This window comes from Alloyangia pacifica (genome assembly GCF_900116195.1).
Classification (GTDB): Bacteria; Pseudomonadota; Alphaproteobacteria; order Rhodobacterales; family Rhodobacteraceae; genus Salipiger; species Salipiger pacificus.
The window spans coordinates 53661-165695 of the sequence record NZ_FOZW01000008.1 but is presented as its reverse complement, the minus strand read 5'-3'; the positions used below and the strand labels follow the sequence as shown (position 1 = coordinate 165695).

At 67.1% G+C, this 112035-nt stretch carries 106 protein-coding genes (1 of these 106 cut by a window edge); 53 read left to right on the top strand and 53 right to left on the bottom strand.

All coding sequences use genetic code 11. The features are described 5' to 3' along the window. The first annotated feature begins 20 nt into the window (after positions 1-20). Together BM397_RS17550 and BM397_RS17545 are read left to right on the top strand one after the other, a co-directional pair. Positions 21-368: an SH3 domain-containing protein gene (locus BM397_RS17550; protein ID WP_092427263.1), complete on the top strand. Its 348-nt coding sequence runs from the start codon at positions 21-23 to the stop codon at positions 366-368. 108 nt (positions 369-476) lie between these two features. Continuing rightward, positions 477-1256: a FadR/GntR family transcriptional regulator gene (locus tag BM397_RS17545; protein WP_092427260.1), complete on the top strand. Its 780-nt coding sequence runs from the start codon at positions 477-479 to the stop codon at positions 1254-1256. Between the two features lie 153 nt (positions 1257-1409). On the opposite strand, the gene BM397_RS17540 is transcribed toward BM397_RS17545, so the two are convergent. The 5 genes from BM397_RS17540 to arfA all read right to left on the bottom strand — a co-directional run bounded on the left by BM397_RS17540 (position 1410) and on the right by arfA (position 7141). Further along, positions 1410-2240 (bottom strand): carbohydrate ABC transporter permease, encoded by an 831-nt coding sequence (locus tag BM397_RS17540; protein WP_092427257.1) that lies wholly within the window; start codon positions 2238-2240, stop codon positions 1410-1412. Then, a complete protein-coding gene (locus BM397_RS17535) occupies positions 2237-3124 on the bottom strand; it encodes a carbohydrate ABC transporter permease (protein ID WP_176806737.1) in 888 nt (295 codons plus the stop codon). Before BM397_RS17535 ends, BM397_RS17540 begins: the two co-directional genes overlap by 4 nt. 79 nt (positions 3125-3203) lie before the next feature. Next, positions 3204-4490, bottom strand: coding sequence for an extracellular solute-binding protein (locus tag BM397_RS17530; RefSeq protein WP_092427254.1), 1287 nt, complete (start codon positions 4488-4490; stop codon positions 3204-3206). Between the two features lie 68 nt (positions 4491-4558). Continuing rightward, positions 4559-5632 carry an ABC transporter ATP-binding protein gene (locus BM397_RS17525; RefSeq protein ID WP_092427251.1) on the bottom strand — a complete coding sequence of 358 codons (1074 nt, stop codon included), beginning with the start codon at positions 5630-5632 and terminating at the stop codon, positions 4559-4561. A gap of 3 nt (positions 5633-5635) precedes the next feature. Then, a complete protein-coding gene (gene arfA, locus BM397_RS17520) occupies positions 5636-7141 on the bottom strand; it encodes an arabinosylfuranosidase ArfA (RefSeq protein ID WP_092427248.1) in 1506 nt (501 codons plus the stop codon). Positions 7142-7397: 256 nt separating this feature from the next. On the opposite strand from arfA, the gene BM397_RS17515 reads away from it, so the two are divergent. Together BM397_RS17515 and BM397_RS17510 are read left to right on the top strand one after the other, a co-directional pair. Next, positions 7398-8915, top strand: a complete 1518-nt coding sequence (locus BM397_RS17515; protein WP_092427245.1) for a peptide MFS transporter — start codon at positions 7398-7400, stop codon at positions 8913-8915. Between the two features lie 373 nt (positions 8916-9288). After that, positions 9289-10950: an alpha/beta hydrolase fold domain-containing protein gene (locus tag BM397_RS17510; protein ID WP_092427242.1), complete on the top strand. Its 1662-nt coding sequence runs from the start codon at positions 9289-9291 to the stop codon at positions 10948-10950. Between the two features lie 32 nt (positions 10951-10982). Here BM397_RS17510 and BM397_RS17505 read toward each other — a convergent pair whose 3' ends face one another. From BM397_RS17505 to BM397_RS17485, 5 genes are all read right to left on the bottom strand, one after another. Then, a complete protein-coding gene (locus tag BM397_RS17505) occupies positions 10983-12272 on the bottom strand; it encodes a surface lipoprotein assembly modifier (RefSeq protein WP_092427238.1) in 1290 nt (429 codons plus the stop codon). 2 nt (positions 12273-12274) lie between these two features. Next, entirely contained in the window at positions 12275-13174 is a 900-nt protein-coding gene (locus BM397_RS17500) for a transferrin-binding protein-like solute binding protein (RefSeq protein ID WP_092427235.1), read from the bottom strand. A 190-nt stretch (positions 13175-13364) separates the two neighbouring features. After that, positions 13365-13847, bottom strand: coding sequence for a CYTH domain-containing protein (locus tag BM397_RS17495; RefSeq protein WP_092427232.1), 483 nt, complete (start codon positions 13845-13847; stop codon positions 13365-13367). Positions 13848-14041: 194 nt separating this feature from the next. Next, positions 14042-14461, bottom strand: coding sequence for a peptidoglycan-binding protein LysM (gene lysM / locus BM397_RS17490; protein WP_092427229.1), 420 nt, complete (start codon positions 14459-14461; stop codon positions 14042-14044). Positions 14462-14612: 151 nt separating this feature from the next. Next, positions 14613-15527 (bottom strand): flagellin N-terminal helical domain-containing protein, encoded by a 915-nt coding sequence (locus tag BM397_RS17485; protein ID WP_092427225.1) that lies wholly within the window; start codon positions 15525-15527, stop codon positions 14613-14615. A 541-nt stretch (positions 15528-16068) separates the two neighbouring features. Between BM397_RS17485 and BM397_RS29365 the strand changes: the two genes are divergently transcribed. Then, on the top strand, positions 16069-16239 hold the full coding sequence (locus BM397_RS29365) for a hypothetical protein (protein WP_176806735.1): 171 nt from the start codon (positions 16069-16071) through the stop codon (positions 16237-16239). Positions 16240-16767: 528 nt separating this feature from the next. On the opposite strand, the gene BM397_RS17475 is transcribed toward BM397_RS29365, so the two are convergent. Then, positions 16768-17106 (bottom strand): ArsR/SmtB family transcription factor, encoded by a 339-nt coding sequence (locus BM397_RS17475; RefSeq protein WP_092427219.1) that lies wholly within the window; start codon positions 17104-17106, stop codon positions 16768-16770. 119 nt (positions 17107-17225) lie between these two features. Between BM397_RS17475 and arsB the strand changes: the two genes are divergently transcribed. The 3 genes from arsB to BM397_RS17460 are packed head-to-tail and all read left to right on the top strand — an operon-like array spanning position 17226 to position 20351. Next, positions 17226-18275, top strand: a complete 1050-nt coding sequence (gene arsB / locus BM397_RS17470; RefSeq protein ID WP_281241963.1) for an ACR3 family arsenite efflux transporter — start codon at positions 17226-17228, stop codon at positions 18273-18275. A 20-nt stretch (positions 18276-18295) separates the two neighbouring features. Further along, a complete protein-coding gene (gene arsH, locus BM397_RS17465; RefSeq protein ID WP_092427215.1) occupies positions 18296-19018 on the top strand; it encodes an arsenical resistance protein ArsH in 723 nt (240 codons plus the stop codon). 28 nt (positions 19019-19046) lie between these two features. Then, positions 19047-20351 carry an MFS transporter gene (locus tag BM397_RS17460; RefSeq protein ID WP_092427212.1) on the top strand — a complete coding sequence of 435 codons (1305 nt, stop codon included), beginning with the start codon at positions 19047-19049 and terminating at the stop codon, positions 20349-20351. Positions 20352-20360: 9 nt separating this feature from the next. Here the strand turns inward: BM397_RS17460 and BM397_RS17455 are convergent, their stop codons facing one another. Further along, positions 20361-21440 (bottom strand): endonuclease/exonuclease/phosphatase family protein, encoded by a 1080-nt coding sequence (locus BM397_RS17455; protein ID WP_092427210.1) that lies wholly within the window; start codon positions 21438-21440, stop codon positions 20361-20363. A gap of 510 nt (positions 21441-21950) precedes the next feature. Here BM397_RS17455 and BM397_RS17450 point away from each other — a divergent pair. Beyond that, entirely contained in the window at positions 21951-22274 is a 324-nt protein-coding gene (locus BM397_RS17450) for an H-NS histone family protein (RefSeq protein WP_092427207.1), read from the top strand. Positions 22275-23757: 1483 nt separating this feature from the next. Here the strand turns inward: BM397_RS17450 and BM397_RS17445 are convergent. Next, positions 23758-25152 carry a tannase/feruloyl esterase family alpha/beta hydrolase gene (locus tag BM397_RS17445; RefSeq protein WP_092427204.1) on the bottom strand — a complete coding sequence of 465 codons (1395 nt, stop codon included), beginning with the start codon at positions 25150-25152 and terminating at the stop codon, positions 23758-23760. A gap of 157 nt (positions 25153-25309) precedes the next feature. On the opposite strand from BM397_RS17445, the gene BM397_RS17440 reads away from it, so the two are divergent. Beyond that, a complete protein-coding gene (locus tag BM397_RS17440) occupies positions 25310-25630 on the top strand; it encodes a cyclic nucleotide-binding domain-containing protein (RefSeq protein WP_176806733.1) in 321 nt (106 codons plus the stop codon). A gap of 56 nt (positions 25631-25686) precedes the next feature. Then, complete coding sequence (locus BM397_RS17435; RefSeq protein ID WP_143187067.1) at positions 25687-26196, top strand: hypothetical protein; 510 nt, start codon at positions 25687-25689, stop codon at positions 26194-26196. A gap of 69 nt (positions 26197-26265) precedes the next feature. Here the strand turns inward: BM397_RS17435 and BM397_RS17430 are convergent, their stop codons facing one another. Together BM397_RS17430 and BM397_RS17425 are read right to left on the bottom strand one after the other, a co-directional pair. Next, positions 26266-27273 carry an ABC transporter substrate-binding protein gene (locus BM397_RS17430; RefSeq protein WP_092427195.1) on the bottom strand — a complete coding sequence of 336 codons (1008 nt, stop codon included), beginning with the start codon at positions 27271-27273 and terminating at the stop codon, positions 26266-26268. A 67-nt stretch (positions 27274-27340) separates the two neighbouring features. Then, positions 27341-29455: a TonB-dependent siderophore receptor gene (locus BM397_RS17425; protein WP_092427192.1), complete on the bottom strand. Its 2115-nt coding sequence runs from the start codon at positions 29453-29455 to the stop codon at positions 27341-27343. A 325-nt stretch (positions 29456-29780) separates the two neighbouring features. Here BM397_RS17425 and BM397_RS17420 point away from each other — a divergent pair, with 325 nt between their 5' ends. Next, positions 29781-30737, top strand: coding sequence for an NAD(P)-dependent oxidoreductase (locus tag BM397_RS17420; protein ID WP_092427189.1), 957 nt, complete (start codon positions 29781-29783; stop codon positions 30735-30737). A 31-nt stretch (positions 30738-30768) separates the two neighbouring features. Here BM397_RS17420 and BM397_RS17415 read toward each other — a convergent pair whose 3' ends face one another. The 4 genes from BM397_RS17415 to BM397_RS17400 form a co-directional block, all read right to left on the bottom strand. Beyond that, positions 30769-31599 carry an ABC transporter permease gene (locus BM397_RS17415; RefSeq protein ID WP_092427186.1) on the bottom strand — a complete coding sequence of 277 codons (831 nt, stop codon included), beginning with the start codon at positions 31597-31599 and terminating at the stop codon, positions 30769-30771. Between the two features lie 10 nt (positions 31600-31609). Continuing rightward, positions 31610-32329, bottom strand: a complete 720-nt coding sequence (locus BM397_RS17410) for an ABC transporter permease (RefSeq protein WP_092427183.1) — start codon at positions 32327-32329, stop codon at positions 31610-31612. 71 nt (positions 32330-32400) lie between these two features. Further along, the gene (locus BM397_RS17405; protein ID WP_092427180.1) at positions 32401-33177 is read right to left on the bottom strand and encodes a transporter substrate-binding domain-containing protein; all 777 of its coding nucleotides are present in this window, start codon (positions 33175-33177) and stop codon (positions 32401-32403) included. 36 nt (positions 33178-33213) lie between these two features. Further along, positions 33214-33987 carry an ABC transporter ATP-binding protein gene (locus BM397_RS17400; protein ID WP_092427178.1) on the bottom strand — a complete coding sequence of 258 codons (774 nt, stop codon included), beginning with the start codon at positions 33985-33987 and terminating at the stop codon, positions 33214-33216. A 158-nt stretch (positions 33988-34145) separates the two neighbouring features. On the opposite strand from BM397_RS17400, the gene BM397_RS17395 reads away from it, so the two are divergent. Both BM397_RS17395 and BM397_RS17390 read left to right on the top strand, forming a co-directional pair. Further along, on the top strand, positions 34146-34808 hold the full coding sequence (locus tag BM397_RS17395; RefSeq protein ID WP_092427175.1) for a TetR family transcriptional regulator C-terminal domain-containing protein: 663 nt from the start codon (positions 34146-34148) through the stop codon (positions 34806-34808). A 1-nt stretch (position 34809) separates the two neighbouring features. After that, entirely contained in the window at positions 34810-35994 is a 1185-nt protein-coding gene (locus BM397_RS17390) for a pyridoxal phosphate-dependent aminotransferase (protein ID WP_092427172.1), read from the top strand. Positions 35995-36033: 39 nt separating this feature from the next. On the opposite strand, the gene BM397_RS17385 is transcribed toward BM397_RS17390, so the two are convergent. The 11 genes from BM397_RS17385 to BM397_RS17335 all read right to left on the bottom strand — a co-directional run bounded on the left by BM397_RS17385 (position 36034) and on the right by BM397_RS17335 (position 45541). Continuing rightward, a complete protein-coding gene (locus tag BM397_RS17385) occupies positions 36034-36306 on the bottom strand; it encodes a hypothetical protein (protein ID WP_245696135.1) in 273 nt (90 codons plus the stop codon). Between the two features lie 73 nt (positions 36307-36379). Next, positions 36380-37081 (bottom strand): NapC/NirT family cytochrome c, encoded by a 702-nt coding sequence (locus BM397_RS17380; protein WP_092427168.1) that lies wholly within the window; start codon positions 37079-37081, stop codon positions 36380-36382. A gap of 26 nt (positions 37082-37107) precedes the next feature. Further along, positions 37108-37551, bottom strand: coding sequence for a nitrate reductase cytochrome c-type subunit (locus BM397_RS17375; protein WP_092427165.1), 444 nt, complete (start codon positions 37549-37551; stop codon positions 37108-37110). Between the two features lie 43 nt (positions 37552-37594). Then, positions 37595-38503: a quinol dehydrogenase ferredoxin subunit NapH gene (gene napH / locus BM397_RS17370; protein ID WP_092427162.1), complete on the bottom strand. Its 909-nt coding sequence runs from the start codon at positions 38501-38503 to the stop codon at positions 37595-37597. Next, positions 38500-39330: a ferredoxin-type protein NapG gene (gene napG / locus BM397_RS17365; RefSeq protein ID WP_092427159.1), complete on the bottom strand. Its 831-nt coding sequence runs from the start codon at positions 39328-39330 to the stop codon at positions 38500-38502. The genes napH and napG overlap by 4 nt, the downstream gene beginning before the upstream one ends. A gap of 56 nt (positions 39331-39386) precedes the next feature. After that, positions 39387-41879: a nitrate reductase catalytic subunit NapA gene (gene napA / locus BM397_RS17360; RefSeq protein ID WP_092427156.1), complete on the bottom strand. Its 2493-nt coding sequence runs from the start codon at positions 41877-41879 to the stop codon at positions 39387-39389. Positions 41880-41882: 3 nt separating this feature from the next. Then, entirely contained in the window at positions 41883-42155 is a 273-nt protein-coding gene (locus BM397_RS17355) for a chaperone NapD (protein WP_092427153.1), read from the bottom strand. Further along, complete coding sequence (napF, locus tag BM397_RS17350; protein ID WP_092427151.1) at positions 42152-42670, bottom strand: ferredoxin-type protein NapF; 519 nt, start codon at positions 42668-42670, stop codon at positions 42152-42154. Before napF ends, BM397_RS17355 begins: the two co-directional genes overlap by 4 nt. 194 nt (positions 42671-42864) lie before the next feature. Beyond that, positions 42865-43383: a cell wall hydrolase gene (locus BM397_RS17345; protein ID WP_092427148.1), complete on the bottom strand. Its 519-nt coding sequence runs from the start codon at positions 43381-43383 to the stop codon at positions 42865-42867. 271 nt (positions 43384-43654) lie between these two features. Further along, positions 43655-44797, bottom strand: coding sequence for a Gfo/Idh/MocA family protein (locus tag BM397_RS17340; protein ID WP_092427145.1), 1143 nt, complete (start codon positions 44795-44797; stop codon positions 43655-43657). 18 nt (positions 44798-44815) lie between these two features. Further along, positions 44816-45541 carry a GntR family transcriptional regulator gene (locus BM397_RS17335; RefSeq protein WP_092427142.1) on the bottom strand — a complete coding sequence of 242 codons (726 nt, stop codon included), beginning with the start codon at positions 45539-45541 and terminating at the stop codon, positions 44816-44818. A gap of 112 nt (positions 45542-45653) precedes the next feature. Here BM397_RS17335 and BM397_RS17330 point away from each other — a divergent pair, with 112 nt between their 5' ends. The 7 genes from BM397_RS17330 (at position 45654) to BM397_RS17300 (ending at position 52376) form a co-directional block, all read left to right on the top strand. Continuing rightward, on the top strand, positions 45654-46808 hold the full coding sequence (locus tag BM397_RS17330; RefSeq protein ID WP_092427139.1) for an LLM class flavin-dependent oxidoreductase: 1155 nt from the start codon (positions 45654-45656) through the stop codon (positions 46806-46808). Next, the gene (locus BM397_RS17325; RefSeq protein WP_092427136.1) at positions 46808-47722 is read left to right on the top strand and encodes an aldo/keto reductase; all 915 of its coding nucleotides are present in this window, start codon (positions 46808-46810) and stop codon (positions 47720-47722) included. The genes BM397_RS17330 and BM397_RS17325 overlap by 1 nt, the downstream gene beginning before the upstream one ends. Then, positions 47722-48237: a flavin reductase family protein gene (locus BM397_RS17320; RefSeq protein ID WP_176806731.1), complete on the top strand. Its 516-nt coding sequence runs from the start codon at positions 47722-47724 to the stop codon at positions 48235-48237. The genes BM397_RS17325 and BM397_RS17320 overlap by 1 nt, the downstream gene beginning before the upstream one ends. Before the next feature lie 49 nt (positions 48238-48286). Further along, the gene (locus tag BM397_RS17315; RefSeq protein WP_092427133.1) at positions 48287-48874 is read left to right on the top strand and encodes a TRAP transporter small permease; all 588 of its coding nucleotides are present in this window, start codon (positions 48287-48289) and stop codon (positions 48872-48874) included. 1 nt (position 48875) lies between these two features. Further along, a complete protein-coding gene (locus BM397_RS17310; RefSeq protein WP_092427130.1) occupies positions 48876-50165 on the top strand; it encodes a TRAP transporter large permease in 1290 nt (429 codons plus the stop codon). A 29-nt stretch (positions 50166-50194) separates the two neighbouring features. Continuing rightward, positions 50195-51253, top strand: a complete 1059-nt coding sequence (locus BM397_RS17305) for a TRAP transporter substrate-binding protein (RefSeq protein ID WP_092427127.1) — start codon at positions 50195-50197, stop codon at positions 51251-51253. 97 nt (positions 51254-51350) lie between these two features. After that, positions 51351-52376, top strand: a complete 1026-nt coding sequence (locus BM397_RS17300) for a YeiH family protein (RefSeq protein ID WP_092427124.1) — start codon at positions 51351-51353, stop codon at positions 52374-52376. Positions 52377-52432: 56 nt separating this feature from the next. Here BM397_RS17300 and BM397_RS17295 read toward each other — a convergent pair whose 3' ends face one another. After that, the gene (locus BM397_RS17295; RefSeq protein WP_092427122.1) at positions 52433-53566 is read right to left on the bottom strand and encodes an ROK family transcriptional regulator; all 1134 of its coding nucleotides are present in this window, start codon (positions 53564-53566) and stop codon (positions 52433-52435) included. A gap of 155 nt (positions 53567-53721) precedes the next feature. Here BM397_RS17295 and BM397_RS17290 point away from each other — a divergent pair, with 155 nt between their 5' ends. The 6 genes from BM397_RS17290 to BM397_RS17265 all read left to right on the top strand — a co-directional run bounded on the left by BM397_RS17290 (position 53722) and on the right by BM397_RS17265 (position 60011). Further along, entirely contained in the window at positions 53722-54783 is a 1062-nt protein-coding gene (locus BM397_RS17290) for a substrate-binding domain-containing protein (RefSeq protein ID WP_176806728.1), read from the top strand. Between the two features lie 72 nt (positions 54784-54855). Beyond that, on the top strand, positions 54856-55881 hold the full coding sequence (locus BM397_RS17285) for an ABC transporter permease (RefSeq protein WP_092427119.1): 1026 nt from the start codon (positions 54856-54858) through the stop codon (positions 55879-55881). Further along, positions 55878-56678, top strand: coding sequence for an ATP-binding cassette domain-containing protein (locus tag BM397_RS17280; RefSeq protein ID WP_245696133.1), 801 nt, complete (start codon positions 55878-55880; stop codon positions 56676-56678). The genes BM397_RS17285 and BM397_RS17280 overlap by 4 nt, the downstream gene beginning before the upstream one ends. A 39-nt stretch (positions 56679-56717) precedes the next feature. Beyond that, a complete protein-coding gene (locus BM397_RS17275; protein ID WP_092427116.1) occupies positions 56718-57725 on the top strand; it encodes a beta/alpha barrel domain-containing protein in 1008 nt (335 codons plus the stop codon). A gap of 78 nt (positions 57726-57803) precedes the next feature. Continuing rightward, on the top strand, positions 57804-58841 hold the full coding sequence (locus BM397_RS17270) for a carbohydrate kinase family protein (protein ID WP_092427113.1): 1038 nt from the start codon (positions 57804-57806) through the stop codon (positions 58839-58841). Between the two features lie 168 nt (positions 58842-59009). Next, positions 59010-60011 (top strand): LacI family DNA-binding transcriptional regulator, encoded by a 1002-nt coding sequence (locus BM397_RS17265; RefSeq protein ID WP_218124893.1) that lies wholly within the window; start codon positions 59010-59012, stop codon positions 60009-60011. A 13-nt stretch (positions 60012-60024) separates the two neighbouring features. Here the strand turns inward: BM397_RS17265 and BM397_RS17260 are convergent, their stop codons facing one another. Together BM397_RS17260 and BM397_RS17255 are read right to left on the bottom strand one after the other, a co-directional pair. Then, positions 60025-60963, bottom strand: coding sequence for an alpha/beta hydrolase (locus BM397_RS17260; RefSeq protein WP_092427105.1), 939 nt, complete (start codon positions 60961-60963; stop codon positions 60025-60027). Beyond that, entirely contained in the window at positions 60960-62072 is a 1113-nt protein-coding gene (locus tag BM397_RS17255; protein WP_256218761.1) for a Gfo/Idh/MocA family protein, read from the bottom strand. Before BM397_RS17255 ends, BM397_RS17260 begins: the two co-directional genes overlap by 4 nt. A 207-nt stretch (positions 62073-62279) precedes the next feature. Between BM397_RS17255 and BM397_RS17250 the strand changes: the two genes are divergently transcribed. Genes BM397_RS17250 through BM397_RS17205 form a run of 10 tightly spaced genes read left to right on the top strand, consistent with a single transcriptional unit; the run spans position 62280 to position 71626 of the window. Further along, positions 62280-63608, top strand: coding sequence for an ABC transporter substrate-binding protein (locus BM397_RS17250; RefSeq protein ID WP_092427099.1), 1329 nt, complete (start codon positions 62280-62282; stop codon positions 63606-63608). 10 nt (positions 63609-63618) lie between these two features. After that, on the top strand, positions 63619-64548 hold the full coding sequence (locus BM397_RS17245; protein WP_092427096.1) for a carbohydrate ABC transporter permease: 930 nt from the start codon (positions 63619-63621) through the stop codon (positions 64546-64548). Beyond that, positions 64545-65420, top strand: a complete 876-nt coding sequence (locus BM397_RS17240; RefSeq protein WP_092427093.1) for a carbohydrate ABC transporter permease — start codon at positions 64545-64547, stop codon at positions 65418-65420. The genes BM397_RS17245 and BM397_RS17240 overlap by 4 nt, the downstream gene beginning before the upstream one ends. 2 nt (positions 65421-65422) lie before the next feature. Further along, entirely contained in the window at positions 65423-66253 is an 831-nt protein-coding gene (locus BM397_RS17235) for a sugar phosphate isomerase/epimerase family protein (RefSeq protein ID WP_218124892.1), read from the top strand. Further along, positions 66250-67314 carry a Gfo/Idh/MocA family protein gene (locus BM397_RS17230; RefSeq protein WP_092427087.1) on the top strand — a complete coding sequence of 355 codons (1065 nt, stop codon included), beginning with the start codon at positions 66250-66252 and terminating at the stop codon, positions 67312-67314. The genes BM397_RS17235 and BM397_RS17230 overlap by 4 nt, the downstream gene beginning before the upstream one ends. Continuing rightward, positions 67314-68135, top strand: coding sequence for a sugar phosphate isomerase/epimerase family protein (locus BM397_RS17225; protein WP_092427084.1), 822 nt, complete (start codon positions 67314-67316; stop codon positions 68133-68135). The genes BM397_RS17230 and BM397_RS17225 overlap by 1 nt, the downstream gene beginning before the upstream one ends. After that, entirely contained in the window at positions 68132-68920 is a 789-nt protein-coding gene (locus BM397_RS17220) for an alpha/beta fold hydrolase (RefSeq protein ID WP_092427081.1), read from the top strand. The genes BM397_RS17225 and BM397_RS17220 overlap by 4 nt, the downstream gene beginning before the upstream one ends. A 9-nt stretch (positions 68921-68929) precedes the next feature. Next, the gene (locus BM397_RS17215; RefSeq protein ID WP_218124891.1) at positions 68930-69631 is read left to right on the top strand and encodes a ribulose-phosphate 3-epimerase; all 702 of its coding nucleotides are present in this window, start codon (positions 68930-68932) and stop codon (positions 69629-69631) included. Further along, the gene (locus BM397_RS17210; protein ID WP_092427075.1) at positions 69628-70581 is read left to right on the top strand and encodes an ROK family protein; all 954 of its coding nucleotides are present in this window, start codon (positions 69628-69630) and stop codon (positions 70579-70581) included. Before BM397_RS17215 ends, BM397_RS17210 begins: the two co-directional genes overlap by 4 nt. Continuing rightward, positions 70574-71626 carry an ABC transporter ATP-binding protein gene (locus BM397_RS17205; RefSeq protein ID WP_092427072.1) on the top strand — a complete coding sequence of 351 codons (1053 nt, stop codon included), beginning with the start codon at positions 70574-70576 and terminating at the stop codon, positions 71624-71626. Before BM397_RS17210 ends, BM397_RS17205 begins: the two co-directional genes overlap by 8 nt. A 19-nt stretch (positions 71627-71645) precedes the next feature. Here BM397_RS17205 and BM397_RS17200 read toward each other — a convergent pair whose 3' ends face one another. From BM397_RS17200 to BM397_RS17170, 7 genes are all read right to left on the bottom strand, one after another. Continuing rightward, positions 71646-72377 (bottom strand): SDR family oxidoreductase, encoded by a 732-nt coding sequence (locus BM397_RS17200; RefSeq protein WP_092427069.1) that lies wholly within the window; start codon positions 72375-72377, stop codon positions 71646-71648. A 9-nt stretch (positions 72378-72386) separates the two neighbouring features. Beyond that, on the bottom strand, positions 72387-73112 hold the full coding sequence (locus BM397_RS17195) for an SDR family oxidoreductase (protein WP_092427066.1): 726 nt from the start codon (positions 73110-73112) through the stop codon (positions 72387-72389). A gap of 45 nt (positions 73113-73157) precedes the next feature. Beyond that, positions 73158-73922 (bottom strand): SDR family NAD(P)-dependent oxidoreductase, encoded by a 765-nt coding sequence (locus BM397_RS17190; protein WP_092427063.1) that lies wholly within the window; start codon positions 73920-73922, stop codon positions 73158-73160. A 56-nt stretch (positions 73923-73978) separates the two neighbouring features. Then, positions 73979-75259: a class II D-tagatose-bisphosphate aldolase, non-catalytic subunit gene (locus tag BM397_RS17185; protein ID WP_092427061.1), complete on the bottom strand. Its 1281-nt coding sequence runs from the start codon at positions 75257-75259 to the stop codon at positions 73979-73981. Further along, complete coding sequence (locus BM397_RS17180; protein WP_092427475.1) at positions 75256-76230, bottom strand: tagatose kinase; 975 nt, start codon at positions 76228-76230, stop codon at positions 75256-75258. The genes BM397_RS17185 and BM397_RS17180 overlap by 4 nt, the downstream gene beginning before the upstream one ends. 1 nt (position 76231) lies before the next feature. After that, the gene (locus BM397_RS17175; RefSeq protein ID WP_092427058.1) at positions 76232-77116 is read right to left on the bottom strand and encodes a sugar phosphate isomerase/epimerase family protein; all 885 of its coding nucleotides are present in this window, start codon (positions 77114-77116) and stop codon (positions 76232-76234) included. Positions 77117-77370: 254 nt separating this feature from the next. Then, a complete protein-coding gene (locus BM397_RS17170) occupies positions 77371-78327 on the bottom strand; it encodes a sugar-binding transcriptional regulator (protein ID WP_092427056.1) in 957 nt (318 codons plus the stop codon). A gap of 212 nt (positions 78328-78539) precedes the next feature. Between BM397_RS17170 and BM397_RS17165 the strand changes: the two genes are divergently transcribed. The 16 genes from BM397_RS17165 to BM397_RS17090 all read left to right on the top strand — a co-directional run bounded on the left by BM397_RS17165 (position 78540) and on the right by BM397_RS17090 (position 95752). Beyond that, complete coding sequence (locus BM397_RS17165) at positions 78540-79976, top strand: extracellular solute-binding protein (protein ID WP_092427053.1); 1437 nt, start codon at positions 78540-78542, stop codon at positions 79974-79976. A gap of 110 nt (positions 79977-80086) precedes the next feature. Beyond that, positions 80087-80962, top strand: a complete 876-nt coding sequence (locus tag BM397_RS17160) for a carbohydrate ABC transporter permease (RefSeq protein ID WP_092427050.1) — start codon at positions 80087-80089, stop codon at positions 80960-80962. 3 nt (positions 80963-80965) lie between these two features. Then, positions 80966-81802: a carbohydrate ABC transporter permease gene (locus BM397_RS17155; protein WP_092427046.1), complete on the top strand. Its 837-nt coding sequence runs from the start codon at positions 80966-80968 to the stop codon at positions 81800-81802. A 4-nt stretch (positions 81803-81806) separates the two neighbouring features. Next, positions 81807-82061 (top strand): DUF2160 family membrane protein, encoded by a 255-nt coding sequence (locus tag BM397_RS17150; RefSeq protein ID WP_218124890.1) that lies wholly within the window; start codon positions 81807-81809, stop codon positions 82059-82061. A 3-nt stretch (positions 82062-82064) separates the two neighbouring features. Further along, a complete protein-coding gene (locus BM397_RS17145; protein WP_092427043.1) occupies positions 82065-83117 on the top strand; it encodes an NAD(P)-dependent alcohol dehydrogenase in 1053 nt (350 codons plus the stop codon). A gap of 12 nt (positions 83118-83129) precedes the next feature. Then, positions 83130-84191 carry an ABC transporter ATP-binding protein gene (locus BM397_RS17140; RefSeq protein ID WP_092427040.1) on the top strand — a complete coding sequence of 354 codons (1062 nt, stop codon included), beginning with the start codon at positions 83130-83132 and terminating at the stop codon, positions 84189-84191. A 47-nt stretch (positions 84192-84238) separates the two neighbouring features. Then, complete coding sequence (locus tag BM397_RS17135) at positions 84239-84937, top strand: HAD family hydrolase (RefSeq protein ID WP_092427037.1); 699 nt, start codon at positions 84239-84241, stop codon at positions 84935-84937. A 24-nt stretch (positions 84938-84961) separates the two neighbouring features. Next, positions 84962-86413 (top strand): xylulokinase, encoded by a 1452-nt coding sequence (xylB, locus tag BM397_RS17130; RefSeq protein ID WP_092427034.1) that lies wholly within the window; start codon positions 84962-84964, stop codon positions 86411-86413. Positions 86414-86643: 230 nt separating this feature from the next. Continuing rightward, a complete protein-coding gene (locus BM397_RS17125; protein WP_176806727.1) occupies positions 86644-87561 on the top strand; it encodes a LysR substrate-binding domain-containing protein in 918 nt (305 codons plus the stop codon). A gap of 94 nt (positions 87562-87655) precedes the next feature. After that, on the top strand, positions 87656-88654 hold the full coding sequence (locus BM397_RS17120; protein ID WP_092427028.1) for a TRAP transporter substrate-binding protein: 999 nt from the start codon (positions 87656-87658) through the stop codon (positions 88652-88654). 57 nt (positions 88655-88711) lie between these two features. Next, positions 88712-89194 carry a TRAP transporter small permease gene (locus BM397_RS17115; protein ID WP_092427025.1) on the top strand — a complete coding sequence of 161 codons (483 nt, stop codon included), beginning with the start codon at positions 88712-88714 and terminating at the stop codon, positions 89192-89194. Beyond that, positions 89191-90489, top strand: coding sequence for a TRAP transporter large permease (locus tag BM397_RS17110; protein WP_092427022.1), 1299 nt, complete (start codon positions 89191-89193; stop codon positions 90487-90489). Before BM397_RS17115 ends, BM397_RS17110 begins: the two co-directional genes overlap by 4 nt. 5 nt (positions 90490-90494) lie before the next feature. Beyond that, complete coding sequence (locus tag BM397_RS17105; protein WP_092427019.1) at positions 90495-91430, top strand: dihydrodipicolinate synthase family protein; 936 nt, start codon at positions 90495-90497, stop codon at positions 91428-91430. A 4-nt stretch (positions 91431-91434) separates the two neighbouring features. Then, positions 91435-93723 (top strand): molybdopterin-dependent oxidoreductase, encoded by a 2289-nt coding sequence (locus BM397_RS17100; RefSeq protein ID WP_245696131.1) that lies wholly within the window; start codon positions 91435-91437, stop codon positions 93721-93723. Positions 93724-93747: 24 nt separating this feature from the next. After that, a complete protein-coding gene (locus tag BM397_RS17095; RefSeq protein WP_092427016.1) occupies positions 93748-94527 on the top strand; it encodes an SDR family oxidoreductase in 780 nt (259 codons plus the stop codon). 10 nt (positions 94528-94537) lie between these two features. Continuing rightward, positions 94538-95752: a D-amino acid dehydrogenase gene (locus tag BM397_RS17090; RefSeq protein ID WP_092427012.1), complete on the top strand. Its 1215-nt coding sequence runs from the start codon at positions 94538-94540 to the stop codon at positions 95750-95752. A gap of 75 nt (positions 95753-95827) precedes the next feature. Here BM397_RS17090 and dctP read toward each other — a convergent pair whose 3' ends face one another. From dctP to BM397_RS17025, 13 genes are all read right to left on the bottom strand, one after another. Beyond that, the gene (gene dctP, locus BM397_RS17085; RefSeq protein WP_092427009.1) at positions 95828-96799 is read right to left on the bottom strand and encodes a TRAP transporter substrate-binding protein DctP; all 972 of its coding nucleotides are present in this window, start codon (positions 96797-96799) and stop codon (positions 95828-95830) included. Between the two features lie 41 nt (positions 96800-96840). Beyond that, positions 96841-98154 (bottom strand): TRAP transporter large permease, encoded by a 1314-nt coding sequence (locus tag BM397_RS17080; RefSeq protein WP_092427006.1) that lies wholly within the window; start codon positions 98152-98154, stop codon positions 96841-96843. Continuing rightward, a complete protein-coding gene (locus BM397_RS17075; RefSeq protein WP_092427003.1) occupies positions 98151-98630 on the bottom strand; it encodes a TRAP transporter small permease in 480 nt (159 codons plus the stop codon). Before BM397_RS17075 ends, BM397_RS17080 begins: the two co-directional genes overlap by 4 nt. Positions 98631-99061: 431 nt before the next feature. After that, positions 99062-100699, bottom strand: a complete 1638-nt coding sequence (locus tag BM397_RS17070; protein WP_092427000.1) for an AMP-binding protein — start codon at positions 100697-100699, stop codon at positions 99062-99064. Positions 100700-100931: 232 nt separating this feature from the next. Beyond that, complete coding sequence (locus BM397_RS17065) at positions 100932-101786, bottom strand: ABC transporter ATP-binding protein (protein WP_092426997.1); 855 nt, start codon at positions 101784-101786, stop codon at positions 100932-100934. Further along, the gene (locus BM397_RS17060) at positions 101783-102679 is read right to left on the bottom strand and encodes an ABC transporter ATP-binding protein (RefSeq protein WP_092426994.1); all 897 of its coding nucleotides are present in this window, start codon (positions 102677-102679) and stop codon (positions 101783-101785) included. The genes BM397_RS17065 and BM397_RS17060 overlap by 4 nt, the downstream gene beginning before the upstream one ends. Then, positions 102676-103539 carry an ABC transporter permease gene (locus tag BM397_RS17055; protein WP_092426991.1) on the bottom strand — a complete coding sequence of 288 codons (864 nt, stop codon included), beginning with the start codon at positions 103537-103539 and terminating at the stop codon, positions 102676-102678. The genes BM397_RS17060 and BM397_RS17055 overlap by 4 nt, the downstream gene beginning before the upstream one ends. Next, the gene (locus BM397_RS17050) at positions 103532-104539 is read right to left on the bottom strand and encodes an ABC transporter permease (protein WP_092426989.1); all 1008 of its coding nucleotides are present in this window, start codon (positions 104537-104539) and stop codon (positions 103532-103534) included. The genes BM397_RS17055 and BM397_RS17050 overlap by 8 nt, the downstream gene beginning before the upstream one ends. Before the next feature lie 72 nt (positions 104540-104611). Continuing rightward, a complete protein-coding gene (locus BM397_RS17045) occupies positions 104612-106150 on the bottom strand; it encodes an ABC transporter substrate-binding protein (protein ID WP_092426986.1) in 1539 nt (512 codons plus the stop codon). Between the two features lie 121 nt (positions 106151-106271). Further along, complete coding sequence (locus BM397_RS17040; RefSeq protein WP_092426983.1) at positions 106272-107819, bottom strand: phytoene desaturase family protein; 1548 nt, start codon at positions 107817-107819, stop codon at positions 106272-106274. Between the two features lie 5 nt (positions 107820-107824). Continuing rightward, the gene (locus BM397_RS17035) at positions 107825-109375 is read right to left on the bottom strand and encodes an indolepyruvate oxidoreductase subunit beta family protein (RefSeq protein ID WP_092426980.1); all 1551 of its coding nucleotides are present in this window, start codon (positions 109373-109375) and stop codon (positions 107825-107827) included. A 10-nt stretch (positions 109376-109385) separates the two neighbouring features. Continuing rightward, positions 109386-111530: a thiamine pyrophosphate-dependent enzyme gene (locus tag BM397_RS17030; protein WP_092426977.1), complete on the bottom strand. Its 2145-nt coding sequence runs from the start codon at positions 111528-111530 to the stop codon at positions 109386-109388. A 63-nt stretch (positions 111531-111593) separates the two neighbouring features. Then, positions 111594-112035: the 3' portion of a MarR family winged helix-turn-helix transcriptional regulator gene (locus tag BM397_RS17025; RefSeq protein ID WP_092426975.1), read on the bottom strand. Its footprint extends 5 nt past the window's final position; 442 of the gene's 447 nt are visible here — the last part of the coding sequence; its start codon lies off the right edge, out of view — the gene reads right to left on this strand; the stop codon is at positions 111594-111596.

Here is a 112035-nt window from a genome sequence, read left to right as displayed (position 1 = left end):
CACTTCCGGAGTTTCCCGACATGCGTCTCAAACGCTCGATCGCCCTGCCGATCTTCCTTGTGGGGGCCGCGCTCGCCTCTGTCACGACGGCGCAACAGCTCGACGTACCCTTCACGACCTACTGCCCGCCCGATTCCGAGGCCGCCTGCTTCGGCTATGCGGATGTCATGGGGCTCGACCCCAATGGCGACGGGTTCCTCGCAGTGCGCAGCGGCCCGGGGTCGGAGTATCGCAAGATCGGCGAATTGCACAACGGCGACCGGGTCGGCACCTACGAGCGTCGCGGCAAATGGTACGCGATCAGCTTCGGGCCGAATGACATGCTGGGCTGGGCCCACGGCAACTGGCTGGGAAATTTCGTGCCCTGATGCGGGCACATGAGCGCGCAGAGGCATTTTGGACGCGCTGTCCCGACGCCAGCCGAAGCGCGCATCACGCGCAATTGACACCGGGGTGCCCGCGGATAGACTTGGAATATGTCCGACAAATTGAGCACGCTTGGCCTCGGCTTCGACACGCAGGCCGCGCCCGAGAAACGCAAGAACGAATCCATCGCGGACTGGCTGGGACGCCAGATCGTCAGCGGCGTCTATGCCAGCGGAGACCCGATCCCGAAGGAGATGGATTTCCTCGCCGAAACAGGCATTTCACGCGGGGCCTACCGCGAGGCGCTGCGCCGGCTGGCGGGCAAGGGCATGCTGGTCACCCGCACCCGCAGCGGCACGCGAGTGACCCCGCGCGAGCAATGGTCTCTACTGGATCCCGATGTGGTGCGCTGGAGTTTTGAGAGCGGCGCGCCGCCCGACTGGTATATCCGCGCACTCTACGAGATGCGCGCGATGATCGAGCCGCCCGCCGCCGCCTTCGCCGCCGAACGCCGCAGCGAGGCGGACATGCAGCTGTTTCGCGACGCGCTGCACGCGATGCGCTACTGCGACATGACCGAGGACAGCTGGCACAATGCCGATGCGAGCTTCCACCGGGCGATCCTGATCAGCTCGCACAACCCGGTTCTGCTGTCGCTCGAGGCGGGGATTTGCGCGGCGGTGGCCTATACCACCGCCTTCCGCTACCGCGACATGCCCAACCCGCACACTCGCAACCCGGTCGAGGAGCACGCTGCCGTCTTCGAGCGGATCGAGGCGCGCGACCCGGTGGGTGCGCGCAAGCTGATGACCGAACTGGTGGACACGGCGCTGCTCGATTCCAAGGGCACGACCGTCTTCGACCTCGGGTTGCCGACGTTGAAGGTCTGACCGGCCGGGCCTTCTTCCGGTCTTGGCAGCCCTGCGGGGGGCAGGCCACGCCTCCGCCTGTCTTGCCGAGCATGCCGACCCACAAAAGAGCCCCCACCGATCACGGCGGGGGCCAGGTCCGGGAACCGGGGTGCCCGGGAGGATACTCTGGCGTCAGCCTTTCACGCCCGACGAGATCATCACTGCCTCGGTCACCCGCTTCTGGAAGATCAGGTAGGCGATGACCACCGGGGCCGCTGCCAGCAGCGCCACCGACATGATCCGCGCGTAGGCCACGCCGAAGGCGTCGTTCACCTGGGTGATCCCGACGGGAATGGTCATCATGTCCTCGGTGGTGATCACCAGGAAGGGCCAGAGGAAGGCGTTCCAGCTCATGATGAAGGTGATGATGCCAAGCGCCGTGGTGATGCCCCAGTTGAGCGGCAGGTAGACCTTGAAGAGCAGCGTGTAGTCGCCGCCGCCATCCAGCACCACGGCCTCCTTCATCTCCTTCGGCACCGCGTCGAAGAACTGCTTGTAGACGATGATCACCACCGGCACGACCAGCTGTGGCAGGATGATCCCGCCCCAGCGGTTGATCAGGTCGAGATCGTTCATCAGCACGAACTGCGGCACCACCAGCGCCTGTGCCGGCACCATGAAGCTGGCCAGCACGATGCCGTAGAGCAGGCGGCGACCGGGAAACTGCATCTGGCTGAGGGCGTAGGCGCACATCATGCCGGTCAGCAGCACCACCGCGGTGATGATCACCGAGGTGCCGATGGAGTTGATGTACCAGTCGATCAGCGAGGTGTTGAACAGCGCGTCGACGTAGGACGAGAGGTTGAACTCGTCCGGGAAGAGACCGGCGCCCTCGGAGACCACCCGGTTTTCCGAGCGGATCGAGGTGACGAAGGCCCAGTAGAGCGGGAAGATCCAGATCAGCCCGGCGAGCAGCGTGATGGCGGTGAGCGCGAGGTTCTCGAAACGTCTCTGCCGGGTCATTTGTCTTTCCCCCCGATGCGCAGGATCTGGAATTGCAGCACCGAGATCACCACGATGATCAGGAACAGCACCAGCGAGATGGCCGCGGCATAGCCGCCGTGGTTGAGCTGGAAGGCCTCGCGGTAGACCATCAACAGCAGCACGTAGCTGGAGTTGAACGGCCCGCCCTCGGACAGCAGGTAGACCTGGTCGAAGATCTTCAGCTGCAGGATCAGTTGCAGTGTCAGCACCAGCGCGGTCACCGGCCACAGGAGCGGCCATGTCACCTTGAAGAACAGTTGTCTGCGGGTCGCGCCGTCGAGCTTGGCGGCCTCGTAGAGCTCCCCGGGGATGTTGCGCAGTCCGGCGAGAAACAGCAGCACGTTGAAGCCGTTGGTCCACCAGATCGTCACCACCGCCACGGCGGGCATGACCCAGAAGGGGTTCTTGAAGACGGGCACCGGCTTGCCGGTGAAGAACTCGATGACCGGTTGCAGGATGCCGAACTGGAAGTCGAGCATCCAGGCCCAGATCTGCGTCACCACAGAGACCGGCAGCACGTAGGGCATGAAGAAGAGCACCAGCGCCAACGCCTGCATCCGCCCCGACAGCCGGTTCACCGCGAGCGCGATGACCAGCGCGATCACCGTCGTCGGGATGACCGTCAGCAGAACGAAATAGCCGTTGTTGACCAGCGACTTGTAGAACAGCTTGTCGGAGAGCAGCCGCGCGTAGTTGTCAAAACCCACCCAGTCGCCGCCGCCGATCAGCGGCGCGTCGGTGAAGCTCATGCGGACCACCTCGATCACCGGATAGGCGAAGACCAGCGCGAAGATCGCCACGAAGGGCAGGATCAGCGAATAGGCCACCAGCCTGTGCCGTGACCGGTTCCGGATCATGGCCATGTCGTCAATTCTCCTCCCAGAGGGGTATTCAGCCCCCACGCGTGCGGTGACGCGCGGGGGCCGCGGCGCGGATCGCGCCTCAGTTCATCTTGCTTTCCAGCTCGGACTTGACCTGTTCGATCGCGTCCTCCGCCGACAGGTAGCCGTGCATTGCGGGCGAGATGATGTTCTGCGCCGCGTCATAGGCGGGCGAAGCCACGCCGGCGACTTCGCTGCGCGGATCGTAGGTCGCGCCATCGGCCAGCGACGAGTAGGTCGCGTTCGGCTCCATGGTCTTGAACTCGTCGCTCTCGGCCACCGGCTTGTAGGCCGGGATGTGGCCCGCATCGGCCCATTGGATCGCGTGCTTTTCCATCCAGCCGATCACCTGCATGACCGCCTCGCGCTTGGCGGGGTCCATCTCTTCGTCGCCCTGCACCGGGATCGCCCAGGCGTGGCTGTCGGCCCAGGTTGTCCGGGTGTCCATCAGCTTGGGGATCTCCACCGCGCCCCACTCGAAGCCGAGGTTGCCGTTCTTCTCGAGGTCTTTCATCGTCGGGACTTCCCAGACGCCATTGAGCTGGAACGCCGACTTGCCCGAGGTGAAGAGCGCGACCGAGGCCTCGTAGAGCGCCTGCTCGGGTTGCCAGCCCTGATCGTGCCAATTGGTCATGATCTCGAGCGCCTTGACCGCCTTCTCGGCGCTGTCACCGGGCAGCACTTCGCCGTCTTCCGAGATCAGCGTGCCGCCCTGCTGCGAGAGCAGCGTGTAGAACACGCGGTAGGTGCCGCCATCGTCGCCGGTGGCATAGGTCACCGGGGCCTCCGAGCCGTTGTCGGCGGCGGCCTGCAGGGCTTCCTCGAAGTCGGCGAGGCTCTCGATACCGGTCAGCTTGCCTTCATCGTCGAGGAAGCGCGTCCCCTCGAGGTAGGTCTTGTTGTAATAGAGCACGATGGAATGGATATCGAAGGGCACCGCGTAGAGCGTGCCGTCCGGCCCCTTGGCTGCGTCGAGCGAGCTGGCGAAGAAATCACCCTCGCTGAGTCCCGCGGCGTCCAGGTCGGCCGCGGTGATCGGGGTCAGCACGCCTTCGCTGAGTCCGAGCGGCATGCGCGACAGGTGGTAGGTCATGAGGTCCGGCCCGCGACCCACGGCGGCGGACGTGCGCACCTTGGTGTAGAAGGGCACGCCCCATTCAAGCGTGGTGCCCTCGATTTGCACGTCGGGGTGTTCCTCGTTGAACTGCTCGATCAGCGCCTTCATGCGCACGCCGTCGCCGCCGGCGAAGAAATCCCACCAGGTGACGGTCTGCTGCGCGAAGGCGGGCATGCCGATGCCGGCAAGCGCCGCGATTGCAGAGATCTGTGCCAATGTCTTCAGTTTCATTCGGTCCTCCTCCTTGACCGTGGGGCGAAAGGCGCCCCGACCTGTTCTGATCCGCCCTCCAGCAGACCCTAGCGAAGCCTCGCGCCCTCGGGCGTGAAGGCAAAAACCTTGTCCGGCTCTGCGCCGATACTGAGTCGCTGGCCCTCGAGCCGGTCGCGGCTGCCGCGCCGTTCGAAGACGATGTCGGCGCCCGAGGCGGAGCGGGTGTGCAGGTAGGAATTCCCGCCCAGTTCCTCTGCCACTTCCACCGTCACCGGCAGGCCGCCGGTCTCGGTCGGCACCAGATGCTCGGGACGCACGCCCAGAACCACGCGGCTGCCCTCGGCGGGCTTGGGCCCGCGCAGCGCTGCGCGCAGAATGCCCTCCTCGGCCGCAGCGGTGATCGTGCCGTCGTCGCTGCCGGTGACCACGGCGTCGACGAAGTTCATCGCCGGAGAGCCGATGAAGCCCGCGACGAAACGGTTGTCCGGATCGTCGTAGAGATGCAGCGGACGTCCGGCCTGCATGACGTGGCCGCCCTTCAGCACGAAGATGTCGTCGGCCAGGGTCATCGCCTCGACCTGGTCGTGGGTGACGTAGATCATCGTCGCGCCGATCTGCCGGTGCAGCCGGGTCAGTTCCAGACGCATCTGCACCCGCAGCTCGGCGTCGAGGTTCGACAGCGGCTCGTCGAAGAGAAACACCTCTGGCTCGCGCACGATGGCGCGGCCGATCGCAACGCGCTGGCGCTGCCCGCCCGAGAGCGCCGAGGGCTTCTTGTCGAGGTGATCGGTCAACTGCAGGATCCGCGCTGCCTCGCGCACCTTTTCCTCGCGCTCGTGGCGCGGGGCACGGGCGAGTCGCAGCGAGAAGCCCATGTTCTCGGCCACGCTCAGGTGCGGGTAGAGCGCGTAGCTCTGGAACACCATGGCGACGCCGCGCTTGGCGGGCTCGACATGGGTGACGTCCCGCCCGCCGATCTCGATGGTGCCGCCGCTGCTTTCCTCCAGCCCCGCGATCATCCGCAGCAAGGTAGACTTGCCGCAGCCCGAGGGGCCGACGAAGACCCCGAACTCCCCCTTCGGGACCTCCAGCGAGACGTCCTTGATGACATCATGCGCCCCGAAGGACTTTTTCACGTTCGTCAGCTTCACGCCCGACATGGCTTACACCTTGAGCCGGACGACGTGGTAGGACAGCGGCGCGACCGAGCCGCCCAGTGTGCCGTCCTCGACCGCGAGCCCGCTGCCCTCAGCCGGGGCGATGGCCTCCGAGTCCGGACCATTGGTGGCACGCAGGTCGTGGCCTTCCATGACCTGATGTCCGATCACCGAGGCCCCCTCGAAGCCGGTCAGCGCCAGCCGCAGGTCGGCGGCTTCGGTCAGGTGGCGGTTGACGATGAACAGCGTCACGGTGCCGCCCGCCGCGTCATGGGTCGCCGCCACGTCTAGATACTGCACGTCGTCGGCCACCGCGCAGTCGTAGGTCGGCCCGTCCACCGACACCCGCAGCGCCGTGCCGCGCCCGTAGAGCGAGGCTAGCTGGTAGGGCCAGTAGATCGACTGCCGCCAGGCCTTGCCGCCCTTGTCGGCGCGGATCGGCGCGATGACGTTCACCAGCTGCGCGATACAGGCGATCTTCACCCGGTCCGAGCGGCGGATGAATTCGTTGAGCAGGCAGGCGACGAAGAGCGCGTCCTCGAAATTGTAATCTTCTTCGAGCAGGGCAGGGGCCTCGGGCCAATCCCAGCTCTTCCAGTTCTTCGAGTCCTGCTCGCGCTTGTGGTACCAGACGTTCCATTCGTCGAAGCAGATGTAGACGTCGTTCTTCGCCCGCTTCTTGGCCTTCACGAAGTCGATCACCCCGGCGATGGCCTGGATGTAGCGGCCGGTTTCCTCGACCTTGCCGAAGAAGTTCAGCGTGTCGTTGCTGGAGTTGCCGAAATACTTGTGCAGCGAGATGTAGTCGACGTTCTCGTAGCATTCCTCCAGCACGCCGCGCTCCCAGTCGGGATAGGTGGGCATCTCGTCGTTGGACGAGCCGCAGACCACCATCTCGGCGCCCGGCGTCAGCTGGCGCAGCGCCTTGGCGGTCTCGTCGGCGAGGCGGCCGTATTCCTTGGCCTCCTTGTGGCCGATCTGCCAGGGGCCGTCCATCTCGTTGCCGAGGCACCACATCTTCACGTTGTATGGCTGCTCGACCCCGTGGCTGCGGCGCAGGTCCGACCAGTGGGTGCCCGAGGGGTGGTTGACGTATTCCATGAAGTTGCGCGCATCCGAGATGCCGCGCGAGCCGAGGTTGACCGCCAGCATCATGTCGATGCCGAGGTCCTGCGCCCAGATGGCGAACTCGTTGATGCCGACCTGGTTGCTTTCCTTGCTGCGCCAGGCGAGGTCGAGACGGACCGGGCGATCCTCCTTCGGCCCGATGCCATCCTCCCAGTTGTAGGCCGAGACGAAATTGCCTCCCGGGTAGCGGATCGCCGGGATGTTCAGGTCCCGCACCATCTGCGCCACGTCGCGGCGGAAGCCGTGCGCGTCCGCCTGAGGGTGCCCCGGCTCGTAGATGCCGGAATAGATGGCCCGGCCCATATGTTCGATGAACGCGGCATACAGCCTGTCGTCGATCTTTGCGATTTCAAACGCGCGATGGATGGCAGCAGTGACCCGCATCCGACTCTCCTCCTAATTTGTAGGACAAAAGAACGACAAGGCGGCGCGCTGTCAACCGCTCATCATTCAAAAGGGAAATGAAGCGACCCTTGGGGGTTGGAATATCCGACCGCACGCTCTGCCAACCGGAAGGTCTCAGAGCAGGTTCGGCGCGTCGGCGAGCCGCCGCCTGCGGCGGGCGATCTTTTGCCAAATGCTTCGCGCAAAGCGTGTTTTCGCGGTATTCTCGGGGGATTGAATTTCTTGCAGGCCATTGATGTCCAGATTAGCCAGATACCCCGCTGGGTTGCCGTCGCTCTTTCTCGTGGAGATGTGGGAGCGCTTCAGTTTCTACGGCATGCGGGCGATCCTCGTGCTCTATCTCGTCGATGCGGTCGAGACCGGGGGCATGGGTCTGCAGACATCCGAAGCGGTGGCGATCTACGGCATCTACTCGGCGGCGGTCTACATTCTCGCGCTGCCCGGCGGCTGGGTGGCCGACCGGTTCTGGGGCGCGCGCAAGGCGATCATTGCCGGCGGCGCGGTGATCATCCTCGGTCACATCCTGCTGGCCATCTCGGGCTCGACCGCCTGGATATTCCTGGCCGGGCTTTGCTGCATCGCGGTGGGGACGGGGCTGCTGAAGCCCAATATCTCGACCATGGTGGGCGAGCTCTACCCCAAGGATGATGTCGGCGGGCGCGATGCGGGGTTTTCCTTCTTCTACATGGGTATCAACCTCGGGGCGATCCTCGGCGGTTTCGTCGCGGGCTATCTCGGCGAGGTCTGGGGTTGGCACTGGGGCTTCGGCGCGGCGGCGGTGGCCATGGCGCTGGGATTGGTCAACTTCCTCTACGCCGGAAGCCGGTCGCTGCAAGGCAAGGGCGAGCGCCCGCCGCCCAAGGTCGTCGATCCGGCGACCCGGCGGCGCGATCATCTCGTGAGCCTTGGGATCGTCGGGGCGGTGGTCGCCATTCTGGTGCTGCTCATCGGCACCGGGCGGATCGACGTGACCAGCGCCGAGGGCGTGGCGCAGGCGACCGGCGTGCTGATCGTCACCGTGGCGATCGGTTTCTTTCTCAACATCTACATTGCCGGCGATCTCAGCGCCGCCGAGAAGAAGCGGATGATCGTGCTTGCGGTGCTCTTCGTCGGGGCCGCGGTCTTCTGGTCGCGTTTCGAGCAGGCGGGCTCGTCGCTGTCAATCTTCGCCGCAGAGCTGACGGACCGCCGCCTGTTGAGCTTCGAGGTGCCGGCCTCGTGGTTCCAGAACCTCAACCCGGCCTTCATCATCCTGCTGACCCCGCTTTTCGCCTGGTTCTGGACCCGGGCGCAGGATCGCGGGTGGGAGATCTCGGTCTTCGTCAAGTTCGGCTTGGCGTTGGTGCTGGTGGGGCTCGGCTTCTGGATCCTCGTGCCGGCGGCCAAGATCGCGATGACCGGGGCCAAGGTCTCGGCGCTGTTCCTGATCGGCACCTTCTTCATCCACACCTGCGCCGAGTTGCTGCTCAGCCCGGTCGGGCTCTCGACCTTCTCCCGGCTCGCGCCCGAACGGTTTGTCAGCCAGATGATGGGCTTCTGGTTCGTCGCCGCCTCGCTGGGAAACCTGCTGGCAGGGCTGCTGGCGGCAGGCATGGACACCGAGACACCCTCTGCCCTGCCAGGGCTGTTCAACCAGCTCTTCTTCGGCAGCGCCATTGCCGGACTGGTGCTGATTGGCCTGTCATGGCCGCTCACCCGATGGGCGCTTTCGGGCAAGGAGGAGCTTGCGGAGGACGAGCGGGCGCGGCCTTAGGCAGGTTCCACCCGCCCGCCGCCGCCCGCCCAATGCGCGAGCAATCGGTTTTTCCTGACGCTGATCGGCGCCACAAATGTACGCGAAGGGAAGTTTTGGCGGCTCGGTTCGTGACGCGGAAGGATTTTCACTATACTTTGGTAGTAGACGAGCCGTTGCGGGTCCGGTCTTCCCCCTTGGAATTTGGGAGAGGCCGGGTGCGGTCGGGGCGTCGCATTTTGAACGAACTGTTTAATTGACAACGAATTGTAGGCGAAAGCCTCGGGGTGATCAGCCCGGACAATAGGAAAAGCAAGGACTTGGCTGACGCTGAAGCGAGGCAGGACCGGGCCGTGTGCCCGGAATGGTAAATTCATTTGTGGAGAGATTTTGGATGGAGGATGCGACCGTGATCAAACGCGACCCGGAAACCGACGGCAACGGAGCGTCGCGACGTCACTGGAAACAGAATCCCGAGGCAGTGCGCGCGAATATCCTGCAGGTCGCGCGCAAGGCCTTCGTGAAGCACGGGCTGACAGGGGCCAAGATCGACGACATCGCGTCGGGGACCGAGACCTCGAAACGAATGATCTATTACTATTTCGGCGACAAGGAGGGGCTCTACCGCGCGGTGCTCGAAGATGCCTACGCCCGGGTCCGCGCGGCCGAGGACGAGCTGGAACTGGCCAGCCTGCACCCGGTCGAGGCGCTGCGGCGACTGGCGGAATTCACCTTCGACCACCATGCCGCCCACGAGGACTTCGTTCGTCTCGTTATGGTCGAGAACCTGCACCACGGGCGCCACATGAAAAAGGTCGGGGACCTGTCCGGGCAGAACATCTCGGCGATCCGGCTGCTCGACCAAATCTACCAGCGCGGCTGTACCGAGGGATTGTTCCGCCGCGGATTGACCCCGTTGGAGTTGCATTGGCACATTTCGGCGCTGGCGATCTTCAACGTCGCAAACCGCGCGACCTTTTCCAGCCTGTTCGGCGATTCCCTGTTCGAGCCCAAGGGACAGCAGCAGCTTCGCCGCCACGTCGGGGACATGCTGCTGCGCTTCGTGATGAAACCGGGGCTCTCGGTCGAGGAGGCCTCGGCCCGTCCGATCGCCGAGACCCGTGCCATTCACCCCGACATCTACCGCTTCCGCGAGACCTGGGACGCCACCTGGGCGACCCTTCCGACCGAGGGCGATGCGGCGACCCGGCGGCTGCATTTCGAATCTGTCTCGCGGTCTCTGCGCCTTCCCAGCCCGGAGGGTGTTGATACCGATGAGGAGCACTGGATCGACACCGAGAGCGGCCCGGTGCGTGTCCGGCTGTTCCGGCCGCATGGATCGGAGCCTCTTCCGGCGCTGGTCTACCTGCACGGCGGAGCGTGGCGCCAGGGCAGCCCCGAAACCCACTGGAACATCACCGCGCGGCTCGCCGCCTGGTCGGGGCACCTGGTGATTTCGGTGGATTACGCGCTGGCACCCGAGCACCCCTATCCCCACGCGCTGCGGCAGATCCCGGCGGTCATCGCCTGGGCGCGCGAGCAGGCCGAGACTCTGGGGATCGACCCTGCGCGCCTGGCGATCGGCGGTGACGGTGCCGGGGGCAACCTCGCCGCGGCGGTGACGCTTTTGAGCCGCGATGCCGGGGTGCCCTTGTCGGCGCAACTGCTGATCTATCCGGTCTGCGATTTCGACACCTCGCGGCCGTCCTGCTCGGAATACGCCGAAGGCCCGCTCTGGACCTTGGCACAGTTGCTGTCGGCACATGCGCAATACTGCCCGGACGAGGCGGCGCGCCAGAGCGACCCGCTGATTGCGCCGCTGGTCGCGACGCGGCACGACAGGCTGCCGCCGGCCTATCTCGCGCTGGCCGAGCACGACCCGCTGCGCGACGGCGGCATCGCCTATGGCGCGGCGCTGCAGGCGGCGGCGGTGCCGGTGCAGGTCGATCCGGGCAAGGGGCTGGTGCGCGACTATCTGCACGCCATCGGCTTCGGCAGCGTTGCCGAGGAGCGGCTGCGCGAGATGAGCCTCTGGCTGAAGGAGGTCGCCGGGTAGGGCGCGGGGGGAGGCCGCCTGGCGGCGGCCTCTCAGAAGGCGCTGGTCAGTCCCGCGCTGATCCGCAGATCGCGGTAGCTGTAGACATCGAAGTTGCTGTCTCGCCGAGCTGCCTCGATCTGCACGTAGGGGGTGAGCCGGCCGAACAAGAAGGTGTCGGTCTTGTCGATCCGCAGCTCGATCCCGTATTCGGTTTCATGCCGCGCCTTGCCGAGCAGCGGCGTCGCGCCGATCTGGTCGAAGGAGGCCGCGTAGACCGACGGTTCGATCAAGAATCCGCCGCCAACCTCGCTGCGCGCCCCGAGGCGCAGCTCGGCATAGTCGTAGGACAGGTCGTCCCGGTCCGCCTCCTGGTGCTGCAGGGACAGGCTCGCAGCGATCTGGGTGCGCCCGCGCAGCGGACGGATCACCGAGAGCCTGGCGCTGGCGCGCGTCACGTCGATATCCGGATGGCTGCCGAGGGTCACGTCCATCACCTCGGTCTCGACGCTGGCAGTCAGGCCGGACGCGCCGCGCCAGCTGACCCCGGCCCCGAGACCGAAGCGCTCCTCGATCATTTCCCCGCCGAAGTAGTCGGTTCCGGCAATCGCCTCGGCCCAGGCGGTGGTCTGCGGCCAGGTCAGCTGCAGGCCGGCGCTGAGCTCGGCGCCCAGCTCGTCCCAGTCGCTGTCGCCGGTCTGGTAGAGATTGCCGTCGGCCTGCACGTAGGCGCTCAGGGTTGCGCCGCCGGCGCGGGCGCGCAGCGGCCATTGCTTGCGCAGCGCCCCGGCCAGCTCGAGCCCGGTCAGCGGCGGATCCTCGCGGTTCATGGTCAGCACCAGCGGCGGATCGCCGAGGATGGTCTCGACCTCGTCGCTGTCATAACTGCGGCCCGCGCCCTCGGGCGCGCGCAGGGCAAAGGAGAAGCGCGTGCGCAGACCGCGCCGCTCGTCGATGGCGCGCATGAAACGCAGGATGTTGCCACGCACCGAGGGTGGCAGATCGGGATTGGAAAGCACGATGCGGAACTGCTCGCGCGACTGCGCGTACTCTCTGGCCTCGAACAGCGCCCGGGCCAGCTCGAGACGCACCCGGAGCAGGCTGGGATCGCTGGCGAGCAGCCTGCGCAGCAGCCGGACGGCGGCTTCCGGCTGGCGCTGCGCGAGCGCGGCCAACGCCTGCTGGAACCCGGCCTCGATCTCCGCAGGGGCTGCGGCGGCAGGCACTGGCGGGACATCGGATTCCTGTGCCCGGGCCTGCGCCCCCGGCAGCTGCAGGGCAAAGAAGACCGCGACCGCCAGCCCTCTCCAGGGGCCGGCGTGCGGGATGTTTGTGGCACGCATGGTCAGCGTGTGGTGTCGACCGCGCCGAAGGCGCCGATGTAGGTGCTGTCGGGGGTGGTTCCCGAGAAGGTGCCGCCGACCTCCTGGGCGTTGCCGCCGTAGAACTGCCCATCGACCGAGCCGGTCAGCTGACCGTAGTTGATGCCGGCGGAGAATCCGCTGCCGCTGATGGTTCCGGCGGCATAGAAGTCGAGGTCGGCGCGATCGGCGATCTTCGCCCCCGTCGTCGGGTCTGCGGTGATCGTGTCGCTGCTGTAGATCTCGATGCTGTCGAAATCCGGCGTGTCCACCGCGATATACGAGGTGGTGACCGCCACTTCGCCGTTGGTGATCACCTGGCCGAGGCTGTCGCCGTAGTAGCTGGCGCTGCCGGTGGTGGGCATCTGGCTGGCCGAGGTCCGGTTGCCGATCGAGCCCGCGCCGGCGACTCGGCTGGTGCCGTTGAGACCGGTCTGCCAGCTGCCGAAGGTTTGGTACTCGTAGCCCTGGCTGACGGGATTCGCGGCAACGAGGAGCGTGTTGCCATCCGCCGTGGTGGCGACAATGCCGCCTGCGACCGTGGTGGTGTCGAATGTATCGCCACTGGCCGCCGACAGGACGATCGTGCCGGAACTGGTCCGAACCGTAACGCCGGTCAGCGCGCCGCCCTCGTAGGTCAGGTCGGTGATGGCGGTGCTGTCGGTCACCACGGGTCCGACGGAGACGACATTGCCATCCGCATCGGTCTGGTAGCCGGTCGAAACCGTCATGCCGTCGGCGCGGTAGGTGCCGTCATCGGTGGTGCTCGTGCTGGTGAAAGCGATGGTGCTGGCGCTGGCCGAGCCGCTGCGGGCGCTGGTGCTGCCGTCGCCGCAGGCTGACAACAATGCCAGCGCGGCGGTACCGAAACAAACGTACTTCATAATTCCTCACAAAAAACGCAACTTGAATAAAGATCAGGATCTGTACGCCGGCGGTAAAATGGCCGGGTCTTCTGCAAATCCGCCAGAAATGGCGACGTGGAAGCGAAGAAAACAACTTAAAATAGGCGCGCCTCGCGGACTCGCCCCATCAGTGAACCACAGTCGTTTGCGATTTGTAAAGAACTCTGGCTCAGGCGCTATCAGCGAGGGCCGCCCTGTGGCGCCGCATCAGGGCGGATTGCCGGTAGCCCTGATCATAGGTCACTTCGCTGCCGAGCCATGCCGGTCGTGCAAAGGCGGCATCCTCCGAGGCAAGCTCGATCTCGGCGATGAGCACGCCTGCCAGCGCGCCGTGATACTCGTCGATGGTCCAGTTCTGGCCGGCGTGCACGAGGTGGTGGCGGGTCTTGCGGAGCGGCGGCCCGTCGCAATGCTTGGACAGCATCGCCAGGGCATCTTCGCAGGGAATTGCGTATTCGAACTCGTCGCGGGACATGCCCGCCCTCGGTCCCTTCACGCTGAGCGTGGCCTGCGCGTCGCCGTAGAAGCGGACGCGCACCTTGCACCCGTCCCGCAGTGCGATCACCCCGTCGCGGAGCTCGACCCGGTGAGAGACATGATCGCGCCACGCCTCGGATGCTACCAGAAACTTGCGTTCGATTTCCCGTGGCATGGGCAACCCGCGTTTGCAGTTCGGGGGAGTGTCGCCGGGGGTGGGGCGAAAGGCAAGGCGGCAAATTGCACGCTGCGCCAACGCCCTTGGAACACCGGGCCGCTGCCATGATTGTCGGCGGCAGGCCGCGTGATTGCCCGCTCAGGTGGCAGAGGGGCGGCGACTAGCGCCCCTCCCCTTGGTGCGGCGCCTGTTCAGGCGGGAATTCGCAGAACCTGGCCGGGATAGATTTTGTCCGGGTCGCTGAGCATCGGTTTGTTCGCCTCGAAAATCTCGTTGAAGCGCGCGCCGTCGCCCAGTGTTGCCTCGGCGATCTTCCAGAGGTTCTCTCCTTCCTCGACGGTATGGAAGACCGGGGCGGGCCCCTCGGCCTCGTCCTCCACCGCCGCCACACCCTCGATGTTGCCGACCGCGAGGATCATCTTCTCGCGGGTTTCCTGGTCCTTGGGCTGGCCCTTGATCGTCACCTTGGAGCTTTCGGGGTCGACCTCGATGTCAACGCCCGTCTTGTCGAGCCCCAGCGAGTCGAGCTCGCCTTCGAGCTCGGCCTTGGCCGGCGTCGGCTCTGTGCCGAGCTTCTTGCCCTTGCCCTTCAGGAAGCTGAAAAGTCCCATGGCGAAATCTCCCTTGAAATGCGGTCGCTGCAATGGGCGCAGTGTTGCGCAGCACGGCGCGTCCAGCCACCGGAAAAAATCGCGGTGGCGGGAGTTGGCCTGAACGGGAGACCTGAACCGGAGACAAGAGCGGGCCCGACCGGACGCGGGGTTACTGGAACAGCGCCAGAATGCCCTGCGGTTGCGCGTTCGCGATCGACAGCGCCTGCGTGGCCAGCTGCTGCTGGATCTGCAGGGCCTGAAGCCGCGCGGCCTCTTCCTCCATATTGGCATCCACCATCGCGCCGACCCCGGTCTTGAGGTTGTCGACCAAGGCCGAAAGGAATTCCTGCTGCTGCTCGATGCCCTTTTCGACGACACCGAGCCGGGTGTTCGCCGAGATCGCCTCGGCCTGCAGCCCGTCGGCGGCGCTCAGCACGTTCTGCAGGAAGGTCGGGCCGGTGCTGGCGGTGGCGTTGGCCTCGAAATTCAGGGCAATCGCCTCGAAGCCCATCATCAACCGGGTCAGATCGACCGACTCGAAGCTCGAGTTGGTGGTCGACAGTCCGCCACCGCGGCGGGTGATCCCAGTGACGACGGTCTGCTGCGCGCTGACCGTGGAGGAGGTGGTGAGCACCCCCAGCGCGGTCACCGCCGCCGTGCCCGAGGTCGCGCCGGCGGCGTTCACCAGGTCGGTGCCGTTGAAGGTCGCCTGCGCGATGATGTCGCGCATCTGCGAAACCAGGCCCTCGAGGTCGCCGGCAATGTCGGCCATGCCGCCCTCGGCCCCCTGGGCGAAGGCGAGCCGATCGACGAATTCCCCGGCAAGGTCCTGAAAGCTTTCTGCGCCGAGCCGGGCGGTGGAAATCCCGTTGCGCGTCAAGGTGAGCCCCTCGCTGATCGACGCGTATACTGACGCATCGCTGCTCATGCTCTCCGAGATGGCGTAGTAGGCAGCGTTGTCCTTGCCGGATTGGACCTTGAGGCCGGTGGAAATGCGATTCTGCGTTGTGTCCAGGTCCCTGCCGACCTGTCTGAGCGTCTGCAGGGCCGCCATTGATGAGGCGTTGGTGCGTACCGAGGTCATAATTACTGCTCCAAACTTCAACGAAGTCGGGCCGCCGTTCTGGCGCCTGACCCCGGGGCGCGATACTCGTGCACCCGGAGACTATATTGGGTCTTATTCTTAATTCAGGGTTAATTGCCGTATATTTTTTATAAAGTCAATTTGGCGACACTTCGCGATTTATATATGTGTCTCCTGCCTTACAGTTATTGGCGAGAGCGTCGGAAATAGAATTCGGCATATGGTTGCAGACACATCCTCTGCGCTATTGCCACCTTTTGGTGGCATGCAGCAGGGTCGGGATCGCTGCCAGATCTCTCGGTCGACCGGATCTGGCTGGAAGCGCGCTCTTGGGGGTCTTCAAGACGCAGTTTGAGCAGGTGGATCGGCGCCGCAGCCCTCCGGGAGTGTACGGCCTATCCCTTCGGCGAGGTGACTGCCCATCAGACGCGGTGTGCCATCCCTGCGCGGGCCTGGAGGCGCCAGGGGTGTCTGAGGTAGTTTCGTTTCAGGCCACGGAGATCACGGGATGTCCGGCAAGGCAGGGAAGAGGAGAAAGAACATGGTCCAAGGACTCCTGAAACTGGCTGGATACCGGGTCGAATATGTCTGCGATTGGGGCGTCTATGAGCGTCGCTACGGAGATATGGAGTACTACGTCAATCTCCCGATCAACCCAGAGATGAAGATTGCTCCGCCCTGGGCTGAAAAGAGAATCGTTCGCCACGGCTGAATTCCCCGCATTGGCCTGTGTCAATTACCCGACATATCTCGCACAATTGCCGCCCGGATCTCCCAGGATCCGGGCGGCGTTTCATTTGGAGGGCCGCTCGAGCGGCGCGGCGATCATACCGTCGCGCGCGCCTGAAAACCGGTTGCCAACAGGGCTGCACCATTCCCGTCTGAGGCCGAGGCTGAGTTTTGGCGAAGCGAGCCACCTTGAGGTGCAGACCGATGACACGTGGCCCGGGAGAAACCGCGTCATCATGCGCGCAGGGTGATGGCGACCGGGCGTGGATGACGATGCTCAGAGCGACGGGTTGATCCTGCATATCGGCAGCCTGCTGGCGATCGAGCCCTTTCTGATCCGCGTGGGCTCCGGTGTGGAAGCGCCGGCGCTGGGGCTCGCACTCGCACTCGATCTGGTGCTCGTTCGGGCGCGGGTGGTTCAGCCGGTGCAGGCTCCGTCTCTTTCGCCCTGCTCGGTGGCTCTTATCGCTGAGGCGAGAGAGGGCGTGCCCTCGCCCGACAGATTGCCGGGTCAGGGCTCCGCGCCAGCGCCGGCGATCGATGGCAGGCTGCCGCAGGCGGCGGCGTCGCCGCCGCAGCAATCCTCGAGCAGGAAGCGGACCAGCGCATCCACCGAGCCGAAGTTCGGCGCGTAGAGGATTTCCTTCTGCCGCCGCGTCGCGCTGACCAACCCCGCCCGTTTCAGCACCGCCAGATGCCCTGAGAGGGTCGAGGGCTTTGCGTCGAGCCGGCGGGCGATCTCCAGAGCCGGGACGCCGCCCGGTCCCTCGCGCACCAGAAGTCGGAACACCGCGAGGCGGGTTTCGTGTGCAAGCGCCGAAAAAGCGTCGATGGCGTCATCCTGTTTCATATTTCGTCAATGCCCGAAATGACGAAGCTTGACAAGCTGCCGCGTCCGCCGCTACGCCGGGATCAATTCGGAAGTTTCCGAAATGACTGATTGGCCCTTGCCCCGGAGACCGTCACGCGATGCACGAGACCCTTGCCCCGACCCAAGGCCCGATGGGCCGTTTCGAACGCCTTCTGACCCTCTGGGTGGCGCTGGCCATGGTGGGCGGTATCATCCTCGGGTTGCTCGCGCCGGGGTTGATGCAGGCCATCGCCGCGGCGGAGGTTGCCTCGATCAATCTCGTGGTCGCTGTGCTGATCTGGGCGATGGTCTACCCGATGATGGTGGGCGTCGACTTCGGCGCCGTCGCCGGGGTCGCGCGCCAACCCAAGGGGCTTCTGGTGACGCTGGCGGTGAACTGGCTGGTCAAACCCTTCACCATGGCACTGCTGGCGGTGCTCTTCTTCGAGCATGTGTTCGCGCCGTGGATCGCCCCTGAAGACGCCACGCAATACGTCGCGGGGCTGATCCTGCTGGGCGCGGCACCCTGCACCGCGATGGTCTTTGTCTGGTCGCAGCTCACCCGGGGCGATGCCACCTATACGCTGGTGCAGGTCTCGGTGAACGACCTGATCATGGTTTTCGCCTTTGCCCCCATCGTCGCCTTCCTGCTCGGGGTAACCGAGATTGCGGTGCCGTGGAGCACGCTTGTGCTGGCGACGGTGCTCTACGTGCTGCTGCCTCTCTTGGCGGGCCTCGCGACGCGGCGGATGCTGGGCTCGCAGGAGGCGATTGACGCCTTCACAGCGAAGATCAAGCCGCTGTCGATGGCCGGGCTCATCGCCACGGTCGCCATTCTCTTCGGGCTGCAGGGCGAGGTGATCCTCGCCAAGCCGCTGGTGATCGCTTTGATCGCCGTGCCGATCCTGATCCAGAGCTACGGCATCTTCGCGCTGGCCTATGGCGCGGCCTACCTGCTGAAGGTGCCGCATCGCATCGCCGCGCCCTGCGCGATGATCGGCACCTCGAATTTCTTCGAGCTGGCGGTGGCGGTGGCGATCAGCCTCTTCGGCCTCAACTCCGGCGCGGCGCTGGCCACGGTGGTGGGTGTTCTCGTCGAGGTGCCGGTGATGCTCTCGCTGGTGGCCTTCGCCAACCGCACCCGCGCGCGTTTCCCGAACGCGCAATGACGATGACTAAGGAACCAGACATGGCCGACACGCCCAATATTTCCGAAGAGTGCTTCCGTCCGATTGATCCGGCGGCGCTGTTCCCTGCGACGCGCAGCACGCATAAGCCGCGCATCCTCATCCTCTACGGCTCGCTGCGCGAGCGCAGCTTCTCGCGTTTCGCGGCGGAAGAGGCGGGGCGGCTTCTGGAGACATTCGGGGCCGAGGTGCGCATCTACGACCCGCACGGCCTGCCGCAGACCGACACCACCGGGCCGGATCATCCCAAGGTCGCCGAACTGCGCGACCTCGTGAGCTGGTGCGAGGGCATGGTCTGGTCCTCGCCCGAGCGGCACGGCTCGATGACTTCCATAATGAAGAGCCAGATCGACTGGATCCCGCTCTCTCTTGGCTCGGTGCGCCCGACGCAAGGCAAGACGCTGGCGGTGATGCAGGTCTGCGGCGGCTCGCAATCGTTCAACACCGTCAACCAGTTGCGCATCCTCGGGCGCTGGATGCGGCTGCTGACCATCCCGAACCAGTCTTCGGTCGCCAAGGCCTGGGACGAGTTCGACGAGGCCGGGCGGATGAAGCCATCACCCTACTACAACCGCATCGTCGATGTGATGGAGGAGCTGGTGAAGTTCACCCTGCTGACGCGCGACATCAAAGATCACCTCGTCGATCGCTACTCGGAGCGGGTGGAGAGCCACGCCGAACTGTCGAAGCGGATGAGCCAGGCCAAAGCGGCTGCTTCCGAATGACCGCCCTGACGGGGCAGGCGGGCGCGTGATGCCGCTGCTGGGCGGGCTGGCCCGCGTCGGCAGCCGCATCGACCGGGCCTGGCAGATGGTTGGCCTCGATCCGCATCGCTATGCGCAGCGGCAGCCGGAGCGGGCGGAACGGCTGGCGGTCTGGCTGCTGGGTGTCGGAGCCACCGTGGGCTACGGCGCGCTCTACTACATCTTCGCCGCCCTTCTTCTGACGTGGGAGGAGGTTCAGCCATGGGGTCCGGAGGTGGACAAGGGCTGGCTGACGCTGGCCTTCATGTGCGCGACGCTGACCGGGGCCGGTGTCTCGCCCCTCGCCGGGCGCTTGGTGGACCGGGGCCGGGGGCGCTGGCTGCTGAGCGGAGGCATGGCGTTGGGGGCGCTGTCGCTCCTGCTGCTTGCCTCGGCGCAGAGCTACTGGGTGTTTCTGATCGCCTGGCTCGGTCTCGGGATCGCCGAGGGCTGCTGCCTCTACGAGCCGTGCTTCTCTTTCGTCACCCGCACGACGCATGAGCGCGCGCGTGTCAATATCACCCGCATCACGTTGGTGGCGGGCTTTGCCTCGACGCTGGCCTATCCTGCGGGGGCGTTCCTGTCCGAAGCGCTCGGCTGGCGCGGGGCGGTGCTGTGTTTCGCCGGTGCCGTGGCCCTGATCGGGCTGCCCGCCATGTTCGCCGGCGCGACGATGCTGGAATGCTGCCCCGAGGACAGCCATACGCCCGAGCACCGCGCCGGGGACCGCGCGGCCTTTGTTGCGGCACGTGCGCGCCCCGAGTTCTGGCTGATCCTGATCGCCTTCTCGCTGATCGGCCTCGCCTACGGGCTGGTGCTGACCCATATCATGCCGATCCTGACGGACCGCGGTCTGGGTCTCGGGCAGGCGGTGCTGGCAGCTTCGATGTTCGGACCGATGCAGGTGCTGGGGCGGCTGGCGATGATGCTGGCCGGGCACCGGGCCTCGGGGATGCGCGTGGCGGTGGGCGCCTTTGCGGGGATCGCCTGCGCGATTGCCGTGTTGCTCGTCGTGGTGCCGATGGCGCCCGGGGCGGTCTTCGGCTTCGCGCTGCTCTTCGGGGCGAGTTTCGGGCTGGTCAGCATCCTTAAGCCGGTGGTCATGGCCGAGGTGCTGGGCCGCCGCTCCTTTGGCATGATCGCGGGCTTCATGGCCGTGCCGTTTCTGATCGTCGCCTCGCTCTCGCCGCAGGCGGGCGCGCTGCTGTGGCGGATCGGGGGCTACGATCTCGCCCTCTGCGTGGCGCTTGCGGCGGCCTGCCTTGCCTTCGGCGTGCTGCTGGCCCTCGCTGTCAGGCTGCGGCGTCCCGGCTGAGCGGCGGCTTCACGTCGGTTTGTCTTCTGGCCGCGGGTCCCACCAGAACACCGCGCGCACCACGCCGTGGTCCGAGCTGGCAGGGTTGCCATCCTCGAGGTGATCGTTCCAGATCCGCATCTGCTGGAAGCTCCATTTGCGGTTGTCGGAATGGTCGTAGAACTGTTCCGAAACGAGGACGTGATCGAGCACCTCGCGCTCGCCGTTGTATTCATGCGTGTGTTCGCCGGCCCCGATGAGCCGGTAGCTCTGCAGTCGGCTGGCGGCATAGAGCCCTCTGTCAGATCTGGCGCCGGAGGCGCTGGCCTCAAACAGCTTGAAGCTCGGCTGTTCGGTGATGATGGCCAGCGTATTGCTGGACGCCCCGTCGTTGAGATCGCCGAGTAGCACCACCGGCCTGTCATTGTCGCGCAGGGCGTCCCCGAGAATGTCGCGCAGCGCGGCAGCCTCGGCGGTTCGGCGGATGGTGGAGAGTGCCGCACCCAGGGCCGTCGCATTGTTCCTGATCGCAGGGACCGCCCATTCCTCGGCGTCCAGCCGTGTGGGCAATTTCGACTTGAGGTGCGAGGCAAAGACGGTGATCGCCGGGACCTTGGGCTTGTCGGCGTTGACGATGTCCAGTGCGATGACCGTGCGCGAGAATTTCTCGATCTCCACCTCGATTTCATTGTCTTCCGGGTCACGCTTGCCGCCGCGCTTCTTGAGAAGGAAGCCGGGACCGAATTGCTTGTGCAGGCTTTTCGAGGCCGCGGTCCAGGGTTTGCGCACCGCCACGGCAACGGCGATGTCGTACCAGGTGATGCCGGGCTCCTTTATGAAGTGCAGATCATAGTTGAAGACCTTACCCGAAGGTCCGGTGAGCCCTGCCACCCTTTCGAAGAGATCATGCAGTGCCTGCGGATGCCAGAGTTCCTGGAACGCGATGACATCCGCGTCGAGTTCGAGCAGCATGCGCGCAGACCATGCGATCTTGGCGTCGTATTCGGCCTGTGTGTAGGTGGCCTTTCGGAAGGGCTCGCCGGGCAATTGAAGATTATAGAGATTGAATGTCGCAAATGTGATATTGCGGGAATTTCGCGAGCTGGCCATGGCTTCCTCCTGCTTGAATGATTTGCGAGACGCCCAAACGTGCGCGTCCGTGATGGAATTTGATCGAATTTTACAATGTTGGCCTTGCAATGGTCGATGCTTTGAAGAAGTAAAAATCTGTGGAAAGATTTTAGGAACTTTTGGCGTCAGCAATCAGGATTTGTACGGGAGTCGCCTTCAGGCGTTCACTTAACCGGACCTATTTCAAAAACGGTTTAGCGGTGCTCGGGGCCCTGTATCGGAGTCGCAAAGATGAATGATCCCGGGCCAAGGTGCGGGTGCCCCGGCGAAGCTGTGCAAGCCCAAGTATAACAGAAATTTAAGCATTCGACGGGAAGTTTCTTGCGAATGACAGAGCCCCCTGCAGATCGAGACGAGCCCGGCAAAACGCAACGCATGGCCACCAATAGACCGGCCCTTTCCCGCGCATTTATTCCGAGGTCGTGCCGGGTAACTTGATTAGGTAAGAAATCAGGATTATATTCGTGACAGTGAAAGCGGAGACGAAGAATGATTGATAAAATTGACTTGTATGACATGAATGAGAAAGAGCTCACCGAGTTGAGCAAGCGTGTCTCCAAGGCATTGGCAGACTACGATGCGCGCCAGAAAACCAAGGCGCGTGCCGCGGCTGAAGCCCTCGCCAAAGAGCACGGCTACTCTCTCTCGGAATTGCTCGAGGCGACGGGAAAGAAGGGTACCAAGGGCGCGCCGAAGTACGCGCATCCGGAAAACCCCTCCCAAACCTGGACGGGCCGCGGTCGCAAACCGAAATGGGTCGAAGCCCATCTTTCGTCCGGCGGCGATCTGGACGAGCTGGCAATCGCGTCCTGAACCATGACGGCGACAGACGTCCGTGCGAGCTGCGAGCGCCGGGTTTCTCTTCGCCGAAGCGCGACCAAAAGACCATACCGCAAACCCATGACGGGCCCGGGGGCGACTTCGGGCTCGATTTGCATCCTCGGCCCCGCCGCGGAAGCTGAATTCCCGACCGCCGCCCATGCGATAGGATTGCGACAGAGGCCGCGTGCCGGCACGAGGCCTCTCCGCCGGCGCCTTTCGGACCTCTGTGCCGTGAGAGGGGGGCTCCTCGAGTTTTCAAGCATTTTCCGCGGTGTCGTTCGTGGAAGCCGGCACTTTTCCCTAAGCGCTTGGCATTTGGGCCGCCGATGGCCGAAACGTCCACGAGTCGGCCGCTCGAGATCCTCGACTGGAGTGGCGCCGGTCGGTTCGGAGACGTCCCGGATTTTGCGGCCCATGCCTACGCGTTGGCGCTGCTGACCGGCTTTCGGGGCTTGTGCTTGATACTCGTCGGACCCGCCCTGCGCCTCAAAATAAGGCTCGATGCACCGGGGGGATCAAGCTGAACTGTGCCAGCTCTCCGTGCTTGAACCTTGAGCATGGTGAAATTGCGGAGTTTTGATTGCGGCGCAGCTGGGCTGGGCCGAAATGCGCGGGGTCATCTATCCCGGGGCCGCAAAGCTGTTGGACCTGAGCAGCTCCGAGTAAAATAGGGGACCGAATGGACAGCCTGTTGTCTGTTCTCAGCGGATCGCGCCTTTATCCCTCCCATGGTAGGGGCGGCACTCCAAATGCCGATAGAGCCGGACGCTAAGTCGGAAACGCCACCACTTGATCTGTCGTTGGGCGGCGGTGTCGGATGGTTCGGGCGTTCATGTCGTGCAGGCGGAGCTTCTCCGTTTACCACTTCGCGCCGCTCTAGGTGTCGCTATCGAAGGCGTGATCATCGGCCCGGGAGTCCTTCCGAAAGGCGATCTGTGGAAGATGGCTGTAGCTACTCAAGTGCGCGGCGCGTAGCCGATGAGAATGAGGACGCTTCATTTTTCAGGAAGCCCCTGATCTTTGTCGCGCGGCGTTTGACACGACTGGCATTCCAATTCTCGCCGCTGCGGCTCTCCTGTACATTCTTCTGACGGAACCAAGGGACGCGGTGAGTTCGGTGCCGAACATTGCGGCAGGGTTGGCCTGTCTCAATGCCTTGGCCCGCTTTCCGGGATTTGTCATCGGGGAGTGGCCCCTGCCTTCGCGAAAAGTTCGCCTATGCGCGCCAAACCCGCGCCTGAATGGACCGCAGGCACAATGAATTGCTTCGGTCGCACTCGGATATCGAGCCGTTGCGGAATGAGTTCCACGAGCTTCGGCGAGGCATTCTTGTCCTGAAATACCGGCTGTATGACGCCAGTGACCGGCTGGACGACATCTCCCGCGCACGTGAAAACCTCGCCTTCAGGCCGAATTCCCGGCGAGAGCGAAAAGTCCCCGCCCGCCACGATCCCCCGCGGCGGGCGGGGCGGTGTCACTTGGCCATGATCGAGGCGGGAACAGTGCCGTCGGCCAGCCAGGCCTCGAGCGGACCCATCGGGTCAAGCGAGGACCAGTTCACCCCGTCCGGGCCCGGCAGGATGCCGCAATGGTCGAGGCCGGGGATCATGAACAGCTTGACGGTCTCGTTGAGCGCCGCCTCACCGCCGGCCGCCTCGGCCGCCTGCTCGTACCATTCGACGGTCTTGTAGGGCGTCACGATGGAATCCGCCCAGCCGTGGTAGACGATCATCTTTCCGCCCGCCGCACGGAATGCCGAGAGGTCCGGGCTGTCGCCGTTGTAGACCGAGACGGCGGTCGCCATGCGCGCCGGGTCCGCCTCGAAATCGAAGGAGAGTGGCGAGTAGTCGGTGCCAGGGTCTTCGGCAAAGGCCATGTGGCGGGTGAAACCATTCGCGAAGCCCGAGACCAGCTTGCCGGCGCCCTCGGCATTGCCGGTCAGCCAGAGCCACCAGAAGGGCTCGGAGCCCTCGGGGATGCCGCCCGGGTAGAGCTGCTCGCCCGCCGCATTGCGCGGCCCTTCGCGCCATTTCACCAGCGTGTCGAGCTGTTCGTCGGTCAGCTCGAGGCTGGAGTAGTCGACCTTGCAGGCGCGCGGGTCGGCGATCACCCCGTCTTCGGCACCATCGGTGCCGTCGCATTGTTCCAGCACCGCCGCACCGATCTTGGCGGCCTCGTCAGGCCCGAGGATCTGGCTGCCGTCTTCGGCGGTATTGGCCTGCAAAACCCAGGACATGGCGGTGCCCACGAGGCCGGTGTAATCCATCGCCGGGGCGCCCGAGATGATGCCATCGAACATCTCGGGGTAGCGCTGCGCCGCGACATGGGCCATCCGCCCGCCGGTCGAGCAGCCCTGGAAGATCGCGCCGCTCGAGGCGGTGCCGTAGAAGGCGTCGATCATCACCTGCGCCACGCGGTTGGTCTCGCCGATCGATCGCCAGCCCCAGTCGCGCTCGGCGTCGGGGTTGTCCTGTGCCCAGGTCGCTTCGGTGACCGACAGCCCGTGGTGGCCGCTGTCCGAGGTCGCCGTGGCATATCCGCGTTCGAGGCCGGGCCGCATGGCGTTGACCCAGGACTGGCCGCTGTCGGCACGCCCCAGGATGCCGCAGAAGCCACCACAGCCGGCCTGATAGAATTTGCCGTTCCAGCCAGAAAGCGGCAGGCGGACCTCGATGGAAATGGCCGGCAGCGCGGTGGCCCGCACCTCGCAATATTGCGGCAGCCCCTCGGGGCTCAGCACCCGGGCCGAGGTGACATAGCCCCCGTCGAAGACCGTGTCGCGCAGGGCGCTGCAGTCCTCCGGGGTCTGGTCTGCGTAGGCGTAGGACGCGCTCGCCAGAAGCGCCAACGTCGCGGCGGTGAACTTCATGGATTTCCTCCCATTTTCTCCCCTGAGGAGAATTGCTGTGAGGCGTGATCATCTCAAGGTTTTTGTCAGCTGACGCAGCGTCCTGCCGTTGGGGCACATGGTCTTGCCTGAAATCCGCCCGGCGGGCAGTCTTGCGGCAGACCCCGGAGGCGGCCTCATGCAAGAGCCAGATACGGAACCCCGCGCGCTGCCCGGCAGCCTGCTGCTGGCGGCGCTTTCCGAGCACGACCGGCAAGACTTCGTGCAGGGCGGTCTTCGCCGTGACTATGCGGCCGGCCAGGGCATCTTCCTGCGTGGCGATCCGGCGGACGCGCTCTTGGTGATCGAAAGCGGCCGGGTCGAGATCAGCGTTTGTTCGCGGTCCGGGCGCAAGTCGGTGATCGGCTATCTGTCCGACGGCGAGCTGCTCGGCGAGATCGCCCTTCTCGACGGCGGGCTGCGGAGTGCCGATGCGGTGCCAGTAGCGAGACCGGCCTGAGAGTGCTGCCGCGCGGACAGGTGCTCCGCTTTCTCCAGGAGCGGCCGGAGGCAATGATGGCGTTGATCGGCGAGCTGTGCCGCCGCCCGCGTGACGGGCTCAGCCTCTTCGAGCTCCGCGCCCAGCACAAGGCCGGAGTGCGGCTGGCCGCCTGTCTGCTGCGCCTTGCCGAGAAATTCGGCCGGACGGGGGAGGGCGGCGCGGCGGATACGGCGCTCGGGACGCTGACCCTGCGCGACATGGAGGATCACGGCGGGCGGGTCGAGGTGCTGCGGCTGGTCGGTGCAGACGGTTGGACCGATTGCGCCCTCGCCGCGGCCTACGATGCCGGGACCTTCGACGACACCGCGGTCGGTCTGGCCGATGACTGGATCATCGACAGCGGCGCGCGGTGGGAGCTGGACCAGCGCACAGGCGATGCGATGGCGGTCTGGGCGGACACGCTGCGGGGAGTCCCGGGTGAGCGCGGCGCCGCAGGCGGACTGACCGAGCGCCTGGCCGCGGCGGCGGAGCTGATGGGCAGCCTGCTCTCCGGGTCCGACCGGTCCGATGTACTTCCGACCTGAGCCTGGGGGGCTCTCTTGCCGGGCCCGCCCTGTCGGCGGGCAAATTTTCTTGAGCGGCATTCTGCGCGTCTAGCGGAGCAGCCCGGCGGCGCGGGCGCTCGGTACAATGCTCTCGGGATCCCCGTCCAATGCGGCAGCGAACTCCGGCTCCAGCCGGTCGAGCGCGAAGGGCATCGACAGTACGCTGCCGAAGGACATCGCCCCGGCCAGCAGCTCGTCGCAGAACACCTCGCGCCCCTCGGCACAGGCCCTGAGCGTCCGGCGCATGGCCAGCCCGGCGATGTCCGCGGCGCGCTCCTCCGAGGAGATCCAGACCAGAAGGTCCGCGTCAATGGGCGACAGGTCCTCGGGTGACAGCGAGGTGTAGAAGCCGTCGATCACCTGCATCTCGCTCAGCCGCTCCGGCGGCGTGAACCCCAGCTCGGCAAGGAAGCGTGCGCGCGTGTCGCCGCCCATGAAGGCACCGGTCTGGCCGCCGTCGTGCCAGGCGCAGACGGCGCTTTGCCCCTGCCAGCCGGGATGCGCGGTCCGGAAGGCCGCGAACCGGTTGCGGACCGCGGAGATCAGCGTCTCGGCGCGGGCCTCGGTGCCGGTGGCGCGGGCGATCCGGCGCAGTTCCACGTCCCAGGGGCTGCCGTAGGTGGACTGGGCGGGGTCCTGCATCAGCACCGGCGCGATCCGCGACAGCAGCGCGTATTCGGCCTCGGAGATGCCCGAGCCACTGGCGACGATCAGCCCCGGAGCAAGGCTGGCGACGGTCTCGATCGAGACCTCGCCGGTCATCATCGTCGGCTGCGCCGCGCCCAGAAGATGCTGCGCCCAGGGCCAGACGCCATAGGGGTGATCGCCGTACCAATAGCGGATGCCCACCGGCAGCACGCCGAGGGCAAGAAGCGCGTCCTGGGTGTTGTAGCCCAGCGAGACCACCCGCGAGGCCGGGGCGGGAAGCACGGTCTCGCCGAAGGTGTTCTCGAAGCGCAGATCACTGCCCGCTGCGGAAAGCGTCGGGGCGGCGAGCAGGCAGGCGCTGCCGGACAGGAAGCTGCGCCGGGACAGGGCGGCGTCCGAGCTGGTCATGTTGTCTCCTTCGGCGGCTTGCGCGCGATCCGGGCCACCCCGTTCCCGGGGCAGCCCCTTGCGCGCCTTACCAGCTGTACTTCAGCGTGGCGGTCACCGTCCGGCCATCGCCGTAGTAGTCGGTGCCGTAGTAGGTGGTGGTCACATAGTCCTCGTCGAAGAGGTTGCTGACGTTGAGGTTCAGGTCGAGATCGTCGGTCAGCGCGTAGCCCACCGAGGCATCGACCAGCGTGTAGGCGTCATTCTCGACGGTGTTGGCGTCGTCGCCCCAGGTGCTGCCGACGTAGCGGATCCCGGCCCCCAGATCGATATCGCCCCGCGCCCCGGCGCCCGGGATGGTGTAGTCCGCCCAGATCGAGGCGAGATGCTCGGGCGTGCGCGCCGGCCGGTTGCCCTCGTTGCCGGTGATGCCGTCCTCGCGGATCTCGGCATCCCAGTAGGAGTAGGAGGCGAGCAGGCCGAAACGCTCGCTCACGTCCAGCTTCGCCTCGAGCTCGAGTCCGCGCACGCCGATCTCGCCGATCTGCCGATAGGTGGTCGGGCTGACGGCGGTCGAGACGTTGGTCTGGGTCAGATCGAACAGCGCCGCGGTGAAGAGCGCGTTGGTGCCCGCTGGACGGTACTTCATGCCGACCTCGTACTGGGTCCCCTCGGTCGGCTCGTCGCCAAGCCCCCAGACGTCCTGCGAGAAGCTCTCGGAGTAGTTGCCGTAGACCGCCAGCTCGGGGGTGATCTTGTAGGTCAGACCGAAACGGCCCGAGACATGCGCGTAGCTTTCCTCGGTGGAGGTGCCCGCAAGGTGGTTCTCGACGTCGAAGTCGATCCAGTCCTTGCGCAGCCCGGCGGTGGCGACCCAGCGGTCCCAGGTCAGTTCTTCCTGCAGGTAGAGCGCGCTGTTGGTCTGTTCCGGGGTCCAGTCGTAATAGGGGATCAGCGAGATGGTGCAGGCGCTGTCGCAATAGTCCGGGTCATTCACGTCGATGCCATCGACGGTGCCGAAGTAGTCGTCCTCGTCGACGCTGACGCGGCTGTATTCGACGCCGAGCAGGGTGCGGCTCTGCGCGCCACCCAACATGGTGTCGAATTGCAGCGCGGTGTCCATCGCGAACTGTTCGCTGTCGCTGTAGACCGCGAAGGCCGAGCGTGCCGCGGTCGGGTCGGTCGGATCGGCACCGTAGACCTGCTCGTAATCGAGGTCGAACAGGCTGTAGCGGGCATTGGAGCGCAGGCTCAGACCGCCGCCGAAGTCATGGCTGAACTGCAGCGCGACGCTGCGCTCGACCGAGTTCATCTCGTTGAACTCAGGCTCGCCGAGGAAGGTGTCGCGGTCGATGCCGTAGCCCGATGGGATGCCGTTGCCAGGCACGCCGTCGCGCTTGTTGTACTCGGCAAGGAAGGTGAGCGTGGTGGCCTCGGTCGGGCGCCAGGTCAGCCCGCCCTGCAGGTAGGCGCGGTCGTCGTTGGAATGGTCATAGGAGTATTCGCTGTCCTGCCACTTGCCGGTGAGCCGGTAGGTCAGCGTGCTGTCCTCGGTGAGCTTGTCGCCGATGTCGAAGCCGAGCTCGGCATGATCGGCTCCGAGGGTGCTGTAGACCTCGCCGAAGCGGTTGTCCTTGGGGGTTTTCGAGACGGCATTGACCAGCCCGCCCGGCGCGCTGAGGCCGAAGAGCGAGGAGTTGGCCCCCTTCAGCACCTCGACCCGCTCCATCCCGTAGGGCTCGCGTCGGGCGAAGGTCCAGCCGGCCCCGCGCTGGGGCAGCCCGTCGCGGTAGAGCAGGCCGAGCGCCGTCAGATCGAAGCCGCGGATCCGGAAGCCATCGTAGCGGTCGTCGCCGCCCCATTCATTGACCGAGACCCCGGCAGTATAGCCAATCACCTGCTCGAGGTTCTGCGCCCCGCGTTTGGCAATCTCGGCCGAGGTGACCACCGAGACGGAGGCGGGCGTGTCGAGGATGTCGGTGCTCGTCTTGGTGCTTGCCGTGGTCTGCTGCGCGACGGTCGTGCCGGCATCGTTGTCGGCGATGCCGAGCTGGATTGGGCGTAGCTCGTAGGGGGTCTCTTGTGCTGCTGCAGCGAGAGGCAGCAGCACGGCTGTTCCGGCGAGCAGCAGAAAGCGGGTGTTCGAGCGGGGTCGTGCGCAGCGCGGGGCTGCGCCGGTGCGGGCAGTCGGGGAAGAGGTCATCCAGCGTTACCTGTTGGTTCTTTTTGTCGGGCAGGCTGGCTGAGGAGCGGTTTGTCGCGGGGCGAGGCACGCGGAACCTTGGCATGGCTATTCCTTACTATATTAATCAGATATTTATCCTAGTGAAAGCCCCTTCTTCCCCGCAGCGCGCCGATTTTCGGGCTTACTTAGCGGCAACCTCGCGCGTTCGGGGCAGAAGCGATCCGCGACCCTGCGCTTTTGGGGGTGCAACCTCACAGGCCCGGACCGAGCCAACCCACTGTGGCATGGCCATTGTTGTACAGGCGTGCAATAAGTGGGAACCAATTCAGAGGGAGCCGATACCATGCCCGCGCACGACCCGATCCTTGGCGTCTATCTCAGTGCCACGGAGGACCTTGACCGGCTCTACGGGGACGCCCTGCGGCGCTGCGCCTCCGACGTGGTGTTGCGTCACCCGCAGGAGGTCGAGCGCCCGGAGGACGTGCGCTTCGCGATCTGCTGGCAGCCGGGCGAGGATGATTTCGCGCCCTTTCCGAACCTCGGCCTTGCCATGTCGGTCGCTGCCGGGGTCGATGCGCTGCTGGCCCATCCGGGTCTGCCCGCCTCTGCGGCCGTGGCACGGGTGCGCGATCCACATCAGGCCGAACTCATGGCGGGCTACGCGGTGCACGAGGTGCTGCATCACGAGCGCGGATTCGACGAAATGGCGCGAAACGCGGCGCAGGCGCGATGGGCGCCGGTGCGGATGCGTGCACCCGCTTCGGTGCAGGTGGCCGTGCTGGGTCATGGGACCATGGGGCGCGCCGTGGTGCGGGGACTGCGGGCCATGGGCTTTTCCATCCGCGTGGCCTGTCGCAGCTTGCCCGAAGAACAACTGGCTGGTGTGACCTATCTGACCGGCCCGGGCGCAGTGGCGCGGGCAGCCGAGGGGGCGCACCACCTCGTCAACGTGCTGCCGCTGACCACCGAGACCGAAAACGTGCTGGACGCGGCGCTTTTCGCGCGGCTCGCACCGGGGGCGTCCTTGGTACAGATCGGTCGTGGTGAGCATCTGGTCGAGGCGGATATGCTGGCGGCACTGGACAGCGGGCAGCTCAAGGCGGCGACGCTCGATGTCTTCCGCGAGGAGCCGCTGCCTGACACGCACCGCTTCTGGCGCGACGCCCGGCTGCGGCTGACCCCGCATGTGGCCAGCGACTCGCTTCCCGAGGTGGTGGCCGAGCAGGTGGTGGAGACCGCGCGGGCGCTGCGCGACGGTCAGCCCATGGCCTATGCCGTGGACCGGGCGCGCGGCTACTGACCGGGCCGGACGTGGCCGGGGCGGAGCGGGCTCAGCGTCCGCTCGGCACCCGCCCTTCGAGCCAGCGCAGCGCCAGCGTGAGGGTGCCGCTCAGGCACAGGTAGATGGCGATCAGCAGCAGCAAAGGCTCGTAGGTCAGATAGGTGGCCTGCCGCACGCGGGTGATCACCGCGTAGAGGTCGGTGACGGTGATCGTCGCCACCAGCGGCGTCGCCTTCAGCTGCAGGATGATCTCGCCGGCCAGCGTCGGCAGCGCGCGGTGCACGGCCCGCGGAAACCAGACCCGACGGAAAACCATGAGCCGCGGCATGCCGAAGGCGCGGGCCGCCTCCAGCTCGCCGCGCGGCACCCCGGCAAAGGCGCCGCGCATCACCTCGCCCTGATAGGCGGCGAAGGAGAGCGTCAGCGTCAGGAAGCCGTAGGGCCAGGCCTGCCGCAGGTAGGGCCAGAGCCAGGAGGCCCGGATTTCCGGGAACTGCGCGAAGAGCGCGCCGAGCCCGTAGTAGATCAACCAGAGCTGCAGCAGCAGCGGCGTGCCGCGGATCACCGTGCAGAAGCCGTTGGCCAGCCAGCGCAGCGGCGCCGGGCCGGTGACCTGCACCGCGCCGAGCGGCAGCGCCAGCGCAAAGCCCGCGGCGACGCTGGAGACGAGCAGCGCCAGTGTCACCAGCAGACCGTGGCCGATCTTCGGCAGGTAGCCGGGCAGCCAGCTCCAATCCATCTGGGTGACGATCGCAGCAAGGGCGGTGAGCGCGAGCCCGGCCATGACCAGTCGGTGCGGCATCAGCAACGGTGCGAGGCGTGCGCGCAGCGGCAGCGCGGGAGCAGGGCGGATCGGGGTGGCGATGTCGATATCGGGCATGTGGCGCTCCTCAGGCGGCGGCCGGCAGGCCGCGGCGCGCGCGCCGCTCGAGCCAGCGCAGGCCGAGGTTCGAAATGAGGGTGAGCGCGAGGTAGAGCAGCCCGGCGGCGATGAAGAAAAGGAAGTACTCGCGGGTCGCGGCGGCGGCCTGCTTGGTCACGAGCGTCAGCTCGGAAAAGCCGATGACGGCAAGCAGCGCGGTGTCCTTGGTGGCGATCATCCAAAGGTTGGCCATGCCGGGCAGCGCGTGCGGGGTCATTGCTGGGAGGGTCACCCGGCGCAGCACCTTGAGGGGCGACATGCCAAAGGCCTGCGCGGCCTCGATCTGTCCGGGCGGCACGGCGCGTATGGCGCCGCGGATCACCTCGGTGGCGTAGCCGCCCTGCACCAGCCCGATGACGAGGATGCCGGCGCTGAGACCGTCGATGTCGATGCCCTCGCGCCCCATGGCGCCCATCAGCTTGTTCAGCAGGTCGGTGCCCACGTAGTAGAACAGCAGCATCAGCACGAGCTCGGGCACGGCGCGGATGAGCAGCGTGTAGATCTCGGCGATGTCGCGCAGCACGCGCCCGCCGTAGAGCTTGGCGGTGGCGCCGAGCAGGCCGATGACAAGTCCGAGCAGATAGCCGCCTGCCGCCAGTTCGACCGAGCGCAGGAACCCGGCGAGAAGCGCGCCGCCCCATCCCGGTGAGGAAAGTGCGAGCAGGCTGAAATCCATTGCGTCGATCATCGTGCGGCCGTGTCCCGTGTCGTTGAAGTGTGCCGGGCCGCGACGCTGGTGTCGCGGCCCGGGAAGTCGGCTCAGCTGCCGTAGATGTCGAGCCCCTCGAAGTAGGGCTCGGACAGTGCTTCATAGGTGCCATTCGCGCGGATCGCCGCGATGCCGGAGTTTACCCGATCGAGCAGCTCGCTGTCCTCCTTGCGCAGGCCCACGCCGACGCCGTGACCGAGGATCGACGGGTCGCTCTCGACCGCGCCACGGTACTCGCAGCAGGCGGCGCCGGCGTCGCTCTCGAGGAAGGGCATCAGCGCCAGCATGTCACCGACCACCGCGTCGATGCGGCCCGCCGCGAGGTCCTGCAGTTCCTCGTCCACCGTCGGGTAGCTGCGGATGTCCGCGGCGGTCTCGGCGAAATGCGCGCGGGCATAGGTTTCGTGAATGGTGCCCACCGAGACGCCGAGATAGGCGCCATCGACGCCTTCGGGGGTGGGCTGAACCTTGCTGTCCTTCAGGGCGATCACGCCGGTCGGCGTGTCGTAGTACTTGTCGGAAAAGGCGATCTGCTTGGCGCGCTCCTCGGTGATGCTCATCGAGGCGACGATCATGTCGATCTTGCCGGTGTTGAGCGCCGGGATGATGCCATCCCAGGCCACCGGGGTGATCACGCAGTCGGCTTCGATCTCGGCGCAGAGCGCATCGGCGAAGTCGATCTCCCAGCCGCTCCAGTTGCCGCTCGCGTCGGGGCTGTAGAAGGGCGGATAGGGCTCGGCGGCGATGCCGACCTTGTAGGGCTCCGCAAGGGCCGGGGCGGCGAGCGCGGCGGCGGCGGTGGCGGCGAGCGCGAGTGTCTTGAACATGGTGTCTCCTCTGTTGGTTTTCTTGGTGCGGGGCGGTCAGGCGATCGAGCGGATGAATTGCTGCAGGTGCGGCGAGCGCGGATCGCCGAAGATCTGCTCTGGCGGGCCTTGTTCCTCGATGCGGCCGTCCTTCAGGTAGACGACGTGGCTGGCCACATCGCGGGCAAAGCCCATCTCGTGCGTGACGAGGATCATCGTGCGCCTCTCGGCGGCGAGGTCGCGGATCACGGTCAGCACCTCGCCGACCAGTTCGGGATCGAGCGCCGAGGTCGGCTCGTCGAAGAGCATCGCCAGCGGCTCAACCGCCAGCACCCGCGCGATGGCGCAGCGCTGCTGCTGGCCGCCGGACATATGGGCGGGGTAGGCGTCTTCCTTCTCCGCGAGGCCGACGCGTTCGAGCACCTGCCGGGCGCGGGCCACGGCTTCGTCGCGGGGCATGCCCAGCACCTGAACCGGCACCTCGATCACGTTGCCGAGCACGGTGCGGTGCGGCCACAGGTTGAAGTTCTGGAACACCATTCCGAGCTGCGCACGGATGCGCTGCAGCTGCCTGCGGTCCGCCGGTTCCAGCCCGCCATCACGGGTGGGGCGCATGGCGTAGGCCTCGCCGTGGATGGCAATTTCGCCGGCGCTGGGGGTCTCGAGCATGTTGATGCAGCGCAGCATGGTGGACTTGCCCGATCCGGAGCCGCCGATAACCGCCACCACGTCGCCGGGGCGGGCGGTGAGCGAGATGCCCTTGAGCACCTCGAGGCGTCCGAAGTGCTTGTGCAGGTCGCGGATCTCTACCGCCGGCGTGGCGTTGTTCATGGCTGTCCCCCCCCTGCCGAATCCGGGCGCTCCCGGACGGCTGCATCCCTTGCAATTTCTCTGCTGTTGTACGAATGTAAAACAAATCTCGACGAGGAAGTCAAAGTGACCATACGGAAGGTGCTCAATATGATGGATTTGGCGGCGGGAGGCCGGGCGTGACCCGGCGTGCCTTCAGCCGCCTGTCGCAGGACCGTCGCCGCACCGACCTGCTGGAGGCGACCCTCGCCTGTGTCGCCGACCTCGGGCTCGACCGGGCCGGGGCGCGGCAGATTGCCGAGCGGGCCGGGGTCTCGGCCGGTCTGATCCGCCACTACTTCCCCTCGAAGGACGAGATGGTGCGCGCCGCCTACGCCTACCTGATGGGCCAGATGACCGCCGCCGCCGAGGATTCCGGGGCCGGGGACGCGCTGTCGCCAGAGGCGGCGCTGGCGGAAGTCATCGCGGCCAACTTCGCGCCGCCGAGCCTCTCGGGGGTGAAGGTCTCGCTCTGGGCCACTTTCGTGGGGCGGGTGCGCGTCGATCCGGCCTATGCCGACATTCACCGCGAGGGCTACCGCGAGTTCCTCGACCTGCTCGAGGCGCGCATCCACCCGGTGCTGGTGGCGCAGGGCTGCCCGGCGGACCCGGCCCGGTGCAAGCATCTCGCCATCGCGCTCAACGGGCTGATCGACGGCCTGTGGATCGAGGGCTCGCTGGGCCATGGGCTCTATGACGCGCGGCGGCTTCCGGCCATCGCGCTCGCCGCCGCCGAGGGCATCCTGCGGCTGCCCGACACCACGCTGACGCGCCACCTGGCGCTCGAAGACGAAAGGAGCTGACATGCGGTATGCCGCGATCACCGAACGCCTGCGCACCCTCGGCGGAGACAAGTGGGCCGTGCACAATGCCGCCCGCGCCCGGCGCGATGCGGGCGAGGATATCCTCGAGCTGACCATCGGCGAGCCGGACATCGCCCCGGACCCCGCGCTTATCGAACACTGCGTTTCTTCGCTGCGCGGCGGGCGTACGCAATACTCCAACGGGCGTGGCGAGCCCGGATTGGTGGCGGCGCTGGTCGAGGCCTACCGTCCGCGCCATCCGCAGATCGGGGTCGAGAACGTGTTGTGCTTTCCCGGCACGCAGACCGCGCTCTTCGCGGTCATGCTGGGGCTGGTGGGGCCGGGCGAGGGGGTGCTGATCGGCGATCCCTACTATGCCACCTACGAGGGCGTGGTGTCTGCCGCGGGCGGCCACGTGCAGCCGGTGCCGCTGCGCATGGACCGGGATTTCGTGCTGCAGCCCGCCGACCTGCGTGCCGCAATCACGCCCGAAAGCAGAGTGCTGCTGCTCAACACGCCGCACAACCCGACCGGCGCTGTGATCGACCGCGCGACGCTCGAAGAGCTGGGAACGATCTGCGCCGAGCACGATCTCTGGATCGTCTGCGACGAGGTCTATGCCGAACTGATCTTCGAGGGCAGCTTCACCTCGCCGCTGGAGATCGCCGCGCTCCGCGAGCGCGTCGTGGTGGTCTCGTCGATCTCGAAAAGCCACGCCGCCACCGGCTTCCGCAGCGGCTGGGCCATCGGTCCGGCGGAGTTCTGCGCCGCGCTGCTGCCGGTCTCCGAGACGATGCTCTTCGGCAACCAGCCGTTCATCGCCGACATGACAGAGGCGGCGCTGCGCGGCACCTTCGACACCTCGGCGCGGATGCGCGAGGCCTTCGGGCGGCGCGCGCGGATGCTCTGCGCGCGGCTGAATGCGATGCCGGGTCTCTCGGCGCAGATGCCGCGCGGCGGCATGTTCCTGATGCTCGACGTCTCGGGCACCGGGCTCGACGGCGAAGCCTTTGCCTGGCGGCTGCTCGAAGAGCAAGGCGTTGCGGTGATGCCGGGCAGCGCCTTCGGCAGCAACGGCGGCGGGCTGGTGAGGGTCGCGCTGACGGTCCCGGACGCGCAGCTTGAAGAGGCGGCGCGGCGCATCGAGGCGCTCAGCGTGGATCTCGCCGCGCGCCGGGTCGCCTGACCCCGAGCCTTCGGCAGCCGTGCCGCCGCCGGAGGCCGCTCAGACCCTCGCGCCCTTGTGGCGGATCGCGCAGCCTATCAGCCCGGCGAGGATGCCGACGATGGTCGAGACGCTGTATTCCAGCGTCGTGACCGGCACCTCGGCGGAGTGGTGGCCGCCGAGGATCAGCGGCGAGAGCACCCCGATGGCCCCGCCGAGGATCGCGGCAATGATCCAGTTGCGGGTCGTCATGCCGAGCGCGACGCCGAGGATGCCGGGCAGGCCGAGGATGCTCCCTCCGATGGTACCGAGTAGGTCAAGCAGGCTCAGCATGGTCTGATCTCCGTGTGTTGCTGGCGCGGGGCCGGGAGGTCACCGTCCCTGCGCCGCTTGGCTTGATGGGCGGTCAGTCCGCCGAGATACCGAGGAACGAGCGGATCGAGGCGACGTCGACGCGGCCCGACGCCTCGGGCATGCGGCTCTGCGCCAGGGTTTCGACGACGTGCTGATATTCCTCGAGGTAACCCGGCGCGAGATCATGCGCGATGCCCTGGTGGCAGTCGATGCAGGTCATGTTCTCGTCGACCGCGCGCTGATGGTTTTGCGCCGCCCGCGTCTCCTGGATGGTGAAATCCATGTACTCGAAGGCGTGGCAGTTGCGGCACTCGCGGCTGTCCGTCGCCTTCATCTTCTTCCACACCGCCGCGGCCATCTCGAGCCGTCGGTCCTCGTATTTCTCCGAGGTGTCTATGGTGCCCCTCAGCTCGTGGTAGACGTCCTTCACCGCCATCACCTTGGCCTTCATCTTGTACTGCCACTCGTGCGGCACGTGGCAGTCCGAGCAGATCGCCCGCACGCCGGAGTGGTTGTTGTAGTGGATGGTCTGGCGGTACTCGCCGAGGTTGGTCTCCATCGAGTGGCAGGAGGTGCAGAACTCCTCGGTATTGGTCAGCTCCAGCGACCAGTGAAAGCCGCCCCAGAAGAGGATGCCGCCCAAAAAGCCCGCGATCAGCAGGAAGCCGGTGCTGAACAGCCCGGTGGGGCTCCAGAAGGCGTCCCATATGCGGAGCAGGATGTTGCGGCGGCCGTGCTTTTTGTTGTCCGGCATGTCGTCTCTCCCCGTTCAGTCCTGCGTCAGCGCGAGACGCTGGAGGCTTCGAAGTCGTTGCCGACCAGCGCCGGCGCATCCGCCTGCGGGACGTGGCACTGGTTGCAGAACCAGCGGGTGCCGGCCACCGTGTCGAGCTGGTTTCCGCTACGGTCGAGGTAGTGGGTCATCGACAGTGTCGGCGCGCCGCGGTCGCCGGCGTTGGTCCAGTCGTGGCAACTCAGGCACTGGTTGGTGCGCAGGTCGATCTGGTATTGGCTCATGGAGTGCGGAATGGTCGGCGGCTGCTGGCGGTAGTTGCGCACCTCGCGTCCTTCCTGCTGCTGGTAGACCTCGGGCGGCTGGAGCTCCTGATCCACCGCGGCGCCGCGCAGCGACTGGATGCCTCCGGATGTCTGCGCCACGACCAGCCCCGCGATGAGCAGGGGCGTTGCGAAGGTGGCGATCTTCGCGATGACCGGCAGTTTCATGGGCGCTCTCCGTAGTTGATTGCTGTCACGCAGGGTGGGTCACTCAGGCGGCGGAGTGACGGGATCGTTCGGGCGGGGAGGACGGGGCATCGATGTGGCTGTCGAAGCGATGGGTGAAGGCGAAAACGTCGACAGAGCAGACGTCGACGCAGCGCCCGCAGTTGGTGCAGTCGGGCGAGAGGATCAGCGGCGTCTCGCCATCCTTGCCGCGCAGTGCCGGGGCAATGACTTGGTTCTCGGGGCAGACCGCAAAGCAATCCATGCAGTCGTCGCAGGCTGCGCGACCTGCGGCGCTGACCCGCAGCAGGCTGTGCGTGCCCAATAGTCCATAGAAGGCCCCAACCGGGCAGAGGTGTCCGCACCAGCCGCGGCGTGAGACCAGCAGGTCGAACAGGAAGACCAGCGCCACCAGCGCCCAGGCAAAGCCCATGCCGAAAACCAGCCCGCGTTGCAGCATGGTGATCGGGTTGATCGCCTCCCAGGCGATGCTGCCGGTCAGCGCCGAGACGGCCAGCACCGTGCCGAGCAGCCAGAGCCTTGTGTGGCGCTTGGGCTGCCAGCCCTTCTGCAGGCCAAGCCTCACGTGCAGCCAGTGCGCGGCGTCGGTCACCGGGTTGATCGGGCAAACCCAGGAGCAATAGACCCGCCCGCCGATCAGCAGGTAAGCCATGACCACGATCGCGGCGCCGATCAGCGCCGTCAGTTCGGGCCAGTGACCGGCGGCGAGGCTCTGCGCCAGCACCAGCGGATCGGTCAGCGGCAGGAGGCCGAAGGTGCGCGAGCCGGCAAGGGTGCCGGCCACCCACCAGAGGCCGAACCATGGTCCGAGCAGGAAGAGCAGCAGGAAAAACCCTTGCGACAGCCTGCGCAGCAGCAGGAAGCGGTGCGCCCGCCACCAGCCCTTGAGGCGGATCGCCTCCTCGCCGACCGGGAGGTTGGTCTTCTCTTTCATTCGCCCGCTCCCGGTACCGGGGAGGCCGGGAGGGTGAAGCTGGGCTCGAAGCCGCCGGGGGCGGCGAGGTTGTCGGTGCCGGGGCCGGGCAGGCGGTCGGGCAGGTCGATCACTCCCTCGACCAAAGGCCCGCCCTTTTCCTCCATCTCTTCCCAGCCCTTGCGGTAGTGCTCCGCGGGTGCGCCGCGGGCAAGCCGCATGGGCAGCACCTTGATCGCGGCCTCGGGCAGCACGCAGCTCTTCTCGCATTTGCCGCAGCCGGTGCAGTGCTCGGCATGGACCGTCGGCGCGAAGATCGCATGGTGGCCGGAGCGGTCATTGTGCGACAGCTCGAGGGTGATCGCTTCATCGATCACCGGGCAGACCCGGTAGCATACGTCGCAGCGCAGCCCCAGGAAGTTGAGACAGTTCTCCTGGTCGACCAGCACGGCGGTGCCCATGCGCGCCTCATCGATGTCGCGCAGGCCCGGATCCAGCGCCCCGGTCGGACAGGCCACGACGCAGGGGATGTCGTCGCACATCTCGCAGGGCACGTCGCGGGCGGTGAAGAAGGGCGTGCCGGTGGCCGGCCCGTCGGCACCCAGCTCGGCCAATGTCAGCGTGTCATAAGGGCAGTCGCGCACGCAGAGCCCGCAGCGGATGCAGGCGCCGAGAAACTCCGCCTCGGGCAGGGCGCCGGGCGGGCGCAGCGCATCGGCGGGCAGGGCGCGGGCATCGCGGGCGAGCCATGCCAGCGCGCCGCCCGCGAGTGCGCAGCCGCCCGCCATCCGCGCGGTGTCCATCAGGAACCTGCGGCGTTGCGGCGAAAGCGGCATGGCGGCGGGCATGGCGGGCCTCCTCTGGCGTCTCCTCCGGCGTGAGGCGCGCGGGCAGGTGCGCGGGATTACACCCGCTCGACCTTGCAGGCGCATTTCTTGAAGTCGGTCTCCTTGGAGAGCGGACAGGTGGCGTCGAGCGTCAGCTTGTTGATCAGCTGCCCCTCGTCGAACCACGGCACGAAAACCAGCCCCTTGGGCACCTTGTTGCGGCCGCGGGTCTCGACCCGGCTGAGCATTTCGCCGCGCCGGGTCGAGATGTTGATTTCCTGTCCGCGCCGCAGGCCGCGTTCCTCGGCGTCCTCGGGGTGCATGAAGACCACGGCGGCGGGGAAGGCGCGGTGCAGCTCGGGCACCCGGCGGGTCATCGAGCCCGAGTGCCAGTGCTCCAGCACGCGCCCGGTCGAGAGCCACAGATCGTATTCCTCGTCCGGAGATTCCGCCGGGGGCTCGTAGGGGGCGAAGATAATTTTCGCCTTGCCGTCCGGGTAGCCGTAGAAGGTCACCTCCGTGCCCTCGGGCACGTAGGGATCGTAGCCCTCGCGGAAGCGGTAGAGCGTTTCCTGCCCGTCCACCACCGGCCAGCGCAGACCGCGCGCCTGATGATACTGCTCGAAGGGCGCGAGGTCGTGGCCGTGGCCGCGTCCGAAGGAGGCGTATTCCTCGAACAGCCCCTTCTGCACATAGTAACCGAAGTGCTGAGCCTCGACATTGTCGAACCCCTCGGCGGTCTCTTCCAGCGGGAAGGCGTTCACCTGGCCGTTCTCGTAGAGCACCTCGTAGAGCGTCTTGCCGGCCAGCTCGGGCATCTTGGCCACCAGCTCGTCGCCCCAGGCCTCCTCGACGGTGAAGCGCTTGGCGAACTCCATCAGCTGCCAGAGGTCCGACTTGGCCTCTCCCGGGGCCATGACCTGCTGGCGCCAGAACTGGGTGCGGCGCTCGGCATTGCCGTAGGCGCCCTCCTTCTCGACCCACATGGCGGTGGGCAGGATGAGGTCGGCCGACATGGCGGTCACAGTCGGGTAGGGGTCCGAGACGGTGACGAAGTTCTCGGGGTTGCGGTAGCCGGGCCAGCCCTCCTCGTTGATATTGGCGCCGGCCTGCATGTTGTTGTTGCACTGCACCCAGTAGGCATTGAGCGTGCCGTCCTTCAGCGCGCGGTTCTGCGCCACGGCGTGCAGGCCGGGCTTTTCGGGGATCGTGCCCTCGGGCAGTTTCCAGATCTCCTCGGCATGGGCGCGATGCTCGGGGTTGGTCACCACCATGTCGGCGGGCAGCCGGTGCGAGAAAGTGCCGACCTCGCGCGCGGTGCCGCAGGCCGAGGGCTGGCCGGTGAGCGAGAAGGGAGAGTTGCCCGGCTCCGAGATCTTCCCGGTCAGCAGGTGGACGTTGTAGCACAGGCCGTTCGCCCAGGAGCCGCGCGTGTGCTGGTTGAAGCCCATGGTCCAGAGCGACATGACCTTGCGGCTGGGATCGGCGTATTGCTCGGCCAGCCGTTCGAGCTGATGCGCCGGCACGCCGGACATCTCGGAAACCTTCTCCAGCGTGTATTCCGAAACGGCGGCGGCATATTCGTCGAAGTCGATCGGGGTCAGATCGCCCGAATTAGGATTGGCGGCGGCCTCCTGCAGCGGGTTGCTGTCGCGCAGCCCGTAGCCGATGTCCGTGGCCGTGCGGGTGATGTTGACGTGCTTTTCAAGGAAGTCCCAGTTCACCGCATCGTTCTGGATGATGTAATTGGCGATGTAGTTGAGGATCGCCAGATCGGTCTGCGGCGTGAACACCATGCCGTTGTCCGCCAGCTCGAAGCTGCGGTGCTCGAAGGTCGACAAAACATGCACCTGCGCCCCGGGCTTGGTCAGCCGCGTGTCGGTCAGCCGCGACCAGAGGATCGGGTGCATCTCGGCCATGTTCGAGCCCCAGAGAACGAAGGTGTCGGCGTGCTCGAAGTCGTCGTAGCAGCCCATCGGCTCGTCGATGCCGAAGGCGCGCATGAAACCGACCACCGCCGAGGCCATGCAGTGCCGGGCGTTGGGGTCGATATTGTTCGATCGGAAGCCCGCCTTCATCAGCTTGGAGGCGGCGTAGCCCTCCCAGACCGTCCATTGCCCCGAGCCGAACATGCCCACCGAGGTCGGTCCCTTGGCGGCCAGAGCCGCCTTCCACTTCTCGGCCATGACATCGAATGCCTCGTTCCAGCTCACCGGCTCGAATTCGCCGTTCTTGTCGTAGACGCCGCCCGACTTGCGCAGCATCGGCGTAGTGAGCCGGTCGGCACCGTACATGATCTTCGACAGGAAGTAGCCCTTGATGCAGTTCAGGCCGCGGTTCACCGGCGCCTCGGGGTCTCCCTGCGTGGCGACCACCCGGCCCGCCTTGGTGCCCACGAGCACCGAGCAGCCGGTGCCGCAGAAGCGGCAGGGGGCCTTGTCCCAGCGGATGTCCGAATTGCCCGGGGTTTGCGCCAGCGCGCCGGGGGCGAGCGAGATGCCCGCCGCGGCGGCGGTGCTGGCGGCGGCGGTGGCCTTGAGGAAAGTCCTGCGCGAGTCCGAGATGGTCATGGGTCAGGTCTCCGGATGGGGGGCGGCGGGGGATGGGCGTTGGTCGAGGTCTTCGAAATGGTGGTAGTTGATGGTCAGCGAGATCACGCCGCGGATCTGGTGCAGCGACATGATGATGTCCGAGGCGAAGGCGGTGTCGGTGTCCTCGACCACCACAACCAGCCGCCCGTCGTCGCTCTGGGCATGCACCTCGACGCCGTCGAGCGCTTCGATCTGCGCGCGGGCAACAGGCAGCGCATCCTGCGCGACGTGAACAAGGCAGCCGCAAATGTTCATCGGACCGCCTCCGTGAGCGACTCCCGCTGCTCGAAGGACACGGCACCGGCGGGGCAGGTGATGGCACATTCGCCACAACCGGTGCATTGCGCGGGATCGAGCGTTGGTGCGGCGCGGCCGCCGGTCATCAGGCGAAAACGGATGGCACGGGGCTCGCAGGCGTCCTCGCAGGCCCGGCAGGAGATGCCGACCAGCGACAGGCAGGTGTCGGTGATGGTGGCCGTCCACGGCCAGTCGGGCACGGCCTCGGGACGCAGCGCGCCGGTCTCGCAGGCCTCGGCACATGCGCCGCAAAACGTGCAGGCGCCTTGTGAGAAGTCGACCAGTGGCAGGGCGGGTTCTGGCGCGTCGGGCTGTCGGATGAGGATCGCCTCGGGGCAGGCGCGCAGGCAGTCGCCGCAGCCGGTACAGAGCTGCGAGAAGCGGGCCTGAGCCCCCGGGGGCCTCATCAGAGGTGCCTCGGGGCGTGACAATTGCCCGCGAAGGAAGTTGCGCCTGCTGTGCTGGGTCGTCATCGACGTCCTGGCCTTCCGCTGTGCCCGCGAACAATCCTGCGGACGAGTACTATGCCGGGAAGACTGCCACAGGTTGTTCAGCCGGGAAAGCTTCGCACGTGGGGCATCCGGGAATCGTCAGGATTCCGCCTGCGGCGCGAGGCAGCGGATGGTCGTTTGGAGCTGAGGGGGTCTACGTCCGCGGGCGGGTCCGGTCAGCGGCGGCCGGTGAGGCCCTCCAGCGCGCCGGGCGGGGTCGGGCGGGTCACATACTCGGGGCGCCGCTTCTCGTAGAAGGCATTGCCGCCGGTGGTGAGCACGTAGTGCATGTTGTTGTAGGAGGCGCGGTAGGTTGCCGCGTGGAAGAACTGCGCGTTGCCGATCAGCGGGTGGCGTTCGCCCTGCAGCACCGAGAGCGCCGCCTCGCGCACCATCGGCATCGCCGAGCCTCCCATGTCGCGCCGCATGACGCCCGGGGCGAACTGGTTCTTCTGGCCCACGACACCACAGACCGAGCCGGGAAACTCGTGGGACTCCACGCGGTTCATCACCACGCTACCCACGGCGATCATGCCGTCACGGCTCGAACGGATCGACTCGAAGTACATTGCGCGCTCCATGCATTCGAGATCCCCTGCCGCATGGCGCCGCGCCGGGCCGCCGCCGCAGGCCGCAAGCGTGAGCAAGGCCACCCCTGCGAGGATACTGAAGGTCGTCTGGCGCTGCGGTTTCATGTCTCGGCTGCTCCCCGGATTGCCTTGGCCTGCCCGGTTGCGACACTAGGGCAGGCGGTGCCCGGTCTTCAATATCCCAAGTGCCGGTGCGGTCGCGCGGCGCGCGGGCGATATGCGGCTTTGGGAGTGCAGGCCGAGCGAAGGCCCGACCTGCGATCTTGGCGCACTACCCTGCACGCCGTGAAGGATCGGGGGTACCGCGACGCGGTCAGGGCCCGCAGGGCTCCTGACTCATGAGTGGGGCGCAGGCTCGCGCCCGACATGCTTTGCGTCAGGCGTCCCCTGCGAGCTCGCGCAGGTCCACCGCGCGGCCCTCGGTCATCGAGCGCTGAGCCGCGAGCCCCATGAGCACGGCCCATTTGCCATCCAGCAGCGACACCTCGGGCACTTCCCGCTCGCCGCGCACCAGCTCCAGGAAGCCGCGGTGCTGGTAGAAGGTCGAGCCGTTGTGGTCCCCGGCCTCGAGGATGGTCGGATCGACGGGGATCTCGCGCACCTCGGGCCCTTTCGGCTCGCGCGGCGAGACGATCACCTGCGGCACCGGTGCCGCACCCAGATGCGCAGGCCAGAACCGGCCCGGCCCCGGCACCAGTGCCTCGATCTTGCCCGTCGGGCCGACCGCCGAGATCTCTTCCTGGTAGCGCGAGCCTTCGGCGAACATGCAAAGCTCCAACATGGCGCGCACGCCGCTCTCGAACTCGACCATCACGTAGCCATGGTCGAAGATATCGGGGGTCTCGCCTGCGTAGGTCTCCTCGAGGTGGTTGGCCGCCTGTCCGCCCATCGCCATGACGCGGACCGGATCGGATTTCAGCGTCAGCCGCATGAGGTCGAAGAAATGGCAGCATTTCTCGACGAAGGTGCCGCCGGTGTAGCGGTTGAAGCGGTTCCAGTCGCCGACCTTTTCGAGGAAGGGGAAGCGGTGCTCGCGAATGGTCAGCATCTTCACGCCGCCGGTGGCCGCCTCGGCCTCTTCCAGCAGCTTGGCGACGGGCGGCATGTAGCGGTATTCCATCGCCACCCAGACCGGCGCGGGGTAGCTTTCGGCAAAGGCGTCGATCGCGGCAGCGTGGTCCGGATCGGTGAACAGGGGCTTTTCCACCAGCACCGGCAGGGGGCGCGTTCCTGCGATCTGCTGCAGCTGTTCGACATGGCGGAAGTTGGGGCTGGCGATCAGCAGGCAATCGATCTCGGCCACGTCCAGCAGCGCCTCGATGCTGTCCACGAACTGCGCGTTCGGGGCGAACTGCCGCGCATGGGCGCGCATCTCGGCGTCGGGCTCGAAGATCGCACCGACGGCGGTGTTGTCGAGCAGCGCGATGTTGCGCAGATGCTCCTGTCCCATCATGCCACAGCCGATGATGCCGTAGGTGATGGTCCGTGTCTCGCTGCGCGCGAGGGTCTGGGTCGTCATAGGGAAATCCTCCTCCCTTCAGATGAGGCGCTGGACGTAGAGCGCCTTTTGGGTGTCGTACCAGGTGCGTGAGAACTCGACCGCTTCGCTGCCCTGCGCCCAGGAGAGGCGCTCGATATAGGCGGTGGTGGTGCCTGGCTTGAGCGGGAATGCCTCGGGCGCCCAGTCCGGCACTTGCCCGATGCCCACGCGGTCCTCGGCGCGGGTGATCCAGAGCTGCAGGGCGCGCTTGTAGGTCAGGTAAAGCGAATCCTGCACCATCTCTCGCGGGACGCGGCCCGCGCCGCCGTCGAGCCAGATCTCCTCGACCGCGATGACGACATCGTCGAGGTAGCGCAGGCGGCGAAAGCGGGTGCCGTGGTCCGAGGTGCCATAAGCGGGCTGCTGCGGATCCTTGGGCGCGTAGTCGGCCGCAAGGATGTCTGCAGTGGGCAGCCCGCCGCCGCCCTTGGCCAGTTCGAGGCGAAACATCGAGTAGACCGATTCGACCTCACCGCCGGCGCGGACGTAGTTGCCAGAGCCCTGACGGCGCTCGAGAAGCCCCTTTTTCTCCAGCTCAAGCAAGGCCTTGCGCAGGGTGCGCACGGTCGTGCCATGGGCCTTGGCGAACTCCCGCTCGGGCGGCAGCTTCTGTCCGTCGACAAGCCGGCCGGCGGCGATATCGCGGATCACCAGCTCGCTGATCTGCATGTAGATCGGCAGTGCATCGGGCCTGTGAGCCGAATTCCTGTTTTTTTCCTGCATGTTTCCGCCTCCCCCTGCGGATGCTGCGAATGAAAAAATTGATACACCATTGATCTACATCAAAGACGCGGGTAGTGAAAGGGAAAGTTCGGAGGTTTTCAGGGAGGAAAACATGACGGTCGTACCCGTTACATCCGCCGATCTCGACGCGGTCGAGGTGGCCTGGTTCTCGGCGCTCTGCTCGGATGACTACCAGTTCCTGGGCGTGCCCGACGGTGACCTGCGCTCGTCGTGGGATCATTGCTCGGAGATCGTGAAGACCGCCGAGGCGCAGGGCTTCGGCAACATCCTGTGCCCCTCGTCCTATCAGGTCGGGCAGGACACGCTGAGCTTCGTCGCGGGCTGCGCGCCGATCACCAGCGCCATCAACCTGCTGGCCGCCGTGCGCTGCGGCGAGATGCAGCCGATCATGCTGGCGCGGACCATCGCGACGCTCGATCACATGCTGCAGGGGCGGCTGACGGTGAACATCATCTCGTCCGACTTCCCCGGCGAGAAGGCCGAAAGCCAGTACCGCTACCAGCGCTCGCGCGAGGTGGTCGAGATCCTCAAGCAGGCGTGGAACCGCGACGAGATCAACTACGAGGGCGAGGTCTACAACTTCACCGGCCTCACCACCGATCCCGCCAAGCCCTACCAGCAGGGCGGGCCGATGCTCTACTTCGGCGGCTACTCCCCCGCCGCGCTCGATCTCTGCGGCCAGCATTGCGACGTCTACCTGATGTGGCCGGAAAAGACCGAGGACATCGCCGGGCGGATGAAGGCCGCCAATGCCGCCGCCGAGCAGTATGGCCGCACGTTGGATTACGGCTTCCGCAGCCACGTGATCGTGCGCGACACAGAGGCCGAGGCCAAGGAGTATGCCCGCTACATCGCCAGCAAGCTCGACGACGAGCTCGGGCAGGCGATCCGCGAGCGGGCGCTGGATGCGAGCAGCCTCGGCGTCAGCCATCAGGCACGCAACCGCGAGCTGGCCGACCTCGAGGGCTATATCGAGCCGAACCTCTGGACCGGCATCGGCCGGGCGCGTTCGGGCTGCGGTGCGGCCATCGTCGGTTCGACCGATCAGGTGCTCAGCAAGCTCGAAGAGCTGCAGAAGATGGGCATCCGGGCCTTCGTGCTCTCGGGTTACCCGCACGTCGAGGAGGCCGAGCATTTCGGCTCGCGCGTGCTGCCGCAGCTCAAGACCTGCCAGCTCAACCAGGCCTGGGGCCGCGTTCCGCAAACCCTTCCGCAGACGCCGCTCGGCGCAGGAGACCGCCGCTGATGGATACCCTCAACGACTTCACCCGGGATCGCGTGACCATGGCCGAGGGGCTCAGCTTCTCGCGGCTGGTCTACGGCATGTGGCGCATCGGCGATGACGCCGACACCTCTGCGGGTCACGTGCGCGCCAAGATCGACGCCTGTCTCGCGCAGGGGATCACCACGCTCGATCAGGCCGACATCTATGGCGATTACACCGCCGAGGCAGTGCTGGGGCAGGCGTTCAAGGCCGACCCGTCCCTGCGCCAAAAGGTGGAACTGGTCACCAAATGCGACATCGTCGCGCCCTGCGGCAAATACGCGGATGTGGCCTGCAAGCATTACGACACCTCCAAAGCCCACATCGAGGCGTCGGTCGAGAACTCGCTGCGCGATCTCGGCACCGATTACATCGACCTGCTGCTGATCCACCGCCCCGATCCGCTGATGGACCACGAGGAGACCGGTGCCGCGCTCGACGGCCTGGTGAAGGCGGGAAAGATCCGCGCCGCCGGCGTGTCGAACTTCCGCCCCTGGGATGTTGAGCTGCTGCAGAGCGCGATGGACACGAAACTCGCCACCAACCAGATCGAGATCTCGCTGGCGCGCGTCGAGCCCTTCACCGATGGCGATCTGGCGTTCCACCAGCGCCGCAAGGATCCGGTGATGGCCTGGTCGCCGCTTGGTGGCGGCAGCCTGATGACCGGCGAGAGCGATCTGACCCGCCGCATGGATGCGCTGGCCGGTGAATTCGGCGTCGACCGCGCCGCCATTGCCGTCGCCTTCCTGCTGCGTCACCCGGCCACCATCCTGCCGGTGCTGGGCACCAACTCTCTGGAGCGGATCGCGAAGATCTCGGATGCGCGCAAGGTCGCGCTGAGCCGCGTGCAGTGGTTCCAGCTCTACGAGGCGGCGCTCGGCCGCGAGGTCGCCTGATGCAAATGGCGCAGCCCCAGAGCTTCCAGAGCTTCGTGCCCGACCCGGGCAACGGGCGGGCGCTGCGCGATGCCTTCGGGCTGTTCGCCACGGGGGTGACCATTGTTACCGCCTGCGGGCCCGAGGGCTGTGCCGCGATCACCGCCAACAGCTTCGCGTCGGTCTCGATGGACCCGCCGCTGGTGCTCTGGTCGCCGGCGCGCAGTTCCAGCCGGTTCGACCTCTTTGCCGGGGCCGAGCACTACGCGATCCACGTGCTCGCGGCGGAGCAGCAGGAGCTGGCGTGGACGGTGGCGAAGAACGGCGCGGCGCTGATCGGCGCGCCGCTGGAGCCGAATGCCGAGGGCGTGCCGGTGCTGGAGCACTGCCTTGCCCGCTTCGACTGCCGCCGACACGCGGTGCACGAGGCGGGCGATCACGCGATTGTCGTCGGCGAGGTGCTGCGCGCCACCATGCAACAGGGCGATCCGCTGGCCTTCTTCGGCGGGCGGGTCGCAAGGGTCGAGGTCAACTGACGTCACGCCGCCGCCCGGGAGGAGGGCGCGGCATGACGGGGAGGAGAACATGGTGCTACTCGACGGGCTGATCCGGCCACTGTCCCGGGTCAATGACGTGCTGCTGAAGGTCGGGCGCGGCATTGGCGTCGTCGCCATCGCAGTGATGGTTGCGGTGACGCTGGTGCAGGTGTTCTGCCGTTACGTGCTGGGCAACGCGCTTCCGTGGCCGGACGAGGCCGCGCGCTTCTGCATGCTGTGGATGACCGGGCTGATGGCACCGACCGCCTTCCGCCGCGGTGGCTTTGTCGCCATCGACATCCTGCCGTCGATGCTGCCGCGTCGCGCGGCCAGCCTGCTGAACCTCGTGCTGCTGGCGATCAGCCTGATGGTGCTGGTCTTCGCACTGCAGATCGGCTGGAAGGAGGTCACCGGGCTTGGCGGACGCTTTGCGTCGGCCTCTTTGTACATTCCCACCGCGCTCGACTTCAGCGAATGGCACCGGGTGCCGCGCAGCTGGATGATGGCCTCGATCCTCGTCGGAATGGCGCTGCTGGTGCTGGTCAACATCGAGCTGATCCTGCGCAATCTCGCCGAGCTCTGCTCGGTCCGCGACCTGCCCACGATCCCGCAGGCCAACACGCAAGGGGCCGAATGACATGCTGATCTGGTTCCTTCCGCTCTTCCTTGTCTTCCTGATGATCGGCCTGCCGGTGTTCTTCGGCCTCCTGGCCGCGCCGGGCATCCTGCTGTTCCTGAACGGGCAGGAGCGCGATCTGACGCTGCTCTACCGCAATCTCTACAACGGCATGGACAGCTTCCCGCTGATGGCGATCCCCTTCTTCATGCTGGCGGGCGAGATCATGAACCGCGGCGGTATCACCCATCGCCTCGTGGAGTTCAGCCAGGCCTTCATGGGCCACCTGCGGGGCGGGCTGGCGCATGTGAACGTGATGTCCTCGATGCTGTTCGCCGGGCTCTCGGGCTCGGCCGTCGCCGACACCTCGGCGCTCGGCTCGATGCTGATCCCGGCGATGGAGAAGCAGGGCTACACCCGCCGCTTCGCCGCCGCGATCACCGCCGCCAGCTCGGTCATCGGGCCGATCATCCCGCCCTCGGGGATCATGATCATCTACGCCTATGTCATGGGCGAGAGCGTCGCGGCGCTGTTCCTTGCAGGGCTGGTGCCGGGGGTGCTGGTGGGCGTCGGGCTGATGCTGCTGATCAAGGTCATGGCCAACCGCTACGACTTCCCCGTGGCGTCCCGCGAATACAGCTGGGGCGAGCGCGGCGAGGCCAGCCTCAAGGCCTTCTTCCCGCTGCTGACGCCGGTGATCATCCTCGGCGGCATCCTCGCCGGGGTGTTCACCCCGACAGAGGCGGCGGCGGTGGCGGTGTTCTACGCGCTCTTCATCAGCCTCTTCGTGCTGAAGACCCTGCGCTTCGCCGAACTGCCCGACGTGCTGGGCCGCGCCGGTCTGACCTCGGCGGTGGTGCTGCTGCTGGTGGGCGCGGCCATGTCGTTCAAGACCGTGGTCTCACTGTCGCACGCGCCGCAGCAGATGGCCGATTTCATCCTGTCGCTGACCGAGAACCCGCTGCTGCTGCTGTTCCTGATCAACCTTCTGCTTTTCGCGGTGGGCATGTTCCTCGACGCGGGCCCGGCGATCATCATCCTCGGTCCGATCCTCGGCCCGGTGTTCATCGGCATGGGCGTCGACTCCGTGCATTTCGCCATCATCATGTGCGTGAACCTGACGGTGGGGCTGGCGACGCCACCCATGGGGCTGGTGCTCTTTGTTGCCTCGGCCGTGTCGGGCGAGAGGGTGACGACCATCGCCCGTGCCATCCTGCCATTCCTCGCGGTCGAGATCGCGGTGATCTTCCTGATCACCTATTTCCCCGCGATTTCCATGACGATCCCGCGACTGACCGGGTTCGCGAACTAAGAAAATCCAGAGCTATCAGGGAGGATAACATGCTCAGGAAGACCAAGACGCTGGCGGCGACGCTGCTGATGACGGCGGCGCTTGCCATCCCCGCGATGGCGCAGGACTACACGATCCGCGCCGTCGCCAACTCCAACGAGAACGACGAGGATTACGACGGGCTGCAGGTCTTCAGATCCTACGTCGAGAGCGCCTCGAACGGCGCCATCGGTGTCGAGATCTACATGGGCACGCAGCTCTGCTCGAACGGCGCGGAATGCCTGCAGGGCGTGGCCGACGGCTCGATCGACGTCTACATCTCGACCTCGGGCGGCGCGGCAGGGCTGTTCCCCTACGTGCAGGTGCTGGACCTGCCCTACGTGATGCAGGACGACCGGGTGGCCGAGAAGGTGCTGTCGGGCGACTTCACCCGCACCATGCGCGCGATGGCGCTGGAGGATTCCGGCGGGCTGATCCGGTTGATGACCATCGGCAACACCGGCGGCTGGCGCAATTTCGCCAACACCAAGCAGCGGGTGCAGACGCCCGCGGACCTCAAGGGCATGAAGATCCGCACCGTTGTCGCGGACCTGCCGCAGGAACTGGTGCGCGCCCTCGATGCCGCGCCGACGCCGATCCCATGGCCCGAGCTCTTCACCTCGCTGCAGACCGGCGTGGTCGAGGGCACCAAGAACGGCATCACCGACATCATGTCGATGAAGTTCCCCGAGGCCGGCTTGCAGTATGTCACCCTCGACGGTCACGCCTACATGGGCGCGCTGTGGTGGATGTCGAACGAGAAGTTCATGGCCCTGCCGGAGGACATGCGCCGCGTGGTGGTCGACGGCTTCTATCAGCTGCAGCAGGCGACCTTCGCCTCGCCGAAGCGCAAGTCGATCCCGGCCTACCAGGAATTCGTCGACGGCGGTGGCGATCTCTACGTGCCGACCCCCGAGGAAAAGCAGGCCTTCGCCGATGCCGCGCAGCCGGTCTATGATTGGTTCACCGCCAACGTCGAGGGGGGCGAGGAGATCTTCAACGCCATGCAGAGCGCGGTGCAGACCGCGACCGAGGAGCTTGACGCCGAGCGCGCCAGCGACATCCAGTAACCGACCGCCGGCGCGCCTTCTTAGGGCGGCGCGCCGGCTCCGGCACGGGCCCTAGGGTCCGGCCCAAGAAACTCCCAGAGCCCACCGAGGACAGGACATGAGCGCATTCACCGCCACCCTTTCGGACCCCCGCCGCATCATTGCGCAGGCCAAGGTCCTCGCACCCGGCACGGCGCTGGCGATCGTGCTGGCGATGGCGGCGCAGTTCCTGTCCAACCACTACGGCGCGCCGGTGATGCTCATGGCGATCCTGCTCGGCATCCCGTTCCACTTCCTGTCAGAGCATGAGAACACCGGCCCCGGCATCACCTTTGCCGCCAAGGGGCTGCTGCGCATCGGCGTGGCGCTGCTCGGGCTGCGGGTCTCGCTCGACATGGTGCGGCAGATCGGCTGGGGCTTCGTTCTGGTCATCGCGTTCTGCATTGCCGTGACCATCCTCGGCTCGATCCTGCTGTCGCGTTTCGTCGGCAAGGACCGCGCCTTCGGCTTTCTCACTGGCGGGTCGGTGGCGATCTGCGGCGCATCGGCGGCGATGGCGATCTCGTCGATCCTGCCGCAGCGCGAGACCGCCGAGCGCGACCTGTCGTTCACTGTGATCTCGGTCACCGCCTTTTCCACGGTGGCGATGATCGTTTACCCGATCCTCGCCGAGGCGCTGGGGCTCGACCAGCACCTGACCGGCCTCTTCCTCGGTGGCACCATCCACGACGTGGCGCAGGTGGTGGGCGCGGGTTACTCGGTGTCGGACGAGACCGGAGACATCGCAACGGTGGTCAAGCTGATCCGGGTCACCATGCTCGCCCCGGTGGTGCTGATCGGGGCGCTGGCCATGCGCCGGCACGCGCCGGCGACCGACGCACGCCCGCCACTGCTGCCGGGCTTCGTCGCGGCCTTTCTCGTGCTCGCGGCGCTCAATTCTTTCCACCTCGTGCCGGAGGTCGTGATCGCCCCCGCCTCGACCCTGTCGCGCGCTCTGTTGGTGACCGCGGTGGCGGCGGTCGGCATGAAGACCTCGCTGGCCAAGCTCGCGGATGTGGGGGGCACCGCCATCGCCATGCTCGCGGTGCAGACGGCAGTGCTGGCCGGGCTGGTGCTGGTGCCTTTGCTGCTGGGGCTGGTCTGAGCGGCATCTGCGCGGCTCAGGTCGGATCTTCAGGCCGGATCTTCAGACCGGGATGCTCAGGACGGCGCGCCCATCTGCGCCCGGGCAAGGATTGCGGCCCCCTGCACGCCGAGGCGTTCACCGCCGCGCGCCGAGCCGATCTGCAGCCGTTCGGTCGCAAGCGGCAGGCAGCGCTGGTAGACCCTCTCGCGGATCCCTGCCAGCATCGCTTCGCCCGCGCCGGAGAGCGTGCCGCCGATCACCAGCGCCGCGGGGTTTAGCATCGCGACGAGGTCTGCCGCCACCGTGCCGATGATGCGGCTGCTGGCGTTGACCAGCGCGCGACACTCGGGCGCGCCCCGGACATAGAGCTGCATGACCTCGCGCGCGTCGCGACAGTCGTTACCCTGCGCCTGCAGGTCCCGCGCCAGAGCCCAGCCCGCCGCATGGGCCTCGATGCAGCCCTGCTTGCCGCAACGACACAGCCGGTGCGGCTCGGGACTGTGCTGGATGTGGCCGATGTCGCCGGAGGTGCCGAAGGCGCCGCGCAGAAGCTGACCGTCGGTGATCATCCCGCAGCCGATCCCGGTGCCTGCCTTGATGAAGACGAAGTGCCGGGTCTCGGGCCAGTGCAGCCGTTGCTCGGCGAGGCACATCAGGTTGACGTCGTTGTCCAGCGCCACGGGCATCTTGAGCCGGCTCCGCAAGAGCGCGCGCAGATCGAGTTCTTCCCAGCCGTACATCACCGAGGGCTTGGCGACGCGGCCCTGACGGTAGTCGATCGGCGCGGGCAGGGCGATGCCGAGCCCGGCGACGGGGGCGCTCGCCCGGTCGCCGGTCGCCAGCCGCTCGGCGCAGGCAGCCAGCGCCTCGAGCGTGCGGGCCGGATCGGCGCGCAGGTCGATCTCCAGCAACGCCTCGTCCAGCACATCGAGACCCAAGGAGAAAAGCGTCACCCGCGCCATCTGCTCGCCGACGTCGATGCCGATGAGGTTGCGATGATGCGGGTTGATCCGCCAGGTCCGCGCCGGACGTCCTCCTCCCGAGGCGAGGCTGTCACCCTCGGCGATCAGACCGGCCCGGGCCAGCGCCTTGATTCTCTGCCCGGCGGTGACGCGGGACAGGCCGACGTGGGTTTCGATCTCGCGCGCACTGCGTGGAGGCCCGTCGAGCAGCAGGCGGTATATCGGGTCGTGACCGGGATTTTCCATGCTTCTCCATGACCTTACGGCATCCTCGCGGATTTGCCACTTATGATAAGTTATTTACAAAAGTATAGCAATATATGAATCTTTATTGACAGAAGTTTCCCCATTCTGCCCACTGAACATGCGCAGGGAGGAGCTGCGCATTTTGGGAGGACATTATGAAAACGCTTTTTAGGCTGGGGGCCGCAAGGTCCGCCACGGCCCTGATGCTTGCCGCCCCGGCGGCCCTAATTTTAGCCGCGCCGGCGGCATGGGCTCAGGATGACGACATTCTCGTCGGGCTGATCACCAAGACCGACACCAACCCGTTCTTTGCCAAGATGCGCGAAGGCGCGGCGGCCAAGGCCGAGGAGCTGGGCGTGAAGTTCCAGGCCTTCGCCGGCAAGTACGACGGCGACAACGACACGCAGATCACCGCCATCGAGAACCTCATCGCCGCCGGCGCCGACGGCATCCTGCTTCTGGCCAGCGACACCAAGGCGATCGTGCCGACGGTGCAGAAGGCGCGCGACGCCGGGATCCTCGTCATCGCGCTCGACACCCCGCTTGAGCCGATCGACGCGGCGGATGCGACCTTTGCCACCGACAACTTCCTCGCCGGCGAGATGATCGGGCAATGGGCGCTGAAAACGCTGGGCGAGGAGGCCGCGCAATCGGCAAAGATCGCCTTTCTCGACGCCCACGAGAGCCAGCCCACCGTCGACGTGAAACGGGACCAGGGGTTCATGGAAGGCTTCGGCATCGACATCAAGAACCCCGACCGGCGCGACGACGAGGACGATCCGCGCATCGTCGGCCACGAGATGGCGGGCGGCTCCGAGGTCGGTGGCCGCGACGGCATGGAGACGCTTCTGCAGAAGGACTACGACGTCAACGTCGTCTACACGATCAACGAGCCCACCGCCGCAGGTGCCTGGGAGGCGCTGAAGGGCGCGGGCAAGGACGACGGCTCGGTGCTGATCACCTCGGTGGACGGCGGCTGTCCCGGCGTGCGCAACGTGCAGGACGGGGTGATCGGCGCGACCTCGATGCAGTTCCCGCTGCTGATGGCCTCGCTCGGGGTCGAGGCGGTGGTTGCCCACGCCAAGGACGGCACCATGCCGGAACCGTCCGAGGGGCTCGATTTCTACAACACCGGGGTGAAGCTGGTGACCGACAAGCCGGTGGAGGGGCTCGAGTCCATCACCAGCGAAGAGGCGCTCGAGCTCTGCTGGGGCTGAACATTCGCACGCGCTTCAACGGTGCCCGCCACGGCGGGCCCGTCGTGACCGACGCAATCCGGGACACCTGACATGGCCAGCAACGACCTGCCGCAGTTCGCCACCCACGACACCCGCCTGTCGCGGCGGGTGATCAACGTGCTGCACGGCAATCCGACGATCATCCCGCTCTTTGTGCTGGTGCTCGGGCTGGCGGTCTTCTCGTCGGTGGTCGGGCAGCGCTTCTTCCACCCGTTCAACCTGTCACTGGTGCTGCAGCAGGTGACCATCATCGGCACCGTGGCGCTGGCGCAGACGCTGATCATCCTGACCGCCGGGATCGACCTGTCGGTCGGCGCGATCGTGGTGCTGAGCTCGGTCGCCATGGGGCGGCTGGCGATGGACCATGACGTTCCGCCCGGTCTGGCGCTGGCGCTCGGCATCGCGGTCGGCTCGGGCTGCGGCGCGCTCAACGGGTTCTTCGTGACGATGATCCGCCTGCCGCCGTTCATTGTCACCCTGGGCACCTGGAGCGTGTTCAACGCGCTGATCCAGTTCTGGTCGGGCGGCGAGACCATCCGCCAGCAGGAGATCGAGGCCGCCGCGCCGATCCTGCAATGGACCGGGGAGTCGCTGCGCATGGGGGCGGCGCGGCTGACCATCGGCTCGCTGCTGATGCTGCTGCTGGCCGGGCTGCTGTGGTACGTGCTCAATCGCACCGCCTATGGTCGGCACATCTATGCGGTGGGCAACGATCCCAACGCCGCGCGGCTCTCGGGGATCGGCACGCGCAAGGTGCTGTTCACCGTCTATCTCACCGCCGGGGCGATCTGCGGCTTTGCCGGCTGGCTGCTGATCGGGCGCATCGGCGCGATCAGCCCGCTGGGCGGGGCGATGACCAACCTCGACAGCATCACTGCGGTGGTGATTGGCGGTACCAGCCTCTTCGGCGGACGCGGCTCGATCATCGGCACGCTGATCGGGGCGCTGATCGTCGGCTTCTTCCGCAACGGGCTGGCGCTCGCCGGGCTCGACGTTCTCTGGCAGGAGTTCACCATCGGCTTCCTGATCATCATCGCGGTCTCCTTCGACCAGTGGCTGCGGAGGATCTCCACATGATGGCGCGGGCCGTGACCAATCCCGAGCCGGTGCTGAAGGCGCGCGGGCTGGTCAAATCCTTTGGCCGGGTCGTGGCGATGGACGGCGCCGATTTCGACCTGATGCCGGGCGAGATCCTCGCGGTCATCGGCGACAACGGCGCGGGCAAGTCGACGATGATCTCGGCGCTCGCGGGGGCCGTGCGCCCCGACGCCGGCGAGATCTTCCTTGGCGGCGAGAAGGTCGCCTTCCACAGCCCGATGGACGCGCGCTCGCAGGGCATCGAAACGGTGTTCCAGGGGCTGGCGCTGGCGCCCGCGCTGACCATCGTCGACAACCTCTTCCTCGGGCGCGAGTACCGAGTGCCCGGGCTGCGGGGTGGCCTCTTCCGACTGCTCGACCGCGCGCGGATGCGCGAGGAGGCCCGGAAGCACCTTTCGGACCTCGGCCTGATGACCATCCAGAACATTGACCAGGTGGTCGAGACGCTCTCGGGCGGGCAGCGGCAGGGCGTCGCCGTGGCGCGCGCCTGCGCCTTCGGCTCGAAGGTGGTGATCCTCGACGAGCCCACCGCGGCGCTCGGCGTGAAGGAAAGCCGCAAGGTGCTCGATCTCATCAGGGACGTGCGCGACCGCGGCATCGCCATCGTGCTGATCTCGCACAACATGCCGCACGTCTTCGAGATCGCCGACCGCGTGCACATCCACCGGCTCGGCCGCCGCGTTGCGGTGGTCCGACCCTCGGAGATGACCATGTCCGACGCCGTGGCGATCATGACCGGCGCCATGGAGCCACCCGCGGGCCAGCCCGCGGACTGAACCCGAAACCCACATCCCCAAACCCGCAAGGACCAAGACATGCTGAGACTGGACGAGAAACTCGCGCGCATCCGCAGTGGCGGCTACCGCAAGGGCGATTTCATCATCGCCGACGCCAAGGACGGGGACATGGGCCCCTCGATCAAATCCTGCGGCCCGCACCGCAATGCCGACGGCAGCGCCGGGGCCTTCCGCACCCGGCCCGAATTCCTTGACAGTATCGAGGCCATCGTCACGCAGGACGTGGTGGATGTGATGCTGACCTCGGTCTCCAACCTCGAGGCGCTGCAGGAGCGCGGTGTCTACGACACCAGCCGCGTGACCCCGGCGATCCGGGCCAATGATACCACCGATGTCTGGGTGTTCCGCGGCGCCAGCTACGCCAAGCAGCCCTCGCGTCCGTTCCGCACCGCCAACCTCGGCGAGGCAAAGCGGCTCGGCTGCGATCTCGGGCTCTACTCGATCACCTTCAACAACGACCTCGACGCCGACTACATGTCGCTCGAGCATTTCGCCGCCTTCCGCGAGGATGCGGCGGCCAATGACTTCCGCTACTTCCTCGAGGTGTTCAACCCGAACGTCGACTGCGGCATCGGCGCCGAGGACATTCCCGGCTACGTCAACGACGCGATGATGCGCTGCATGGCGGGCCTGTCGAAACGGGAGCGGCCCGAGTTCCTGAAGATCGCCTACAACGGGCCGCGGGCGCTCGACGAGCTGGTCAGCTACGACCCCTCTGTGACCGTCGGCGTGCTCGGCGGCGGCGCGGGCACCACCCGCGATTGTCTCGAACTGATCGCGCAGATCGAGCGCTACGGCGCGCGGGTGGCGCTCTTCGGGCGCAAGATCAACCTCGCCGATGATCCGCAGGAAATGGTGCGCATGATGCGCGCCGTGGCGGATGGCGAGATGGGCTCGGAGGAGGCGACCCGTGCCTATCACGGCACGCTGCAGTCGCGCGGCATCACCCCGAGCCGCCCGCTTGAGGACGACGTGCAGATCACCGAGGCGGTGCTGGCGAAGGACGCGCTGAAGAGCGCCGCGTGAGCCCATGCGGGGGTATCACGCCCCCGCAGGCCACACAGATCAGCGGAACGAAGAACCAACGAGAGAGGGCATGACGCCATGGGCAGCACGCGCAGCGGCTATATCACCGGGGGAACCTGGTGCGTCGATCACAACATGGTCCTGCCGCGCTGGCCCGAGGAAGAGACGGCGACGCGCATCCTGTCGGCCTCGGCGCAGGGCGGCGGGGCGGGTTGCAACTTTGCCGTCGACATCCGCCGCCTCGCACCCGAGATCGCTGTCTCCACCGTCGGGCTCTGCGGCGAGGACCCGGATGGCCGGTTGCTGCGCGGCGTTGCATCGGACCATGGCATCGACTGCGCGCAGTTCCACGTCGACCCGCAGCTGCGCACCCATCGCACCATGGCCTTCACCTCGGCCGAGAACGGCAAGCGGACGCATATCTTCGAAGCCGACTCCAGCGACCACCTCTCGCCCGACCATTTCGACTTCTCGGGGGTCACCGCACGGATGTTGCACCTCGGCCTGCCCGGCACCCACGCGCTGCTCGACGCGCCGTGGCAGGGCGATCCCAGCGGCTGGGTCACCGTGCTGAAGAAGGCCCGCTCCGCCGGTTTGCGCACCAACATGGAGGTGATGAGCATCCCCCGCGACGACCTGCGGCGGATCATCCTGCCCTGCCTGCCGCATCTCGACTACCTCGTGGTCAACGATTACGAGATCGGCGCTTTCGCCGACATGCAGACGGTGCGGGAGGGCACGACTTCGGTGCCCGGTGTGCTCGCCGCGCTGCGCCGGGTGATGGAGCTCGGCAGCATGGAGATCGCCGTGGCGCATTTCCCCGGCGGTGCGCTGGCGCTGGAGCGGAACGGCACGGTGCATTCGCACCCCTCGACACGGGTGCCGCAGGCCGAGGTGAAGGGCACCAACGGCGCGGGCGATGCCTTCGCCGCGGGGTTCTTCTGCGGCCATCACCGAGACGTTCCGTTGCGCGATTGCCTCGCCTACGCCCATGCCGCCGCCGCCGCCTCGCTGCGCTCGGTCGACACCTACGGCGCGGTCGAAGGCATTGAGGCGTGTCTCGCGCTCGCCGCGCGCAACGGCTGGCGCGAGCCGTTGGAAGTGGGGGCCGCCTGACGCGCCGTTCCCCCGCGCGCCGCTCCCCCCGCCTATAGGGTGACGCCAAGTCGAGGCGCGCCCGGGCAAAAAACTTTACGCGCGCTGGAAATTTTTCTTTACGGTAACTTCGGGAACAGGGATCGGTACGGCAAAGGGGAGCACATGGAGGAGGAGCGGCCACGCACGATGGAAGATTTCGCGCGCGCCTGCGGTGTCTCGCGTCCGACGCTGTCGAAGTTCTTCGAGGACCCGGAAAGCGTGAAGCCCTCGACGCGGGCGCTGATCGAGGCCAAGCTCGAGGAAACCGACTACCAGCCGAACCTCTACGCGCGAAACCTCAACCGCAAGCGTACCCGCACCATCGGCATCATCGTGCCCGCGATCACCGACCCGTTCTACGCCCAGCTGGTCACCCGGCTGGAGTTGTTGCTGCGCGCGGAGGGCTACTGGCCGCTGACAATCTCGCCGCACGGCCAGCCGGAGCTGGAAGTCGAGGCGCTGCGTACGCTGCAGTCGCTGCGCGTAGGGGGGGCGCTGATCGCGCCGCTCGGCTTTGCCTCGGACACCGAGGCCATGCAGCGCTTCGTCGAGGCGACCCCCTGCATCTTCCTCGACAATGCGATCGGCGGCATGGCCTCGTTCGTCGGCAATGACAACCGCCAGAGCATCGACACGATGGTCGACTACCTCTGCCGTTCCGGTGAGCCGCCGGTCTATTTCAACACGCCTCCGGTGAACCCCGGCACGCGCGAGCGCTGCGCCGCCTATCTTACCGCCATGCGCGAACACGGCGCGACGCCACTGGTGATCGAAAGCGAGACCGATACCCCCTGGGATCTGGAACGGGTGGGCTTCGAGCGGATGAAGGCGCTGATCGCCGCAGGCCTGCCCGGACGGACACTGCTCTGCGCCAACGACCGGCTTGCCTTCGGGGTGATCTCGGCAGCGCATGAAGAGGGGCTGAAGGTCGGCCATGGCGCGGAGTTCGACCTTCGCGTCGCGGGCCATGACGACCACCCGCTCAGCCGCTACAGTGCGCCCTCGCTGACCACCATGGCGCAGGACTACGAGGGCATCGCCCGCACCGCCGGGGCGCAGCTGCTGGCACAGCTTTCCGGTGAGGCGCAGCGCGGCTCTGTCAGCTCGACCCTGCTGCCCGCCAAGCTGGTGATGCGCGCCTCGGCCTGAGCCGGTCCGCGGTTCAGACGTCCAGCCGGTCGAGGAACTGTGCGGCGGCGGCAATCGCCTCGAAGGCGGCGCGGTCATACCGGCAATGGCTGAGAAACCCGTGCAGGTGCCCGGCCCAGAGCCGCGTTTCGACCTCGGTCCCGGCCGCCGACAGCGCTTCGGCATAGGCGCGCCCCTCGTCATGCAGGATGTCGGCCCCGGCCAGCGCCACGAAGGCGGGCGGGGCACCGGTCAGCTCGGCGCGCAGCGGCGAGATGCGCCAGTCGTCAAAGTCCTCGGGCGCGGCGTATTGGTCGCGGAACCAGCGCATGGTGCGGGCGCTCAGCCCGAAGCCCTCGGCAAAGCGGGTGTAGCTCTCGTGCGTCTGCGTGGCATCGGCGTTGGGGTAGAACAGCAGCTGCGCGCGCGGGCGCGGCGCGGACCTTCCCCGCGAGGATGCCAGCGCTGCGACGGCGGCAAGGTTGCCGCCCGCGCTGTCGCCCGCGACGACGATCCGCTCGTCCGAAATTCCGAGCTGGTCTGCCAATGCGGGCAGGTCGCCAAGGCAGGCGATGGCGTCCTCGGCTGCAGCAGGGAAACGGTGCTCCGGGGCGAGCCGGTAGTCCGGGCAGACCACCACCGCCTGGCAGGCGGCGGCGAGCCTCTGGCAGATCGCCGCATGCGAGGCCGGGGTGCCGACCACCCAGCCTCCGCCGTGCAGGTAGAGGATGCAGCGTGCGCCCTGCGCGGGGGCCGTCGAGCCGCGCCAGCAGAGAGCTGCGCTTCCGCCGAGCGGCATCGGCACTGGCCCCTCGGCCAGTGCCGGATCGGGGGGCAGCTGCAGCAGCGGCCAGCCGGCATCGAAGGCGGCCCGGGCCTCGGCGGCGCTCATCTGCTCGAACGGACGGCCCGGCGCTTGCGCCTGCGCGGCGAGCGTGGCGCGGGCGCCGGGGGCAAGCGTGTCGCGGATCATCGCAGCAACCCCTCCGCCGCCACCTCGCCCAGAAGTGCCGGCTGCTCCGGGCAGGAGGCGATCTCGATCCGCGCCCGGCGCTCTCCGGCCAGCAGGATGCCCTCGAGCACCTCGAGCACGTGGTAGGCGAGCGCGCCACCGGCGCGGGGGGTGCGGCCCTCCGCCAGCGCCTCGGCCATCTCCGCAAGGCCGAGTGCCCGGTAGTTGGCCCTGTCCGGGGCGTCGAACGGGTAGTTGGTCGTGCCGAAGGGCGTGCCTTCGGAGCTGTGCTCGGCCCAGTCCGCGCCGCCCGGCGACAGCGCCACCACGTCGCCGAAATTGTCCGGGTCGGGCAACCGAAGTGAGCCCTCGGTCCCGTGCAGCTCGATCGGCATGTTCGAATGGCGGTGGACGTCCCAGGAGGCGCCGAAGGTGACGATGGGGCCGGAGTGGAATTCGAGCAGCGAGAGCGCGGTGGTCGGGGTGCCTGCCTCGAAGCTGGTGTTCTGCAGCGGCCCCTCGGCGGTGATCGTGCGGGTCTTCGCACCGAAGGAGGTGGCGGCGCTGACCGCCCGCACCGGCCCCAGCAGGTAGGTCAGCATGGTCAGGTAGTAGGGCCCCATGTCGAGCACCGGCCCGGCGCCGGGCTGGTAGTAGAAGGCGGGGTTGGGGTGCCAGTGCTCCATGCCGCGCCCGAGCATGAAGGCGGTGCCGGTGATCACCTGCCCCAGCGAGCCGCCGTCGATCAGTTGCCGGGCCCTGCGCCCCGCCGCGCCGAGGAAAGTGTCCGGGGCCGACCCCACGCAGAGCCCCGCTGCCTGTGCGGCGTCGAGCAGCTCGCGCGCCTCGGCGGCGGAGGCACAGAGGGGCTTTTCGGTGAACACGTGCTTTCCGGCCCGAATCGCGCGCATCGACACCTCGTGATGCGCGGCAGGCACCGAGAGGTTGAGGATGAGGTCGATGTCGGGGGTGTCGAAGATCTCGTCCACCGTCATCGCCCGCAAGCCGAATTCCGCTGCTCGCGTCGCCGCCGCCTCAGGCCGCAGATCGGCGCAGGCGGACATTTCGAGACGGCGGAACATACCGGCATTCTTCATGTAAATCGCGGAGATGTTGCCGCAACCTACCACGCCGATGCGCAGGTTTTCCCGCGCTGCCCCTTGTACAGAACCCTGTGCTGACTGACCCAAGTTTTCCTCCCTCGTGTCCATAAGTCTCCTGCCGCGATCACGACTCCCTTCCTCACTTGTAGTTTTTTATTTCTTGACGCGCGATAAAAAATTTAGAACCGTGAGTAAATCGATGGTTGGGAGGCCATCGTTTTGGGAGGAGATACCATGACCATCAAGACACCGCATTCCGGCGGCCGGCCCGGGCCGGCCCATGTCACGCAGCTCGACCGGCGGGCCTTTCTGTCCACCGGTGCCGCAGGGCTCGGCGCCGCCGCGCTCGGCCTTCCGACGCGGGCCCGTGCCGCGGGCCGCAAGCAGATTTCCTTCGCGACCGCGTCCTTCTTCGGCAGCGAAACCTTCGGCGACCTGGTGGACAGCTTCAACGAAAGCCAGGACCGGGTGATGGTCGACTACATCGAGCTGCCGCCGCCCAGTTCCTCGACCGAGGTCTACCAGGGCCTCGTGCAGCAGCTCGCCCGTGGCAACGGCACTCCGGACGTCTTCTCGCAGGACGTCATCTGGATCGCCGGCTTTGCCGCCGCGGGCTGGGCGCTGCCGCTCGACGAGTTCGTCGATGCCGAGATGACCTCGAAATATTTCGAAGGCACGCTTTCGGCCTGCAAATGGGATGGCAAGCTGACCGCCCTGCCGTGGTTCATGGACACCGGCATGATGTACTACCGCAAGGACCTGCTGGACCAATACGGCGAGGCTGTGCCCTCGACCTGGGCCGAGATGGCGCGCATCGGCAAGGCGGCGATGGAGGCGGGCGATACCGAGTTCGGCTTCCTCTGGCAGGGCAAGCAGGCCGAGGTGCTGGTCTGCGACGCGGTCGAGGCGATTGCCTCCAATGGCGGCGCGATCCTCGCGGACGACGGGCGCAGCGCGCGCATCGGCGAGTCCGCCGCGGTCGAGGCGATCCAGTTTCTCTACGACACGATCAACGAGATGAAGATCAGCCCCTCGGACGTGCTGAGCTGGGACGAGGAACCCTCTCGTCAGCCGTTCACCGCCGGCAAGTCGATGTTCCTGCGCAACTGGTCCTATGTCTGGCCGATCGCCCAGGACCCCTCGGTCTCGGAGATCGTCGGCAAGGTCGGTGCCGGTCCTCTGCCGCATTTCGACGGCGGCAAGAGCGCCTCGACGCTCGGCGGCTACCAGCTCGGCCTCAACGCCAACACCAAGGAGCGCGATGCGGCCTGGGAATTCATGTCGTGGATGTCCGCGCCCGAGCAGCAGAAGCGCATCGCGCTGAACTTCGGCCTCGGGCCGAGCCGCCCGGCGCTCTTCGACGACGCAGAGCTGAACGAGAAGCAGCCCTTCATGGCCACCCTGCGACCGGTCTTCACCGGCGCCACGCCGCGCCCGGTCACGCCCGAGTATGCCAAGGTCACCCTGGCGCTGCAGTCCGGCATCTCGAAGGCGCTGGTCAATGGCGAGGTCGAGAAGGAAATGACCGCGCTGTCGGGCCAGCTGGACAAGATCGTCGGCTGATCCCGTGAGCATGACACGAACCCACACGGCGCGGGCAGAGCTTTCTGCCCGCCGCCGCCCGGCGATGCCGCGCTGGGTCTGGCCATGGCTGCTGCTGCTGCCGACCTTCCTCGCCATCGGGGCGGTCGCCTTCTGGCCGATCCTCGAGGGGCTGCGGTTGTCGCTGACCAATACCTCGCTGATCACCCGGCAGTCGGATTTCGTCGGGTTGGAGAATTACACCGGCCTGCTGTCCGATGCCCGCTTCTGGAACGCATGGGGGCACACGGTCTGGTTCACCTTCGCCTCGACCCTGCTGGAGACGCTGATCGGGCTCGGCATGGCGCTGGTGCTTTACGAGCGCTTTGCCTGCCGCGGGTTGGTGCGCGCGGCGATGCTGGTGCCCTGGGCGATGCCCACCGTGGTCACCTCGAAGATGTTCGGCTGGCTCTTCGACGGGCAGAACGGGGTGGTGAACTGGCTGCTGATGAACCTCGGGATCATCGACGCCAAGATCAACTGGTACGGCAATCCCGACACCGCGCTCACCACGCTGATCATCGCCGACGTCTGGAAGACCGCCCCCTTCATGGCGCTGCTCTTGCTGACTGGCCTGCAGACCATCCCCAAGTCGCTGACCGAGGCGGCACGGATGGACGGCGCGCGGGGCTGGACGGTGTTCTGGTCGATCCGCCTGCCGCTCTTGATGCCGACGTTGCTGATCGCCGGGCTGTTCCGCGCGCTCGACGCCTTCCGGGTGTTCGACCTGGTCTACGTGCTCACCGGCGGCGGCCCCGCCGACAGCACCGAGACGCTCTCGACCCTGGCCTACAAGGAACTCTTCTCGACGCTGGAGTTCGGCTACGGCTCTACCGTTTCCACCGCGATGTTCATCACCGAGGCGATCCTAGCCGGGATCCTCTGCCTCTGGCTGGTGCGCACGATCCGGAGGGTGTCATGACCCGGACCGCCATTTCCGCCGCAACCGCCGCCAGCGCCCTGCCGGGCAGGGGTTTCCTGCGCCGCGCTCTGCTCTACGCCGGTGCGCTGATGATCCTGCTGTGGTCGGCCTCGCCCTTCGTCTGGCAGTTCGCCACGTCGTTCCAGCTCGACAAGGCGCTGACCTCGGGCACGCCCACTTTGATCCCCGACCCCTTCACCTGGGAGCACTACTACAACGTCTTCGTCGAGAAGCAGCTGCACCTTTACGTGCTGAACTCGCTGATCGTGTCGCTGGCGACGACCTTCCTGTGCCTGGCCATCGGCTCGCTGGCCGCCTTTGCCCTGTCGCGGCTCGACATCCGCGGGCGCTACGGCATCCTGATGGTGATCCTGTCGGTGTCGATGTTCCCGCAGATCACCCTTGTCGGGCCGCTCTACATCGTCGCCTCGGCGCTGCAGTTGCTCGACACCTACACCGCGCTGATCCTCGTCTACATCGCGTTGGTGCTGCCGCTGGTCACATGGGTGATGTACGGCTACTTCGAAACGCTCCCGCGCGAGATCGACGAGGCGGCCCGGATGGATGGGCTGCACGCCATCGGCATCTACTGGTTCATCATCCTGCCGATGTCGCTGCCCAGCCTCGTCACCACCGGGCTGCTGGCCTTCATCACGGCGTGGAACGAGTTTCTGTTCGCGCTCGCCTTCACCTCGAACATCGACCACCAGACGATCCCCGTCGGGATCGCCAATTTCACCAACCTCTACTTCGTGCCCTGGGGCGACATCGCGGCGGCCTCGGCCATCGTGACCGCGCCGCTCATCCTGCTGGTGCTGGTCTTCCAGCGCCACATCATCGAAGGGCTGACCCAAGGCGGTATCAAGGAATGACAATGGCTTGTGACTTCAAACTCGGCTGCCAGACCTTCACCTGGGAGATGCTGGGGCCGCGCTGGACCGGCGGGCCGGACGACCTGCTGCGGGCCATCGCGGCTGCGGGCTACACCGGCATCGAGATCACCGACAAGATGATCGGCCATTACATGGGTGACGCCGGGGCCTTCGCCGCTGCGCTCGAGCGCAACGCGCTGACGCTGGTCGCCTATGCCGTCGCCTCGCCGAGCGGCTATTGCGGGGCCGATCAGGTGGCCGCCGATGTCGCGCGCATCGCCGAGACCGCGCGCTTCGTCGCCCGTTTCCCCGGCGCGCTGATCTCCATGGGCTCGGCCACCGTCATGTCTCCGGGTGAACGCGCCGAGAAATACGACATCGCCGCGCAGGTCTACACAGAGAGCTTCGCGGTCGCCGCCGAGCAGGGGGTGCCGCTTGCCGTGCACCCCAGTTCGCACCACGACACGCTGATCTATGATGAGGCCGATTACGCCGCCATCTTCGAGCGCATGGACCCGCGCGTCGGCTGGGTGCCGGATACCGGCCACATCCTGCGCGGCGGCCAGAGCGTCGGCGACGCGATGAGCCGCTGGCGCGAGCGTATCCGCTACGTGCACCTCAAGGACGTGGATGCCGCGGGGGACTGGGCGATGCTGGGGCAGGGCGTGGTGGACGTGCCCGAAGTGGCGCGGCTCGCCGCGGCGGCCCCCGGCTTCAACGGCTGGCTGGTGCTGGAGGAGGAATCCGAGGAGGCGGGGCGCGATCCCGCCGCGGCGGTCGCGACCAACCACGCTGCGCTGCGCGATACGCTCGCGGCGGAGGCAGCGCAATGACCGAGCTCAACGTTGGCATCCTCGGCTGCGGCCCGATCGCGCAATTCGCCCATTTCGAGTCCTGCGTGAAGGCCCGCAATGCCCGGCTGCACGCCATCTGTGACGCCGCGCCGGACCTGCTGGAGAGGATGCGCGCAACCTACGAGCCCGGCGATGCCTACGCCGAGTACGACGAGATGCTCGCCGATCCGGCGCTCGACGCGGTGATCATCGCCACGTCGGACGCCTTCCACGTCCCCGCCGCGCTGCGTGCGCTGGAGGCGGGCAAACACGTGCTGTGCGAGAAACCCATCGGCGTGACCGTCGAGGAGGGGGAGGCATTGGCGGCAGCGGTCAGGGCCAGCGGCAAGGTGCTGCAGGTCGGGCACATGAAACGCTTCGATCCGGCGCTGGAGGCGGCCCGTGATTTCGTGCGGGACGAGATGGGCGAGATCATCGCGCTGAAGGCGTGGTACTGCGACAGCACCCACCGTTACACCAACACCGACGCGATCCAGCCGAAGCCGATCCTCTCGGCGCGGGCGCGCAAGCCGGCGGGCGACCCCAAAGCGGACAAGCGGCAGTATTACATGCTGGCGCATGGCTCGCACCTTGTGGACACCGCGCGCTTCCTTTGCGGCGAGATCACCGCCGTCACCGCCCGGCTGCTGGAGCGCGCGGGCATGTGGTGCTGGTTCGTCGAGACCGAGTTCGCCAATGGTGCGCTGGGGCATCTCGACCTGACCGTCGCCGTGCGCATGGACTGGCACGAGGGCTTCCAGATGTACGGCGAGAACGGCTCGATCCTCGCCAAGACCTTCAACCCCTGGTACTTCCGCTCGTCCGAGGTGCAGATCTTCCACGAGAAGGACGCCACGGCCCGGGTCCCCCTGGCCGCCGACGGGCATTTCTTCCGCCGGCAGCTCGAGGGCTTCGCAGACACCATCCTCGAGGGCGCGCCGATGCGCGGGGCGGGGGTCGCGGACGGCATCGCCTCGATCCGCGCCATGACCGCCATAGCCAGCTCGGTGCGGCAGGGCGGCGCGCGGGTGGCTCTGGCGGATGTGACGGGGGCGGTGTGATGCAGGCGGGCATTTTCGCCAAGACATTTCCCGGCAGCGACCCGCTCGCGGTGCTGAAACAGGTGCGCGATGCTGGCTTTTCCGCCGCGCAGTTCAACCTCGCCTGTGCCGGGCTCGACCCGGTGCCCGCGGCAGTGCCCGGGAGCGTCTCGTGCTCCCTGCGATCGGCGGCGGAGGCCAGCTCGGTCTCGCTCCCCGCGCTCTCGGGTACCTGCAATCTCGCCCATCCCGACGTAGATCTGCGGCATGATGGGGTCACCCGCCTGCGCGGGGTCATCAGCTGCGCCGCAGCGGCAGGCATCCCGATGGTCACCCTCTGCACCGGCAGCCGCAACGCCGCCGATCAATGGGCGCCGCATCCGGACAACAGCTCCCCCGAGGCCTGGGCCGACATGCGCGCCTGCATGGCGCAGCTGGCCGAGATGGCCGAGGGCGCGGGCGTGGTGCTGGGCATCGAGCCGGAGCAGGCCAACGTGGTGCGCGAGGTTTCCGACGCGCTGCGCCTCGCGCGCGAGCTGCAGACCGACCGGCTGCGCATCATCCTCGATCCCGCCAACCTTTTCGAGACCGGCACTCCCGCCGAGGTGCGCGAGACCGTCGCCCGTGCAGTGGCCGAAGCGGCACCGATGCTCGGGCTCGCCCATGCCAAGGACCGCAGCCCCGAGGGCGCGGTGGTGCCGCCCGGCGAGGGGGCCGTCGACTTTCCCGACTTCGTGCTGCGGCTTGCAGCGGCGGGCTACGAGGGCGCGCTGGTCACCCATGGCATCACCCTGGACGAGGTGCCGCGGACCGCGCGACGCATGGAGGCCTGGCTGGCATGAGCACGGTCGGCGAGATCACCCGGCAGGGCACGCGCCTCGCCTGCTACCGCGCCGGGTCGGGCCCAAAGGTGCTGTTCCAGCACGGGCTTGGCGGTGACGAGGCACAGGTGGCCGGGCTTTTCCCCGAGGATGCGCGCGCCACGCGTCTCACGCTGGAATGCCGCGGGCACGGCGGATCCGAACTCGGGCCCGGCGGCTGGAGTTTCGAACAGTTCGCCGCAGACCTCGGGGCATTCCTGGCGCAGGAGGCTGGCAGCGCGCTGGTGCTCGGCGGCGTGTCGATGGGCGCGGCGCTGGCGCTGAAGCTGGCGGTGGCACGGCCCGAGCGGGTGCGCGGGCTGATCCTGTTGCGCCCCGCCTGGGGCGCGGGGCCCGTGCGGGACAACATGGCGCCCGTGGCCGAGGTCGCGCGGCGCCTCGGCGCTGGCGAGACGGGGTTGGACGGCACCGCGCTGGCGCAGGACATGGCGGAGGCGCCCGACAACCTCGCCTCGCTGCGCGGCTATTTCACCCGCCCCGATGCGACAGCGTTCGCGCCGGTGCTGGCCGCCATGGCGGCGGATGATCCGGGGCTGACCGAGGCACAGATCGCCTCGCTCGACATGCCTGCGCTGGTCCTCTCCGCCCCGCGCGACCGGATCCACCCGGCGGCGCTCGCCGCCGAACTCGCGGGGCTGCTGCCAAAGGCGATACTCAAGCCGCTGCCCGACAAGGCGGCGGATCCGCAGGCGCATCGCGAGGCCGCGAGGGCGGCCATTTCCGACTTCCTTGCACAGCTCGACTGAAAGATGGCCATGACCTCGTTTCCCGACACGCTCCCCCGCAACCGCCTGCTGGCCGAGATCTCGCTCTGGTCCGCCGACCTGCTGAACCTTGCGCAGGACATGGCGCGGATCGCGCCCTATGGCGACATCCTTCACATCGACGTGGCCGACGCGCGCTTCACCCCTGGCTTTCTGTTCTTTCCCGACCTCGTGGCCCGCATCGCCGAGGCGGCGCAGGCCCCGGTGCACGTGCACCTGATGACGCAGGGCGACATCGTCGTCGCGCAGGCGCAGCAGTTCGCCGAGGCCGGCGCGGACCTGGTGACCGTGCACGCCGAGACAGGGCCGGACGGGCTAGAGGCGCTCGACATGCTTGCCGCGCGGGGCATTGCAGGGGGCGTCGCGCTGACGCTCGAGCAACCGCTGGAGGCGCTCGAGCCGTTCCTTTCGAAGGTGGCAATGGTCACGCTCATGGGCACGCGCATCGGCATCAAGGGCGCGGGTCTCGACCCCGAGGCCTGTGCGCGCATCAGCCAGCTGCGCTGCCGGCTCGATGCGCGCGGGCTGGAGAAGGTGCTGATCGCCGCCGACGGCGGCATCCGCGAGACCACCGTGCCGGATCTGCGGGCGGCCGGGGCCGACACCGTGGTGATGGGCTCCCTGGCCTTCGGCGCCGAGGACCTTCCGGCGCGCTTCGACTGGCTGCGCGGGCTCGGGGCGCAGCTGGCATGAGCGCCGCGCCCGTCCTCTGCTTCGACCTTGGCGGTACGCGCATGCGCGCCGCGCTGCTGGCGCCGGACGGCACGCGGCTGGCCGCGGTCGAGGCGCCGACCCCGGCGCGCGAGGGGGTCGGTGCCGTGCTGGACGGGCTCTGTGCCCTGGCATTGCGATGCCGGGACACCGGGGTGGCGCCGCAGGCGGCGGGGCTTTGCGCGCCGGGGCCGTTGGACGCGCCGGGCGGCCGGATGCTGGCACCGCCGACGCTGCTCGGCTGGCGCGACGTGCCGGTGAGCGCGCTTCTCGGAGAGCGGCTCGGCCTGCCGGTGCTGCTGGAGAATGACGCCAATGCCGCGGCGGTGGGCGAGCAGCTCTACGGCGCGGGGCAGGGCGCGGGATCGCTGGTCTTCGTCACCGTCTCGACCGGCATCGGCGGCGGGGTGATCGTCGACGGCCACGTGCTGCGTGGACGCGGCGGCCTGGCCGGAGAGATCGGCCACATGAAGATCGCCGAGCACAGCACCGACTGCGCCTGCGGCGCGCAGGGCTGTTTCGAGGCGCTGGCCTCGGGCACCGCGCTCGGCTGGCGCGCGGCGCGGGTGATGCGCGCGCGGAAGGATGGCACGCCGCCGCCCAGCGGGCGGGACGTGATCGAGGCCGCGCGGCGCGGCGAGCGGCTGGCGCGACGGCTCGTCGCCGAGCACGGGCGCTGGCTGGGTCGCGGCTTTGCCAACCTGCTGCATCTCTACGCGCCGGACGTGCTGGTGATGGGCGGCGGGCTGGCCAATGGCTTCGACCTGCTGGAGCCGGCGATCCGCGCCGAAATCGCGCGCTCGGCGATGCCCAGCTACCGCGAAACGCCGCTGCTGAGCGCCGCGCTCGGCGACGCGGCGGGGTTGGTCGGCATGGCACATATCGTCCGGCAGTCCCTGCCGGATCTCGGGAGGGAGAGGAAACTTGGCTGATCTGGAACTGAAGGGCCTGCGCAAGAGCTTTGGCGCGCTTGAGGTCATCAAGGGCGTGGACCTGCAGGTGCGCGACCGCGAATTCGTCGTCTTCGTTGGCCCCTCGGGCTGCGGCAAGTCCACGCTTCTGCGGATGATCGCGGGGCTGGAGCCGATCAGCTCGGGTGATCTGCTGATCGACGGGCGGCGCGAGAATGATAGCGAGCCGATGGACCGCGGCCTTGCCATGGTGTTCCAGAGCTACGCGCTCTACCCGCACATGACGGTCGAGGAGAACATGGGCTTCGCGCTGCGCGTCGCCAAGGTGCCCAAGGAGGAGCGCGCCCGCATGGTGCGCGCCGCCGCCGAGGTGCTGGAACTGGGGCACCTGCTGGACCGCCGCCCGCGCGAGCTCTCGGGCGGGCAGCGCCAGCGGGTGGCCATCGGCCGCGCCATCGTGCGCGACCCCAAGGTGTTTCTCTTCGACGAGCCGCTGTCGAACCTCGACGCGGCGCTGCGGGTGAACATGCGGCTGGAGCTGATGCGGCTGCACGAGCGGCTGCAGGCGACGATGATCTACGTCACCCACGACCAGACCGAGGCGATGACCATGGCCGACAAGATCGTGGTGCTGCGCGACGGCCGGATCGAGCAGGTCGGCGCGCCGATGGAGCTCTACAACCGGCCCGCCAACATGTTCGTCGCGGGGTTCATCGGCGCGCCGAAGATGAACTTCCTGCCGGTCAGTGATTTGCCCGCAGACCTGCGGCTGCCCGGCGCGGGTGTCACGCTGGGCATTCGTCCCGAGCATATCGTCATCGGACCGGCAGCCGACGGCGCGATCGGCTGGCAGGGCACATTGCGGATCGTCGAGCGGCTCGGCGGGCTGACCAACCTGCACGTCGAACTCGCAAACGGCACCGAGCTGGTGGTGCAGACGGATGGCGGCTTCGAGGGGCGCGCGGGGGACAGGCTGTCGCTCGGCGCCGAGCGCGCGAGACTGCACCTCTTTGATCGCGAGGAGCGCCGGGTCGCGATCCCCGCTGCCCTGCCCGAGCCCGCGTGACGCGGGCCCGGGAGCGGCCTCAGCGCATGGTGAAGCCGCCGTCGACCATCAGCGTCTCGCCGGTGACGATGGCGGCATCCTCCGAGGCGAAATAGAGCGCCGCGGCAGCGATCTCGCGCGGCTTGGCGAAGCGGCCCACGGGGATTTCGGCGCGGGCCTTCACGCCCTTTTCGCCGGACCAGCCGACCGCGGCCATCGGGGTCTCGACCACCGTGGGGGCGATGGCGTTCACCGTCACGCCGTGGCGGGCCCATTCGAAGGCCTGCACCTTGGTCAACAGGATCAGCCCGGCCTTGCTGGCGCCATAGGCGGCGTGCTCGTCGAGAGCCACCACGCCCGCCTGCGAGGAGATGTTGATCACCCGCCCGCGCCCCGAGGCCTTGAGATAGGGCAGGGCCGCCGCCGCCAGCAGCCATGGCGCGCGCAGGTTGATCCGCATGGTGCGGTCCCATGTCTCGACCTGCGGCTCTTCGGCGGGAAAGATCACGCCGTGGCCGGCGTTGTTGACCAGGATGTCGATGCCCATCGCCTCGCCGATCTCGGCGGTGCGTGCGGCGATCACCTCGGGGTCCTCGAGATCGAGCGTGAAGGCGCGGTGTTCGGGCCCAAGCTGCGCGGCAAGCTCCGAGGCGTCGCGGATGTCGACCAGCGCCAGCCGCGCTCCGGCAGCGGCAAAGCCCTCGGCCATGGCCGTGCCGATGCCGCCCGCGGCGCCGGTGATGAGGGCGGTCAGCCCCGACAGATCAGCCATGCCCGCCCCCTAGATGTCGAAGTTGGTTGGCAGCACGATCACGTCGCGGATCGTCACCGTGCGCTTGCGCGTCAGCATGAAGAGCACTGCCTCGGCCACTTCCTCGGGCTCGATTAGGCTGCCGTTCTCCTTCGCCTTGCGCAGGTTCTCCTCCGGCCAGTCGGCCAGCAGCGCCGAGATCACCGGCCCCGGCGAGACCTGCCCGACGCGGACGCCGTGCTTGAAAAGCTGCCGCCGCATGGTCTGCACGAAGCAGGTGATCGCCCATTTCGAACCCGAGTAGACCGGCTCCCAGGGGATCGCCGAATGCCCGGCGACCGAACAGGTCACCACAATGTCGCCGGTGCCGCGCCCGGTCATGTGGGGGATCACCGCGTGCACGTTCTTCATCACTGCATTGACGTTGAGGTTCAGCATCCGGTCGATGGTGGCGGGACTGGTCTCGGTCAGGTCGCCGCCGATGTAGGTGCCGGCGTTGCAATGCAGGATGTCGATCTGCCCGGCTTTCTCCAGCACCTGCGGCACCATCGCGTCGCAGCTTGCGGGATCGAGCAGGTCGGTCACCTGCGCGATCGCCCGTTCGCCGAGCCGGGCGACGATCTTTTTCAGCGCGGCTTCATCGCGGTCGACCAGCACCACGGTCGCGCCCTCGGCATGCATCGCCTCGGCCGAGGCCAGCCCGATGCCCGAGGCTCCGCCGGTGATCGCGGCGACCTTTCCTGTCAGTTTGCTCATGTCTCTCCTCCCTCCGGCGGGCGGCATGGCCCGCGTGTCCGATGATCAATGCGTGGTGTAGCCGCCGTCCGCGACGAGGATTTCCCCGGTCACGTAGCTCGACGCCGGGGACGCGAGGAACAGCGCGCAATTGGCCATCTCCTCGGGCTCGGCGAAGCGGCCCATGGGGGTGTTCTCGGTCCAGACGCGGTTCCACTCGGCGTTGGCGATGCCGCCCTTGGTCATGTCCGAGATCACGTAGCCCGGCGCGATGGCGTTCACCCGGATGCCGCGACCGGCGTATTCGAAGGCCATGGTCTTGGTCATCTGGTGGATCGCTGCCTTGGATGAATTATAGGCGACCTGCAGCTGCGGCTTGTTGGCGACATAGCCCGAGATTGAGCCGACGTTGACCACCGTGCCGCCACCCTGCGCCAGCATCTGCGCGACGGCGGCGCGGGCGATGCGGAAGGGCGCGATGAGGTTGGTGCCCATGATGTAATCAAGCTGCGTGTCGTCGAACTCGTGGAAGTTGCCGTTGGCCGCGACCCCGGCATTGTTGACCAGCACGTCGAGCGTTCCGAAGGCGTCGAGGGTGGCCTTGACCAGCCGCACGCCCGCCTCGGGATCGGTGACATCCTCCTGCACCCAGCGGTAGCGGTCCGGATGCGTCTCCAGCAGGGCGGTCAGCTCGGGTGTCTCGCTGCGGCTGGTGAGCAGGCAGCGCGCGCCCGCCTCGCCGAAGAGCCGCGCGATTGCGAGGCCGATGCCGCGGTTGCCGCCGGTGATCAGCGCGGTCTTGCCGTCGAGGCGGAACTGGTCGAGGGACATGGGATTTCCTCCGTCTTGGGTCCGGCGTCAGGCCGGTAAGATTCAGGCCGTGAAATTCAGGCCGGTGTGGGGGTGCCGTCCTGCAGGCAGGCGGCGGAATAGGGGTGCAGCGCGTCCATGACGCGGGTGATGAGCAGCGCCTCGGGGTCGAGCGGCTGATCGGCGAGGGGCAGGGCGGCGGGCAGGTGCTGACGCAGTAGCGGCATTGGCAGGCGCTGGCCGGAGAGCGCCATGAGCAGCCGGTCCACGGCCCGCTGTGCGCCGGGCGCGGGCCAGTAGTAGCGGATCCGGTCCGACAGAGAGTAATGCCGCAGCAGATGTGCGTCGGTGCCCGTGCCATAGTGGCGGAGCCAATTGTCGGGGGCGTCGAGCATCTCGCGCTCCATGGCCATCATCAGCGGGCGCTCGCCGTAGCCGGGCAGAAGGTCCGAGGCGATGAGGTCGAGCGCGTAGAGCGTCTCGCGCAGGGCAAAGGTGACCTCGGGGCCGACCTTCAGGATGGCGTAGCCGCCGCGCACCAGCGCGGCGAGCGGCGCGGCCCCCTGATAGTCGGTGGAATGCGCCTCGAAGACGAAGCGCGGTTCCTCGCGCAGCAACGCGTTGAGTGCCTCTGCCCGACCCGGATCGTAGTGGATGACATTGCGGTTGCCGAATTCCACGCCCGGCTGAACGACCAGTGCGATCGCGCGGGCGAAAGCCTCCTGCAGTCCGGCCTCGGCGAAGACCTCGCGGTGCACCTCTATGGTCCGCCGGGCGGCCCCGGGCGCGGTCGGCTCGACGGTGTCGAGCAGGTGGTCGGCGCCGCCCGGCGGCGGCACCTCGGTGCCCAGGACATAGTGCGGCGCGGGCAGGCCGCTGTCTCGCGCGGTCCGCTCGGCCACGGTCGCCAGCCGCGCGGCGCGGCGCGCCGTGGTCGCGTCGTCGAGCGCCCCCAACTCGCCGGCACAGCCCATCGAGGCGTCGAGATGAATCTTGCGAAAGCCGGCCGCGACATAGGCCGCGACCATCGCCTCGGCCTCGGAGAGCGCCTCCTCGGCGGGCCGGTCGCGCCACGGATTGGGGCCGAGGTGATCGCCGCCGAGCAGAAGCTGCGCCTCGGGCAGTCCTTCCTGCGCCGCCAGACGCCGCACCAGCGCGGCGAAATCCGCGGGCGTCATGCCGGTGTAGCCGCCTCGATGGTTGACCTGGTTGCAGGTGGCCTCGATCAGCACCGTCTCGCCGGTCTGCCGCCCGAGCCGCAGCGCGGCGCGAAGCACCAGCGGATGCGCCGAGCAGACCGAGGTCAGCCCTCGCCGCCCGCGCGCCGCCGCAAGATCGGTGAGCGCCAGCCGGGTCACTTTCGCCGCTCCGTCGCTGCGATGAAGGCGTCGAGCTCGGCGCGAGTTCCGGCGCCTTCCATCGGCCCGCGGACCGTCACATTGCGCGCCCCGGCGGCGCAGGCGTAGGTCAGCGCCTCGGCGATCTCCATGCCGAGCCGGCGGCAGGTGACATAGGCGCCGCCGAAACAGTCCCCGGCGCCGGTCGGGTCCAGCTCCTGGACGCGAAAGGCGGGGGCGTGGACCGGCTCGGACCCCGCCACGCAGACGGTCGCGCCCGCCGCGCCCTGCTTGAGGGCGATCTCGGCGACCCCGAGCTCGAAGAGCGTGGTCAGTGCCGTCTCGTCGTTGTCCGTGCCCGCCGCCATCCGCAGCTCGTCCCCGGACGGCAGCAGCAGGTCGCATTGCGCCACCATCCGCGAGAAGCGCGGCAGAATCTCGGGGTCGTGCAGCAGCTCCTTGCGCAGGTTCGGATCGAAGGAGACGCTGCCCCCGCGCGCCTTGACCAGCGGCAGGGCGCGATCGATCACCTCCCAGGCGCTGGCCATGGCGAGCGCGGTGCCCATCACGTGCAGATGCCCGGCGCGCGCGAGCAGGGCGTCGGTCGCATCATCCCAGCCGAAGCGGGCGGCGGCGGATGTGGCGAGGTTGAAGACGAAATCGCGCTGACCGTCCGGGCGGTAGCGCACGAAGGCGCTGCCGGTTGGGTAGTCCGGATCGACACGGATCGTGCCCGTGTCGACACCATCGCTGGCCAGCCGTGCGAGGTTCAGCTGGCCGAAGTCGTCCGCGCCGACGCAGCCCACCAGCGCGGCGCTGCCGCCGAGGCGGCCGCATTGCGAGATGAAGATCGCGGGTGCGCCGCTGGCGAAGGGGCCGACCAGCGGCTGCGCCTCGAGAAACCCCGCGCCCGGCGTGGTCGCGACGATCTCGACGAGGATCTCGCCGACGCAGACCGTGGGGCCGAGGCTGTCCGGGGCGGGGAAGCGCATCTCAGGCCCGGGCATTGGTGGCGCGGCGGCGGCGGGCCTCCTCCATGCCGCGCTCGATGAAGCCCTTGGCGTGCGCGGCGAGCGGGTCGCTGTCGGTCCATGTGTCGCGCCAGATGCCGCAGGCGCGCGAGAGCCCCTCATCGACCACTGCGCTGGAAAAACTCTCGAAGACGATGTCGCGTTGATAGTCGATGTCGAGCAGCGCGTCGAAGATCAGACCGAAATCGACGGTGCCATCACCGAGGTAGCCGCGGTTGCTTTCGCCGATGTGGAAATAGCCAACCTTGTCCCCGGCCAGCCGGATGGCGGCGGCGGGATTGGCCTCCTCGATGTTCATGTGGAAGGTATCGAGGTGCAGCCTTACGTGGTCCGAGCCGGTGGCCTCGATGAATTTCAGCCCCTGCGCGGTGGTGTTGAGCAGGTTCGTCTCGAACCGGTTGACCACTTCGAGCACCAGATCGACCCCAGCCTCCTGCGCGCTCTCGGCGGTCTCGGCAATCGCCTCGACGCTGTTCTTCCAACCATCCTCCGAAGGCTGCCGGTCGTATTTCATATGCGCCGAGAAGAGGATGCCGCCGAGCTTGTTGCCACCGATGTCGCGCACTGCCTGCACCGCGTCGCGCAGCATCGCCTTGCCTGCGGCGACGCGCTCGGGGTCCTCGCTGGAGACGTCCTTTGCGGCGGGCAACCCCATGGTCACGCCGATCTCGACGTCGAGCGACTGCGCCTTGCGGGCCAGCCGGTCGAGATCGAAGAGTTCGGGACGCAGGTAGGCAAACTCGATGGTGCGGTAGCCATGCTCGGCGGTTTTCTCGAGCGCCATCTCCAGATCGCCCTGCGTCTGTCCGCCCGTCCAGACGAACGAGTGAATCCCCAGCTTGCCCATGCAGCTCCTCCCTTGTGCTTTGTGCCGCGCCGGCCTCCCAACCGGACAGCGCGCCGGAAGATCATCCGGCGCGGTCGGGGGCGGCAACGGCCCCGATCTCCGCGAACGTTACAAGTGCATGGAGGAACTTACAAATGGATTTTTTACGCGCGGCAGATTTTTGATCGAGGTCTAGTGTCAGGCCGTATAGAGCGCGAAACCCCGGCGCCGTGGCGGTGCCGGGGGGTTAATAAAGTCACGCATTATCAGAATTTTCAGGCGTCCCTGAGCAGCAGCTCGGCAGTCACGTCGTCGGTAACGAGCATGCTCATCAATCCGCGTTTCGCCGCGGCGCGGATCACGTTCACCTTATGCGGACCGGCAGCGACGAGGATTTTCTCGGGGATCGCCGCCAGCGTCTCGAGCGTGATTCCGATGGTTCGGTCGTCGAGGTCATTCGACACGTTCCGGCCTTCTGCATCAAGGAATCGCCCGACCACGTCGCCGATCGCGCCAAGCTCGACCAGCTGTTCGGCATGGGCCTGCGAGGGCAGGCCGGAGGAGACGAGATAGGATCGCGCCGAGATGTCGCTGGCGGTGAGAATGGCGGCGTCGAGGGTCCCGAACTTGCCAAGGTGCTCGCGGAAGATCTCCTGCCCGAGGAAGGCCTCGCGGTCGATACCCTCCGACAGGAAGATCGGCGCTGCCAGAAGCGAGTAGCTCGCCCCCAGCCGTTCGGCGAAGCCCGAGGCGATGCCGAAGGAGTTGAAGACCGCGCCCTTGGTGGTGCCGCCGATCATCGAGATGATCTCGAGGTCCGGACACTCCTGCCGCGCCATGTGGGCGATGGCGCATTGCAGCGTCATGCCCCAGGAGACGCCGATCCGGCGCCAGCCGGCGGTTTCCAGGTGCCGCGACAGGAAGGAGGCGAGCGCCGCCCCGACCGGCGTGTGAAAGTCGTAATTGTCGCGGTTGGCCGGGGCGATCAGCACCTGTTCGAGCCCCAGCGTCTCGCGCAGCGCATTCTGCATCTCGACCCGCGGCAGGAAGGGCGACTCGATCTGCACTTTCACCATGCCGAGCGCCTTGGCCTTCTGGATCGCCTGGTTGACCCGCAGCCGGGTGACCCCCAGAGATTTGCCGATCTCGGCCTGCGTCATGCCGTTGACGTAATAATGCCAGCACACCTCGCTGACGAACGAGATCGCCTCGTCTTCTTTTTCTTTGAGCATCGGTAGTTCCCATCATCCCCGGGGATCAAGACTAGCAGCAAGCCTGCGGGGTGCGCCAGATATTACATATGTTAAGCCAAAATTACAGATGCATATTTCACTTGAATGGATCGAGATACATTTGTAAAGGTGACGCAGGGAGAGGCGCTGCGAGAGGAACCGCGATTGCTGCGGAAGGACGGCGCCGAACCGATATTTTAGGGAGGAAGATCATGAGCTTTGCATTCAGGCTGGGCGTTTCGACGCTGGCCCTGTCCATTGCCGCCGGCAGCGCATTCGCCCAGGACGACGACTTCTGGGCCAAGGCCGGCGAGAAATTCCAGGGGGTGACGCTGCGCGGGGTGACCGAGGCGACACCGCCGTCCAATTACATCAGCGACGTGCTGGCCCCTGAATTCGAGGAAAAGACCGGCATTCGGGTGGAGATCGAAACCACCTCCTGGGACCAGATGTACGACAAGGCGATCAAGGACATGGAGGCCGGCACCGGCATCTATGACATGGTCTATATCGAGCAGGACATCGTCTACGCCTATCTGGCGCGGGATTTCCTCGTCGATGTAACCCAGACGCTCGCCGACAATCCCGACCTGAAGGCGCCGGGCTTCGACGAGGCCGCCTTCACCACCTTCGCCGACTACTTCCGGGGCGAAAACGGCGATCTTTACGGCATCCCGATGGAAGCCTTCATCAAGATCTACCTCTACCGCACGGATCTATTCAACGACCCGGAGGTGCAGGCCGCCTACAAGGAGGCGACGGGCAACGAACTGAAGCCCGCCACCACCCACGAGGAGTACACCCAGATCGCCGAGTTCTTCACCAAGTGGGGCGAAGATCATGACATGGATCTCTGGGGCACGACGGCGCAGGCGCACACCGGGCATCCGGCGTCCTGGTACGAATACGTCGAGACCGTCGCGCCGACCTTCGGCGTCTATGGCTGGGGGATCGACCCTGACAACAACTATGCCGCCACGGTCGAGAACGGCGGCACGATGAATTCGGACGAGGCCAAGGCGGCGCTGAAGTGGTGGCTGCACATGCGTGACATCGCGCCGCCGGAGTCGGTGCAGTCGACCTGGACCGAGGTCGCCACGACCTTCGCTGCCGGACGCGCCGCGCAGGGCTTGGTCTACGGCGAGAATGCCGCCTGGATCGCCTCGGACGACAGCAAGTCGCGGGTGGTGGGCAATGTCGGCGTGGCGCTGCCGCCGATGGAAGACGGGGTGATGGCCGATGCGGAGTCCGGCGCGGGCTACATCGGCTACTACGACGGCGGTGCCTTCGGCCTGCCCGTCACCTCGAAGAACCAGGACGCCGCGCTGCTCTTCCTGCAGTACATCGGCCAGGAATCCGTGCAGCCGGGCTGGGCCGTCGCAGCTCCGCGCATCACCCATACCGCCACCTACGACGATGCCGGCGTGCAGGAGATGAACGACGAGCTGGGCGGCTACTACGACATGCTGCGCGAAGACGGGAAGCTCTTTGCCGGGGCGCCGCCCTATCCATTCCACGCGCAGCTGCGCGAGGCGGTCGCGCCGATCTTCTACGACATCCTGACCGGCAATATCGATCCGGACAGCGGGCTCGACCAGATGGCCGAGAAGACCGAGCAGGAACTGACCGACCTCGGCTACCGCCAGTAAGGCCGTAGAGGCTTTGCAGGAGGGCCGCCTTCGGGCGGCCCGCCCCTCCCCGGCGGCGCGTTGCGCCCGGGCAGGGCCGGCCCGCGCCCAGCACCGAAAGGATCACCCCGATGCACTCCAACAAACTGGGATGGCTGCTGCTGGCACCGACGCTGCTGGTGCTGTTCTTCTTCGGCGTGCTGCCCTTCATCTATGTCGTCTATGTCTCGTTCCACCAGTGGAACCCCTTCGCGGTCAATCCCGACATGGTGTTCAACTGGGCAGAGAATTACCGCCGCGTGGTCTTCGACGCGCAGTTCCTCGCCTCGCTGGGGGTGACCGCCGCCTTCGTCTTCTTCGCGGTGATCTCGGAGCTGATCCTCGGGTATCTTCTGGCGCAGGCCTTCATGAAGGACTTTCCCGGAAAGGCAATCTTCCGCACCATCCACACCTTGCCGCTGATCATGGCGCCGATCATCGTCGGCTCGATTTGGAAGCTGATGACGACGCCATCGATCGGCATCATTCCGAACCTGCTCGACAGCTGGTTCGGCTACAATCTCAACATCGGCCAGAGCGCCATCGCGGCTTTCATCACCACCGTGGTCATGGACATTTGGCACTGGACGCCGCTGGTCACGCTGACGCTGATCGCAGCATTGGTCTCGCTGCCGCCCGATCCCTTCGAGCAGGCGCAGATCGACGGCGCGGGCAAGCGGCAGATCTTCTGGCACATCACCCTGCCGATGATCCGCCCGGCGATCCTCGCCACGGTCTTCATCCGCCTGATGGACGCGCTGCGCACCGTCGACGAGGTGCTGATGCTGACCGGCGGCGGGCCGGGCTCGGCCACCCGCTACGTCGGCGTGCACATCTTCAAGGAGGTCTTCCCGAGAACGAACTACGGCTACGGCTCGGCGATCTCGGTCATCGTCCTCTATCTCACGATCGTGGTGTGCTGGCTGCTCTACGTCTTCCTCATCGCCCCCCGCAACAAGAAGGGCTGACCCATGCGCAAGAACCGCCCCTGGCTCTACGTGCTGTTCTGGATCCTGATCAGCTTCCTGACGCTCTTCCCGATCTACTGGCTCTTCGTCATCTCGGTGAAGCCGGCGGTGGATCTCTTCTCGACCCCCGACATCCTGCTGAAAAGCTTCTACTGGCAGAACTACATCGATGTGCTCAACGACCGCACGCTGCGGGGCTACATGGTCAACTCGCTGGTGATTTCCTCGGGCAACGCGCTGCTCTGCACGACGCTGGGGTTCCTGGCCTGCTACGCGCTGTCGCGTTTCGACATGGGTGGCAAGGAGAGCATCTTCTTCTGGACCATCACCAACCGCATGGCCCCGCCCGCGGTGTTCCTGCTGCCGCTCTTCCTGCTGATGACGCAGGTCTACAAGGTCGGAGATTTCACCCTGCTCGACACGCGGATCGGCATGATCCTGGTCTATTGCACCTTCAACCTGCCCTTCGCCATCTGGACCCTGCGCCCGACGGTGGACGGCATCCCCAAGGAGCTGGACGAGGCCGCCTACGTCGACGGCGCCAGCGCCTGGAAGGTGATCACCGAGGTGGTCTTCCCGCTCGCCCGGCCCGGCCTCGCGGTGACGCTGATCCTGACCTGGGTCTTCGCCTGGAACGAGTACCTGCTGGCCGCCACGCTGACCAACTTCAACGCCCGCACGCTGACCACCGGCCTGTCGGAATATGTCACCACCACCGGCACCGAATGGGGGATCATGGCGGCGATCTCGGTCTTCACCCTGATCCCGGCGCTGATCGTCTTCGGCATGGTGCAGAAACACATCGTCGCGGGTCTCACATTCGGCGCCGTGAAGGGATGAGCAGATGACCGATCTCGAAGAACTGGGCGACATGGACGAGAAACTGAACCTGCACGAGGCCGACGCGCCGCCCGAAGAGACCAAGACCGGCTTCCTGCCGATCCAGACAAACTGGTTCGACCGGCTGTTCATCTCGGTGGTGATCTGGGTCGCGCTCTCGCTGATCTGGTTCCGCTTCATCGAGCCGTTCGGCCCGTCGATCTGGATTTCCAACGCCATCGCGCTCGCGCTGGCCGTGCTCATCATCACGAAAGGCTAGACCATGAAGTCTCTCGTTCTCGAACGCAAAGACGAGCTGTCGCTGCGCGACGTCCCCGAGATCGACCGCGAGGAAGCGGCGCTCGGCCCGCGCGACGTGCGGATCAAGCTGCATACCGTCGGTATCTGCGGCTCGGACGTGCATTACTACACCCACGGCAAGATCGGCCAGTTCGAGGTCAAGGCGCCGATGATCCTCGGCCACGAGGCCTCGGGCACCGTGATCGAGACCGGCGGCGAGGTGCAGCACCTGAAGGTCGGGGACCGGGTCTGCATGGAGCCGGGCATCCCCGATCCCAATTCGAAGGCCACCCGGCTCGGCATGTACAACGTCGATCCCGCCGTGCGCTTCTGGGCGACGCCGCCGGTGCATGGCATCCTGCGCCCGACCTGCGTGCACCCCGCCGATTTCACCTTTCTGTTGCCCGACAACGTCAGCTTCGCCGAGGCCGCCATGGTCGAGCCGCTCGCCGTTGGCGTGCACGCCGCGACCAAGGCGCGGGTGCGCCCGGGCGACATCGCCGTGGTGCTGGGGGCCGGACCGATCGGGCTGGTGACGGCACTCTCGGCGCTCGCTGCCGGCTGCGCGCGGGTCTATGTCACCGATCTGGCCGAGAAGAAGCTCGAGATTGCCGCGTCGCTCAGCCGCGCCATCGTGCCGGTGCACGCGGGGAAGGAGAACTTGGCGGAAAAGGTCTACGCCGAGACCGAGGGCTGGGGCGCGGACATCGTCTTCGAGGCCACGGGCTCGCCGAAGGCGGCCGCGGGTGTCTTCGAGGCGCTGGCCCCGGGCGGTTGCGTCGTGATGATCGGCGGCCAGCCCGACCCCATACAGTATGACGCCGGCGCCGCGATGGTGCGCGAGGCGCGGGTCGAGAACATCTTCCGCTACGCCCATGTCTTTCCGCGCTGCGTCGCGATGCTCGCTTCGGGGGCCATCGACGTGAAGCCGCTGATCACCAGAACCTTCGATTTCGACGAGAGCGTCCGCGCCTTCGAGATCGCCGCATCCGCGCCGCCGGCCGACGTGAAGATGCAGATCGAATTGCCGCAGTAGGGGGGCAGGCCATTGGCAGAGGTAAAGATCGACAACGTGATCAAGCGCTACGGGGCGCTTCAGGTCATGCACGGCGTCAGCGTCGACATCGAGGATGGCGAGTTCGTCGTGCTCGTCGGCCCCTCGGGCTGCGGCAAGTCCACATTGCTGCGGATGCTCGCGGGCCTCGAGCAGATCAGCGGCGGCACCGTCTCGATCGGCGGGCGCGTGGTCAACGACGTGCCCCCCAAGGAGCGCGACATCGCCATGGTGTTCCAGAGCTACGCGCTCTACCCGCACAAGACCGTGGGCGAGAACATGGGCTTCCCGCTGAAGATGGCCAAGCGCCCGCAGGCCGAGATCGACGACAAGGTGGGCCGCGCGGCGGCGATCCTCGATCTCGACCGCTACTTAGACCGTTATCCCAAGCAGCTCTCGGGCGGCCAGCGCCAGCGCGTTGCCATGGGCCGGGCCATCGTGCGCGACCCGCAGGTGTTCCTCTTCGACGAGCCGCTCTCGAACCTCGACGCCAAGCTGCGGGTTACCATGCGGGTCGAGATCAAGGAGCTGCACCAGCGGCTGAAGACCACCATCGTCTACGTCACCCACGACCAGATCGAGGCGATGACCATGGCCGACAAGATCGTCGTCATGCGCGACGGCAGGGTCGAGCAGATCGGCGCGCCGCTCGATCTCTACGACAACCCGCAGAACGTCTTCGTCGCGGGCTTCATCGGCTCTCCGTCGATGAACTTCCTGCACGGCGCGGTCGCCACCCGCGGCGGCGAGAAGCGCTTCATCTCGGACGGCGGGCTGGAGCTGCCGTTGCCGCCGACTGCCGCGCGCGAGGGGCAGGGGGTGACCTACGGCATCCGCCCCGAGCACATCGGCATCGGCGCGGGTGGCATCCCGGTGCGCGTGGTGGTGGTCGAGCCGACCGGCTCCGAAACGCAGGTCTTTGCCAAGGCGGGCAGCGATCTCATCGACGCGGTTGTGAAGGACCGCATCGCCGCGCGCCCCGGCACCGAGGTCGGTTTCATCATCGACCCCGCGCTGGTGCACCTCTTCGACCGCGAGAGCGAGCAGCGCATCTGACGCCGGAGCGATGCGACCCGCGAGGCAAGAGCAGAAGGATAGGTCCCATGACCCAGACCCATGCCGTCATCTTCGATCTCGACGGCTGCCTGGTGGACAGCGAACCGCATTCTCTGGCGGCCATCGCCGCCGAGATGCGCGCGCTGGGGATCGAGGACGCCACCCCCGAGGAAATCGGCGCGCGCTTTCTGGGCGTGTCGCTCTCGGTGATCCTCGATCATGTGGCCAATCGTTCGGGCTCTGCCTGCCCGCCGGATTTCGCCGAGAAATTCGAACGCCGGCTCTTCGCGCGCTACGAGGCCGGGCTCGAACGTATCCCGGGGGTGCCGGAGCTGCTCGATCAACTGGTCGAGGCGGGGCTGCCGATGGCCATCGGCACCGGCGGCTCGCTGCTGCGGCTCGCGACGACGCTGCGCATCTCGGGGCTGGCGCCCTATTTCGAGGGGCGCGGCTTCAGCGCCGATCAGGTGGCGCGGGGCAAACCGGCGCCGGACCTTTTCCTGCTGGCAGCGCGGGAGCTCGGCGTGCCCCCTGAAGAGTGCGTGGTCATCGAGGACTCCCCGCACGGCGTGGCGGCGGCGCGGGCGGCGGGAATGCGCGCCATCGGCTTCACCGGCGGCTCGCACCTTGACGGGCGCCGCGCCGCCCACGCAGATATCCTGGAGCGGGCGGGCGCGGAGGAGGTGCTCGCCGACATGTCACGAATGTACGCGGCGATCCGGGGTGATCGGCGCGCGGCGCGCTGATCCGGCCGCCGGGAGGGAGGGGTGATGGCCTATCTGGGTATCGATCTGGGAACGTCGGGGCTGCGCGCGCTGCTGGTGGACGGGAAGGGCGCGCCGCTTGGCGCGGCCGAAGGCTCCTACGAGGCCGAGCATCCGCACTCGGGCTGGTCCGAGCAGGATCCGAAGGACTGGATCGCCGCGCTCGAAGGCGCCATCGCCGAGCTGCGCGCGGCGCATCCGGAGTTCGCCGGGCTGCGCGGCATCGGTGTCGCGGGGCACATGCACGGCGCGACCCTGCTCGACGCCGCGGGCGAGGTGATCCGGCCCTGCATCCTGTGGAACGACACGCGCTCCCACCTCGAGGCGGCGGCGCTTGATGGTCGCGACGGCTTCCGGCAGATCTCGGGCAACATCGTCTTTCCGGGCTTCACCGCGCCGAAGCTCGGCTGGGTGCAGCAGCACGAGCCGGAGAACTTCGCCCGCATTGCCAAAGTGCTGCTGCCCGCGGCCTACCTGAATTACTACCTGACCGGCGCCTGTTTCGCCGACATGTCCGACAGCGCCGGGACCTCTTGGCTCGACACGGGCGCGCGCGACTGGTCCGAAACGCTCTTGGCCGCGGGCGGGATGCGCCGCGACCAGATGCCCGACCTCCTGGAGGGCTGCCAGCCGGGCGCGCATCTGAAGTCCGAGCTGGCAACGCGCTGGGGTGTCTCGACGCAGGTGGTGGTGGCGGCCGGGGCCGGGGACAACGCGGCGGCGGCCTGCGGCATCGGCGTGATGGACGAGGGGCAGGGCTTCGTCTCGCTCGGCACCTCCGGCGTGCTGCTTGCCGCGCGGGACGGCTACCGGCCCGCCCCGGAAACCGCGCTGCACACCTTCTGCCACGCGGTGCCGGGGCGCTGGTACCAGATGGGGGTGATGCTCTCGGCGACCGACAGCCTGAACTGGCTCGCCCGCATCACCGGCACCGCGCCGCGCGATCTGACCGCGCCGCTGGGGGACGAGCTGCGCGCGCCGGGCCGGGTGCGCTTCCTGCCCTACCTTTCTGGCGAGCGCACACCGCACAATGACGCCGAGATCCGCGGCAGCTTCACCGGGCTCGGGGCGGAGAACTCGCGCGACGATCTCACCCGCGCGGTGCTGGAGGGCGTGGCCTTCGGCCTGCGCGACAGCCAGGCCGCGCTGGAGGCGACGGGCCTGCGGCTAGACCGGCTGATCGCCATCGGCGGCGGCACCGGGTCGCGCTACTGGCTCAAGCTGATTGCCACGGCGCTCAATGCGACGCTGGAACTGCCGGAGGGCGGAGAGTTCGGTGCAGCGCTGGGGGCTGCAAGGCTGGCGATCCTTGCGGCGGGCGACGGCACGCCCGAAGAGGTGATGACCCCGCCCGCGATCCGCGAGGAGATTGCGCCGGATCCGGGGCTGCTGCCCGACTTCGACGCCGGCTACGCGCGCTTCCGCAGCGCCTACGCCCCGATCCGCGCCGTCCAGTGACAGACCGAAGCGTGGCGCGTCGGCGTCGGCTGCCCATGCGTGTGCGCGCGGCGGATGGACGCCCCGGCGCAATTGGCGCAAAGTCCGGACTTTGACGGGAGCCGGCCATCGGTCCCCGTCACCGGACTGAACATTCCAATGAACCGTCCCGGGGCCGCCGCGCCTGCCCGATGCGCGGCGCGCAGCCCCGCGAGGTTCGGCGGCAAGGGCGCGGAGACACTCGGGGACCGATGAACCAGAAGCAACTGAACGCCTTCCGGATGGTGATGCGCCACGGCACGATCACCGCAGCGGCGCGCGCGATGAACGTCTCGCAGCCTGCGGTGAGCCGCCTGCTTTCGGACCTGGAAAGCAGCATCGGCTTCCCGCTGCTGCACCGGCCCGGCGGCAAGGCGGTGCCCACGCGCGAGGCCTATGAGTTCTTCCAGGAAGTGGAGCGCATGTTCTACGGACTCGACCGGCTCGGACAGGTGGCCGAAGATATCCGGGCGCTCAACCGGGCCTTCTGCCGGGTCGCCTCGATGCCGATGGTGTCTTTCGAACTGCTGCCGCGGACGCTGAAGCGGATCGTCACTCAGCACGAGGGCATCGACATCAGCCACGACGTGCACACTTCGCCGCGCATTCTCGATCTGCTCGCCTCGCGGCAAATCGACCTCGGCATCGCGCAGACCGACCCGGGGCGCGAGGATGTCGAGGTGCTGGCGGCCTACCGCACCAATTGCGTCTGCGTGATGTCGCCGAGTCACCCGCTGGCCGCGCGCGAGGAAATCCGCCCCGAGGACCTCGACGGTGAGCCGATGGTCGCGCTCAATTTCCGCACGCTGACCTATACCTATCTGATGCGCTGCTTCTCGGAGGCGGGGGTCGCCCCGAAGATTGTCGCCGAGACCCAGCCCAGCTACTCGGCCTGCGCCATGGCTGCCCTCGATGTAGGCATTGCGGTGGTGGACCCCATCACCCCGGGCATTTTCGGTGACAGGGTGCGGGTCGTGCCCTTCGTCCCGGCGGTGCCCTTCGACTACCAGGTTCTCAAGCCCGCCGGGCCGCCAATGTCCCGTGCTGCAACGGCATTCTTCGACGTCCTGCAGGAAACCATCGCGAGCCAGCCGCATTTCGGCGTAAGGGTCCATAACAAAACGGCATGATCCCAACAGGTTTTTGTATTTGAAATTATCTCTTCCCTCGGGAAAGGGTCACGATCAAAAGACCACGAACGGACCTAACGACAGGGAAACGACCATGACGATCTCTCGACGCGCCCTTCTCAAGCTCGGCACCGGACTGGCGGCCTTGGCCTTCGCGGGTGCTGCAACCGCCGCCCCCGAGGTCACGCTGCGCATCCACACGCTGGTAAAGTCGCCGCACCCCTACAACGACATGGCCGAGGCCATGAAGACCGAGATCGAGGAAGCCTCGGGCGGCCGTGTCGCGGTGAAGATCTTCGACAGCGGTCAGCTGGGGCAGGACCCGGCGGTGATCGGCGAGATGGCCTTCGGCACCATCGACATCATGATCTCGACCACTTCGAACGCGGTGCAGCAGATCCCCGAGTTCGGCATCTTCACCATGCCCTATCTCTTCGGCAGCATGGACGAGGCGCTGGAGAAGGTCGGCCCCGGCACCCCGGTGCACGCGCACTTCGAACAGGTCTATCAGGACCGCGGCGTGGGCATGAAGCTTCTGGCGCTCGGCGGATCGGGTACCCGCAACATGTCCACCAAGGAGGTGTCGGTCACCGCGCCGGCCGACCTCGCGGGTCTGAAGATGCGCACCCCGCCGTCGCCGATGGACGCCAAGACCTGGGCCGCCTTCGACATGCTGCCGGTGACCGTCGCCTGGGGCGAACTTTACGCCGCGATCCAGACCGGCGTTGCCGAGGCAATGGAAAGCTCGCTGCCGGGCTACACGGGCTCGAAACTCTTCGAAGTCGCGCCGAACCTCGCGCTGACCGAGCACACCATCCAGGTGAACCACACGTCGATCTCGGAAGTCAGCTGGAACAAGCTGCCCGAGGACCTGCAGCAGATCGTGCAGGCGGCGGCGGAGAAGGCCAACGCATTGGGTGTCGAGAAGGCCAAGGGCTATGACGCCGCGCTGGTCGAGACCCTGCAGTCCGAGCATGGCGTCACCGTCACCCGCCCGGACAAGGCCGCCTTCATGGAAGTGCTCGCGCCGCTGCAGGTCGAGCTTGCCGAAGAGCTCGATCTCTCCGACGAATACGCGCTGCTCAAGCAGTAACCCGTCCCAGGGCTGCCTGTCCGGTTTCGGGCAGGCAGCCACTTTGAAAGACCTCCCATGTTGCAACGTCTGTGCGACGGGCTCGCAGCGGTGATCCGCTTCTTCGCCTGGATCGCCTTCGCGGCCATGATCGTCACCGTCGGCCTGCAGGTCATCGCCCGCAACCTGCTGGACGCGCCGATGATCTGGACCAGCGATCTCGCCCTTCTTCTCTTCACCTGGCTGATCTTCGTCGGCGCCGCGCTCGGCCTGCGGACCGGCGCACATTACTTTGTCGACGTGCTGCCGACCCACCGGCCCGGGGTGCGCCTGCTGGTCGAGATCGTCACGCTGATCGCCGGGTTCATCGTCGCCTGGATCCTGAGCGTGCACGGCTGGACCCTCGCGAACATGCGGGCCACCGGCGAGGTGCAGTCGCTTGGCATATCGCGGTTCTGGATCTACCTGCCGCTGCCGGTCTCCGGCGTGCTGATGGCGGTCTTTCTCGTGGAACACCTGATCGCGCTGATGCGCGATCCGCTCGGGAAGGCCCGGACATGAACCCCCTCGTCACACTTCTTCTCGCCTTCTTCGCGCTGATCGCGCTGCGGGTGAACATCGGCTTTGCGCTGATCCTCTCCTCGGCACTGGTCATCAAGATGGAGGGCCTGCCGCTGATCTCGGTGGTCAACCAGATGTTCGCCGGCATCGACAGCTTCACCCTGCTCGCCGTGCCGTTCTTCATGCTGCTCGGGCGGCTTCTGAACGCCGGCAGCATCACCACGCGGCTGCTTGAGGTCGCGGATGCGACCGTCGGCCACGTGCGCGGCGGGCTTGGCCACGTCAACGTCTTCGTGTCGATGGTCTTTGCCAGCCTTTCGGGCTCGGCAGCCGCCGACACCGCCTCGGTCGGCTCGATCCTGATCCCGGCGATGAAGCAGGCGGGCTATCCCGCGCCCTTCGCCGCGGCGCTGACCGCCGCCTCTTCGACGCTCGGTGTGATCATCCCGCCGTCGATCATCCTCATCGTCTATGGTGCTTTCGGCAACGTCTCGATCGGGGCGCTCTTCGTCGGCGGCGTGGTGCCCGGGCTGCTCGTCGGCCTGTTCATGATGGGCTACACCTACGTGCTCGCGGTGCGCCACGGCTACCCGGCGAACCCCTTCCCCGGCTTCCCGGCGATGGGCCGGATTCTGGTGCGTGGCGCACCGCCGCTGATGATCCCGGTGATCGTTCTGGGTGGCATCGTTGGCGGCATCTTCACGCCGACCGAGGGCGCCATCGCGGCGGTCCTCTGGGCACTGTTCCTGTCGGTGGTGGTCTACCGCGACGTGCCGCTGCGGGCGCTGCCCAAGGTGCTCGCCGAGGCGGTGGTGGATTTCGCCATCCCGATGTTCACCGTGGCGGGGGCGGGCATCTTCGGCTGGCTCATCGCCTATCTCGGCGCGGCGCAGATCGTCGTGGATTTCATCCTCGGGGTGACCGACACGCCGTTCCTGATCATCCTGATGCTGATCGGCTTCCTGCTGCTGGTCGGCATGGTGCTCAACCCGATCTCGGCGACGCTGATCTTCCTGCCGATCATCCAGGCGCTCGGCGACACCGCCGGGATGAATCCGATCCACATGGGCGTGCTGTCGACCATCGTGCTGTCGGTGGGACTGATCACGCCGCCCTACGGCATCTGCCTGCTGATCGCCTCGCAAATCGCCGGGGCCTCGCTCGGGCGCTGCATGCTCGCCGCCGCGCCGATCTGCCTGCTGACGGTCTTCGTCGCGATCCTCTCGTTCTTTGTGCCCGACATCGTGCTTGGCCTGCCCAAGCTTCTCGTTCCCGAACTCTTCAACGGAGGTTGAACCCCATGACCCATACCAAACCCACCGGCTCTTTCGTCGCGCTCGTCACGCCGATGAACAACGACGGCTCGGTCGATCTCGAAGGCTTCCGCACGCTGCTCAACTGGCATGCCGAGAATGGCACCGAGGCCGTGCTCATCATGGGCTCGACCGGCGAGGTCTCGATGCTCTCGCCCGAGGAGCGGAAGATGATCATCGCCGAGACGGCGAAGATGAAGCCGGGCAAGATGCTGATGTACTACGGCGTCACCGGCAACAACACGGCGACCACCATCGACTACACGCGCTTCGCCAAGGAGAGCGGCGCGGACGGCGTGATCATGGCGGCTCCGGCCTACATCTGCGCCGACAACGACGCGATCACCGATTACGCCATGGAGGTGCTCGACAGCACCGATATCGCCATGGGCTTCTACAACAACCCGCCGCGGGTGAAGACCGACCTGCACTGGGACAACCTGCTGAAGCTGGCCAAGCACGACAACATGGTGGTGCTGAAGGAAAGCACCACCCGCGTCGGCCAGGTGGCGCAGGTCTGCGCGGCCAAGCCCGACATGTCGATCATGTGCTGCTGCTCGCCCAACCTCGGGCTGGTGATCCCGACCATGGCGCTCGGCGGTCACGGCACGGCGAACATGACCGGCAACATCATCCCGCAGGAGATGGCGGTGATCTCCAAGCCCTGGCAGACCGGCGAGGACGCCTTCGCCTGCCGTGAGGCCTGGCTGGAAAACCTGCCGATGCTGCATTTCGCCTATTCGACCATCAACCCCGTCTCGATGAAGACGCTCATGCGCGCCGTCGGCCTGCCGTCGGGCCCGCTGCGCGCGCCGCTGCAGCCGGCCAAGCCCGAAGTGCTGCAGAAGGGCCTCGACGCCTTCGCCAAGCTCGGCCTGGCCGAGAAGTACGGCCTGTCGGCACCGAAGCTGGCGGCGGAGTAAACCCATGGCCGAGGACCTGATGGTGACCGATGCGGCGCAGGACTCCGCGCTCGACCAGGCGCCGGTCAGCCTCGGCCACTGGGGCGCTTTCCGCGCCGACGTGAAACAGGGGCGGCTCGTCAGGGCCGTCCCGCTGGGCGGCGCCGATCCGGCGATGGTCGGCGCCTGGCCCGAGCTCGTGCATTCGCCCGAGCGCATCGATCGGCCCCACGTCCGGCGTGGCTGGCTCGAGGGCGGACCGGCGCCCTCGGACTTGCGCGGGCGAGACGAGATGGTGCCCGTTGACTGGGACGTGGCGCTCGATCTTGCGGCGGGCGAGATCGCCCGGATGCAGAGCAAGCACGGCCCGACCGCCATTCTCGGCGGCTCCTACGGCTGGTCCTCGGCGGGGCGGCTGCACCACGCCCGCAGCCAGGTGCGCCGCTTCCTTGCCGCCGCGGGCGGCTTCACCGACCAGGTGGGCAATTATTCCTGGGGCGCGGCGGCGGTGATCCTGCCGCATGTGCTCGGCTCCGCCGCGGCGGTCTCGCATGCCTCGACCAGCTGGCAGAGCATTGCCGAGCACTCCGACGCAGTGGTCGCCTTCGGTGGTCTCAACCCCAAGAACTGGCGCGTCACCTCGGGCGGTGCGGTGGATCACCCGCTGCCGGAGCTGGTGGCGCAGGCACAGGCGCGCGGCTGCCATTTCACCGTGCTGTCGCCGCTGGCGCAGGACGTGCCGGAGGGGCTCGACGCGACGCTGATCCAGCCCCGCCCAGGCTCGGACACCGCCATCATGCTGGCCCTGGCGCATGAGGCCTGGGTGTCGGGGCGCGCCGACCACGACTTTCTCGCACGCTACACCACCGGCCACGAAAAGCTGGTCGCCTATCTCACCGGCGAGAGCGACGGCACCGCCAAGACGCTCGACTGGGCCGCCGCGCTCGCGGGCGTGCCGGTCGAGACGCTGCGCGGCCTCTGGCAGCGGATCCGCGAGGGCCGCGTGATGCTGACCGCTTCGTGGTCGCTGCAGCGGGCCGAGCATGGCGAACAGAGTTACTGGTCGCTGATCGCGCTCGCGGCAATGCTGGGGCAGATTGGCCTGCCGGGCGGCGGTTTCAGCTTCGGCTACGGCTCGATGGGCTCGGTCGGGGCCAATGCCCGCCGCGGCTATGTGCCCACCTTCCCCGGTCTGCCCAATGCCGGCATGGCGATCCCCGCCGCGGCCTTCGCCGACGCCCTGCTGCATCCCGGCGAGACGCTGCCCTTCGACGGACGCGAGATCACCCTGCCGGATGTGCGGATGATCTACTGGGCCGGCGGCAACCCGTTCCACCACGCGCAGGATCTCGGCAAGGTCGAGGCCGCCTGGGCCCGGGCCGAGACGGTGATCGTGCACGAGCCCTGGTGGACCGCCACCGCGCGCCGCGCCGACATCGTCTTTCCTGCCACCACCTCGGCGGAGCGCGCGGACATCGGCGGCACCTCGCGCGATCCGCACGTGGTCTACATGGCACCGCTCGTGCCGCCGCAGGGGCAGGCCCGGAACGACCGCGACATCTTCGCCGCGCTGGCGGAGCGGCTCGGCTGCCGGGCCGCCTACGACGAGGGGCTCGACGAAGAGGGCTGGCTGCGTCGCATGTGGCAGGCCACCGAGGCGAAGGGCGCGGCCGAGGGCATCGAGGTGCCGAGTTTCGAGGCACTGCGGCAGCAAGGCATCTGGCGCGTGCCTGCGCCCGATGGCCCCGAGGTGATGCTCGCAGAGTTCCGCGCCGCGCCGGAGGCGCAACCGCTGCCGACTGCGTCGGGCCGGATCGAACTCTATTCCGAGCGGATCGCCGGCTTCGGCTACGACGACCAGCCCGGCCACGCGGTCTTTCACGCGCCGACCGAATGGCTCGGCGCGGCCAAGGAGGGGCAGTTCCACCTCGTGACCAACCAGCCCGAACGGCAGTTGCACGGGCAGCTCTGGCAAACCTCTGCGGGCATGTCCGGCGCGCCAGCGCCGGTGCGGATCAACCCGGCGGATGCCGCCGACCACGGGATCAGCGAAGGTCAGGTGGTACGGCTGGAGAATGCCCGCGGGGCCTGCCGGGCCACTGCCCTGATCGATACCGGCGTGCGCCGCGGCGTGCTGGTGATGCCGACCGGCGCGTGGTTCGAGCCGGACGCCGCCGGCGGTGCCGAGCGCAACGGCAACCCCAACGTGCTGACCTCCGACCGCCGGACCTCGCGCCTCGCGCAGGCCACCGCCGCGCTCTCTGCCCTCGTGCGCCTTGCGCCCGAGCCCGATGCGCACGACCACTCATACTGAATTTCACTTACGAAGGAGACACTCATGGACCTGGGGATCGCGGGGCGCCGGGCGCTTCTCACCGGTGCGAGCCGCGGCATGGGCCGGGCCTGCGCCATGGCGGTGGCGGCCGAGGGCGCAAAGGTGACCATCGCCGCGCGCAATGCCGAGCAGCTCGAGAAGACCGCCGCGGAGATCCGCGCCGCCACCGGCGCCGAGGTCAGCTGGGTGGCCGCCGACGTCACCACGAAGGAAGGCCGCGCGAAGATCATCGAGGCCTGTCCCGAGCCGGACATCCTGCTCAACAATGCCGGTGGCATGGCCCCGGGCGACTTCCGCGACTGGGATCGTGACGAATGGATCGCCGCGGTCGACCTGATGATGCTGCCGCCGATCATGATGATGCGCGCGCTGGTGGACGGGATGATGGACCGGGGTTGGGGCCGCGTGGTCAACATCGTCTCGCGCAGCGTGAAGATCCCGCAGCTCGAGCTCGGGCTGTCGAACGGGGCGCGCTCGGGTCTCGTAGGCTTCACCGCCGGCCTGTCGCGGCAGACCATCGGCAAGGGCGTGACGATCAACAACCTGCTGCCCGGCATCTTCGACAGCGACGCGCAGCGCGAGCACATCGAGGGCATGCTGGAGCCGGGCGGGCCGAGCTACGAGGAAATCCGCGCCGCGCGCGCCGCATCCAACCCGGCGGGGCGCTATGGCCGCCCCGAGGAGATCGGCGCCTACTTTGCCTTCCTCTGCTCGCAGCATGCGGGCTTCGTGACCGGGCAGAACCTGCTGGTGGATGGCGGCAGCTATCCCGGCACCTACTGAGAGAGATACCATGAAGATCGTCGTCATCGGCGGGGGTGTCGTCGGCGTCACCTCGGCCTGGTACCTGACGAAGGACGGCCACGAGGTGACCGTGCTGGAGGCCCGCGAGGGCGTGGCGCTGGAAACCTCTTTCGGCAATGCCGGTGGCGTCTGCCCCGGCTTTGCCGGCCCCTGGGCCGCGCCGGGGGTGCCGCTGAAGGCGGCGGGTTGGATGTTCAAGCCCTCGGCACCGCTGAAGATCCGGCCCCGCGCCTCGCTGTCGCAATGGCAGTGGTTGGCGCGTTTCGTCGCCAATTGCACCGCCGCGCGCTTTGCGCAGAACAAGGCAGAGATGCAGCGTACCGCGCATTTCTCGAAAGCCTGCCTCGTGCAGTTGCGCGAGGAAACCGGCATCGCCTACGACCACGGCACGGGCGGGGTGCTGCAAATCTTCCAGACCGAGGAAGAGGCGGCTGGCGGCCGTCGCGCAGCCTCGGTGCTGGCAAAGATGGATATCCCGCACCGTTTGCTGTCGCCAGGCGAGGTGCTGGAAGTGGAGCCCGGGCTGGCGCGCTCGGATGTGCCGCTGTCGGGCGGGCTGCGCCTGACCACCGACGAGACCGGCGATTGCCATCTCTTCACCAAGGCGCTTGCCGGACTGGTCGAACAGGCGGGCGGACGGTTCCGCTTCCGGGCGCGGGTCGCGGGCTTCCGCAAGGGTGCAGGTCGGATCGAGGCGGTGCGCCTCGCAGATGGCGAGGAGATCGAGACCGATGCGGTGGTCATGGCGACGGGGCCCTGGGTTGACCTGCTCCGGCCGCTCGGGATCCGCATGCCGATCTACCCGGTGAAGGGCTACTCGATGACCGCCGAGATCGTCGACTCGGAGGCCGCCCCACGCTCTTCGGTGATGGACGAGCACTCCAAGGTGATGATCACCCGTCTCGGCACCCGGTTGCGCGCCGCGGGCGTCGCCGAGCTGGCCGGGTTCGACCGCTCCATGCCCGAGCCGGTGCTGCGCAGCCTGCGCGCGCGCGTCGAACATCTGTTCCCCGGCGCGGCGCGATACGAGGAGGCGACGTACTGGCATGGCTTCCGTCCAATGACCCCCTCCGGGCCGAGCCTCGTGCAGCGCCGGGCGTTTCCGAACCTCTTCCTGAACCTCGGTCACGGCTCAAACGGCTGGACGCAGGCGGCAGGCACCGGGCGGATGCTGGCAGATCTCGTCGCCCGTCACGGGGAGTGACCGCGCGTTCCGGTATATAAAAAGAGGCCGGGGGTATTTGCCCCCGGCCTTGTTGATCGGCATGCAGCGCGAAACTTACTCGGCGAAGAGTTCGCGCAGCTTCGCGCCGTGCTCGGGGCTGGTTGCGAGGATCGGTTTCCAGCCGGACTCCTGCGCCGCCGCGCCGAACTCGGTCGCTGCATCCGCGTCGAGGTCCACCATCTCGATCCCCGCCTCGATCTGCTTCGCCTTCTCGGCCTCGGCAAGATCCTGCACCAGCGACGACGAGGACTCGGTCTCGATCATCAGGCCCTCAAGGAAGGTTTGCTGCTCTTCCGACAGCGACTCCCAGGTCTTGAGGCTCAGGTAGAGGCCGGTCTCGACCTGGTAGAAGCCCGGGTTCACGCGCGCGCCGGTCTTGTCCTGCCAGCCGAGGTCGAAGACGCCGATCGAGGGCCAGCCGTAGCCGTCGATCACGCCGCGCTCCAGCGCGGTGTAGACCTCGCCCGGGGCGGTCTGCATCGGGGTGGCGCCAAGGTCCTTGAAGAACGCCTGATAGACGGGGACTGAGCGCAGCTTCAGACCTTCGAGTTTGCCGTCCGCGGGCGGCTCGTTGAGGTAGATGTGGTAGTTGATGCCCTGCGTCAGCCGGCCGAGCCAGTGGATGCGGGCCTTGTCCTCGTGCAGCTTGTTCATCAGCGCATAGCCGCCGTTCTCGCGCAGCTCCGACATCGGGCGGGTGGCGAGGGTCATGGCGACGCCCTCGGGCACCAGGCTGGCGTGGAAGACCGCGGTGGTGTTGGCGATGTCGACGATGCCGTTGCGCAGCGCGTTGCCGATTTCGAAGGGCGGCATGGCTTCCGGCCCGCCGATCACCTCGATCTGCAGGAGTCCCTCGCCCTGTGCGTTCACCTTGGACACGAAGTCCTCGAACGGCTTGGCAAAGGTGGTGCCGGGCTGGAAGGCGGTGATGGCGCGCAGCGTGGTCTCTGCCGCGGCAAGCGGGCTTGCCAGTGCGAGGGCTGCCACCACGGCCATACCTGCCGTTTTCAGGGAGCGGATTTTCATTTTTGTTTCTCCGGACTGTTGGACTTGGGGAAAGGGGCCTGTCAGCGCACCAGCGCTGGCAGGAAGAGCGTGAGCTGCGGCACCATCAGCATCAGGATCAGCACGCCGATCTCGATCAGGATGAAGGGGGCCGCCGCCTTGTAGATGCTGACCAGAGGTACCGAGCGGCTGGCGCCCTGCATGACCATCAGCAAGATGCCGAAAGGCGGCGTCAGCATGCCGAGCTCGATCGCCACCAGCATCATCAGCCCGAGCCAGACCACCTCGATGCCCGCCGCATGGGCCAGCGGCATGAAGATCGGCAGGGTGATCATCATCATCGAGATCTGGTCGATGAAGCAGCCCAGCACGAGCAGGATCAGCAGCATGCAGACGATCAGCGTCATCGGCGTGGGATCCACCGCGTTGATCAGCTGCAGCATTCCGGAGGTGGCGCCGGAGAACGACAGGATCTGCGAGAAGGTGGTCGAGGCGACGATGATGAAAAGGATCGACACCGAAACCTTTGCGGTCTCGGTCATTGCCTTGACCAGCGCAGCCCAGCTCAGCTTGCGGTAGAGGGCGGTGGCGATGAGCGCGGCAAAGGCGCCGAGGCCCGCAGCCTCGGTCGGCGTGGCGATGCCGGCCAGCATGCTGCCGATCACCGCGACGAAGATGCCGAAGAGCGGCACCACGTCGCGCAGGAAGGGCACGATCCGCTCGGCCAGCGTGTAGCTGCTGGCGGTTGCATCGCGCGGTGCGCTCTGCGGGCGGAAGTGTCCGGTCAGGATCACGAAGAGCAGGAAGAGCGCGGCCATCAGCAGCCCGGGCACCAGCCCGCCGATCAGCAGCTGGGTGATCGAGATGCCCGAGAGAGAGCCGAGCATGACCGCCAGCGTCGAGGGTGGGATCAGCACGGCGATGCCGCCGACGGCCATGACCGGGCCGAGCGCCAGCGTCGTCGAATAGCCCCGGCGCAGCATTTCCTGCGACAGCGTGCCGCCGAGCAGCGCGGTGTTGGCGATGGACGAGCCGGAAAGCGCCGCGAAGGCGGTGCCGCCGACCACCGACACGCAGCCGAGCCTCGCGGGCAGGCGGTGCAGCAGCCGCTCGATCGCCTCGATGGCCCGGTAGGCGAGGCCGCAGTGGAACAGAAGCTCGCCCATCAGCACGAAGAGCGGGATCGGCACGAGCGAAAAGGAATTGACCGACATGGAGGCATTCCGCACCAGCTGCTCGATGCCCGCGCCGCTGCCGAGAAACAGCCAGGCACCGATCAGGTTGGCGCCGAGAAAGGCGAGAGCGACAGGGGTGCCGATGGCGAAAAGCACTGCCAGAACGCCGCCGAGCAGCGCGATAATCTCCAGCCAGCTCATGCGTGGGCCTCCCGGGTGACGATCCGGGTCAGGAACTCGGCCGTGCAGAGGCCGAAGCAGAGCACCACGGGGGTCATGAGGTACCATTCGGGAAAGATGAGGTTCTTGAACACCAGCGAGCCAAGCGCGTAGCTGTCAAACGTCACCCGGACCGCGACGACCAGCAGGATCGCCGAGATCACGCCGCCAAGGAGGTTCGAGGCCCTGACCAGCCAGCGCGCCTTCGCCGCGCTGACGGTGCGCAGCAATACATCGACGTTCACATGGCCATGGTTGTGCAGCACCCAGGGCGCGCCGGTGAAGGTCGAGATGGTCAGCAGGTACTCGGTCAGCTCGCTGAGCCAGGACCAGCGCGCCAGGCCGGTGTTGCGCAGGATGACGTCGCCAACCACGAGGATGCTCAGCAGCGCGAGCGAGGCGGCGGAGGTGCCGCCGCAGAGCCTCATCACCCAGGTCAGGCTTCTTGCCCGTTGCATCGCAATCGCTCCCTCATTCTGGTTATTCGCAAAATAGGTACTTTAGGTATAAATTAAATGTCAACGCGGGAGAAGGATAGGGTCAGCGATGACGCCGCGCCCGCAAGCGATCCGAGACGACTCATGGATGGGCACGCTGCGAGTGCTGGAGTGGCTTGTACGCTTTGCGGATGGTGTGAATAAATGCGGTTATCTCTGATATTTTATGGGTTTGGCGTCCAGATGCCTCTCCGATCCCGGTTTCTTGCCCGGCGGGATTTTCGCGGCTGGAAATCACGCCGTCCTTATCCGCCCGTCCGGAGAAAATAATTCAGAACTAAAATATATGTGCATCCCCTTGGGCAAGCGTCAGCGAAACGAGACAGCCCCGGCGGTCGCAGTCGACCGTCAGGGCGTCAAGGGTAGAGAGTGAATGCTATCCGGCTCGCCGGTCAGGCGTTCGCCGGAGTGGGGGCGGCGTTCTTGAGGCGGAAGCGTTGGATCTTGCCGCTCTCGGTTTTCGGCAAAGCGTCGGTGAAGATCACCGAGCGCGGGTACTTGTAGGGCGCGATGGTCGCCTTGACGAAATCCTGCAGCGCCTTGGCGGTCGCGTCGTCGGCGGGCACGCCCTCGCGCAGCACCACATGCGCCTGCACCACGATGCCGCGTTCTGCGTCCGGCGCGCCGATGACGCCGCATTCGATCACGTCCGGGTGTGCCAGAAGCGCGGCTTCCACCTCGGGCCCGGCGATGTTGTAGCCCGACGAGACGATCATGTCGTCCGAGCGCGCGGCGAAGTGGAAATACCCCTCCTCGTCCTGCACGAAAGTGTCGCCGGGCAGGTTCCAGCCATCGCGAACGAAGATCGTCTGCCGGTCGTCGGCGAGGTAGCGGCAGCCCACCGGGCCGCGCACCGCCAGATGGCCCGGCGTGCCGCGCGGCACCTCGTTCATCTCGTCATCGACAATCTTCGCCTCGTAGCCGGTGAGCGGCGTGCCGGTGCAGCCGGGCTTGGCGTCGCCGAAGCGGTTGGAGATGTAGATGTGCAGCATCTCGGTGCCGCCAATGCCGTCGAGGATCGGCTTGCCGGTCTTCTCGGCCCAGGCCTCGAACACCGGGGCGGGCAGGGTCTCGCCAGCGGAGACGGCGCAGCGCAGGCTCGACAGGTCCGCGCCCTCGTCCATCGCCAGCATCATGGCGCGATAGGCGGTGGGGGCGGTGAAGCAGATGGTGGCACGATGCTGTTCGATGATGCGGATGAGGTCCGGTGGTGCGGCCTTTTCCAGCAGCACGGCGCTGGCGCCGAAGCGCAGCGGGAAAATCGCCAGCCCGCCGAGGCCGAAGGTGAAGGCCAGCGGGGGCGAGCCGACGAAGATGTCCTCGGGCTGCACCTCGAGCACCTCGCGGGCGTAGCCGTCGGCGATCATCAGCAGGTCGCGGTGGAAATGCATGGTGGCCTTGGGCACGCCGGTCGAACCCGAGGTAAAGCCGAGCAGCGCCACGTCATCGCGCCCGGTCTCGACCCAGCAAGGTCCCGAGGGCTTGGCGGCGGCGGTGCGGTCGAGCTCCCCCTCGAAGCCGGAACTGCCGTCGAAACCGACGATGCGCTTGAGGTGTCGGCTCTCGGGCAGGCAGGCTTCCAACTCGTCCAGCATCCGCGTGTCGCAAAGCGCCAGCGAGACCTCGGCCTTCTCGAGGTGCTGCATCAGCTCCTTTTTGCGCAGCAGCGGCATGGTGTTGACCACGACCGCGCCGGCCTTTGTGGCGCCGAGCCAGCAGGCGACGAGCGCGGGGGTGTTGGCGCTGCGGATCAGGATGCGGTTGCCGGGCTTCACGCCGTAGTCCTCGATCAGCACGCGGGCGATGCGGCTGGTCCAGTCGGCAAGCTCGGCATAGGTGCGGCTGCGGCCCTGACCCACCAGCGCGACGCGGTCGCCGAAACCCTTCTCGACCATCCGGTCGGTCAGTTCGACGGCGGCATTCAGGTGCTCGGGGTAGGCGAAGCGATCCAGCAGGAAGACCGGTTGCAGCTCTTCGGCCGGCAGGTTGTCGCGGCTGAAGCTGTCGGTATGGGTGCTGGGGCCAAGCATGATGTCCTCCTGAGTGCCGGTCTTGGCATCATCACGCTACGGGTGTAGTTTTATTTCAAGTATAAAGTTTATTTTCGGATGGAATTTTTATGCGCGACGGAGACCGCTTCCATATTTATGGCGAAGTTCTTGCCAGAAATGCACTGGGTACGTGAGGCAGACGTGGGGTAAACTGCTTCACGCATCAATTTTATGAGCGCTTGCAGGCCGTCACTCAAAGACCCCTGCGGCGTCAGTCCAGCCAACCTGCGTCGAGCTCTGGAAGCGGAATCGCCGCGAGCAGCGTGCGCGTGACCTCCGAGACAGGCGCACGGAAGACCTGTGCCACCGGCCCCTGCTCGACGATCTCGCCCCGGTTCAGCACGATCACCCGGTCGCAGAGGTGGCGGATCACCGACAGGTCGTGGCTGATGAAGGCGATGGTCAGCCCCATCTCGCGGGCAAGCTGCTTGAGCAGCAAGAGCACCTGCGCCTGGCTGGAGACATCGAGGCCCGAGACGATCTCGTCGGCGAGGATGAAGCGCGGCTTCAATGCGATGGCCCGGGCGATGCCGACGCGCTGGCGCTGGCCGCCCGACAGCTCGTGCGGGTAGCGCTCGGCGAAGGCGGGGGGCAGGCCGACCTTGCCGAGCGCGGCGATGGCATCGGCCTTGGTGCCTCCGAGCCCGTAGCGCTTCAACGGCTGGGCGATGATCCGCCAGACCTTGTGGCGCGGGTTGAGCGAGGACATGGGGTCCTGGAATATCATCTGCAGATCGCGCCGCAGCGGGCGCAGCGCCGCCTCGTCCAGATGGCCGATGTCCTGCCCGTCGTAGAGCACGCTGCCCGAGTCCGGCCCCAGCAGGCGCACCAGCACGCGGCCGGCGGTGGATTTGCCCGAACCGCTCTCGCCGACGATGCCGGTGATCTGACCCGCAGGTATGTCGAAGCTGAGGCCCTTGAGAACCTCGGTGCGCGGCGCGGGCCCGAGCAGGGGCTTCCGGGCAAGGTCGGGGAACGACAGGCGCAGGTCGCGCACGGTGAACAGGCTGCGCGCGGCGCCAGCTTCCGGCGCTTCCGGGGTCTGTGTCAGCGTCTGCAGGGTCATCGCGCGCCTCCTTGATGCCGGGCGTCGTCCCGGACGATGTCGTCCTGCAATTCGGCGATCAGCGCCTGCGGTACCGGCGAGAAGGGCCGGTCGAGGTCCGCGTAGCTCGGCGTCGCCGCGATCAGGGCGCGGGTGTAGGGATGGCGGGGGTCGGTGAAGATTCGCTCGGTCGGCGCGTCCTCCATGACCTTGCCGGCAAAGAGCACGGTGACCTGTTGGCTGACCTTGGCGACCACGCCCATATCGTGGGTGACGAAGAGTACCGCGGTGGCGGTCTCCTGCTGCAACTCGCGGATCAGCCGCAGGATCTGCTTCTGCACCGTCACGTCGAGCGCCGTGGTGGGCTCGTCCGCGACGATGAGCCGGGGTGAGGGCGCGAAAGCCGCGGCGATGAGCACGCGCTGGCGCATCCCGCCCGAAAGCTCGTGCGGGTAGCTCTCCATCACCCGCTTCGGGTCGCGGATGTGCACGCGGTCGAGCAGGGCCAGAGCAGTTTCGCGCGCCTTTGTGCGGCTCCAGCCATGGATGCGCACCAGCGGGTCGGTGATCTGCGGTCCGATCCGCCGCGCCGGGTTGAGCGCGGTGAGCGGGTCCTGCGGGATCAGCGCGGCGCTCTGCGCCACGGTCTTGCGCCGGGTCCAGGGGGTCATGGCGTTCAGGTGCTGCCCCTCGAGCAGGATCTCTCCCTCGGTCACTTTCAGGTTTTGCGGCAGGATGCCGAGCACCGCCTTGCCGATCATCGACTTGCCGGCGCCGCTCTCGCCGACGAGCACGCGCACCTCGCCGGGTCGCAGGCTGAGCGAGACGTCGCGCAGCAGCCGGTGGCCGTTCGGCAACGCGATGTTCAGCTGCATCACGTCAAGCGTGTTGGGGTGGGTCTGCGAGCCTGTCATTGGAGCACCGGGTCGAAACGTTGTTTGAGGCCCTCGCCGAGGGTCGAGAAGCTCAGCACCGTCAGGAAGAGCGCGATCAGCGGGAAGAGCAGCACCCACCAGGCGAAGTGGATGGCGTTGCGTCCCTCGGCGATCATCGAGCCCCAGGTCGGATCGTCGGAGGAGATCGAGAGGTTCACGAAGCTGAGGATCGCCTCGACGATCACCGCGATGCCCATCTCGAGCATCAGCAGCGCGATGATCGAAGGCAGGACGTTGGGGAGGATCTCGCTGATCAGGGTCGCCAGCCGCCGTGCGCCGCCGATGCGGGCGCTGTCGACGTAATCCATGCGCGCCTGCACCATGGTCTCGGCGCGGATCACCCGGGCGAACCGCGTCCAGTCGATCAGCGCGATGGCGGCGATGACCGAGGTGAGCCCCGTGCCCATCACCGCCACCAGCAGCACCGCGAAGAGCACCGGCGGAAACGCCATCCAGATATCGACGAGCCGCGAGATCACCCGGTCCCACCAGCCGCCGAAAAAGCCCGCGACGAGGCCGAGTGCCGACCCGAAGAGGCAGGTGGTGGCGGCGGCGATCACGCTCACGAAGAGTGCGATGCGCGCGCCGTGGATCATCCGCGACAGCACGTCCCGGCCGAGGCTGTCGGTGCCGAGCCAGTAGCCCGGCTCGCTGCCCGCCATGAAAGAAGGTGGCAGCCGTTCGAGCATGAGATCCTGCATCAGCGGATCGTGCGGCGCGACAAGTGGCGCGAAGAGCGCTGCGAGCGCCACGGTGCCCAGCCAGAGCAGCGGCAGCCAGAGCCGGAGATTGAGCCTGCGGGCGCGGCGGCGCGGCGCGGCGGCGGTGATGTCAGCCATGGCGGAGCCTCGGGTTCAGCAGCGTGTAGGACAGATCGACCAGCAGGTTGATGACGATGAAGAGCGCCGCGAAGAGCAGCACGATGCCCTGGATCAGCGGCAGGTCGCGGTTGATCACCGCGTCGATCGCCATGTTCCCCAGCCCCTCGTAAGAGAAGATGCGCTCGACGATCACCGTGCCGCCGATGAGGAAGGTGAACTGCACCCCGACGAGGGTCAGCGTCGGCAGCAGCGCGTTGCGCAGCGCCTCGCGCAGGATCACCGAGGTCTCGGAAAAGCCGCGGACGCGGGCGAGCGTGGTGTAATCCTGAAGCAGCACCTCCTTGAGGTTCTGCTTCAGCAGCTGGGCGATCATCGCCGCGAGCGGCAGGGCCAGCGCCAGCGCGGGCATCAGCATGTGCGACAGGGTCGATTGCACCACGTCCAAGCGACCGCGCAGCAGGCCTTCGAAGGTGTAGAAGTTCGAGGTGAAGTCGACCTCGATCTGCGGGTCGATCCGGCCCGAGATCGACAGCACCGGCCAGAGCACCCCGAAGAGCAGCACGAAGACCAGCCCCCAGAGAAAATCCGGCACCGAGAGCACCGCGCCGCTGCTCAGGTCGAGCCCGACCTCGGTGGCGGTGCCGCGGCGGCGCGCGCCGATCACCGCGATGGCGGTGCCGAGCGCAACGGCGATGACCAGCGCCATGATCGACAGCTCCAGCGTGGCCGGCAGGCGCGAGAGCACCAGTTCGTCGACCGGCCGGCGCAGGGTGATGGACGTGCCGAAATCGCCCTGCAGCACGCCGCCGAGCCAGATCACGAACTGCTCGGGCAGGCTCTTGTCGAAGCCGTAAAGCGCTTCGAGTGCGGCGATGTCGGCCTCGGTCGCGCCGGGGGGCAGCATCATGGCGATGGGGTTGCCGGGCGCCACGCGCACCAGCACGAAGACCACGACGGCAACGCCGAAGAGCGTGACGGCGGTGGTCAGGAGACGGATCAGGGTCGTCTTGAGCAGCATGGGGTCGGGGCCCTCCAATGCGCCCGAGCTGAGGCAAGGCTCGGCCCGGGCGGTCTTGCGGTGTGCGAAAACTCAGGCCTTGGAGATCGCCTGCGCCAGCAGGTCGCCCGAGGTGTAGGGCGTCACCGCGACCGCGCTGCGGAACACCACCGGCATCACGTATTGCAGCAGCGGGATGACGTAGCCTTCCTCGGCGATGTAACGCGAGACCTCGCGGTAGCCGGCGATGCGCTTCTCCTCGTCGGGCTCGCCAAAGAGCGGGCCGATCTTCTCGATCAGGTCTTGGCTGTCCCAGACCGCGTGCGGCGAGGGGCCGAACATGGCGAAACCGGTCGAGGTCGAGGGATCGCCGATCGAGTTGCCCCAGTTGTAGAAGGCCGCCGGGGCCAGCGTGTCGGCGGCGCGCAGTTCGTAATGCTTGGCGATCTCGTAGACCTCGATCTCGGCCTCGATCCCGACCTTGCGCCACATGCCGACGATCGCCTGGATCATCTCGTAATCCTTGGGCTTGAAGCCGCGGGTGGTCTGGATGGTGAACTTGACCGGGTTGTCGGTGGAATAGCCCGAGGCTGCCAGCAATTCCTTCGACTTCTCGGGGTCGTAGGCGACGGTGATGCTCTCGTCATAGGCGGCGTAGCCCGGCACCTCGAGGGTCGAGAGCGGCACGCCGTAGCCGCGCAGCAGCCGGTCGATGATAAGCTGCTTGTCGATGGCGTGATGCGCGGCAAGGCGGACGTTCTTGTCGAGCATCACGTCGATGTCGTTGAGGAAGATCATGCCGATGTCGGTGATCGGAACGGCTTCGCCTTCGAGCCCGCCCTTGGCGATCAACCGGTCGTATTCCTCGTAGGGGATGTTCGAGGTGACGTCGGAGTTGCCGGATTCGATCTCGGCCACGCGCGAGGCGGCATCGGTGACGAACTTGATGGTGACGGTGTCGAAGTCGGGCGTGTCACCCCAATAGCCGGGATAGGCCTTGAGCCGCACGTAGGCACCCTGCTCGAAGGCGTCGACCATGTAGGGGCCGGTGCCGATGGGGGCCTTCTCGAAGCCCTCGGCGCCGACCTCTTCGTAGTAGGCCTTGGGCAGCACGAAGGCGGTCAGGAAGGCCATCCACTTGAACAGCGCCGGCTCGAATTCCTTGACGTCGGCGGTGATGACGTTGCCGTCAACGCTGAAGTTGCCGATCTTGCCCCAGACGAATTGCATCGGGTTGCCGGTCTCGGGATCGCCGGCGCGGGTCAGTGACCAGACGATGTCCTCGGGGGACAGCGCGTCGCCATTGTGCCAGGTGACGCCCTCGCGGACGGTCATGGTGATCTGCGACTTGTCCTCGCTGAAGCCCCAGTCGGTCAGCAGCCCGGGGCCGAACGACAGGTCCGGGTTCTGTGCGATGTAGCGGTCGAAGACCGCGAGGTAGACCGACTGCAGCGCCGGGTTCACCGCGGCGGGGCCGGTGGTCGGATCCCAGCTCTGGACGGGAAGGTTGTAGGCGATGGTCAGGCTGTCGCCGCTCTGTGCGAGCACGCTGCTGCCGGTGGCCAGAAGCGCGGTGAGCGCCGCCGAGGCGCTCATGAAGCTGCGCCGGGAAAGCGGTAGGCTGGAGGTCATCTTTCTGTCTCCTGTTGGTCTATGCGGCCCGGTTTGCTCGGGCTCTTCGGTGGATTATGATTCGATCTTCAAAATTCGGTATTTAAAGTAATAAGACGCATTTCGGCGCTTCCGGCATCGGTTACTTGAGGGTCTGTGCCGCGAAGAAGCCCGATCCTGCGCCGGTTCCGGCACCGGGCCAGCAGGCTGCCCCGATCATGTGCAGATTGGTGATGGGCGTGCGCCCGTCGGCAAAGCCGCGCAGCGGGCGGAAGAGGAAGTTCTGCGTCAGGTGGTGCGAGCCGCAGATCTGGTCGCCGCCGACGAGGTTGGGGTTGCCGGCCTCGAGGTCCAGTGGCGAGACGGTGGTGCTGGCAAGGATCGTCTGGCGGAAGCCGGGGGCCCGCTCTTCGATCAGATCGAGGATGCGTTCAGTCATCGGCGCCTTCGCATCTTCCCACCCTGTCGCGATAATCTCCCCCTTGGCGTCACCCTTGATGGTCGCAGGCACGACGCGGGCTTGGACCCAGAGCGTGTGCTTTCCCTCCGGCGCGCGGCTCGGGTCGAACAGCGTCGGCTGGCCCACCACCAGCAGCGGCGTCGCGGGCAGTTGCCCGGCCATCGCCTCGGTATAGGTCCTGGCTGCCACATCGACCGAGCGGCCCACGTGGACGTAGGCGTAGCGTTTCAGCGCCTCGGCGGCCCAGGGCACGGGCGCGTCGAGCGCGAGGTGCAGCATCATCGTGCCGGGGGCGTGGCGGAAGGCCTCGAGCCCGCGGTCGAAACGCGCATCGCCGGAGCCCTCACCAAGCATCCGGCGCAAGTGTTTTGGCGCGAGACCGGCGAGGATGATTGAGGCTTCAATCTTTTCTCCGTCCGCGATCACGCCGGTGACGCGGCCTTTCGCATGCAGGATTCGCTCGACCTCGACGTTGCACTCGACCGACCCGCCGTGCGCTTCGATCATGCTGACGAGCGCGCGGGTGGTGATGTCCGCGCCGCCCTTGCCGATCACCATGCCCATGGCCTGACCGGCCATCGCCTCAAGGTAGGGAAAGATCGCGCCGCCCGCGATGTCGGGGGCGAAATCGAGATGCATGCCCCAGGAGGCGAGCGCCGTGCGCAGGCGCGGGTCCTCGAAAGTCTCCTCAAGCCAGCTGCGCGGCGAAGTCATGAGGAACCGCGCCATGTCGAGGCTGCGGGCCGTGCCGAGCTTGCGCCAGCTCTGCCAGAGAAACCGGGCGAGCGGTCCGCGGCGCATCGGCGTGCCGAGCAGCCCGCCGAGCACGCCCGCGCGCTCCGGGAACTCGGCCATCAGCGCGCGCCACGTCGCCCTGTCCGCGTCGGAGGCGAAGCATGCCAGTGTCTCCTCGACGTCGGTGGAGATGCCGACATGATCGCCGGGTTCCAGCGCCTGCGCGAAGGGATGCGAGATCGGCACGAACTCCATGCCGTGCCGCGCCATCTCGGCGCCGTGCCGGGCCATGAAAGCCGAACCCGCGAACATCGACAGGTTCATCGCCGCGACGTCGTGGCGGAAGCCCGGCAGGGTCAGCTCCTCGGTACGTACCGCGCCGCCCGGGGTGGGGCCGCGTTCGAGCACCCGAACCGGCTTGCCGTGCGCCGTGAGATCCGCGGCGGCAACGAGCCCGTTGATCCCGGCGCCGATGATGAGAATGGGGCTCGCCATGCCGTTCACGCCGCGAAACTACGGACGGTGGCGAGTGCGCCGTCAAGCTTCTCGCCCTCGACATCGTCGAGCGCGGCGTTGCGCAGCCGGCGCATCCAGTCGGCGGCGTCGGGGCGCCCGGCGAGCAGATCGCGCGCGCCCATCACCTTGGCGAACTTGGACAACCCGCGCGCGTGGGTGTCGGAATAGCCCTTGATCAGCCGGTAGTTGGCCAGAAGCTCGGTGGCCAGCGCGCGGTCGGTCGCGGCGGTCTGCAACACCGTGTCGAACCAGGCGCTCACGTGGCGCATCTCGCTGTCGTGGCGCAGGAGGCGGCGGCGCAGCGGGCGCAATGCCGAGACCATCCAGAGCAGGGCGAAGCCCGAGAGGCTGTCGGTGCGGACCCGCCGGCCCTTGTCGAAGTGGCGCGTGTACCAGGCCTCGAGCCCCTTGCGGGACTGCAGCCAGCGGCCGAGCCCGCGCGGCAGGGTGGTCGCCAGTTCCTCGAAGCGCGGGTGGAAATACTCGGTGAGCATCAGCAGCTGGCCCTCGTTGACCACCACCTCGTCCTTCACCCGCGCGAAGCGGGTGGCGCGGGTCTTGATGTCGGCGACGCGCAGCAGGTCATCGTAGCAGAGCGCCCGGGCGCAATATTTCGCCGCCGCCGCGCTCATCTCGTAGGGGGCGGCATCCACCGCGACGGCCTTCTCGACCATGCCGAGATAGTCGGCGCCATAGCCCAGGTCCTGGTAGTCGACGACCTTCTTCAGCCCCAGACCCGCCATCTCGCGGACCTCGGCGGGCAGGGCCGCAAGCCGTGCCTCCAGCGCGGCCCATTGCGCGCGCAGCTTCTCGGGCACGTGCAGGACAGGGACGGGGGCGACCGTCTCGGTCTCGGGGGCCGGGGCGGGGCTTTCTCCGGTGGCGATTTCATAGGCGACGCCGAAGGCGCGCAGCGAGGCCTCGACGCCGCGGCCGGACTGGCGGATCACCTCCTCGTAGCTCTCGCGCGGGAAGGGCAGGGCGCCCGAGCCCGCCAGCGCGCCGAGCAGCGACGAAGAGATCACCGAGCCTGCCTGCTTCGCCACCGTCTCCATGTCGAAGGCGACCACGTGATCGGCGGCGATGCCCATGGCCTCGATCACCTCGGGGCCGTTGGCGCGGCCATCGCCCGGCGCGATCTTTTCCGACACGGCGGGGATGCGGTGGGTCGAGGCGATCATCGTGGTGCGGCCCGGGGTGACGAAGCCGCGCATGATCGCCCGCCCGCCTTCCATCAGTTCAGACGCCATGAGGATGTCAACATCGCCGATGGCGGGCGAGAGCGAGAAGACCGGCATCCGCCCGGTGTCGCGGCACATCTCGACGTAATAGATCGTGGCGCCGGTGCGCTGCGCCACGCCCGCGACCGAGGTCGACTGCGCGCGGTAGCCGTTCGCTTCGGCGACGGCGACGATCCAGTTGGTCAGCACGCCGCCGCCCTGTCCGCCGACAGCGAGCGCCGCGAGGGTGATGATCTTCTCGCCGTCCGGTCCCGGGGAGCGGCGCGCGATGAGCGGTTTGGTCTGCATGTTCATGGGCATAACCTCAGGCAAAGACGACGCGCTTGGCATCGCGGCGGCGTTGCAGCCAGGAGATGATCCGGCCGCTGCGCGTGGCCCGGCGCGTCTCGCGGGCGGTGGGGTTGGTGACGATCTCGGCCTGGTAGAAGCTCGGGCAGAGCACGGCGGCATCGGCCACCTCGCCGCAGTTGCCGCAACCGACGCAGGTCTGGTCGATGGCGGCGACGGGATCGTCGCGCAGCGGATCGCCGGTGTCCTTCACCGACAGCGACGGGCAGCCTGAGAGACGCATGCAGGCGTGATCGCCGGTACAGACGTCCTCGTCGACGCCGAAGCGCGGGCGCACCACGCGCTTGCCGTCCTTGGCGGCCTTGGCCAGCTCCGGTTTCACCCGGCGCTGCTTGTTGAGCATGCATTCCGACGAGGCGACGATGACCTTTGGACCTTCCTCCTCGGTGGTCAGCGCCTCCTTGAGCGTGTCGCGCATCTTGGTGACGTCATAGGTGCGGTCGATCTGGCGCACCCATTTCACGCCCATGCCCTTCACCGCGTCGACGATGGAGTTCTGCGTCTGCTTGGTCTTGTTGACCGCGCGCGACGACAGGATGTCCTGCCCGCCGGTCGCCGAGGAGTAGAAGTTGTCGACGATGACGATGACGTTGTCGGACTTGTTGAACACCGCGTTGCCGACCGAAGAGGTCAGCCCGTTGTGCCAGAAGCCGCCGTCACCGACGAAGGAGATCGCCCGGCGGCCCTTCCTGTTCTCGTTGTGGAAGGCGGCGGCCGAGGCCGGGCCGAGCCCGTAGCCCATGGTGGTGGCGCCGATGTCGAAGGGTGGCATGATCGAGAAGAGGTGGCAGCCGATGTCCGACGAGATATGGTGCGGGCCGAGCTCTTCCTCGACCAGCTTGGTGGCGGCGAAGATCGGGCGCTCGGGGCAGCCGGTGCAGAACCCCGGCGGGCGTGCCGGCAGGGTCTGCGAGAGGTCGGGAATGGCCACCGGCTCCTCGTTGGTCGCCACCTTGGCGACCGGCAGCAGCGACGGGGCGTGTTCGGAGAAGAAGGCGCCCAGCCCCTCGACCATCACCTGCCCGGTATACTCGCCGCCCATCGGCAGCTTGCCCTTGCCCTCGAGCTTCACCCGCTTGCCCGACTGGTAGAGCATGTGGGCGACCTGCTGCTCGATGTAGTTCGGGTGGCCCTCCTCGATGATCAGCACCGCGTCCTTGCCCTCGCAGAAGTCGAGGATCTGGCTGTCGACCAGCGGGTAGACGCAGTTGAGCACCAGCATGTCGATCTCGGTGTCGCCGTAGAGATCGGCGAGCCCGAGCCGGTTCAGCGCCCGCACCACGGTGTTGTAGGTGCCGCCCTGCAGGATCAGCCCGACCTTGCCGCCGGCGTCGCCGAAACGCTCGTTGATGCCTTTCTCGACGATGAACCGCTCGGCGGCGGGCTTGCGCTTGGTCAGCTTCTCCGCTTCGTGGATATAGGTGGCCGGGGGCAGCACGATGCGGTCGAGCTTGCGCTTGGGGTTCTCCAGCGCCTCCGAGACGGTCATCTCGGGGCGCTTGTTGTCCGAGGCCTCGAAATGGCCGTGCACGTGGCACGAGCGAATGCCCACCTGCAGCATGACCGGGGTGTTCGACAGTTCCGACAGCTCGAAGCCGTCACCCACCGCCTTGACGATTGACGGCAGGTTGGGCCGCGGGTCGAGCATCCAGACTTGGCTCTTCATGGCAAAGGCGTAGGTCCGCTCCTGCATGATCGACGAGCCCTCGCCGTAATCCTCGCCGACGATGATCAGCGCGCCGCCGGTGACGCCGCCCGAGGCGAGGTTCGACAGCGCGTCCGAGGCGACGTTGGTGCCGACCACCGACTTGTAGGTGACCGCGCCGCGAATGGGGTAGTGAACCGAGGCGGCGAGCATGGCAGTGGCGGTCGCCTCCGAGGCCGAGGCCTCGAAATGCACGCCCAGCTCTCCAAGGATGTCCTGCGCATCGGCCAGCACATCCATCAGGTGCGAGATCGGCGAGCCCTGGTAGCCGCCGACATACCCGACGCCGTTTTCCAGCAGCGCCTTGGTGATCGCTAGGATGCCCTCGCCGGTGAAGGTCTCGCCCTCGCCCTGTTTCAGCTTCTGGACTTCCTTGGCAAAGGATCTCTCGGCCATGGGTGGTCTCCTTGGGTCTCGGTCCGGGGCCGTGCAGAGGTGGGGCCCGTCCGGTCTTTTCTGTCAGTAGTCGTGGTGGCGGATGTCGTGCAGCACGCGCTGCAGCAACTCGTTCAGGGTCGCGCGCTCATCCTCGTCGAGCGCCTGCAACATGCGGTCGCGCATGGATTGCATCGCCGGCCAGGCGGTCTCATAGGCGGCGCGTCCCGCCTCGGTGAGGCTGATCTTTCGAAAGCGGCTGTCGCCGTCCTGCGCCTCGCGCCGGACCAGCCCCGCGCTCTCCATCGCGTCGAGCGTGCGCGACAGGGTCGGCTGCTTGATGACGGTCAGCACCGACAGCTCGTTGATCGTGTGGGGCCCGCTCTCGGCCAGCACCGCGAGCGCCCGCATCTGCGCCACCGACACGCCTACTTCCTTGAGCGCGGTCTCCACGCTCTTGTTGTAGCGCGCGCCAATGCGGTTCAGCAGGTAGGGGGTGAAGGACTCGAGGTCCTTGGGGGCGCCC

Coding starts and splice junctions, on each gene's coding strand:
- BM397_RS17535 (WP_176806737.1), bottom strand. CDS start 3,124: ATGGCCATGATCCGGAACCGGTCACGGCACAGGCTGGTGGCCTATTCG.
- BM397_RS17040 (WP_092426983.1), bottom strand. CDS start 107,819: ATGGCGAGCCCCATTCTCATCATCGGCGCCGGGATCAACGGGCTCGTT.
- BM397_RS17090 (WP_092427012.1), top strand. CDS start 94,538: ATGAAGATCGTCGTCATCGGCGGGGGTGTCGTCGGCGTCACCTCGGCC.
- BM397_RS17200 (WP_092427069.1), bottom strand. CDS start 72,377: ATGGCTGATCTGTCGGGGCTGACCGCCCTCATCACCGGCGCCGCGGGC.
- BM397_RS17190 (WP_092427063.1), bottom strand. CDS start 73,922: ATGTCCCTCGACCAGTTCCGCCTCGACGGCAAGACCGCGCTGATCACC.
- BM397_RS17120 (WP_092427028.1), top strand. CDS start 87,656: ATGACGATCTCTCGACGCGCCCTTCTCAAGCTCGGCACCGGACTGGCG.
- BM397_RS17175 (WP_092427058.1), bottom strand. CDS start 77,116: ATGGGCAAGCTGGGGATTCACTCGTTCGTCTGGACGGGCGGACAGACG.
- BM397_RS17545 (WP_092427260.1), top strand. CDS start 477: ATGTCCGACAAATTGAGCACGCTTGGCCTCGGCTTCGACACGCAGGCC.
- BM397_RS17455 (WP_092427210.1), bottom strand. CDS start 21,440: ATGGCCAGCTCGCGAAATTCCCGCAATATCACATTTGCGACATTCAAT.
- arsB (WP_281241963.1), top strand. CDS start 17,226: ATGCACGAGACCCTTGCCCCGACCCAAGGCCCGATGGGCCGTTTCGAA.
- BM397_RS17235 (WP_218124892.1), top strand. CDS start 65,423: ATGGCTTGTGACTTCAAACTCGGCTGCCAGACCTTCACCTGGGAGATG.
- arsH (WP_092427215.1), top strand. CDS start 18,296: ATGGCCGACACGCCCAATATTTCCGAAGAGTGCTTCCGTCCGATTGAT.
- BM397_RS17325 (WP_092427136.1), top strand. CDS start 46,808: ATGGATACCCTCAACGACTTCACCCGGGATCGCGTGACCATGGCCGAG.
- BM397_RS29365 (WP_176806735.1), top strand. CDS start 16,069: ATGGTCCAAGGACTCCTGAAACTGGCTGGATACCGGGTCGAATATGTC.
- BM397_RS17250 (WP_092427099.1), top strand. CDS start 62,280: ATGACCATCAAGACACCGCATTCCGGCGGCCGGCCCGGGCCGGCCCAT.
- BM397_RS17305 (WP_092427127.1), top strand. CDS start 50,195: ATGCTCAGGAAGACCAAGACGCTGGCGGCGACGCTGCTGATGACGGCG.
- BM397_RS17075 (WP_092427003.1), bottom strand. CDS start 98,630: ATGCAACGGGCAAGAAGCCTGACCTGGGTGATGAGGCTCTGCGGCGGC.
- BM397_RS17110 (WP_092427022.1), top strand. CDS start 89,191: ATGAACCCCCTCGTCACACTTCTTCTCGCCTTCTTCGCGCTGATCGCG.
- BM397_RS17230 (WP_092427087.1), top strand. CDS start 66,250: ATGACCGAGCTCAACGTTGGCATCCTCGGCTGCGGCCCGATCGCGCAA.
- BM397_RS17525 (WP_092427251.1), bottom strand. CDS start 5,632: ATGTCGGGCGTGAAGCTGACGAACGTGAAAAAGTCCTTCGGGGCGCAT.
- BM397_RS17095 (WP_092427016.1), top strand. CDS start 93,748: ATGGACCTGGGGATCGCGGGGCGCCGGGCGCTTCTCACCGGTGCGAGC.
- BM397_RS17225 (WP_092427084.1), top strand. CDS start 67,314: ATGCAGGCGGGCATTTTCGCCAAGACATTTCCCGGCAGCGACCCGCTC.
- BM397_RS17405 (WP_092427180.1), bottom strand. CDS start 33,177: ATGTTCAAGACACTCGCGCTCGCCGCCACCGCCGCCGCCGCGCTCGCC.
- BM397_RS17425 (WP_092427192.1), bottom strand. CDS start 29,455: ATGACCTCTTCCCCGACTGCCCGCACCGGCGCAGCCCCGCGCTGCGCA.
- BM397_RS17050 (WP_092426989.1), bottom strand. CDS start 104,539: ATGCTGCTCAAGACGACCCTGATCCGTCTCCTGACCACCGCCGTCACG.
- BM397_RS17475 (WP_092427219.1), bottom strand. CDS start 17,106: ATGAAACAGGATGACGCCATCGACGCTTTTTCGGCGCTTGCACACGAA.
- BM397_RS17295 (WP_092427122.1), bottom strand. CDS start 53,566: ATGGAAAATCCCGGTCACGACCCGATATACCGCCTGCTGCTCGACGGG.
- arfA (WP_092427248.1), bottom strand. CDS start 7,141: ATGCGGGTCACTGCTGCCATCCATCGCGCGTTTGAAATCGCAAAGATC.
- BM397_RS17245 (WP_092427096.1), top strand. CDS start 63,619: ATGACACGAACCCACACGGCGCGGGCAGAGCTTTCTGCCCGCCGCCGC.
- BM397_RS17505 (WP_092427238.1), bottom strand. CDS start 12,272: ATGCGTGCCACAAACATCCCGCACGCCGGCCCCTGGAGAGGGCTGGCG.
- napG (WP_092427159.1), bottom strand. CDS start 39,330: ATGCCCGCCGCCATGCCGCTTTCGCCGCAACGCCGCAGGTTCCTGATG.
- BM397_RS17440 (WP_176806733.1), top strand. CDS start 25,310: ATGCAAGAGCCAGATACGGAACCCCGCGCGCTGCCCGGCAGCCTGCTG.
- napH (WP_092427162.1), bottom strand. CDS start 38,503: ATGAAAGAGAAGACCAACCTCCCGGTCGGCGAGGAGGCGATCCGCCTC.
- BM397_RS17260 (WP_092427105.1), bottom strand. CDS start 60,963: ATGATCCGCGACACGCTTGCCCCCGGCGCCCGCGCCACGCTCGCCGCG.
- BM397_RS17270 (WP_092427113.1), top strand. CDS start 57,804: ATGGGCAGCACGCGCAGCGGCTATATCACCGGGGGAACCTGGTGCGTC.
- BM397_RS17275 (WP_092427116.1), top strand. CDS start 56,718: ATGCTGAGACTGGACGAGAAACTCGCGCGCATCCGCAGTGGCGGCTAC.
- BM397_RS17285 (WP_092427119.1), top strand. CDS start 54,856: ATGGCCAGCAACGACCTGCCGCAGTTCGCCACCCACGACACCCGCCTG.
- BM397_RS17160 (WP_092427050.1), top strand. CDS start 80,087: ATGCACTCCAACAAACTGGGATGGCTGCTGCTGGCACCGACGCTGCTG.
- BM397_RS17410 (WP_092427183.1), bottom strand. CDS start 32,329: ATGATCGACGCAATGGATTTCAGCCTGCTCGCACTTTCCTCACCGGGA.
- napA (WP_092427156.1), bottom strand. CDS start 41,879: ATGACCATCTCGGACTCGCGCAGGACTTTCCTCAAGGCCACCGCCGCC.
- BM397_RS17080 (WP_092427006.1), bottom strand. CDS start 98,154: ATGAGCTGGCTGGAGATTATCGCGCTGCTCGGCGGCGTTCTGGCAGTG.
- BM397_RS17125 (WP_176806727.1), top strand. CDS start 86,644: ATGAACCAGAAGCAACTGAACGCCTTCCGGATGGTGATGCGCCACGGC.
- BM397_RS17355 (WP_092427153.1), bottom strand. CDS start 42,155: ATGAACATTTGCGGCTGCCTTGTTCACGTCGCGCAGGATGCGCTGCCT.
- BM397_RS17135 (WP_092427037.1), top strand. CDS start 84,239: ATGACCCAGACCCATGCCGTCATCTTCGATCTCGACGGCTGCCTGGTG.
- BM397_RS17145 (WP_092427043.1), top strand. CDS start 82,065: ATGAAGTCTCTCGTTCTCGAACGCAAAGACGAGCTGTCGCTGCGCGAC.
- BM397_RS17210 (WP_092427075.1), top strand. CDS start 69,628: ATGAGCGCCGCGCCCGTCCTCTGCTTCGACCTTGGCGGTACGCGCATG.
- BM397_RS17320 (WP_176806731.1), top strand. CDS start 47,722: ATGCAAATGGCGCAGCCCCAGAGCTTCCAGAGCTTCGTGCCCGACCCG.
- BM397_RS17540 (WP_092427257.1), bottom strand. CDS start 2,240: ATGACCCGGCAGAGACGTTTCGAGAACCTCGCGCTCACCGCCATCACG.
- BM397_RS17485 (WP_092427225.1), bottom strand. CDS start 15,527: ATGACCTCGGTACGCACCAACGCCTCATCAATGGCGGCCCTGCAGACG.
- BM397_RS17330 (WP_092427139.1), top strand. CDS start 45,654: ATGACGGTCGTACCCGTTACATCCGCCGATCTCGACGCGGTCGAGGTG.
- BM397_RS17310 (WP_092427130.1), top strand. CDS start 48,876: ATGCTGATCTGGTTCCTTCCGCTCTTCCTTGTCTTCCTGATGATCGGC.
- BM397_RS17065 (WP_092426997.1), bottom strand. CDS start 101,786: ATGACCCTGCAGACGCTGACACAGACCCCGGAAGCGCCGGAAGCTGGC.
- BM397_RS17380 (WP_092427168.1), bottom strand. CDS start 37,081: ATGCCGGACAACAAAAAGCACGGCCGCCGCAACATCCTGCTCCGCATA.
- lysM (WP_092427229.1), bottom strand. CDS start 14,461: ATGGGACTTTTCAGCTTCCTGAAGGGCAAGGGCAAGAAGCTCGGCACA.
- BM397_RS17150 (WP_218124890.1), top strand. CDS start 81,807: ATGACCGATCTCGAAGAACTGGGCGACATGGACGAGAAACTGAACCTG.
- BM397_RS17400 (WP_092427178.1), bottom strand. CDS start 33,987: ATGAACAACGCCACGCCGGCGGTAGAGATCCGCGACCTGCACAAGCAC.
- BM397_RS17060 (WP_092426994.1), bottom strand. CDS start 102,679: ATGACAGGCTCGCAGACCCACCCCAACACGCTTGACGTGATGCAGCTG.
- BM397_RS17385 (WP_245696135.1), bottom strand. CDS start 36,306: ATGCTGAGCCTGCTTGACCTACTCGGTACCATCGGAGGGAGCATCCTC.
- BM397_RS17335 (WP_092427142.1), bottom strand. CDS start 45,541: ATGCAGGAAAAAAACAGGAATTCGGCTCACAGGCCCGATGCACTGCCG.
- BM397_RS17180 (WP_092427475.1), bottom strand. CDS start 76,230: ATGCGCTTCCCCGCCCCGGACAGCCTCGGCCCCACGGTCTGCGTCGGC.
- BM397_RS17165 (WP_092427053.1), top strand. CDS start 78,540: ATGAGCTTTGCATTCAGGCTGGGCGTTTCGACGCTGGCCCTGTCCATT.
- BM397_RS17170 (WP_092427056.1), bottom strand. CDS start 78,327: ATGCTCAAAGAAAAAGAAGACGAGGCGATCTCGTTCGTCAGCGAGGTG.
- xylB (WP_092427034.1), top strand. CDS start 84,962: ATGGCCTATCTGGGTATCGATCTGGGAACGTCGGGGCTGCGCGCGCTG.
- BM397_RS17415 (WP_092427186.1), bottom strand. CDS start 31,599: ATGCCCGATATCGACATCGCCACCCCGATCCGCCCTGCTCCCGCGCTG.
- BM397_RS17450 (WP_092427207.1), top strand. CDS start 21,951: ATGATTGATAAAATTGACTTGTATGACATGAATGAGAAAGAGCTCACC.
- BM397_RS17495 (WP_092427232.1), bottom strand. CDS start 13,847: ATGCCACGGGAAATCGAACGCAAGTTTCTGGTAGCATCCGAGGCGTGG.
- BM397_RS17070 (WP_092427000.1), bottom strand. CDS start 100,699: ATGCTTGGCCCCAGCACCCATACCGACAGCTTCAGCCGCGACAACCTG.
- BM397_RS17115 (WP_092427025.1), top strand. CDS start 88,712: ATGTTGCAACGTCTGTGCGACGGGCTCGCAGCGGTGATCCGCTTCTTC.
- BM397_RS17430 (WP_092427195.1), bottom strand. CDS start 27,273: ATGACCAGCTCGGACGCCGCCCTGTCCCGGCGCAGCTTCCTGTCCGGC.
- BM397_RS17460 (WP_092427212.1), top strand. CDS start 19,047: ATGCCGCTGCTGGGCGGGCTGGCCCGCGTCGGCAGCCGCATCGACCGG.
- BM397_RS17515 (WP_092427245.1), top strand. CDS start 7,398: ATGTCCAGATTAGCCAGATACCCCGCTGGGTTGCCGTCGCTCTTTCTC.
- BM397_RS17215 (WP_218124891.1), top strand. CDS start 68,930: ATGACCTCGTTTCCCGACACGCTCCCCCGCAACCGCCTGCTGGCCGAG.
- napF (WP_092427151.1), bottom strand. CDS start 42,670: ATGACGACCCAGCACAGCAGGCGCAACTTCCTTCGCGGGCAATTGTCA.
- BM397_RS17340 (WP_092427145.1), bottom strand. CDS start 44,797: ATGACGACCCAGACCCTCGCGCGCAGCGAGACACGGACCATCACCTAC.
- BM397_RS17100 (WP_245696131.1), top strand. CDS start 91,435: ATGGCCGAGGACCTGATGGTGACCGATGCGGCGCAGGACTCCGCGCTC.
- BM397_RS17420 (WP_092427189.1), top strand. CDS start 29,781: ATGCCCGCGCACGACCCGATCCTTGGCGTCTATCTCAGTGCCACGGAG.
- BM397_RS17045 (WP_092426986.1), bottom strand. CDS start 106,150: ATGACCTCCAGCCTACCGCTTTCCCGGCGCAGCTTCATGAGCGCCTCG.
- BM397_RS17290 (WP_176806728.1), top strand. CDS start 53,722: ATGAAAACGCTTTTTAGGCTGGGGGCCGCAAGGTCCGCCACGGCCCTG.
- BM397_RS17315 (WP_092427133.1), top strand. CDS start 48,287: ATGGTGCTACTCGACGGGCTGATCCGGCCACTGTCCCGGGTCAATGAC.
- BM397_RS17240 (WP_092427093.1), top strand. CDS start 64,545: ATGACCCGGACCGCCATTTCCGCCGCAACCGCCGCCAGCGCCCTGCCG.
- dctP (WP_092427009.1), bottom strand. CDS start 96,799: ATGAAAATCCGCTCCCTGAAAACGGCAGGTATGGCCGTGGTGGCAGCC.
- BM397_RS17035 (WP_092426980.1), bottom strand. CDS start 109,375: ATGAACATGCAGACCAAACCGCTCATCGCGCGCCGCTCCCCGGGACCG.
- BM397_RS17550 (WP_092427263.1), top strand. CDS start 21: ATGCGTCTCAAACGCTCGATCGCCCTGCCGATCTTCCTTGTGGGGGCC.
- BM397_RS17500 (WP_092427235.1), bottom strand. CDS start 13,174: ATGAAGTACGTTTGTTTCGGTACCGCCGCGCTGGCATTGTTGTCAGCC.
- BM397_RS17510 (WP_092427242.1), top strand. CDS start 9,289: ATGGAGGATGCGACCGTGATCAAACGCGACCCGGAAACCGACGGCAAC.
- BM397_RS17445 (WP_092427204.1), bottom strand. CDS start 25,152: ATGAAGTTCACCGCCGCGACGTTGGCGCTTCTGGCGAGCGCGTCCTAC.
- BM397_RS17280 (WP_245696133.1), top strand. CDS start 55,878: ATGATGGCGCGGGCCGTGACCAATCCCGAGCCGGTGCTGAAGGCGCGC.
- BM397_RS17530 (WP_092427254.1), bottom strand. CDS start 4,490: ATGAAACTGAAGACATTGGCACAGATCTCTGCAATCGCGGCGCTTGCC.
- BM397_RS17030 (WP_092426977.1), bottom strand. CDS start 111,530: ATGGCCGAGAGATCCTTTGCCAAGGAAGTCCAGAAGCTGAAACAGGGC.
- BM397_RS17265 (WP_218124893.1), top strand. CDS start 59,010: ATGGAAGATTTCGCGCGCGCCTGCGGTGTCTCGCGTCCGACGCTGTCG.
- BM397_RS17375 (WP_092427165.1), bottom strand. CDS start 37,551: ATGAAACTGCCGGTCATCGCGAAGATCGCCACCTTCGCAACGCCCCTG.
- BM397_RS17195 (WP_092427066.1), bottom strand. CDS start 73,112: ATGAGCAAACTGACAGGAAAGGTCGCCGCGATCACCGGCGGAGCCTCG.
- BM397_RS17155 (WP_092427046.1), top strand. CDS start 80,966: ATGCGCAAGAACCGCCCCTGGCTCTACGTGCTGTTCTGGATCCTGATC.
- BM397_RS17390 (WP_092427172.1), top strand. CDS start 34,810: ATGCGGTATGCCGCGATCACCGAACGCCTGCGCACCCTCGGCGGAGAC.
- BM397_RS17435 (WP_143187067.1), top strand. CDS start 25,687: ATGGCGTTGATCGGCGAGCTGTGCCGCCGCCCGCGTGACGGGCTCAGC.
- BM397_RS17105 (WP_092427019.1), top strand. CDS start 90,495: ATGACCCATACCAAACCCACCGGCTCTTTCGTCGCGCTCGTCACGCCG.
- BM397_RS17345 (WP_092427148.1), bottom strand. CDS start 43,383: ATGAAACCGCAGCGCCAGACGACCTTCAGTATCCTCGCAGGGGTGGCC.
- BM397_RS17220 (WP_092427081.1), top strand. CDS start 68,132: ATGAGCACGGTCGGCGAGATCACCCGGCAGGGCACGCGCCTCGCCTGC.
- BM397_RS17300 (WP_092427124.1), top strand. CDS start 51,351: ATGAGCGCATTCACCGCCACCCTTTCGGACCCCCGCCGCATCATTGCG.
- BM397_RS17055 (WP_092426991.1), bottom strand. CDS start 103,539: ATGGCTGACATCACCGCCGCCGCGCCGCGCCGCCGCGCCCGCAGGCTC.